Origin of the sequence: Agrococcus sp. Marseille-P2731 (assembly GCF_900117395.1) — a bacterium.
Lineage (GTDB): Bacteria > Actinomycetota > Actinomycetes > Actinomycetales > Microbacteriaceae > Agrococcus.
Map to the genome: position 1 here is coordinate 1 of NZ_FPEG01000002.1, position 114342 is coordinate 114342.

The 114342-nt window shown below is 71.0% G+C and carries 103 protein-coding genes, 1 tRNA gene and 3 rRNA genes (1 of these 107 only partly in view); 80 read left to right on the forward strand and 27 right to left on the reverse strand.

Features of this window, described 5'->3' with window-relative positions:
* Positions 1-267: 267 nt before the first annotated feature.
* From BQ6202_RS03980 to BQ6202_RS04005, 6 genes are all read left to right on the forward strand, one after another.
* Positions 268-1790, forward strand: a 16S ribosomal RNA gene (locus BQ6202_RS03980).
* Between the two features lie 404 nt (positions 1791-2194).
* Positions 2195-5307, forward strand: a 23S ribosomal RNA gene (locus tag BQ6202_RS03985).
* Between the two features lie 111 nt (positions 5308-5418).
* Positions 5419-5535, forward strand: a 5S ribosomal RNA gene (rrf, locus tag BQ6202_RS03990).
* Together the 16S, 23S and 5S rRNA genes form the textbook arrangement of a ribosomal RNA operon.
* Positions 5536-5668: 133 nt before the next feature.
* Entirely contained in the window at positions 5669-7087 is a 1419-nt protein-coding gene (locus BQ6202_RS14715; protein WP_143143636.1) for a hypothetical protein, read from the forward strand.
* 1090 nt (positions 7088-8177) lie between these two features.
* Complete coding sequence (locus BQ6202_RS04000; RefSeq protein WP_072313218.1) at positions 8178-9206, forward strand: HAD-IIA family hydrolase; 1029 nt, start codon at positions 8178-8180, stop codon at positions 9204-9206.
* Positions 9207-9265: 59 nt separating this feature from the next.
* Entirely contained in the window at positions 9266-10081 is an 816-nt protein-coding gene (locus tag BQ6202_RS04005; RefSeq protein WP_083587001.1) for an MBL fold metallo-hydrolase, read from the forward strand.
* 7 nt (positions 10082-10088) lie between these two features.
* Here the strand turns inward: BQ6202_RS04005 and BQ6202_RS04010 are convergent, their stop codons facing one another.
* Complete coding sequence (locus BQ6202_RS04010; protein ID WP_072313219.1) at positions 10089-10910, reverse strand: phosphotransferase; 822 nt, start codon at positions 10908-10910, stop codon at positions 10089-10091.
* Positions 10911-11013: 103 nt separating this feature from the next.
* Between BQ6202_RS04010 and BQ6202_RS14995 the strand changes: the two genes are divergently transcribed.
* The 24 genes from BQ6202_RS14995 to der all read left to right on the forward strand — a co-directional run bounded on the left by BQ6202_RS14995 (position 11014) and on the right by der (position 35222).
* Complete coding sequence (locus tag BQ6202_RS14995; RefSeq protein WP_200792207.1) at positions 11014-11160, forward strand: hypothetical protein; 147 nt, start codon at positions 11014-11016, stop codon at positions 11158-11160.
* A complete protein-coding gene (locus BQ6202_RS04015; protein ID WP_234946110.1) occupies positions 11153-11965 on the forward strand; it encodes a TlyA family RNA methyltransferase in 813 nt (270 codons plus the stop codon). The genes BQ6202_RS14995 and BQ6202_RS04015 overlap by 8 nt, the downstream gene beginning before the upstream one ends.
* Complete coding sequence (locus tag BQ6202_RS04020; protein WP_234946111.1) at positions 11962-12864, forward strand: NAD kinase; 903 nt, start codon at positions 11962-11964, stop codon at positions 12862-12864. Before BQ6202_RS04015 ends, BQ6202_RS04020 begins: the two co-directional genes overlap by 4 nt.
* A complete protein-coding gene (recN, locus tag BQ6202_RS04025; protein WP_072313221.1) occupies positions 12861-14570 on the forward strand; it encodes a DNA repair protein RecN in 1710 nt (569 codons plus the stop codon). The genes BQ6202_RS04020 and recN overlap by 4 nt, the downstream gene beginning before the upstream one ends.
* A 116-nt stretch (positions 14571-14686) precedes the next feature.
* Positions 14687-16342: a CTP synthase gene (locus BQ6202_RS04030; RefSeq protein WP_072313222.1), complete on the forward strand. Its 1656-nt coding sequence runs from the start codon at positions 14687-14689 to the stop codon at positions 16340-16342.
* A 7-nt stretch (positions 16343-16349) separates the two neighbouring features.
* A complete protein-coding gene (locus tag BQ6202_RS04035; protein ID WP_072313223.1) occupies positions 16350-16964 on the forward strand; it encodes an NUDIX domain-containing protein in 615 nt (204 codons plus the stop codon).
* 18 nt (positions 16965-16982) lie between these two features.
* Positions 16983-17879: a site-specific tyrosine recombinase XerD gene (gene xerD, locus BQ6202_RS04040; RefSeq protein WP_072313224.1), complete on the forward strand. Its 897-nt coding sequence runs from the start codon at positions 16983-16985 to the stop codon at positions 17877-17879.
* Between the two features lie 20 nt (positions 17880-17899).
* Positions 17900-18283 (forward strand): VOC family protein, encoded by a 384-nt coding sequence (locus tag BQ6202_RS04045; protein ID WP_083587003.1) that lies wholly within the window; start codon positions 17900-17902, stop codon positions 18281-18283.
* A gap of 52 nt (positions 18284-18335) precedes the next feature.
* A complete protein-coding gene (locus BQ6202_RS04050; protein WP_072313225.1) occupies positions 18336-19361 on the forward strand; it encodes a 1-aminocyclopropane-1-carboxylate deaminase in 1026 nt (341 codons plus the stop codon).
* A gap of 99 nt (positions 19362-19460) precedes the next feature.
* Complete coding sequence (locus tag BQ6202_RS04055) at positions 19461-20075, forward strand: FMN-binding negative transcriptional regulator (RefSeq protein ID WP_072313226.1); 615 nt, start codon at positions 19461-19463, stop codon at positions 20073-20075.
* Positions 20072-21562: an amidohydrolase gene (locus BQ6202_RS04060; RefSeq protein ID WP_072313227.1), complete on the forward strand. Its 1491-nt coding sequence runs from the start codon at positions 20072-20074 to the stop codon at positions 21560-21562. The genes BQ6202_RS04055 and BQ6202_RS04060 overlap by 4 nt, the downstream gene beginning before the upstream one ends.
* Positions 21563-21721: 159 nt before the next feature.
* The gene (locus BQ6202_RS04065; RefSeq protein ID WP_072313228.1) at positions 21722-23335 is read left to right on the forward strand and encodes a peptide ABC transporter substrate-binding protein; all 1614 of its coding nucleotides are present in this window, start codon (positions 21722-21724) and stop codon (positions 23333-23335) included.
* Positions 23332-24726, forward strand: coding sequence for a M14 family zinc carboxypeptidase (locus BQ6202_RS04070; protein ID WP_234946112.1), 1395 nt, complete (start codon positions 23332-23334; stop codon positions 24724-24726). Before BQ6202_RS04065 ends, BQ6202_RS04070 begins: the two co-directional genes overlap by 4 nt.
* The gene (locus BQ6202_RS04075) at positions 24727-25659 is read left to right on the forward strand and encodes an ABC transporter permease (protein ID WP_072313229.1); all 933 of its coding nucleotides are present in this window, start codon (positions 24727-24729) and stop codon (positions 25657-25659) included. It begins immediately after the preceding gene.
* Positions 25652-26557 carry an ABC transporter permease gene (locus tag BQ6202_RS04080; protein ID WP_234946113.1) on the forward strand — a complete coding sequence of 302 codons (906 nt, stop codon included), beginning with the start codon at positions 25652-25654 and terminating at the stop codon, positions 26555-26557. Before BQ6202_RS04075 ends, BQ6202_RS04080 begins: the two co-directional genes overlap by 8 nt.
* Positions 26554-27102 carry a GbsR/MarR family transcriptional regulator gene (locus BQ6202_RS04085; RefSeq protein ID WP_072313230.1) on the forward strand — a complete coding sequence of 183 codons (549 nt, stop codon included), beginning with the start codon at positions 26554-26556 and terminating at the stop codon, positions 27100-27102. Before BQ6202_RS04080 ends, BQ6202_RS04085 begins: the two co-directional genes overlap by 4 nt.
* Positions 27099-28775 (forward strand): ABC transporter ATP-binding protein, encoded by a 1677-nt coding sequence (locus tag BQ6202_RS04090; RefSeq protein ID WP_072313231.1) that lies wholly within the window; start codon positions 27099-27101, stop codon positions 28773-28775. Before BQ6202_RS04085 ends, BQ6202_RS04090 begins: the two co-directional genes overlap by 4 nt.
* A 106-nt stretch (positions 28776-28881) precedes the next feature.
* The gene (locus BQ6202_RS04095) at positions 28882-29730 is read left to right on the forward strand and encodes a ParA family protein (RefSeq protein WP_072313903.1); all 849 of its coding nucleotides are present in this window, start codon (positions 28882-28884) and stop codon (positions 29728-29730) included.
* Positions 29714-30529, forward strand: coding sequence for a segregation and condensation protein A (locus BQ6202_RS04100; protein WP_072313232.1), 816 nt, complete (start codon positions 29714-29716; stop codon positions 30527-30529). Before BQ6202_RS04095 ends, BQ6202_RS04100 begins: the two co-directional genes overlap by 17 nt.
* The gene (gene scpB, locus BQ6202_RS04105; RefSeq protein WP_072313233.1) at positions 30516-31163 is read left to right on the forward strand and encodes an SMC-Scp complex subunit ScpB; all 648 of its coding nucleotides are present in this window, start codon (positions 30516-30518) and stop codon (positions 31161-31163) included. Before BQ6202_RS04100 ends, scpB begins: the two co-directional genes overlap by 14 nt.
* A complete protein-coding gene (locus BQ6202_RS04110; RefSeq protein ID WP_072313234.1) occupies positions 31160-31909 on the forward strand; it encodes a pseudouridine synthase in 750 nt (249 codons plus the stop codon). Before scpB ends, BQ6202_RS04110 begins: the two co-directional genes overlap by 4 nt.
* Before the next feature lie 10 nt (positions 31910-31919).
* The gene (locus BQ6202_RS04115; protein WP_234946114.1) at positions 31920-32999 is read left to right on the forward strand and encodes a prephenate dehydrogenase; all 1080 of its coding nucleotides are present in this window, start codon (positions 31920-31922) and stop codon (positions 32997-32999) included.
* A complete protein-coding gene (gene cmk, locus BQ6202_RS04120; RefSeq protein WP_072313236.1) occupies positions 32996-33673 on the forward strand; it encodes a (d)CMP kinase in 678 nt (225 codons plus the stop codon). The genes BQ6202_RS04115 and cmk overlap by 4 nt, the downstream gene beginning before the upstream one ends.
* A complete protein-coding gene (der, locus tag BQ6202_RS04125; RefSeq protein ID WP_072313237.1) occupies positions 33666-35222 on the forward strand; it encodes a ribosome biogenesis GTPase Der in 1557 nt (518 codons plus the stop codon). Before cmk ends, der begins: the two co-directional genes overlap by 8 nt.
* A 256-nt stretch (positions 35223-35478) precedes the next feature.
* Here the strand turns inward: der and pdxY are convergent, their stop codons facing one another.
* From pdxY to BQ6202_RS04145, 4 genes are read right to left on the reverse strand one after another with little or no spacing between them, the layout of a single operon-like run.
* A complete protein-coding gene (pdxY, locus tag BQ6202_RS04130; protein ID WP_072313238.1) occupies positions 35479-36345 on the reverse strand; it encodes a pyridoxal kinase PdxY in 867 nt (288 codons plus the stop codon).
* Between the two features lie 52 nt (positions 36346-36397).
* Positions 36398-36910, reverse strand: a complete 513-nt coding sequence (locus BQ6202_RS04135) for a DUF2017 family protein (RefSeq protein WP_072313239.1) — start codon at positions 36908-36910, stop codon at positions 36398-36400.
* Positions 36907-37218 (reverse strand): ATP-dependent Clp protease adaptor ClpS, encoded by a 312-nt coding sequence (locus BQ6202_RS04140; RefSeq protein ID WP_072313240.1) that lies wholly within the window; start codon positions 37216-37218, stop codon positions 36907-36909. The genes BQ6202_RS04135 and BQ6202_RS04140 overlap by 4 nt, the downstream gene beginning before the upstream one ends.
* Entirely contained in the window at positions 37205-38479 is a 1275-nt protein-coding gene (locus BQ6202_RS04145) for an MFS transporter (RefSeq protein WP_072313241.1), read from the reverse strand. Before BQ6202_RS04145 ends, BQ6202_RS04140 begins: the two co-directional genes overlap by 14 nt.
* Positions 38480-38581: 102 nt before the next feature.
* On the opposite strand from BQ6202_RS04145, the gene BQ6202_RS04150 reads away from it, so the two are divergent.
* The 7 genes from BQ6202_RS04150 to BQ6202_RS04180 all read left to right on the forward strand — a co-directional run bounded on the left by BQ6202_RS04150 (position 38582) and on the right by BQ6202_RS04180 (position 45750).
* A complete protein-coding gene (locus tag BQ6202_RS04150; RefSeq protein WP_072313242.1) occupies positions 38582-39379 on the forward strand; it encodes a siderophore-interacting protein in 798 nt (265 codons plus the stop codon).
* A 107-nt stretch (positions 39380-39486) separates the two neighbouring features.
* Complete coding sequence (locus BQ6202_RS04155; RefSeq protein ID WP_072313243.1) at positions 39487-40929, forward strand: glyceraldehyde-3-phosphate dehydrogenase; 1443 nt, start codon at positions 39487-39489, stop codon at positions 40927-40929.
* Positions 40930-41032: 103 nt separating this feature from the next.
* Entirely contained in the window at positions 41033-41527 is a 495-nt protein-coding gene (locus BQ6202_RS04160; protein WP_072313244.1) for an FBP domain-containing protein, read from the forward strand.
* Entirely contained in the window at positions 41527-42741 is a 1215-nt protein-coding gene (locus tag BQ6202_RS04165; protein ID WP_072313245.1) for an amidohydrolase family protein, read from the forward strand. The genes BQ6202_RS04160 and BQ6202_RS04165 overlap by 1 nt, the downstream gene beginning before the upstream one ends.
* The gene (locus BQ6202_RS04170) at positions 42734-43978 is read left to right on the forward strand and encodes an acetyl-CoA C-acetyltransferase (protein WP_072313246.1); all 1245 of its coding nucleotides are present in this window, start codon (positions 42734-42736) and stop codon (positions 43976-43978) included. The genes BQ6202_RS04165 and BQ6202_RS04170 overlap by 8 nt, the downstream gene beginning before the upstream one ends.
* On the forward strand, positions 43975-45453 hold the full coding sequence (locus tag BQ6202_RS04175) for a S10 family peptidase (protein WP_072313247.1): 1479 nt from the start codon (positions 43975-43977) through the stop codon (positions 45451-45453). Before BQ6202_RS04170 ends, BQ6202_RS04175 begins: the two co-directional genes overlap by 4 nt.
* 223 nt (positions 45454-45676) lie before the next feature.
* Positions 45677-45750: transfer RNA gene (locus BQ6202_RS04180), tRNA-Pro, on the forward strand.
* Positions 45751-46071: 321 nt separating this feature from the next.
* Here the strand turns inward: BQ6202_RS04180 and BQ6202_RS04185 are convergent.
* Positions 46072-46470, reverse strand: a complete 399-nt coding sequence (locus tag BQ6202_RS04185; RefSeq protein ID WP_072313248.1) for a GIY-YIG nuclease family protein — start codon at positions 46468-46470, stop codon at positions 46072-46074.
* 335 nt (positions 46471-46805) lie between these two features.
* On the opposite strand from BQ6202_RS04185, the gene BQ6202_RS04190 reads away from it, so the two are divergent.
* The 6 genes from BQ6202_RS04190 (at position 46806) to BQ6202_RS04215 (ending at position 53847) form a co-directional block, all read left to right on the forward strand.
* A complete protein-coding gene (locus tag BQ6202_RS04190; RefSeq protein ID WP_072313249.1) occupies positions 46806-48746 on the forward strand; it encodes an ATP-dependent nuclease in 1941 nt (646 codons plus the stop codon).
* Positions 48743-50401 (forward strand): UvrD-helicase domain-containing protein, encoded by a 1659-nt coding sequence (locus tag BQ6202_RS04195; protein ID WP_072313250.1) that lies wholly within the window; start codon positions 48743-48745, stop codon positions 50399-50401. Before BQ6202_RS04190 ends, BQ6202_RS04195 begins: the two co-directional genes overlap by 4 nt.
* Before the next feature lie 33 nt (positions 50402-50434).
* Positions 50435-50770, forward strand: coding sequence for a hypothetical protein (locus BQ6202_RS04200; protein WP_072313251.1), 336 nt, complete (start codon positions 50435-50437; stop codon positions 50768-50770).
* Positions 50771-50987: 217 nt separating this feature from the next.
* Positions 50988-51875: a sce7726 family protein gene (locus BQ6202_RS04205; RefSeq protein WP_072313252.1), complete on the forward strand. Its 888-nt coding sequence runs from the start codon at positions 50988-50990 to the stop codon at positions 51873-51875.
* Between the two features lie 3 nt (positions 51876-51878).
* A complete protein-coding gene (locus tag BQ6202_RS04210) occupies positions 51879-52826 on the forward strand; it encodes a sce7725 family protein (RefSeq protein WP_072313253.1) in 948 nt (315 codons plus the stop codon).
* Positions 52827-52941: 115 nt separating this feature from the next.
* Positions 52942-53847: an RES family NAD+ phosphorylase gene (locus tag BQ6202_RS04215; protein ID WP_234946115.1), complete on the forward strand. Its 906-nt coding sequence runs from the start codon at positions 52942-52944 to the stop codon at positions 53845-53847.
* A 495-nt stretch (positions 53848-54342) separates the two neighbouring features.
* Here BQ6202_RS04215 and BQ6202_RS04220 read toward each other — a convergent pair whose 3' ends face one another.
* From BQ6202_RS04220 to BQ6202_RS04250, 7 genes are all read right to left on the reverse strand, one after another.
* Positions 54343-55023 carry a hypothetical protein gene (locus BQ6202_RS04220; protein ID WP_083587007.1) on the reverse strand — a complete coding sequence of 227 codons (681 nt, stop codon included), beginning with the start codon at positions 55021-55023 and terminating at the stop codon, positions 54343-54345.
* Entirely contained in the window at positions 55004-55615 is a 612-nt protein-coding gene (locus BQ6202_RS04225; RefSeq protein WP_234946116.1) for a TetR/AcrR family transcriptional regulator, read from the reverse strand. The genes BQ6202_RS04220 and BQ6202_RS04225 overlap by 20 nt, the downstream gene beginning before the upstream one ends.
* A gap of 108 nt (positions 55616-55723) precedes the next feature.
* On the reverse strand, positions 55724-57163 hold the full coding sequence (locus BQ6202_RS04230; protein ID WP_072313255.1) for a dihydrolipoyl dehydrogenase family protein: 1440 nt from the start codon (positions 57161-57163) through the stop codon (positions 55724-55726).
* Positions 57164-57267: 104 nt separating this feature from the next.
* The gene (locus BQ6202_RS04235) at positions 57268-58029 is read right to left on the reverse strand and encodes an SDR family NAD(P)-dependent oxidoreductase (RefSeq protein WP_072313256.1); all 762 of its coding nucleotides are present in this window, start codon (positions 58027-58029) and stop codon (positions 57268-57270) included.
* A 9-nt stretch (positions 58030-58038) separates the two neighbouring features.
* Positions 58039-58293 (reverse strand): glutaredoxin domain-containing protein, encoded by a 255-nt coding sequence (locus BQ6202_RS04240; RefSeq protein ID WP_072313257.1) that lies wholly within the window; start codon positions 58291-58293, stop codon positions 58039-58041.
* A gap of 43 nt (positions 58294-58336) precedes the next feature.
* Positions 58337-59014, reverse strand: a complete 678-nt coding sequence (locus BQ6202_RS04245; RefSeq protein ID WP_083587009.1) for a class F sortase — start codon at positions 59012-59014, stop codon at positions 58337-58339.
* A 13-nt stretch (positions 59015-59027) separates the two neighbouring features.
* Complete coding sequence (locus tag BQ6202_RS04250; RefSeq protein ID WP_072313907.1) at positions 59028-59738, reverse strand: CHRD domain-containing protein; 711 nt, start codon at positions 59736-59738, stop codon at positions 59028-59030.
* Positions 59739-59982: 244 nt separating this feature from the next.
* On the opposite strand from BQ6202_RS04250, the gene BQ6202_RS04255 reads away from it, so the two are divergent.
* From BQ6202_RS04255 to BQ6202_RS04310, 11 genes are all read left to right on the forward strand, one after another.
* Positions 59983-60507: an RNA polymerase sigma factor gene (locus tag BQ6202_RS04255; protein ID WP_072313258.1), complete on the forward strand. Its 525-nt coding sequence runs from the start codon at positions 59983-59985 to the stop codon at positions 60505-60507.
* Positions 60494-61195: a hypothetical protein gene (locus tag BQ6202_RS04260; RefSeq protein ID WP_072313259.1), complete on the forward strand. Its 702-nt coding sequence runs from the start codon at positions 60494-60496 to the stop codon at positions 61193-61195. Before BQ6202_RS04255 ends, BQ6202_RS04260 begins: the two co-directional genes overlap by 14 nt.
* A 71-nt stretch (positions 61196-61266) precedes the next feature.
* Positions 61267-62169: a hypothetical protein gene (locus BQ6202_RS04265; RefSeq protein ID WP_072313260.1), complete on the forward strand. Its 903-nt coding sequence runs from the start codon at positions 61267-61269 to the stop codon at positions 62167-62169.
* Between the two features lie 97 nt (positions 62170-62266).
* The gene (locus BQ6202_RS04270) at positions 62267-63712 is read left to right on the forward strand and encodes a cryptochrome/photolyase family protein (RefSeq protein WP_072313261.1); all 1446 of its coding nucleotides are present in this window, start codon (positions 62267-62269) and stop codon (positions 63710-63712) included.
* A gap of 58 nt (positions 63713-63770) precedes the next feature.
* The gene (locus BQ6202_RS04275; RefSeq protein ID WP_234946117.1) at positions 63771-64250 is read left to right on the forward strand and encodes a MarR family winged helix-turn-helix transcriptional regulator; all 480 of its coding nucleotides are present in this window, start codon (positions 63771-63773) and stop codon (positions 64248-64250) included.
* A gap of 94 nt (positions 64251-64344) precedes the next feature.
* Complete coding sequence (locus BQ6202_RS04280; RefSeq protein WP_072313262.1) at positions 64345-64767, forward strand: organic hydroperoxide resistance protein; 423 nt, start codon at positions 64345-64347, stop codon at positions 64765-64767.
* Positions 64760-65218, forward strand: a complete 459-nt coding sequence (locus tag BQ6202_RS04285; RefSeq protein ID WP_072313263.1) for a DoxX family protein — start codon at positions 64760-64762, stop codon at positions 65216-65218. The genes BQ6202_RS04280 and BQ6202_RS04285 overlap by 8 nt, the downstream gene beginning before the upstream one ends.
* 50 nt (positions 65219-65268) lie before the next feature.
* Positions 65269-66246, forward strand: a complete 978-nt coding sequence (locus tag BQ6202_RS04290; RefSeq protein WP_072313264.1) for a zinc-binding dehydrogenase — start codon at positions 65269-65271, stop codon at positions 66244-66246.
* 68 nt (positions 66247-66314) lie between these two features.
* On the forward strand, positions 66315-67001 hold the full coding sequence (locus BQ6202_RS14550) for an ATP-binding cassette domain-containing protein (RefSeq protein WP_083587013.1): 687 nt from the start codon (positions 66315-66317) through the stop codon (positions 66999-67001).
* Positions 66998-67723: a methionine ABC transporter permease gene (locus BQ6202_RS04305; RefSeq protein ID WP_072313265.1), complete on the forward strand. Its 726-nt coding sequence runs from the start codon at positions 66998-67000 to the stop codon at positions 67721-67723. The genes BQ6202_RS14550 and BQ6202_RS04305 overlap by 4 nt, the downstream gene beginning before the upstream one ends.
* Positions 67720-68550: a MetQ/NlpA family ABC transporter substrate-binding protein gene (locus BQ6202_RS04310; RefSeq protein ID WP_072313266.1), complete on the forward strand. Its 831-nt coding sequence runs from the start codon at positions 67720-67722 to the stop codon at positions 68548-68550. The genes BQ6202_RS04305 and BQ6202_RS04310 overlap by 4 nt, the downstream gene beginning before the upstream one ends.
* 195 nt (positions 68551-68745) lie before the next feature.
* On the opposite strand, the gene BQ6202_RS04315 is transcribed toward BQ6202_RS04310, so the two are convergent.
* Together BQ6202_RS04315 and BQ6202_RS04320 are read right to left on the reverse strand one after the other, a co-directional pair.
* Positions 68746-70035, reverse strand: a complete 1290-nt coding sequence (locus BQ6202_RS04315; RefSeq protein WP_083587015.1) for a beta-ketoacyl-[acyl-carrier-protein] synthase family protein — start codon at positions 70033-70035, stop codon at positions 68746-68748.
* A complete protein-coding gene (locus tag BQ6202_RS04320) occupies positions 70032-71594 on the reverse strand; it encodes a class I adenylate-forming enzyme family protein (protein ID WP_143143637.1) in 1563 nt (520 codons plus the stop codon). The genes BQ6202_RS04315 and BQ6202_RS04320 overlap by 4 nt, the downstream gene beginning before the upstream one ends.
* A gap of 50 nt (positions 71595-71644) precedes the next feature.
* Here BQ6202_RS04320 and BQ6202_RS04325 point away from each other — a divergent pair, with 50 nt between their 5' ends.
* The gene (locus tag BQ6202_RS04325; RefSeq protein WP_072313267.1) at positions 71645-72538 is read left to right on the forward strand and encodes a bile acid:sodium symporter family protein; all 894 of its coding nucleotides are present in this window, start codon (positions 71645-71647) and stop codon (positions 72536-72538) included.
* Between the two features lie 30 nt (positions 72539-72568).
* Here the strand turns inward: BQ6202_RS04325 and BQ6202_RS04330 are convergent, their stop codons facing one another.
* Positions 72569-73714 (reverse strand): PQQ-dependent sugar dehydrogenase, encoded by a 1146-nt coding sequence (locus tag BQ6202_RS04330; protein ID WP_072313268.1) that lies wholly within the window; start codon positions 73712-73714, stop codon positions 72569-72571.
* A gap of 100 nt (positions 73715-73814) precedes the next feature.
* Between BQ6202_RS04330 and BQ6202_RS04335 the strand changes: the two genes are divergently transcribed.
* Positions 73815-75794 (forward strand): ATP-binding protein, encoded by a 1980-nt coding sequence (locus tag BQ6202_RS04335; RefSeq protein WP_072313269.1) that lies wholly within the window; start codon positions 73815-73817, stop codon positions 75792-75794.
* Here BQ6202_RS04335 and BQ6202_RS04340 read toward each other — a convergent pair.
* A complete protein-coding gene (locus BQ6202_RS04340; protein WP_083587017.1) occupies positions 75791-76984 on the reverse strand; it encodes a trans-sulfuration enzyme family protein in 1194 nt (397 codons plus the stop codon). The two genes, BQ6202_RS04335 and BQ6202_RS04340, sit on opposite strands and share 4 nt — an antisense overlap.
* Before the next feature lie 66 nt (positions 76985-77050).
* Positions 77051-78343, reverse strand: coding sequence for a hypothetical protein (locus BQ6202_RS04345; protein WP_143143638.1), 1293 nt, complete (start codon positions 78341-78343; stop codon positions 77051-77053).
* A 72-nt stretch (positions 78344-78415) separates the two neighbouring features.
* Between BQ6202_RS04345 and BQ6202_RS04350 the strand changes: the two genes are divergently transcribed.
* Both BQ6202_RS04350 and BQ6202_RS04355 read left to right on the forward strand, forming a co-directional pair.
* Positions 78416-80398: an oxidoreductase gene (locus BQ6202_RS04350; protein WP_072313272.1), complete on the forward strand. Its 1983-nt coding sequence runs from the start codon at positions 78416-78418 to the stop codon at positions 80396-80398.
* Between the two features lie 395 nt (positions 80399-80793).
* Positions 80794-81213: a VOC family protein gene (locus BQ6202_RS04355; RefSeq protein ID WP_072313273.1), complete on the forward strand. Its 420-nt coding sequence runs from the start codon at positions 80794-80796 to the stop codon at positions 81211-81213.
* Positions 81214-81328: 115 nt separating this feature from the next.
* On the opposite strand, the gene BQ6202_RS15195 is transcribed toward BQ6202_RS04355, so the two are convergent.
* Positions 81329-81457 (reverse strand): hypothetical protein, encoded by a 129-nt coding sequence (locus BQ6202_RS15195; protein ID WP_268753744.1) that lies wholly within the window; start codon positions 81455-81457, stop codon positions 81329-81331.
* Between the two features lie 94 nt (positions 81458-81551).
* Between BQ6202_RS15195 and BQ6202_RS04360 the strand changes: the two genes are divergently transcribed.
* Together BQ6202_RS04360 and BQ6202_RS04365 are read left to right on the forward strand one after the other, a co-directional pair.
* On the forward strand, positions 81552-82730 hold the full coding sequence (locus BQ6202_RS04360) for an acetyl-CoA C-acyltransferase (RefSeq protein ID WP_072313274.1): 1179 nt from the start codon (positions 81552-81554) through the stop codon (positions 82728-82730).
* A gap of 60 nt (positions 82731-82790) precedes the next feature.
* Positions 82791-83789: an LLM class flavin-dependent oxidoreductase gene (locus BQ6202_RS04365; RefSeq protein ID WP_072313275.1), complete on the forward strand. Its 999-nt coding sequence runs from the start codon at positions 82791-82793 to the stop codon at positions 83787-83789.
* Positions 83790-83814: 25 nt separating this feature from the next.
* Here the strand turns inward: BQ6202_RS04365 and BQ6202_RS04370 are convergent, their stop codons facing one another.
* Genes BQ6202_RS04370 through BQ6202_RS04380 form a run of 3 tightly spaced genes read right to left on the reverse strand, consistent with a single transcriptional unit; the run spans position 83815 to position 86311 of the window.
* The gene (locus BQ6202_RS04370) at positions 83815-84948 is read right to left on the reverse strand and encodes a glycerate kinase (protein ID WP_072313276.1); all 1134 of its coding nucleotides are present in this window, start codon (positions 84946-84948) and stop codon (positions 83815-83817) included.
* Complete coding sequence (locus BQ6202_RS04375; RefSeq protein WP_072313277.1) at positions 84945-85664, reverse strand: glutamine amidotransferase-related protein; 720 nt, start codon at positions 85662-85664, stop codon at positions 84945-84947. The genes BQ6202_RS04370 and BQ6202_RS04375 overlap by 4 nt, the downstream gene beginning before the upstream one ends.
* Positions 85661-86311, reverse strand: a complete 651-nt coding sequence (locus tag BQ6202_RS04380) for a DNA-3-methyladenine glycosylase I (protein WP_072313278.1) — start codon at positions 86309-86311, stop codon at positions 85661-85663. The genes BQ6202_RS04375 and BQ6202_RS04380 overlap by 4 nt, the downstream gene beginning before the upstream one ends.
* 39 nt (positions 86312-86350) lie before the next feature.
* On the opposite strand from BQ6202_RS04380, the gene BQ6202_RS04385 reads away from it, so the two are divergent.
* From BQ6202_RS04385 to BQ6202_RS04405, 5 genes are all read left to right on the forward strand, one after another.
* The gene (locus BQ6202_RS04385; RefSeq protein ID WP_072313279.1) at positions 86351-87055 is read left to right on the forward strand and encodes an AzlC family ABC transporter permease; all 705 of its coding nucleotides are present in this window, start codon (positions 86351-86353) and stop codon (positions 87053-87055) included.
* Positions 87052-87366, forward strand: a complete 315-nt coding sequence (locus BQ6202_RS04390; RefSeq protein ID WP_072313280.1) for an AzlD domain-containing protein — start codon at positions 87052-87054, stop codon at positions 87364-87366. The genes BQ6202_RS04385 and BQ6202_RS04390 overlap by 4 nt, the downstream gene beginning before the upstream one ends.
* A gap of 163 nt (positions 87367-87529) precedes the next feature.
* Entirely contained in the window at positions 87530-87985 is a 456-nt protein-coding gene (locus tag BQ6202_RS04395; RefSeq protein ID WP_072313281.1) for an FHA domain-containing protein, read from the forward strand.
* Positions 87982-88665: a transcriptional regulator FtsR gene (ftsR, locus tag BQ6202_RS04400; RefSeq protein WP_072313282.1), complete on the forward strand. Its 684-nt coding sequence runs from the start codon at positions 87982-87984 to the stop codon at positions 88663-88665. The genes BQ6202_RS04395 and ftsR overlap by 4 nt, the downstream gene beginning before the upstream one ends.
* Before the next feature lie 175 nt (positions 88666-88840).
* Complete coding sequence (locus tag BQ6202_RS04405) at positions 88841-89404, forward strand: MerR family transcriptional regulator (protein ID WP_072313283.1); 564 nt, start codon at positions 88841-88843, stop codon at positions 89402-89404.
* A 592-nt stretch (positions 89405-89996) separates the two neighbouring features.
* Here the strand turns inward: BQ6202_RS04405 and BQ6202_RS04410 are convergent.
* Complete coding sequence (locus BQ6202_RS04410; RefSeq protein ID WP_083587018.1) at positions 89997-90926, reverse strand: ParA family protein; 930 nt, start codon at positions 90924-90926, stop codon at positions 89997-89999.
* A gap of 64 nt (positions 90927-90990) precedes the next feature.
* Between BQ6202_RS04410 and BQ6202_RS04415 the strand changes: the two genes are divergently transcribed.
* Both BQ6202_RS04415 and BQ6202_RS04420 read left to right on the forward strand, forming a co-directional pair.
* Positions 90991-94395, forward strand: a complete 3405-nt coding sequence (locus BQ6202_RS04415; RefSeq protein WP_072313284.1) for a pyruvate carboxylase — start codon at positions 90991-90993, stop codon at positions 94393-94395.
* Entirely contained in the window at positions 94392-94883 is a 492-nt protein-coding gene (locus tag BQ6202_RS04420) for a peptide deformylase (RefSeq protein ID WP_072313285.1), read from the forward strand. The genes BQ6202_RS04415 and BQ6202_RS04420 overlap by 4 nt, the downstream gene beginning before the upstream one ends.
* A gap of 25 nt (positions 94884-94908) precedes the next feature.
* Here BQ6202_RS04420 and BQ6202_RS04425 read toward each other — a convergent pair whose 3' ends face one another.
* Positions 94909-95751 (reverse strand): class I SAM-dependent methyltransferase, encoded by an 843-nt coding sequence (locus tag BQ6202_RS04425; RefSeq protein WP_072313286.1) that lies wholly within the window; start codon positions 95749-95751, stop codon positions 94909-94911.
* Positions 95752-95773: 22 nt separating this feature from the next.
* Positions 95774-97609, reverse strand: coding sequence for an AMP-dependent synthetase/ligase (locus tag BQ6202_RS04430; RefSeq protein ID WP_072313287.1), 1836 nt, complete (start codon positions 97607-97609; stop codon positions 95774-95776).
* 127 nt (positions 97610-97736) lie between these two features.
* On the opposite strand from BQ6202_RS04430, the gene BQ6202_RS04435 reads away from it, so the two are divergent.
* Both BQ6202_RS04435 and BQ6202_RS04440 read left to right on the forward strand, forming a co-directional pair.
* Positions 97737-98444 (forward strand): lysophospholipid acyltransferase family protein, encoded by a 708-nt coding sequence (locus tag BQ6202_RS04435; protein ID WP_072313288.1) that lies wholly within the window; start codon positions 97737-97739, stop codon positions 98442-98444.
* An 88-nt stretch (positions 98445-98532) separates the two neighbouring features.
* On the forward strand, positions 98533-99903 hold the full coding sequence (locus BQ6202_RS04440) for a class II 3-deoxy-7-phosphoheptulonate synthase (protein WP_143143681.1): 1371 nt from the start codon (positions 98533-98535) through the stop codon (positions 99901-99903).
* Between the two features lie 33 nt (positions 99904-99936).
* Here BQ6202_RS04440 and pknB read toward each other — a convergent pair whose 3' ends face one another.
* Complete coding sequence (gene pknB / locus BQ6202_RS04445) at positions 99937-101856, reverse strand: Stk1 family PASTA domain-containing Ser/Thr kinase (RefSeq protein ID WP_072313289.1); 1920 nt, start codon at positions 101854-101856, stop codon at positions 99937-99939.
* 91 nt (positions 101857-101947) lie between these two features.
* On the opposite strand from pknB, the gene BQ6202_RS04450 reads away from it, so the two are divergent.
* Complete coding sequence (locus BQ6202_RS04450) at positions 101948-102295, forward strand: Rv2175c family DNA-binding protein (RefSeq protein WP_072313290.1); 348 nt, start codon at positions 101948-101950, stop codon at positions 102293-102295.
* Positions 102296-102299: 4 nt separating this feature from the next.
* On the opposite strand, the gene BQ6202_RS04455 is transcribed toward BQ6202_RS04450, so the two are convergent.
* On the reverse strand, positions 102300-103412 hold the full coding sequence (locus BQ6202_RS04455; RefSeq protein WP_234946118.1) for a polyprenyl synthetase family protein: 1113 nt from the start codon (positions 103410-103412) through the stop codon (positions 102300-102302).
* Between the two features lie 70 nt (positions 103413-103482).
* Here BQ6202_RS04455 and BQ6202_RS04460 point away from each other — a divergent pair, with 70 nt between their 5' ends.
* The 10 genes from BQ6202_RS04460 to ftsW form a co-directional block, all read left to right on the forward strand.
* A complete protein-coding gene (locus BQ6202_RS04460) occupies positions 103483-103863 on the forward strand; it encodes a DUF3040 domain-containing protein (protein WP_072313292.1) in 381 nt (126 codons plus the stop codon).
* Between the two features lie 241 nt (positions 103864-104104).
* A complete protein-coding gene (mraZ, locus tag BQ6202_RS04465) occupies positions 104105-104536 on the forward strand; it encodes a division/cell wall cluster transcriptional repressor MraZ (RefSeq protein WP_072313293.1) in 432 nt (143 codons plus the stop codon).
* Positions 104537-104634: 98 nt separating this feature from the next.
* Positions 104635-105645 carry a 16S rRNA (cytosine(1402)-N(4))-methyltransferase RsmH gene (gene rsmH, locus BQ6202_RS04470; protein ID WP_072313294.1) on the forward strand — a complete coding sequence of 337 codons (1011 nt, stop codon included), beginning with the start codon at positions 104635-104637 and terminating at the stop codon, positions 105643-105645.
* Positions 105642-106349: a cell division protein FtsL gene (locus BQ6202_RS04475; protein ID WP_072313295.1), complete on the forward strand. Its 708-nt coding sequence runs from the start codon at positions 105642-105644 to the stop codon at positions 106347-106349. Before rsmH ends, BQ6202_RS04475 begins: the two co-directional genes overlap by 4 nt.
* Positions 106350-106487: 138 nt before the next feature.
* A complete protein-coding gene (locus BQ6202_RS04480) occupies positions 106488-108275 on the forward strand; it encodes a peptidoglycan D,D-transpeptidase FtsI family protein (protein ID WP_143143639.1) in 1788 nt (595 codons plus the stop codon).
* Positions 108276-108385: 110 nt separating this feature from the next.
* Complete coding sequence (locus tag BQ6202_RS04485) at positions 108386-109957, forward strand: Mur ligase family protein (protein WP_234946119.1); 1572 nt, start codon at positions 108386-108388, stop codon at positions 109955-109957.
* A 49-nt stretch (positions 109958-110006) separates the two neighbouring features.
* The gene (locus BQ6202_RS04490; protein WP_072313297.1) at positions 110007-111410 is read left to right on the forward strand and encodes a UDP-N-acetylmuramoyl-tripeptide--D-alanyl-D-alanine ligase; all 1404 of its coding nucleotides are present in this window, start codon (positions 110007-110009) and stop codon (positions 111408-111410) included.
* On the forward strand, positions 111410-112495 hold the full coding sequence (mraY, locus tag BQ6202_RS04495; RefSeq protein WP_072313298.1) for a phospho-N-acetylmuramoyl-pentapeptide-transferase: 1086 nt from the start codon (positions 111410-111412) through the stop codon (positions 112493-112495). The genes BQ6202_RS04490 and mraY overlap by 1 nt, the downstream gene beginning before the upstream one ends.
* Complete coding sequence (murD, locus tag BQ6202_RS04500; RefSeq protein WP_072313299.1) at positions 112495-114012, forward strand: UDP-N-acetylmuramoyl-L-alanine--D-glutamate ligase; 1518 nt, start codon at positions 112495-112497, stop codon at positions 114010-114012. Before mraY ends, murD begins: the two co-directional genes overlap by 1 nt.
* Positions 113972-114342, forward strand: the beginning of a protein-coding gene (gene ftsW, locus BQ6202_RS04505) for a putative lipid II flippase FtsW (protein WP_083587020.1). Its footprint extends 874 nt past the window's final position; the window shows 371 of its 1245 coding nt (coding positions 1-371); the start codon lies at positions 113972-113974; its stop codon lies off the right edge, out of view. Before murD ends, ftsW begins: the two co-directional genes overlap by 41 nt.

Below are 114342 nucleotides of genomic sequence, written 5' to 3' on the forward strand. Positions count from 1 at the left end.
TCCGCACGGCGTGTCGAATTGACATGGTCCGAGAAGTGGTTATGATTGAGAAGTTGCCTCGGCGCTGATCCCTGATGGGGGGAAGCACGGGAGCGTCCGATCCTTGAGAACTCAACAGCGTGCACAATGTCATATGCCAAATTATTTACTCGTCCTGCCTTCGGGCAGAACGATTCCTTTGGATGAGACAGATTGTCAGTAGACAGTCTTTTTTGTCAGTTTCAAACTCGCTGCCGCCTGGTTTTTCTGGGTGGTATGCATCTTTTCTTTACGGAGAGTTTGATCCTGGCTCAGGACGAACGCTGGCGGCGTGCTTAACACATGCAAGTCGAACGATGAAGGAGGAGCTTGCTCCTCTGGATTAGTGGCGAACGGGTGAGTAACACGTGAGCAATGTGCCCTTGACTCTGGAATAAGCGCTGGAAACGGCGTCTAATACCGGATACGACCTTCGGAGGCATCTCCTGGGGGTGGAAAGAATTTCGGTCAAGGATCAGCTCACGGCCTATCAGTTAGTTGGTGAGGTAATGGCTCACCAAGACGACGACGGGTAGCCGGCCTGAGAGGGTGACCGGCCACACTGGGACTGAGACACGGCCCAGACTCCTACGGGAGGCAGCAGTGGGGAATATTGCACAATGGGCGCAAGCCTGATGCAGCAACGCCGCGTGAGGGACGACGGCCTTCGGGTTGTAAACCTCTTTTAGCAGGGAAGAAGCGAGAGTGACGGTACCTGCAGAAAAAGCACCGGCTAACTACGTGCCAGCAGCCGCGGTAATACGTAGGGTGCAAGCGTTGTCCGGAATTATTGGGCGTAAAGAGCTCGTAGGCGGTTTGTCACGTCTGCTGTGAAATCCCGAGGCTCAACCTCGGGCTTGCAGTGGGTACGGGCAGACTAGAGTGCGGTAGGGGAGATTGGAATTCCTGGTGTAGCGGTGGAATGCGCAGATATCAGGAGGAACACCGATGGCGAAGGCAGATCTCTGGGCCGTAACTGACGCTGAGGAGCGAAAGCATGGGGAGCAAACAGGCTTAGATACCCTGGTAGTCCATGCCGTAAACGTTGGGAACTAGATGTGGGGACCATTCCACGGTCTCCGTGTCGTAGCTAACGCATTAAGTTCCCCGCCTGGGGAGTACGGCCGCAAGGCTAAAACTCAAAGGAATTGACGGGGGCCCGCACAAGCGGCGGAGCATGCGGATTAATTCGATGCAACGCGAAGAACCTTACCAAGGCTTGACATATGCGAGAACGCACTGGAGACAGTGAACTCTTTGGACACTCGTATACAGGTGGTGCATGGTTGTCGTCAGCTCGTGTCGTGAGATGTTGGGTTAAGTCCCGCAACGAGCGCAACCCTCGTCCTATGTTGCCAGCACGTTATGGTGGGAACTCATGGGATACTGCCGGGGTCAACTCGGAGGAAGGTGGGGATGAGGTCAAATCATCATGCCCCTTATGTCTTGGGCTTCACGCATGCTACAATGGCCGGTACAATGGGCTGCGATACCGTAAGGTGGAGCGAATCCCAAAAAGCCGGTCTCAGTTCGGATTGAGGTCTGCAACTCGACCTCATGAAGTCGGAGTCGCTAGTAATCGTAGATCAGCAACGCTACGGTGAATACGTTCCCGGGCCTTGTACACACCGCCCGTCAAGTCATGAAAGTCGGTAACACCCGAAGCCGGTGGCCTAACCTTTTGGAGGGAGCCGTCGAAGGTGGGATCGGTGATTAGGACTAAGTCGTAACAAGGTAGCCGTACCGGAAGGTGCGGCTGGATCACCTCCTTTCTAAGGAGCATCTCGTCGGTTCGCCGGCGCAGAGCCACTTCGGTCGCCATGTCGATCGGTGGTCAGCTCATGGGTGGAACATTGACATTGGTGCTCGAGGGATCGAGCTCTGCTCAGTACGGCTGCTTCGGCGGTCTGGAACGGTGGGGTTCGGGGTTCTCGGGTGCATGCACGCTGTTGGGTCCTGAGGGACCGGACGGCGCCTTTTGGCGTTGGATGACCCTCGGACCGGCCGGTTGTTGCGCGTATGCGTTTCGATCGTCGGTACCGACCGTAAGTTGAGAACTACACAGTGGACGCGAGCATCTTAGATTCGGGCTTCGGCTCGAGTCTTGATGATCTATATAGATCATTGGTCGCCATCGTTTCGACGGTGGTGTCCTAACCAAAATACTCATGTATGTGGTCAAGTTTCTAAGAGCAAACGGTGGATGCCTTGGCATCTGGAGCCGATGAAGGACGTAGTAATCTGCGATAAGCCTCGGGGAGCTGATAAACGAGCTTTGATCCGAGGATCTCCGAATGGGGAAACCCCGCTGGGCAGCGTGCTGACCCGGTGACTCCCGCCTGAATATATAGGGCGGGTAGAGGGAACGTGGGGAAGTGAAACATCTCAGTACCCACAGGAAGAGAAAACAACAGTGATTCCGTAAGTAGTGGCGAGCGAACGCGGAAGAGGCTAAACCGATCGTGTGTGATAGCCGGCAGGCGTTGCACGATCGGGGTTGTGGGACATCTCAGCTGATCTGCCGATCAGCAAGCGTGACAGACCGCGGTAGGCGAAGGACTTGGAAAGGTCCATCACAGAGGGTGACAATCCCGTAGCCGAAACCGTGCGATGGCGCGAGGTTCATCCCAAGTAGCACGGGGCCCGAGAAATCCCGTGTGAATCAGCCAGGACCACCTGGTAAGCCTAAATACTCCCAGATGACCGATAGCGGACAAGTACCGTGAGGGAAAGGTGAAAAGTACCCCGGGAGGGGAGTGAAATAGTACCTGAAACCGTTTGCTTACAAACCGTTGGAGCAGCCCTAGTAGCTGTGACAGCGTGCCTTTTGAAGAATGAGCCTGCGAGTTAGCGATATGTGGCGAGGTTAACCCGTGTGGGGTAGCCGTAGCGAAAGCGAGTCTGAATAGGGCGATTCAGTCGCATGTCCTAGACCCGAAGCGAAGTGATCTATCCATGGCCAGGTTGAAGCGAGGGTAAGACCTCGTGGAGGACCGAACCCACTTAGGTTGAAAACTGAGGGGATGAGCTGTGGATAGGGGTGAAAGGCCAATCAAACTTCGTGATAGCTGGTTCTCTCCGAAATGCATTTAGGTGCAGCGTTGCGTGTTTCTTGCCGGAGGTAGAGCTACTGGATGGCCGATGGGCCCCAAAAGGTTACTGACGTCAGCCAAACTCCGAATGCCGGTAAGTGAGAGCGCAGCAGTGAGACGGTGGGGGATAAGCTTCATCGTCGAGAGGGAAACAACCCAGACCACCGACTAAGGTCCCTAAGCGCGTGCTAAGTGGAAAAGGATGTGAAGTTGCTTAGACAACCAGGAGGTTGGCTTAGAAGCAGCCACCCTTGAAAGAGTGCGTAATAGCTCACTGGTCAAGTGATTTTGCGCCGACAATGTAACGGGGCTCAAGCACGCCACCGAAGTCGTGGAATTCGTACAACAGCTCGGCAGCTTCGGCTGTCCAGGCGTACGGATTGGTAGGAGAGCGTCGTGTGGCGAGTGAAGCGGCGGAGGAATCCAGCCGTGGACGCCACACGAGTGAGAATGCAGGCATGAGTAGCGAAAGACATGTGAGAAACATGTCCTCCGAAAGACCAAGGGTTCCAGGGTCAAGCTAATCTTCCCTGGGTAAGCCGGGACCTAAGGCGAGGCCGACAGGCGTAGTCGATGGACATCAGGTTGATACTCCTGAGCTGACGAAGAACCGCCCAAGCCAAACCAGTAATGCTAAGAGTCCGAATCCTTGGACCGATCCCTTCGGGGTGACGTCCTTGGCCTAGCACTCGACCCTATGCTGGGGCGGCTAGCGTATTAACAGGTGTGACGCAGGAAGGTAGCAGAACCGGGCCGATGGTTGAGTCCGGGTAAGCCGTAGGGCGTGGGATAGGCAAATCCGTCCCACACATAGCCTGAGAGCTTTGCCGAACCCTAGAGGGAAGTCTGTGATCCTATGCTGCCAAGAAAAGCATCGACGCGAGGTTCAAGTCACCCGTACCCCAAACCAACTCAGGTGGTCAGGTAGAGAATACTAAGGAGATCGAGAGAATCGTGGTTAAGGAACTCGGCAAAATGCCCCCGTAACTTCGGGAGAAGGGGGGCCTGAGGCGTGACGGCACTTGCTGCCGGAAGCGTTTGAAGGCCGCAGAGACCAGTGGGAAGCGACTGTTTACTAAAAACACAGGTCCGTGCGAAGACGCAAGTCGATGTATACGGACTGACGCCTGCCCGGTGCTGGAAGGTTAAGAGGAAGGGTTAGCGCAAGCGAAGCTCAGAATTTAAGCCCCAGTAAACGGCGGTGGTAACTATAACCATCCTAAGGTAGCGAAATTCCTTGTCGGGTAAGTTCCGACCTGCACGAATGGCGTAACGACTTCCCAGCTGTCTCAACCGCGAACTCGGCGAAATTGCACTACGAGTAAAGATGCTCGTTACGCGCAGCAGGACGGAAAGACCCCGTGACCTTTACTACAGCTTGGTATTGGTGTTCGGTGTGGCTTGTGTAGGATAGGTGGGAGACTGTGAAGCTCGGACGCTAGTTCGGGTGGAGTCAATGTTGAAATACCACTCTGGTCACTCTGGATATCTAACTTCGAACCGTAATCCGGTTCAGGGACAGTGCCTGGTGGGTAGTTTAACTGGGGCGGTTGCCTACCAAAAAGTAACGGAGGCGCCCAAAGGTTCCCTCAACCTGGTTGGCAATCAGGTGTCGAGTGTAAGTGCACAAGGGAGCTTGACTGAGACAGTGACAACTGGAGCAGGGACGAAAGTCGGGACTAGTGATACGGAAGTGGCTTGTGGAAGCGCTGTCGCTCAACGGATAAAAGGTACCTCGGGGATAACAGGCTGATCTTGCCCAAGAGTCCATATCGACGGCATGGTTTGGCACCTCGATGTCGGCTCGTCGCATCCTGGGGCTGGAGTAGGTCCCAAGGGTTGGGCTGTTCGCCCATTAAAGCGGCACGCGAGCTGGGTTTAGAACGTCGTGAGACAGTTCGGTCCCTATCCGCTGCGCGCGTTGGAAGTTTGAGAGGATCTGACCCTAGTACGAGAGGACCGGGTTGGACGAACCTCTGGTGTGTCAGTTGTTCCGCCAGGAGCACCGCTGATTAGCTACGTTCGGGATGGATAACCGCTGAAAGCATCTAAGCGGGAAGCCGGCCTCAAGATGAGACTTCCATGCCTTCGGGCGAGAGGCTCCCAGCCAGACTACTGGGTTGATAGGCCGGATGTGGAAGTGGGGACTAACGACCCATGAAGCTGACCGGTACTAATAAGCCGATGACTTGATAACATATATATGAGCTTGCTGCTCGCGTCCACTTTGTGGTTCTCGATGTACGGTCGAGAACCGCAGCCCTCCACCCCGTGTGGAGAGCTGTGCAGACTGAAACATCAACAGTGTTTCGGCGGCCATAGCGAGAGGGAAACGCCCGGTCACATTCCGAACCCGGAAGCTAAGGCTCTCAGCGCCGATGGTACTGCAGGGGGGACCCTGTGGGAGAGTAGGACACCGCCGGACTTCTTTTGGAAAGGGGCCCCAGATTCGTCTGGGGCCCCTTTTTCCGTTTGTGCCACGAGATGGGAGCATGGGGCCATGGACGATCAGGCAGATTTCCGCTCCGACCGGGGAGACGACCGCCGCCGCGAGAGCGATGGAGCAGGGCGACCTCGCCGGGATGACGACCGCCGGCCGGCGCGCGATGGCGAGCGCCGGTTCAGCGATCGGAAGCCGCCGCGCGACGGCGAACGTCGTCCGCCGCGCGATGGCGCTCGGGGCTTCGGTGATCGAGACGCGCGTCCGCAGCGCGATGGCGACCGTCGCTCGAGCGGCGCCGGCGAGCGCAAGCTGCGTCCGGGTGACCGCGGCTATCACCCGGACGGCGACCGTCGACCCGCGGGCGACAGCGATCGGCGCCCACAGCGCGACGGTGAACGCCGCTTCGGTGATCGAGATCAGCGTCCGCAGCGCAACGACCGCCCGTTCGCGGATCGCAAGCCCACGCGCGACGGCGTTCGCCGATTCGGCGACCGCGACCAGCGCCCGCAGCGCGACGGTGATCGTCGTCCTCCTCGTGACAGCGACCGCCGTCCGCAGCGCGATGGTGAGCGTCGCTTCGGTGACCGCGACCAGCGCCCGCAGCGCGATGGTGAGCGTCGCTTCGGTGACCGCGACCAGCGCCCGCAGCGCGAGGGCGATCGCAAGTTCGGCGACCGCGGGCCGCAGCGCAGCGGTGGGGCCCGGCCGCAGCGCGATGGTGAGCGGCGCTTCGGCGACCGTGACCAGCGTCCGCAGCGTGATGGTGAGCGGCGCTTCGGTGACCGCGATCAGCGTCCGCAGCGCGATGGTGAGCGTCGCTTCGGCGACCGCGACCAGCGCCCGCAGCGCGACGGAGATCGCAAGTTCGGCGACCGCGGGCCGCAGCGCAGCGGCGGGTCCCGCCCGCAGCGCGATGGCGAGCGGCGCTTCGGCGACCGCGACCAGCGCCCGCAGCGCGATGGCGAGCGGCGCTTCGGCGACCGCGACCAGCGCCCGCAGCGCGATGGCGAGCGTCGCTTCGGCGATCGCGACCAGCGTCCGCAGCGCGATGGCGAGCGGCGCTTCGGCGACCGCGACCAGCGCCCGCAGCGCGATGGCGAGCGTCGCTTCGGCGATCGCGACCAGCGTCCGCAGCGGGACGGCGAGCGCCGACCCCAGCGCGACGGCGACCGGCGCTTCGACGACCGCAGCAGCCGGCCTGCCCGAGACGGCCAGGACTTCGGCCGAGGCGATCAGCGCCGCCGCGACGATCAGCGGTCGCGCAACCAGGGTCCGCAGCGCGATGCTGCTCGCCCGGGCCGCGACTTCGAGCACCGGGGCGATGGCTCCGGCGAGAGCTTCAAGCAGGTGCGCGACGACGACTTCATCGCGCCAGAGCTGCCCGAGGACATCAAGGCCGAGGATCTCGACATCGGCGCGCGGGCGCAGCTCAAGACTCTCACGAAGGACAACGCCGACTTCGTGGCGAAGCACATGGCCCGCGCTGGCCAGCTCATCGACGACGACCCTGAGCTGGCGCACCAGCATGCGCTGACGGCCGCACGTCGTGCTGGCCGGATCGGCGTCGTGCGTGAGACGCTCGCCATCACCGCGTACCAGCTCGGCGACTTCTCGCTGGCGCTGCGCGAGCTGCGCACCTACCGCCGGATCACCGGCCGCGACGACCAGCTGCCACTGATGGCCGACTGCGAGCGCGGTCTCGGCCGCCCCGAGAAGGCCCTCGAGCTCGCCCGCTCTGTCGACGCATCCACCTTGGACACTGCGGTGCGCGTGGAGCTGGCGATCGTGAAGTCTGGTGCACGCCTCGATCTGGGGCAGAAGGACGCTGCGCTCGAGGAGCTGCGGATCCCGGAGCTGCGCAAGGACAAGGCCTTCGAGTACAGCCCCGCGCTGTTCGCGAGCTTCGCGGGCGTGCTCGAGGAGCTCGGTCGCGACGACGAGGCAGCCGAGTGGTTCGCGCTCGCAGATCGCGCGATCGAAGCGCTCGAGGCGGCGATGGCTCCGGGCGAGCTCGAGTCCGTCGGCATCATTACCGAGCGCCTCGAGACCGAGGATGAAGGCGTGGCCATGGGCGTCGGCGAAGCCGATGTCGATGACGCCGACGCCGACGCCGACGCGGATGGCGATGCCGACGCGGATGGCGATGCCGACGCGGATGGCGATGCCGACGCGGATGGCGATGCCGACGCGGATGGCGATGCCGACGCGGATGGCGATGCCGACGCGGATGGCGATGCCGACGCCGCGCTGCGCGCTGGCGATGCAGTGTCCGAGGACGAGGCGCCGGCGATGATCGAGGCCGAGGACGTGCCGGAGGCCGAGGACGTGCCGGAGGCCGAGGAATTGCCGGAGGCCGAGGCGGCCCCCGACGTCGTCCAGCGCGATGATGTGCCCGAGGTCGAGGCGGAGCCGGTCGAGACGGCGCAGGTCGAGACGGTGGTCGAGGCCGCGGACGTGCCCGAGGCGAGTGCAGAGGCGCAGGACGATGCGCTCTTCGGCGATGCGCTCTTCGGTGACGATCTGATCGGTGACGATCTGGTCGCCGACGATGACCGCAGCTCCGCCGTCGATGGCACGTCGGGGGAGGCGCGGCCCGGCTCGTCGGACACGGAGGACGGACGCTGATGGGACTGTTCCGCAAGCCCGCAGCTGCCGCCGAGGAGCCGACGCCGATCGATGGCGTGGACTGCCTCTACCTCGACCTCGACGGGGTCGTCTACAAGGGCCCGCACGCCATCCCGCATGCCGTGGACAGCATCCGCGGTGCCGGCGTTCGCTCGATCTACCTGACCAACAACGCCTCGCGCACCGACGCAGAGGTGGCCGAGCACCTGTCGTCCTTCGGGCTCGACGTGCAGCCGAACGACGTGGTGACGAGCCCGCAGGCGGCGATGCGCCTCCTCGCGGCGCACCTGGAGCCCGGGGACCCTGTGCTCGTCGTCGGCGGCGCAGGCATCGTGGTCGAGGTCGAGGCGCGGGGATGGCGCGTCGTGCGCACCGCCGCCGAGCAGCCGAAGGCCGTCGTGCAGGGCTTCCACCCCTCGGTGGGCTGGACGGAGCTCGCGGAGGCGTCCTTCGCGCTCCACACCGGCATCCCGTGGGTCGCGACCAACGGCGACTGGACGATCCCGGTGGCCGGCGGCATCGCGCCCGGCAACGGCACGCTGGTCTCCGCGGTGCATACCGCGGTGGGCAGGCTCGCCGAGTTCGCTGGGAAGCCCGAGCGCCACATGTACGACGTCGCGACCGAGCGCTTCGCCGCGCAGGTGCCCGCGATGGTCGGCGACCGCCTCGACACCGACATCCTCGGCGCTCGCCGGGCGGGCATCCGCTCGATCGTCGTGCTGACGGGCGTCGATCGCGGGGCGCACCTCATCGGTGCGGACGAGTCGATGCGACCCGACCACGTGATCGAGGACCTCCGGGGGCTCACCGAGCCGATCGCGCCGCTGCGGGAGACGCTCGAGACGTCGACGGGCGACACCTACTTCGAGGTCGGGAAGGCCGCGGTGCGGCGCAGCGGCATCGACATCACGCTCGTGCGCGCGGGGGAGCGGCCGGTGGACACGATCCGTGCCGCGTGCGCCGCCGTGTGGACGGCCGACCGGCCGGTGCTCGGCCTGCGCATCGCCGACGAGCTGCTCGCGCTGTAGGCGAGCCCTGCGCACGACGGCTCTGGCGTGGCGGCGCCGTGAGCGGTGGACTTGGGTGCATGGCCCATGACCCAGCACTGCGCTCCAGCTCGTTCCGAGGCGCGCGCCTCGCGCTGCACCGACGCCGCCAAGCTCGCCTCGATCGCGACGTGGTGCCGGGCGTGCACCGGCTGCGGCACGCGTCCACCAACGCCTACCTGCTCGAAGAGGGTGGCAGCGTCACGCTCGTCGACGCGCTGTTCCCGGGGAGCCTGCGCCACCTGCACCTCGCGCTCGACGCGATCGGCCGCAGTATCACCGATGTGCGCGCGCTCGTGCTCACCCATGCGCACTTCGACCATCTCGGCATGGCCCGCGAGCTCGAGCGGCAGGGCGTCCCGCTCTGGCTGCACCCCGCCGACGCGCCGATCGCCGCGCATCCCTATCGCTATCGGCCCGCTCGGCCGCGACTGGTCTACCCGTTCCGCTACCCCGCGGCGATCTCGATCATGGCCGCGATGACGTCGGTCGGAGCGCTGCAGGTGCGAGGCGTCGGCGCGCACCGCGCGCTCGAGGACGGCGCGCTGCTCGATGTACCGGGCTCGCCGCGCGTCATCGCGACGCCCGGGCACACCGACGGCCACGTCGCGCTGCTGCTCGAGGGGCGCGATGCGCTGCTCAGCGGCGACGCCCTGGTCACGCTCGACCCCTACACGGCCAAGACCGGGCCGCGCGTCGTGGCCGCCGCCGCGACGAACGACCCCTCGCGGGCGCTCGCGTCGCTCGACGTGCTCGCTGCGACGGGGGCGGGAACGGTGCTGCCCGGCCACGGAGAGCCGTGGCGGGGCGGCATCGAGGCTGCGGTGCAGGCCGCGCGCTCCGCAGGGGTCGACTGACCCCGGGCTACATCGGAGCGTGGCTCCCCGGGCGGAGCGCAGGCTCGTCCAGCGCCTCATCGTCCAGCACCGGTGCGTCCCAGTGGCTTCGCCAGCGGGCGATGCGCTCCGGATCGGGCTCGACGCCGTAGGCCGCCCAGAACGCGGGCTCGGCGTCGGCGAGGCCGTTCCACTCGAGCGACCACGACGCGATCGCGAGGTCGGACCACGGGTCGCCGAGGCCGAGTCGCCCGAGGTCGACGATGCCGACGAGCGCGCCGTCGCGGATGAGCGTGTTCGGGGCGCACGGGTCGCCGTGGCAGATGACGGATGCGGTCGGCGCGCCGGCCGTCGCAGGCTCCGTGGCGGATGCGGTCCAGTCGGGCGCGGGGAAGGGGCAGTCGGTCGCGGGCAGGCTGTGCAGCAGGAGGAGACCGGTGCCGAGCGCGGCGGCCGCGCGCTCCGGGTCGCGGCGGCCGTGCGCGGAGACGAGGGAGTCTCCCGGGAGCGCTGCCGTGACGAGCACCTCGCCGGAGGCATCGATGCGCAGCTCGAGGACCTCCGGGACGGCTAGCTCGGCCAGAGGCAGCGCACCCTCGTGCATCCCGGGCCGTGACGCGACCAGCCGGGCGAGCCAGCGCATCCGCTCTGCCTCACCGGCGAGCGACTCGGTCGAGCCCGCCGGGTTCCACTTGGCGAACACCGAGCCGGAGGGACGGTCGATGCGCGCGGTGATGCCGCCCACCTCGTTCTGCCACACCAGCTCGACGGGGTGGTGCTCGGCAAGGCGCGCGATCGGCGGAGGGACGGGCGTGCCAGCTGGCGGCGGGGCGGCGAGGTCGGACTGCACGGCTCGACGCTACTGGCCGCGCTGCGCTGCTCGATCAGGGCAGTCCGCGCCGGCTGTCGCGCGCCGACGAGCTCGCGGCCTCCGGTTCGCTAGCCTCGCTGACATGACTGCAGCAGACGGCCACGAGGCGACCGAGGGGCTGCTCGACGAGCTCGACCTGCTCGAGCAGCAGCCGCTCGAGGCGCGCGCCGAGCAGCTCGCGCGCATCCACGACCGGCTGCAGGCCGAGCTCGGCGCCGTCCGTGGCTGATCTGCTCGGTGAGCAGACGGGCGAGCCGGTGCGCCTCGACCAGGCGCTCGTGGAGCGCGGCCTCGCGCGCAGCCGCACGCAGGCCCAGCAGCACGTCGCCGCGGGTCTCGTGACGATCGACGGCCGCGGAGCGACGAAGTCGAGCGCGAAGGTGGGGGCGGATGCGGTGCTCGCCGTCGAGGGCGCCGACCGGTGGGTCTCGCGCGCCGCGCACAAGCTGCTCGCCGCGCTCGACGCGTTCGGCATCGACCCGAGCGGCCGCGCCGCGCTCGACGCTGGCGCCTCGACGGGCGGGTTCACGCAGGTGCTGCTCGCCCGCGGTGCCGCGCACGTGACGGCGATGGACGTCGGGCACGACCAGTTCGCGCTCGACGTCGACGCGCATCCGATCACCCTCGTCGAGGGGCAGAACGTGCGCGACCTCGTGCCGGGTTCGCTCGATCCCGCGCCGACGATCATCACCGCCGACCTCTCGTTCATCTCGCTCTCCCTCGCGATCGAGCCGCTCGCCCGCGTCGCTGCGCCCGACGCCGACTGGATCGTGCTCATCAAGCCGCAGTTCGAGGTCGGCCGCACGGGCGTGCGCGAGGGCATCGTGACCGATCCGACGCTGCGTGCCCAGGCGATCGAGCAGGTGCTCTGGGCGGCGTGGGACGCCGGCCTCGGCACCGCCGGGCTGATCGGCAGCCCGATCGTCGGAGGCCGCGGCAACCTCGAGTACCTGGCGCACCTGCGGGCGGGTGGCGGCTCGAATCCGACAGAATGGCTGGAGGAGTCCGTCAGGCTGTCGAAGGAGGCTCGGTGAGCGATCGCAGGTTCCTGCTCGCGTTCCATCCCGGCCGCGCCGAGGCGGTCGCGACGGCAGCGACGATCGCCAGGCGACTGCTCGCGTCGCAGGTGACGCCCGTCGTGCTCGCGACCGACCGCGCGGTGCTGCTCGACGCGCACGAGGGCCTCGACGCCGTCGAGCCCTATGGCGACGCCGACGCCCCCGATGTCGAGCTGATCATGACGCTGGGCGGCGACGGCACGATCCTGCGCGCGGCCGAGCTGCAGCGCGCGATCGACGCGCCGCTGCTCGGCATCAACATGGGGCACGTCGGGTTCCTCGCAGAGGCAGAGGTCGCCGAGACGGCTGAGGTGGTCGAGCGCGCGCTGCGCCGCGACTACGAGGTCGAGCAGCGGCTGGTGCTGCGCGTGCAGGTGTTCGTCGACGACGCGCTGGTGCACGAGACCTGGGCCGTCAACGAGGCCGCGATCGAGAAGGCCGGTTCTGGCCGCATGATCTCGACGCTCGTCGAGATCGACGGCCGCCCCATCTCCTCGTTCGGCACCGACGCGGTGATCCTCGCGACGCCGACCGGCTCGACCGCCTACTCATTCTCAGCGGGCGGGCCCATCGTCTGGCCGACCGCCGAGGCCCTGCTGCTCGTGCCGCTCGGCGCGCACGCGCTGTTCACGCGCCCGCTGGTCGTGGCGCCGACCTCGACGATGTCGGTCACGATCGCCGAGGACTCGACGAGCACCGCGGTGCTGTGGTGCGATTCCCGGCGCGCTGTCGACCTGCCGCTGGGCGCCCGCGTCGACGCCACCCGCGATGCCAGACCGCTGCGCCTGGCGCGCCTGTCGGCCGCGCCCTTCGCCGACCGGCTGGTCGCCAAGTTCCACCTGCCCGTCGAAGGCTTCCGGCGGCCGCGCTCGTGACCCGGCTCGACGAGCTCACGATCCGCTCGCTCGGCGTGATCGACGAGGCGCGGGTCCCCTTCGGTGCGGGCTTCACGGCGATCACGGGCGAGACCGGCGCCGGCAAGACGATGGTCGTCCAGGCCCTGGCGCTGCTGCGCGGCGAGCGCGCCGACGCGGGCGCGATCCGCGCCGGTGAGGACCGCGCTGCCGTGCAGGGGGTGTGGCTCGTCGACGACGCGGATGCGGTCGGGCTCGTCGAGGACGCCGGCGGCAGCGTCGACGACGGCGAGCTGATCCTCGGGCGAGGCCTCTCGCGCGGGCCGGACGGCGCCGCGCGATCGCGTGCGCAGGCTGGCGGCGCCGCGGTGCCGGCGGGGCTGCTGCGCGAGCTCGCCGACCGGCTGGTCGCCGTGCACGGCCAGGCCGACCAGCAGCGGCTGCGCTCCGCCGATGCGCAGGCCGCCGCGCTCGACCGGGCCGCGGGCGCAGCGCTCGGCGAGCTGCTCGGGCAGTACCGCCGGGAGTTCTCGGCCTGGAGCGACGCGCGCGACGCCGCCGCGACGATCCGCGCGCAGCACGACGCCCGGGCGGCCGAGGCCGAGTCCATCCGCGCGGAGCTCGAGGCGCTCGAAGGGCTCGACCCGCAGCCGGGGGAGCAGGACGAGCTCTCGGCGATCGCGAACCGGCTCGAGCACTCCGAGTCGCTGCGCGCCGAGCTGGTCGAGGCGCACGCGGCGCTGTCGAACGATGACGACGGGCCGGATGCGGTGGCGCTCGCGGGCACGGCGCGGCGGCTCGTGGAGCGCGCAGCCGTCGACGACGCCTCGCTGACCGAGGCGCTCGAGATGCTCGTGCAGGCGGATGCGCTGCTGCAGGAGGCGTCGGCGTCGATCGTGAAGGCGCTCGACGACCTCGAGCGCCCCGAGCGCAGCCTCGACGAGGTGCAGCAGCGCCGCGCCGACCTGTCGGCGCTGGAGCGCCGGCTCGGGCGCGCCCTGGACACCGCGCTCGAGGAGGCCCCGCGCGGGGCCCTGCGCCTGGTGGAGCTCGAGGGCGACGACGACGAGCTCGCCCGCCTCGCCGCCGAGGAGCAGCGGCACCTCCTCGCCGCGACCGCGCTCGCCGATCGGCTCAGCGCGCTGCGGCAGGAGGCGGCGCGCGGGCTCGAGGAGGCCGTCGGTGCCGAGCTGCGTGCGCTCGCGATGCCCAACGCGCGCCTCGTCGTCGAGGTCTCGCAGGGCGAGGCGCTCGGCCCCGCCGGGCGCGACCGCGTGACGATGCTGCTCGCACCGCATCCCGGTGCCGAGCCGCGTCCGGTGCAGAAGGGCGCCTCCGGCGGCGAGCTCAGTCGCGTGATGCTCGCCATCGAGGTCGCGCTCGCCGCCGGCCCGCTCGCCGACGGGAGCGTGCCGACCATGGTCTTCGACGAGGTCGACGCCGGCGTCGGCGGCGCCGCCGCCATCGAGATCGGTCGGCGGCTCGCCCGGCTCGCCGAGCACTGCCAGGTGATCGTCGTCACCCACCTCGCGCAGGTCGCCGCGTTCGCCGAGCAGCACGTGCGGGTCGAGAAGGGCACCGACGGCCGCATCACCGCATCGCAGGTCACCAGGGTCGGCGGCGACGACCGCCTGGCCGAGCTAGCGCGCATGCTCTCGGGCACCGCATCCGAGACCGCACTCGCCCACGCGCGCGAGTTGCTCGAAGATGCGCGGCCGGTGGGATAGGCTCGAAGCCCGTGAACCTCGTTGCGCAAGATGCCGACCAGCAGCCCACGGTGACCCCGGAGGCGGCAGCCCCCGCAACCGCTCCAGCAGGTGCTCCTGCTGCAGGAACCGTCAAGGTGACGAAGCAGATCTTCGTGACGGGCGGTGTGGTCTCCTCGCTCGGCAAGGGCCTGACCGCCGCGTCGCTCGGCAACCTGCTCACCGCCCGCGGCCTGCACGTCGTGATGCAGAAGCTCGACCCCTACCTGAACGTCGATCCCGGCACGATGAACCCGTTCCAGCACGGCGAGGTGTTCGTCACCGACGACGGCGCCGAGACCGACCTCGACATCGGCCACTACGAGCGGTTCCTCGACGTCGACCTCTCGCAGGCCGCCAACGTCACGACCGGCCAGATCTACTCGCGCGTGATCGAGCGCGAGCGCCGGGGCGAGTACCTCGGCGACACCGTGCAGGTGATCCCGCACATCTCCGACGAGATCAAGCGCCGCATGCGCCTGCAGTCCGAGCAGGACCCGCAGCCCGACGTGATCATCACCGAGATCGGCGGCACGGTCGGCGACATCGAGTCGCAGCCCTTCATCGAGTCGGCCAGGCAGATCCGCCACGAGCTCGGCCGTCAGAACGTCTTCTTCGTGCACGTCTCGCTCGTGCCGTTCCTCGGCGCCTCCGGCGAGCAGAAGACGAAGCCGACGCAGCACTCGGTCGCGACGCTGCGCTCCATCGGCATCCAGCCCGACGCGCTCGTGCTGCGCAGCGACCGCCCGGTCTCGGACGCCAACCGCAAGAAGATCGCCCTCATGTGCGACGTGGAGGAGGAGGCTGTCGTCAACGCGATCGACAAGCCCTCGATCTACGACATCCCCACGATGCTCACCGAGCAGGGCCTCGACTCGTACATCATCGGGCAGCTCGGCCTCGAGGCGGGCGAGGTCGACTGGTCGCGCTGGCAGCCGGTGCTGGACGCCGTGCACACGCCCAAGCACGAGGTCACGATCGGCCTGGTCGGCAAGTACATCGACCTGCCGGATGCGTACCTGTCGGTGACCGAGGCGGTCAAGGCCGGCGGATTCGCGAACCAGACGAAGGTCACCGTGCGCTGGGTGCGCTCGGACGACTGCGAGACGCCGGAGGGCGCCGCAGCGCAGCTCGGCGAGCTCGACGGCATCGTCGTGCCCGGTGGCTTCGGCATCCGCGGCATCGAGGGCAAGCTCGGCGCGCTGAAGTTCACGCGCGAGAACGAGATCCCCACGCTCGGCATCTGCCTGGGCCTGCAGTGCATGGTCATCGAGGCGGCGCGCAACCTCGCCGGCATCGAGGGGGCCTCCTCGACCGAGTTCGACGAGGCGACGCCGGCGCCGGTCATCGCCACGATGGCCGAGCAGAAGCAGCACCTGCAGGGCGGCGACCTGGGCGGCACGATGCGCCTGGGCCTCTACGAGGCGACGCTCGCCGAGGGGTCGCTCGCGGCGAAGGTCTATGGCGCGAACGTCTCGCACGAGCGCCACCGCCACCGCTACGAGGTGAACAACGCCTACCGCGAGCAGATCGCGGCGGCGGGCATGGCGTTCTCCGGCACCTCGCCCGACGGGATGCTGGTCGAGTACGTCGAGATGCCCGCCCACCCGTTCTACATCGCGACGCAGGCGCACCCCGAGCTGCGCAGCCGCCCGAACCGCGCGCATCCGCTCTTCCGGGGCCTCGTCGAGGCCGCGCTCGACCGGCAGCGCGCCTCGCGGCTCTTCGACGAGACCGACGAGTCGGGCGAGTAGCGCCGCGATGATCGAGGACACCCTCGGCGCGCAGCCGGTGGTCGCGCGCGAGAGGCTGCTCGAGGGGCGCATCTTCGACGTCGAGGCGCAGGAGTTCGAGCTCGGCGGCAGCCGCATCCGCCGCGAGGTCGTCGTCCACCCGGGCGCCGTCGCGGTGGTGGCCCTCAACGACGCCGACGAGGTGTGCCTCGTGCACCAGTACCGCCATCCGGCCGGCGGCACGCTCTGGGAGCTGCCGGCCGGGCTGCTGGACGTCGACGGCGAGGACCCGCTCGTCGGCGCGCAGCGCGAGCTCGCCGAGGAGACCGACCTCGAAGCAGGCACGTGGCACGCGCTCGTCGACGTCTCGACGACCGGCGGCAGCTCGACCGAGATCATCCGCGTCTACCTCGCGACCGACGTGCGCGAGACGGCCGAGGCCTTCGCGCGCGAGCACGAGGAGGCCGAGATGGAGCGCCGCTGGGTGCCGCTCGACGAGATCCTCGAGGCGGCGGCCGCGATGCGGCTGCACAACGCCACCCTGCTCGCCGCCATGCTCGCGCTCACGCAGCTGCGCGCCCGCGGCCTCGCGCCGCAGCCCGCCGACGTGCCTTTCGACTGGCACGCATCCGCTCGCCCGTGACGCGGCCGTGACGCCGCAGTGAGCCCGCAGCAGGCCGTCGAGCGGCTGCTGCGGCAGCTCGCCATCGAGCGCGGGCTCTCGAAGCACACGGTCGCCGCGTACCGCCGCGACCTGACCGGCTACCTCGCGGTGCTCGAGCAGCGGCACGTGTCGGATGCCTCGGCCATCACCGCCGAGGACGTCGCGGCGTTCCGCGCGGCGCTCGCCGATCGCGGGCTCGCGGCCTCGTCGGTCGCCCGGCACCTCTCGGCCGTGAAGGCGCTGCACCGGTGGCTCGTCGACGAGCGCGTGGCGGTCGAGGATGTCGCGAAGGACCAGCGGCCGCCGAAGCTGCCGCAGCGGCTGCCGAAGGCGATCTCGGTCTCGCAGATGCAACGGCTGCTCGAGGCGGCGGGCGGCGACGGCTCCGACCCCGCTGGCCTGCGCGATCGCGCGCTGCTCGAGCTGCTCTACGCCACCGGTGCCCGCATCTCCGAGCTCATCGCGCTCGACGTCGACGACCTCGCCGACGACCTCGTGCGCGTGACCGGCAAGGGCGCGAAGCAGCGCCTGGTGCCGGTCGGCTCGTACGCGCGGGCGGCGGCGGATGCCTGGCTCGTGCGGGGAAGAGCGGCGTTCGCCGCGAAGGGCCGCGGCACACCGGCGCTGCTGCTCGGCGCCAGGGGCGGGCGCCTCAGCCGCCAGGCGGCGTGGGAGATCATCCAGCGGGTGGCGGAGGAGGCCCAGGTCGCGCACGTCTCGCCGCACACCTTCCGGCACTCGTTCGCGACGCACCTGCTGGAGGGCGGCGCCGATGTGCGCGTGGTGCAGGAGCTGCTCGGGCACGCCTCGGTCGCGACCACCCAGATCTACACGCACGTCACCGCCGACACCCTGCGCGACATGTACACGACGGCCCACCCGCGGGCGCGCTGACCGCGGCTAGCGTTGGCGGCATGATCACCTTCGACGCCATCGGCACCGTCGCCCGGCACCTGCCGACGACCCTCGCCTTCTACCGCGCCCTCGGGCTCGACATCCCCGCGGAGGCTGACGCCGCGCCGCACGCCGAGGTCGAGCTCGGCGGCGGCATGCGGCTGATGTGGGACACCGAGGACACGATCCGCTCGTTCGACCCCGACTACGAGCGGGAGGACGGCCAGAGCCACGTGCTGGCCGCGCGCTGCGAGAGCCCGGCAGAGGTCGACGCGACGGTCGCTCGCCTCGTCGAGCTCGGGCACCGCGTGGTGCGCGAGCCCTGGGATGCCCCGTGGGGTCAGCGCTACGCGACCGTCGAGGACCCGGACGGGTACGGCGTCGACCTGTACGCAGCGCTCTGAGGCAGGGCGCCCGCACCGGGCGGCGCGCGGCGGCGCTCGCTAGGGTCTGGTCATGGGCATCGCTGACTTCGACCGCTATCCGCTGACCTTCGGGCCGAGCCCCGTGCATCCGCTCGACAACCTGACGAAGCTCCTCGGCGGCGCGTCGATCTGGGCGAAGCGGGAGGACGTCAGCTCCGGGCTCGCCTTCGGCGGCAACAAGACGCGCAAGCTCGAGTACATCGTGCCCGACGTGCTGGCCTCCGGCGCCGACACGCTCGTGTCGATCGGTGGCTACCAGTCGAACCACACGCGCCAGGTCGCGGCGGTCGCGGCGAAGCTCGGGCTCGCGTGCCGCCTCGTGCAGGAGCGCTGGGTCGACTGGGACGACCCGGTGAACGACAAGGTCGGCAACCTGCTGCTGTCGCGCATCATGGGCGCCGACAGCCGGCTCGACGACTCCGGGTTCGACATCGGCATCCGCTCCTCCTGGGAGGAGGCGCTCGCCGAGGTCGAGGCCGCCGGCGGCACGCCCTACGGGATCCCCGCCGGTGCGAGCGAGCACCCGCTCGGCGGGCTCGGCTTCGCCAACTGGGCGTACGAGGTGGCCGAGCAGGAGCGCGAGCTCGGCGTCTTCTTCGACACCATCGTCGTCTGCGCCGTCACCGGCTCGACGCACGCCGGCATGATCGCCGGCTTCGCGGCGCTCGAGGACGCAGGGGGACGGCCGCGGCGCGTGCTCGGCATCGACGCCTCCGCCACGATCGAGAAGACCCGCGACCAGGTCGCCCGCATCGCCCGCCGCACCGCCGAGCTCATCGGGCTCGAGCGCGAGCTGCGCGACGACGAGATCACGGTGCTCGAGGGCTGGGCCGGCGACCTCTACGGGATCCCGGTCGAGTCGACGATCGACGCCATCCTGACGAGCGGCCGCACGGAGGCGATGATCATCGACCCCGTCTACGAGGGCAAGTCGATGGCGGGGCTCATCGACCTCGTGCGCTCCGGCGAGATCGCAGCCGACTCGACCGTGCTCTACGCGCACCTGGGCGGCCAGCCCGCGCTTAACGCCTACTCGGGTGCGTTCCCATGGTCCTGAGGGCGCTGCGCTGACGATCGCGCAAACCGCGGGCGGCGCGATTGCCGTCCCGGGTCGGGGTGCGAGCCGCGGCATGCCGCCTCGTGCGATGCTGGCGGCATGCGACGCACGCCCCACTACATCGTGACCGACCCGGATGCCGTCAAGGACCTGATCCGCAGCAACGCCTGGGCGACGATCGTCGCCAGCACCGCGAAGGGCCTCGTCGCCTCGCACTACCCGGTCGTGCTCGAGGAGGACGCTCAGGGCATCAGCATCGTCAGCCACGTCGGCCGCCCCGATGACCGAGACCTGGAGCTCGGCCAGGCGGAGGTGCTCGTCATCATCCAGGGCCCGCACGGCTACGTCTCGCCCGGCTGGTACGCCGAGGGCCCGGCGGTGCCGACCTGGAACCACGTCACCGCGCACCTCTACGGCACGCCAGAGATCCTCAGCGACGAGGAGAACTGGCAGGTGCTGACGAACCTCGTGCACCACTTCGAGGATCACGCGCCGCATCCGAACCTGCTCGAGCACAACGAGGAGTACGGCCGCCGGATCGTCGGCGGCACCGTGGGCTTCCGGATGCGCGTCGACCGCTTCGAGATGCGGGCGAAGCTCAGCCAGGACAAGTCCGAGGCGACCGTCGACGGCGTGATCGACGAGCTCGCGGGCGGCACCTCGTGGCCGCAGCCGGCGCTCGCCGACGAGATGCGCCGGGAGCACGGCCGGTGAGCGGGTCGCTGCTGCTGCGCGACGCCAGCGTCGATGGAGCGCGCGTCGACGTGCTCGTGCGCGACGGCGTCATCGCCGAGATCGGCGCCGCTGGCGAGATCAGCACCGGCGCGGCCGGCATCGAGCAGCTGCTGCTCGACGGTCGCGTGCTGCTGCCCGGGCTGTGGGACAACCACGTGCACATGAGCCAGTGGGCGCTGCACGCGAAGCGCCCGAGCACGTTCCACGCGGCGTCAGCGCGCGAGGCCGCAGGCATGATGGCGGCGGCGCTCGCGGGCGCCGGAGCGCTGCCGCTCGACGAGCACGGTCGCGTGCTGCCGCTCGTCGGCACCGGCTTCCGCGACGGGCTCTGGCCCGATGTGCCCTCGCGCGCGCTGCTCGACGAGGCCGTGCCGAGCGCGCCGGTCGTCCTGGTGAGCGCCGACCTGCACGCGGTGTGGCTCAACTCGCTCGCGCTCGAGCGCTTCGGCCTCAGCGACCACGCGACCGGCGTGCTGCGCGAGGAGCCTGCGTTCGAGATCGAGGGGCAGATCAACGACCTGCCGCCCGAGGTGCTCGACGCCTGGGTCGCTGACGCCGGTCGCGATGCCGCCGCCAGGGGCGTGGTGGGGCTCGTCGACCTCGAGATGTCGTGGAACGCAGACACGTGGATGCGCAGGCGCAGCCGCGGCTGGCGCTCGCAGCGGGTGGAGCTCGGCATCTACCCCCAGCACCTGGAGCGCGCGATCGAGCTCGGGATGCGCACCGGCGACGCGCTCGACGCGCTCCTGACGGTCGGCCGCCTCAAGATCATCACCGACGGCTCGCTCGGCACGCGCACCGCCTACTGCTTCGACCCGTATCCCGGCATGCAGGGCGCAGAGGCGCACGGGCTGCTCGCGGTGCCGCCCGCGGAGCTCGAGGCGCTCGTGCTGCGAGGGCTCGACGCCGGCATCGCACCGACCGTGCACGCGATCGGCGACCACGCCAACGCGCACGTGCTCGACGTCTTCGAGCGGCTCGGCGTCCGGGGGAGCGCCGGCCGCATCGAGCACGCGCAGCTGCTGCGCGCCGCCGACGTCGCCAGGCTCGGCGCGCTCGGCATCGACGCGAGCGTGCAGCCCGAGCACGCGCTCGACGACCGCGACCTCGCCGACCTCCACTGGCACGGGCGCACCGACGGCGCCTTCCGCGTGCGATCGCTGCTGGAGGCCGGGGCCACGCTCGCGCTGGGCTCCGACGCGCCCGTCGCGCCCCTCGACCCGTGGGTCACCGTGGCCGCCGCGGTCGAGCGCGCGAAGGACGGCCGTGAGCCGTGGCACCCTGACGAGGCGATCGGCGTCGGCGATGCGCTGCGCGCATCCGTGCGCTCGCGCATCGCCGTCGACGAGCCTGCCGATCTCGTCGCGCTCGACGCCGATCTGTCCGGTGCCGACGGAGCGGCGCTGCGCGCGATGCCCGTCGCGCTCACGCTGCTCGCCGGCGACGCCACCCACTCGACGCTCTGACGGGCGCCTGCGGGTCCACCGCGTAACGATTGTGTTACTAACTTTCAAAAAGTTCTGAATGTTCGTTGTGTCGGCCACGCTTTCCGCTTAGCCTCGCTCCAACGACCGGCGCTGGCCGCTCGTCCGCGGCCGTCCCGGCCCTGGCCTCCTGGAGGAGCAATGAAGCACCACGTCAAGGTGTCGGTGGCAGCGCTCGCGCTGGTCGCGCTGACGGTGTCCGGATGCGCGGCGAGCGACGACGGCGGCGGCAGCGAGCCGCAGGAGTCGTCGGCCGAGCCCCAGACGTTCCGCATGGCGGTCGAGGAGCCCGACCACCTGATCCCGGGCAACCACTTCGCCTCCTACGAGATCACGCAGTCGCTCTTCGCTCCGCTGACGGGCTTCGACGACGCCGGCGAGCTCGAGATGGTCGCCGCGGAGTCGGTCGAGTCCGACGACGCGACCACCTGGACCATCACGCTGCGCGAGGGCTGGACCTTCCACGACGGCACGCCCGTCACGGCGCAGGCCTACGTCGACACCTGGAACTACGCCGCCTACGGCCCCAACGCCTGGGTCAACGGCGGCCAGCTCAAGAACGTCGTCGGCTACGCCGAGATGAACCCCGCGGAGGGCGAGCCCGAAGCGACCGAGCTCGCCGGCCTCGAGGTCGTCGACGATCGCACCTTCACCGTCGAGCTCATCGGTGCCGACCGGCAGTTCCCCTTCCAGCTCACCGTCGGACAGACCGCGCTCTACCCGCTGCCGGAGTCGGCGTGGGCAGACCTCGAGGCCTTCGACCGCGCACCGATCGGCAACGGGCCGTTCATGATGGAGTCGGAGTGGGAGCCGAACGCCGAGATCTCGGTGGTGGCATACGAGGACTACGCGGGTGAGGCCCCGACGACCGACGGCATCACCTTCGTGCCCTACCTCGACACGACCGTGGCCTACACGGATGCGCTCGCGGGCGCCGTGGACATCGTCGGCATCGGCGCGAACCAGGCGGTGCAGGCCGAGAGCGACTTCGGCGAGCGCTTCCACGCCTTCGACGCCCCGGGCGTCGACTTCCTCGGCTTCCCGCTCGAGGATCCTCGCTTCGAGGACCCGCGGGTGCGCCAGGCGATCTCGATGGCGATCGACCGCGAGGCGATCAACCAGGCGATCTTCAACGGCACCCAGGTGCCCGCGACCTCGCTCACCGCGCCGAGCATGCCCGGCGACCCCGCCGGCATCTGCGGCGAGCTCTGCGAGTTCGACCCCGAGGCTGCGCGAGCGCTGCTCGAGGAGGCCGGTGGCTTCGAGGGCACCATGGAGCTGCTGTTCATCGGCGGCTGGGCGCAGGACGACCTGTTCCAGGCCTACGCCAACCAGCTCCGCGAGAACCTGCAGCTCGACGAGGTCGTCGCGACCCCGACCACCGACTTCGCGGCCTTCACCGAGCGCGTGGCGCAGGGCGACCTCGACGGGCCGTACCGCGCCCGCTGGGGCGCGCTCTACCCGAGCCAGCAGGACACGCTGCACTCGGTCTACACGGCGGACGGCGACGGCAACTCCGGCGCCGGTGGCTACAGCAGCGCAGAGGTCGACGCGCTCCTCGCCGAGGCGGATGCGGCCGAGACGCTCGAGGAGTCGCTCGCGGGCTACGAGGCGGCGCAGGAGCGGATCCTCGCCGACTTCCCGACCGTCCCCACCTTCGCGAACCGCTACCTGTACGTCACGTCGGATCGCATCGCCGAGCTCCCGACGATCTCTGGCGGCATCCGCTTCGCCGAGGTCGTGCTCGCACAGTGACCGCAGCCCCCACGTCGCGCGTGCGCGCCGGCTCGCCGGAGGACATCCTCCGGCGGGCCGCCGCCGTGCCCGCGCTCGACGGCTTCCCCACCCTCGACGAGCTCACCGAGCGCTTCGCCGCGATCGAGCGCGCGCATCCGGATCTCGTCACCTCCCGCCGGATCGGCACGAGCCGGCTCCACGAACCGCTGCGCGCCTACACGATCGGCGACGGCCCCCTCTCGCACCTCATCGTCGGCGGCGTGCACCCGAACGAGCCGATCGGCTCGTGGACGGCGCTGCACCTGCTCGAGCAGCTCATCGCCGACGCGTCGCTCCGCGAGTCGCTGGACGCGACCTGGCACATCGTGCCCTGCATCGATCCCGACGGCATGCGCCTCAACGAGGGCTGGTTCGCGGACCCCGCCGACCGCGCGACGTACTTCCGCGAGTTCTACCGCCCGGCCGGCGACGAGCAGGTCGAGTGGACCTTCCCCTTCGACTACAAGCGCGCCTACTTCGACCGCGTGATGCCCGAGACGCTCGCGCTCATGCGCATGATCGACCGCGTGCAGCCCGACCTCTACGTGCCGCTCCACAACGCCGAGATGGGCGGCGTCTACTACTACCTGACCCGCCCGGTGCCCGAGCTCTACGACATGCTCTCGCGGGTGCCGACGAGCCTCGGCATCCCGCTCGACCGCGGTGAGCCGGAGGCGGGGCACCTGACGGAGCTCGCCCCCGCGATCTTCATGTCGGGCAGTCTCGAGGAGGTCTACGACTGGACCGAGTCCCTCGGCATCGACCCCTACCCGGAGGGCTCCGGCGGTGATGCCTCGAGCGCCTACGCCCTGCGCTACGGCACGCTCTCGCTCATCGCCGAGCTGCCGCACTGGATGCATCCGGACGCCGACGACACGAGCGCGGCGGACGAGTCCTACGCCGAGCTGCTGACGCGGGTCGGCACGGAGCTCGCGGCCTCCGGCACCCGGCTCGTGCACCTGCTCGAGCTCGCCGGGCCGCACCTGGGCATCCGCACGCCCTTCCTGCGCGCATCCGAGCGCTTCGTGCCGATGCTGGTCTCGAGCGGCGCGCTCATGGTCTCGCGCGCGGCGCAGCCGGAGGCGCAGCGCACGGCGACCGTCGCGGAGCGCTTCGGCTGCGTCGAGCAGCTGCACATGTTCCGCCTCCGGTTCGGGGGGATGCTGCTGCGCGCGATGCGCGCAGAGGTCACCACCGGCACCGCGACGGCCGAGCTGCGCCGCGTGGCCGACGAGACGGCGGCGCTGCTCGCGGGCTGGGCCGCCGAGGCGGAGGACGAGCGCATCCGGAGCATCCCGGTCGCGACGCTCGTCGGCGTGCAGTACGGCGCGGTGCTGTCGGGAGCCGCCCACCTGGCGGGAGCGCTGTAGATGCGCACGGCCGCCGGCATCCTGCAGCGCGTCGCGAGCTTCGCGATCGTGTTCTTCGGCGTCACGTTCATCATCTACTTCGCGGTCTTCAGCCTGCCCGGCGACCCGATCAGGGCGCTCGCGGGCGACCGGGCGCTGCCGCAGTCGGTGGTCGACGCGCTGCGCGAGCAGTACAACCTCGACGCGCCGCTGTGGCAGCAGTACCTCACCTACATCGGCGGCCTGTTCCGGGGCGACTTCGGCATCACCTTCCAGGGGAGACCGGTCGGCGAGCAGATGCTCTCGCGCTGGCCGGTCACCATCACGCTCGCGCTCTCGGCCTGGATGCTCGAGGCCGTGGTCGGCATCCTCATCGGCGTCGTCTCGGCGCTCACTCGCGGTTCGGTGATCGACAAGGGCCTGCTCGGCATCACGGTGATCGCGAGCTGCATCCCGGTGTTCGTGCTGGGCGTCGTCGCGCAGCTGATCTTCGGCGTGCAGCTCGACTGGCTGCCGGTCGCCGGCATCACCGAGGGCTGGCCGACCTCCTACATCCTGCCCTCCGCGGTCATCGCGCTCTTCGGCCTCGCGGCGGTGTCGCGACTCGTGCGCAGCTCGGTGCTCGAGAACCTCAGCGCCGGCTACGTCACGACGGCCCGAGCCAAGGGCATCGGCGAGGGCCGCATCGTCGGCCTGCACGTCATGCGCAACTCGCTGATCCCGGCGACGACATTCCTCGCGACGGATCTCGGCTTCCTGCTCGGCGGCACGGTCATCATCGAGGGCATCTTCAACCTGCCGGGTGTCGGCAACCTGCTCTTCACCGCCATCCGCACGCACGAGGGGCCGACGGTCGTCGGCATCTCGACCGCGCTCATCCTGATCTTCCTCATCACGACGATCGTCGTGGATGCCCTGCATGCTCTGCTCGACCCGAGGACGCGCCGTGGCTGATCTGCCCACCAACACCAAGGCCATGTCGACGGCGCTCGCCAGGAGCGCCGGCCGCAAGGGCGGCCTGCGACAGCTCATGCGCCAGCCGCTGTTCTGGCTGCCCGTCGCCGTGCTCGCCGTGCTGCTGGCGTTCGCGATCGCGCCGGCACCCTTCGCGGCCCTGTTCGGCAACGGCGATCCGCGCTCCTGCAGCCTCGCGAACAGCTCGGGGCTCCCGAGCGCCGGGCATCCCTTCGGCTTCGACCTGCAGGGCTGCGACATCTGGGCGAACTCCGTCCACGGCGCGCAAGCATCGATCACCGTCGGCGTGCTCGCGACCGCGATCTCGCTCGCGATCGCCATCCTGCTCGGCACGATCGCCGGGCTCTACGGCGGCGTCGCCGACTGGCTCATCTCCCGCCTCACCGAGGTCTTCCTCGGCTTCCCCTTCCTGCTCGCGGCGATCGTCGTGCTCAACAGCCTGGGCGATCGCAGCGTGCTGACCGTGAGCCTCGTGCTCGGTGTCTTCGGCTGGCCGACGATGGCGCGGCTCGTGCGCACCTCCGTGCGCGCCATCCGCACGAGCGAGTACGTGCTCGCCGCCCGCACGATGGGGCTCGGACAGCTGCGCATCATCACGCGCTACGTGCTGCCGAACGCGCTGACGCCCGTCATCGTGCTCGCGACCATCGCGATCGGCGCGGTCATCGTCGCCGAGAGCTCGCTCACCTACCTCGGCATCGGCCTGCAGCCGCCGGCCATCTCCTGGGGCCTGCAGATCGCCGCGGGCTCCCGGGTGTTCCAGACCGCGCCGCATATCATCATGCTGCCGTCGCTCATGCTGGCCCTCACGGTGCTCTCGGTCATCGGCCTGGGTGAGTCGCTGCGAACGGCGTTCGACCCGAGGAGGCAGCAGTGAACGCGAGGGACGACCAGAGGCCAGACGCCGACGCGGATGACGCTGTCGACGCCCGCGAGCAGGCGCGGCGCCAGTTCGCCGAGGACCTCAGCTTCATCTGGGAGATGGCGGGCACCTCGCGCATGGACGGCCGGGTGCTCGGCTATCTCATGATCACCGACAAGCCCTACCTCTCGTCTGCTCAGATCGCGAAGGCCCTGCACGCGAGCGCGGGCTCCGTCTCGATGGCCACGCGTCGCCTGATGGACACGCGCTTCATCCGCCGCCACTCCGTGCCGGGCGATCGCGCGCACTACTTCATGGCCGAGGACGACCCGTGGGGCAGCTTCCTCGCCAACGAGCAGCGCTACTTCGACCGCGAGATCGAGGTGATCGACAAGGCGCTCACCCAGCTCGCGCCTGAGGAGAGTGCCGCCCAGACCCGGCTGACCAACGGCAGGGACTACCTGAACTGGGTCATGGACCACCACCACAAGATGCTCGCCGAGTGGAACGAGCACAAGCGCGCACGCGATGCCGCGGCGGCAGAGGAAGCAGACGGATGAGCGACTCGAGCGAGGGCGCGGAGCGCGCGACGGCGACGGATGGCGGGCCGATCCTCGCGGTCGAGCGGCTGAGCGTCACCTTCGACGTCGACGGCGACACGGCGGTGAGCGTCGTCTCGGCGTCGTTCGAGGTCGGGCGCGACGAGATCGTCGCGATCGTCGGCGAGTCGGGCTCCGGCAAGAGCGTCACCGCCCTCTCGATCCTCGGGCTGCTGCCGAAGAACGCGACGGTCTCCGGCTCGATCCGGTTCGACGGCCGCGAGCTGCTCGGCCTCGAGCGGCGAGCGCTGCGCGAGGTGCGGGGCTCGGGCATCGCCATGATCTTCCAGGATCCGATGGCGGCGCTGAACCCGGTCTTCACGATCGGCTTCCAGCTCGTCGAGGCCATCCGCGCGCACGATCGCAGCCTGAGCGGGGCGCGAGCGCGGGCGAGGGCGCTCGAGCTGCTCGAGCTCGTCGAGATCCCCGAGCCTGCGCGCAGGCTGCGCAGCTTCCCGCACGAGTTCTCGGGCGGCCAGGCGCAGCGCGTGGTCATCGCCATGGCGCTCGCGAACGACCCGGCGCTGCTGATCGCCGACGAGCCGACGACTGCGCTCGACGTCACGGTGCAGGCCGAGATCCTCGACGTGCTGCGGCGGATGCGCACGAGGCTGCGCTCGAGCGTGCTCGTGATCACGCACGACATGGGCGTGGTCGCTGACCTCGCCGACCGCGTCGTGGTCATGCGGGAGGGGCGCATCGAGGAGTCGAAGCCGGTGCTGGAGCTCTTCGAGCGGCCGGAGTCGCCCTACACGCAGCAGCTGCTCGCGGCGGTGCCGCGGTTCGGCGAGCGCGCGGCCTCGGCCGCGCCGGAGGGTGAGGCGCTGCCGGCGCTCGACGTGCAGGACCTCGTCGTGGAGTACGGCAGCAGGCTGCGCGGCAAGGTGCGCGCCGTCGACGGCGTCTCCCTGCGCGTGCAGCCGGGCGAGATCCTGGGCGTCGTGGGGGAGTCGGGCAGCGGCAAGACCACCATCGGGCGCGCGGCGATCGGCCTCGCGCCGATCTCCGGCGGCGAGATCCACGTCGCCGGCACGCGGGTCGGTGCGGCATCGCGCGCGGATCGCACGGCGATGCGCCGCTCGGTCGGCGTCGTGTTCCAGAACCCGTCGATGTCGCTCAACCCGCGCTACTCGATCCAGCAGACGATCGCGGAGCCGCTGCGCGTGATCGGCGGGCTGGGCGCCGACGCGGTGCGGGAGCGCTCCGCGGCGCTGCTCGACTCGGTCGGGCTCGGCTCCCGCTGGCTCGAGCGCTACCCGCACGAGCTCTCGGGCGGGCAGCGCCAGCGCGTGGCCATCGCGCGCGCGGTCGCCCTCGAGCCTCGCCTCCTGATCGCCGACGAGCCGACCAGCGCGCTCGACGTCTCGGTGCAGGCGCAGGTGCTCGACGTGTTCCGCGAGCTGCAGGAGCGCCTGGGCTTCGCGTGCCTGTTCGTCAGCCACGACCTCGCGGTCGTCGACACCCTGTGCGACCGGGTCGCGGTGATGCACCGCGGCCGCGTCGTGGAGCAGGGCCCGCGCGATCGCGTGCTCGCGCATCCGACCGACGACTACACGCGGCGCCTCATCGATTCTGCGCCCGTGCCGGATCCCACCGAGCAGCGGCGGCGGCGCGAGGAGCGCATCGCTGGTTGAGCCTCAACCAGAGGTTGAGATACACGCCGCACGGGCCTACCGCCCGAAGTCGGCGGGGGTTCCTAGACTCGGGAGCGTGAGCACGAGCAACGAGACCCTGGCCGGCATGGAGGCGCCCGCGCTCGGGCCGACCGGGCGCCCGGTGCGGGAGTTCCCGGAGCCCGCGCCGCTCGCGTCGCACGGCCCGGCGCGCATCATCACGATGTGCAACCAGAAGGGCGGCGTCGGCAAGACGACGACCTCCATCAACCTGGGCGCGGCCGTCGCCGACTACGGCCGCCGCGTGCTCGCGATCGACTTCGACCCGCAGGGTGCGCTCAGCGCCGGCCTCGGCGTCGACAACCACGACGCCACCACGATCTACGACCTGCTGCTCAACCCCCGCCTCGACCCGCGCGAGGCGATCCAGCAGACCAGCGTCGAGGGCCTCGACGTCATCGCCGCGAACATCGACCTCTCGGCAGCAGAGGTGCACCTCGTCAACGAGGTCGCGCGCGAGCAGATCCTGGCGCGCGTGCTGCGCCGGGTCGCAGACGACTACGACCTCATCCTGATCGACTGCCAGCCGTCGCTGGGCCTCCTCACCGTCAACGCGCTCACCGCAGCGCACGGCGTGCTCATCCCGCTCGAGAGCGAGTACTTCGCGCTCCGCGGCGTCGCGCTGCTCAAGGAGACGATCGAGAAGGTGCAGGATCGCCTGAACCCGGCGCTCCAGCTCGACGGCATCCTCGTGACGATGTTCGACTCCCGCACCCTGCACGCCCGAGAGGTCATGGATCGCGTGGTCGAGACCTTCGGCGACACCGTGCTCGACACGGTCGTGCGCCGCACGGTGAAGTTCCCCGATGCATCCGTCGCCGGTGTGCCGGTGACGCAGTTCGCCCCCGAGCACGCGGCAGCAGAGATCCATCGCCAGCTCGCGCGCGAGCTGATCGCCCGTGGCGCGATCGCCTGACGACGAGCAGGCCGAGGGCGGGTTCCGCCTCGCGCTCGACAACTTCGACGGGCCGTTCGACCTGCTGCTGACGCTCATCGGCAACCGCTCGCTCGACGTCACCGAGATCGCGCTGGGGCGGGTGACGGATGAGTTCATCGCCTACGTGCGCACGCTCGACACCCACGAGGAGCTCGAGCAGGCGAGCGAGTTCATCGTGGTCGCGGCGACGCTGCTCGACCTCAAGATCGCCTCGCTGCTGCCCGCTGGCGACGTCGTCGACAGCGAGGACGTCGCGCTGCTCGAGGCCCGCGACCTGCTCTTCGCGCGCCTGCTGCAGTACCGCGCGTTCAAGCAGGCGGCGCTGTGGGCGGCCGAGCGCATCGGTGAGGAGTTGAGCAGGCACCCGCGGTCGGTGCGCCTCGAGGATCGCTTCCGGCAGCGCACGCCAGAGCTGAAGTGGACCCTCTCGGCCGACGACTTCGCCGCACTGGCGCTGCTGGCGCTCACGCCCAGGGAGCTGCCGAGCGTCGGCCTCACGCACCTCCACGCGCCGCTCGTGTCGATCCGCGAGCAGGCCGCCCACATCGTCTCGCGCCTGCGCCAGGCGGGCACGACCACCTTCCGCGAGCTGATCGCGGGCGAGGCGACCCGCGGCGTCATCGTCGCCCGCTTCCTCGCGGTGCTCGAGCTCTATCGGCACGCGGCCATCACCTTCGAGCAGCTCGAGCCGCTGGGCGAGCTGTCGATCAGCTGGACCGGCCACGACTTCCGCGACGAGGACCTCGTGAGCCTGGGGGCAGACTATGACCATGCATGAGACGGATGCGGTGCCCGCCGAGGGCACGCAGGTGACGCAGGGCGAGGCTCAGCCCGGCACCGCGGACGAGCAGGTCGCCGACCGCTCGCACCTGCCGCTCGAGCGGCGCATCGAGGCGATCCTGATGGTGGCCGACGAGCCGCAGGGTGCCGTGCACCTCGCGACCGCGCTGCGCGCGCCCGTGCGCGCGGTCAAGGCGGCCATCGAGGCGCTGCGCGACGACTACGACGGGCGCGGTGAGGGGCCCGAGCGCGGCTTCGAGCTGCGCGAGGTCGGCGGCGGCTGGCGCATCTACGTGCGCGCCGCCTACGACGTCGACGCCGCCGACTTCGTGCTCACCCAGACGCCGACCAAGCTCTCGCAGGCGGCGCTCGAGACGCTCGCGGTCATCGCCTACAAGCAGCCCATCACGCGCGGGGCCGTCGCCGCCATCCGCGCCGTGAACGTCGACTCCGTCGTGCGCACGCTGCTGGGCCGCGGGCTGATCCGCGAGGCCTTCGCCGACGCCGAGACCGGCGCCATCAACTACGAGACGACCGAGCTGCTGCTGACCCAGCTGGGGCTCAACTCGCTCGACGAGCTGCCGCCGATCAGCCCGCTGCTGCCGGACGGCGAGGAGGACGTGTTCGCATGACAGATCCCAGCACCGAGGGGGAGCGCCTGCAGAAGGTGCTCGCCGCCGCCGGCGTCGCCAGCCGCCGCGTCGTCGAGGACATGATCGTCGCCGGCCGCATCACGGTCGACGGCAGCGTCGTCACCGAGCTCGGCAGCCGCATCCACCCTGACGCGCAGGTGACGGTCGACGGCACGGCCGTGCAGCTCGACACCACGAAGCGGTACCTCATGCTGAACAAGCCGACGGGCGTGGTCTCGACGATGTCCGACGAGCGCGGGCGGCCGGACCTCCGCGAGTTCGTCGCCGAGATCGACGAGCGCGTGTACAACGTCGGCCGCCTCGACGCCGACACCTCCGGGCTCCTCATCCTCACGAACGACGGCGATCTCGCCCACGTGCTCGCGCATCCGTCCTTCGGGGTCGAGAAGACGTACGTCGCGAAGGTGCGCGGCGCGGTCGACCAGCGCGTCATCCGGCGCCTGCTCGACGGCTTCGAGCTCGACGACGGCTCGATCAGCGCCGACGACGCGCGAGTGATCGGCACGCCCTCGAAGGGCTTCTCGATGGTCGAGCTGACCCTGCACTCGGGCCGCAACCGCATCGTGCGGCGGATGCTCGACCACGTCGGGCACCCGGTGGTCGAGCTCGTGCGCCGCTCGTTCGGGCCGCTGCACCTCGGCACGCTCCGGTCGGGCATGGTGCGCGAACTCACTACGATGGAGCGCGGTGCCATCCTCACGCTCTCGAGGGGTGCCAAGAGCTGAAGGAGCCCTCGTGACCCACCGACTGCGCGGCCCCGTGCGCATCGTCGGCACGGGCCTGCTCGGCACCTCCATCGGGCTCGGCCTCGCCGCGCGCGGTGTCGAGGTGCAGCTCACCGACGCCTCACCGACCGCGATGCGCCTGGCCGCCGACTACGGCGCCGGCAGGCTCGCCGAGCCGGGTGACGCGCCTGAGCTGATCGTCGTCGCCGTGCCGCCGGACGTCACGGCGCGGGTCGTCGCGGCCGAGCTCGAGGCGTTCCCGGACGCGGTGGTCACCGACGTCGCGTCGGTCAAGGCCGTGCCGCTCGCGCAGCTGCGCGCGCTCGGCGCCGACGTCAGCCGCTACCTCGGCTCGCACCCGATGGCGGGGCGCGAGCGCTCCGGCGCGCTGGCCGGCAGCGGCGACCTCTTCGTCGGGCGCCCGTGGGTGATCGCCGGCCACGACGCGATCTCCTACCAGCGCGGCAGCCTCGTCGACGACCTGATCCTCGACCTCGGCGCCGTGCCGATCGAGTCGACGCCCGACGAGCACGACCGCGCCGTGGCGATCGTCAGCCACGTGCCGCAGCTCGTCTCCTCCCTCATGGCAGCGCGGCTCGCTGACGCGCCCGACGAGGCGCTCCGCCTCGCGGGTGGTGGCGTTCGCGACGTGACGCGCGTCGCGGCCAGCGACCCGGCCCTCTGGATCCAGATCCTCGGCGCCAACGCGCCTGCCGTCGTCGAGCAGCTGCGCGCCCTGCAGGTCGACCTGCAGGCGCTGGTCGACGCGCTCGACGCGCCCGAAGCATCCGGCAGTCGCAAGACGATGGCGGATGCGCTGCGCGCCGGCAACGAGGGCGTGGCACGCCTGCCGGGCAAGCACGGCACGCACACGCGGTTCACGCGCGTGCAGGTGCGCGTCGACGATCGGCCGGGGCACCTCGCGAGGCTGCTCGCCGACATCGGTGACGCGGGCGTGAACCTCGAGGACCTGCGGCTCGAGCACGCGGAGGGCGCGCAGTTCGGCGTCGCCGAGATCACCGTGCTGCCCGAGACCGTCGTGCACCTGCACGAGGCGCTCGAGCAGCTGGGCTGGCAGGTGGTGGCATGAGCACCGAGCGGACGAGCACGGTCGTCGCGATCGACGGGCCTGCCGGCAGCGGCAAGTCCTCGGTGGCGCGCGCGGTCGCGCGCGAGCTGGGCTTCCAGTTCCTCGACACCGGCGCCGCGTACCGGGCGCTCACGTGGCTGATCCTGGAGCGCGGCGGCGACACCGACGACGAGGCGACGGTGGTCGGCAGCCTCGAGGCGCTGGCCTCGCTCGAGCTGACCGTCGATGCCGCGGGCCAGCGCGTCGCGATCGAGGGGCACGACGTCACCGAAGCGATCCGCACGGAGCGCATCTCGGGCGCCGTCTCCGGCGTCGCGCGGACGATCGCCGCGCGCGAGGCCGTCAACATCCGCTTCCGCGACGTCATCGCGGAGGCGCGGCCCGGCATCGTCGCCGAGGGCCGCGACATCACGACCGTCGTCGCACCCGACGCCGACGTGCGCGTGCTGCTGACCGCTGACGAGGCCGTGCGCATCCGACGCCGCTTCGGCGACGTCGGCGGCGACGAGGACCAGGTGGGCGCGCGCCTCGCGGCGCGCGACGCCTCCGATTCCCAGGTGGTCGACTTCCTGCACGCTGCTGACGGCGTGACCGTGGTCGACTCCACTGACCTGACCTTCGACGAGACGGTCGACGCGATCGTCCGCCTCGCGACCGAGGAGCACCATGACTGACCAGCACGACGACCAGCAGGACACCGGCCTCGAGCCCCAGGCGCTCGAGCCGACCGGGGCCGACACCGACGAGCTCGCGGCCGAGCTCCTCGAGAGCGACGACTTCGAGACCGACGAGGCGCGCGTCAACGCGCTCCGCGCGGGCCTCGCCGACTACGAGCTCGACGCCGAGGATGCCGCGCTCCTCGACCTCGCCGAGGCGGATCCCGACGCCTTCCGCGTCATGCCGGCGCTGCCGGTGCTCGCGATCGTGGGCCGGCCGAACGTCGGCAAGTCGGCGCTCGTGAACCGCATCCTCGGCCGCCGCGAGGCCGTCGTCGAGGACACGCCCGGCGTCACGCGCGACCGCGTCTCCTACAAGGCCGAGTGGAACGGGCGCCGCTTCACGCTCGTCGACACCGGCGGCTGGGAGCCCGACGCGCGCGGCATCGACCGCTCGGTGGCCATGCAGGCCGAGATCGCGGTCGAGCTCGCCGACGCGGTGCTCTTCATCGTCGACGTGAACGTCGGCCCCACGTCGACCGACGAGCACGTCGTGCGCATGCTGCGCCAGTCGAACCGCCCCGTCATCCTGGTCGCGAACAAGGCCGACGACCAGCGTCGTGACCTGGAGGCCTCGTCGCTCTGGAGCCTCGGCCTCGGCGAGCCGAACCCGGTCTCTGCGCTGCACGGCCGCGGCGTCGCCGACGTGCTCGACCTCGCGATGGCCGCGCTGCCCGAGGTCTCGGCGGTGGCCAAGGAGGAGTACGGCGGGCCTCGCCGCGTCGCGCTGCTCGGCCGCCCGAACGTGGGCAAGTCGAGCCTGCTGAACAAGGCCGCGGGGGAGGAGCGGGTCGTCGTCAACGAGATGGCCGGCACCACGCGCGACCCGATCGACGAGCAGATCGAGCTCGGCGGGCGCGTGTGGCGCTTCGTCGACACCGCGGGCATCCGTCGCCGCGTGCACCTGCAGCAGGGCGCCGACTTCTACGCGACCCTCCGCACGCAGGCAGCGCTGGAGAAGGCCGAGGTGGCCGTGGTGCTCCTCGACGTGACCGCGCCGCTCAGCGAGCAGGACGTGCGCATCATCGACCTCGTGCTCGAGTCGGGCCGAGCGCTCGTGCTGGCGTTCAACAAGTGGGATCAGCTCGACGACGAGCGCCGCCGCTACCTCGAGCGCGAGATCGAGCAGGATCTGGCGCACGTCGACTGGGCGCCGCGCGTCAACATCTCGGCGCGGACGGGCCGCCACCTCGAGAAGCTCGTGCCCGCGCTCGAGACCGCCCTCGAGTCGTGGGACACCCGCATCCCCACCGGCAAGCTCAACGCGTTCATCGCGGACATCGTCGCCGCCCACCCGCACCCGCTGCGCGGTGGCAAGCAGCCGCGCATCCTGTTCGCGACGCAGGCGTCGACGCGCCCGCCGACCTTCGTGCTGTTCACGACCGGCTTCCTCGACCCGCAGTACCGCCGCTTCATCACGCGGCGCCTGCGCGAGGACTACGGCTTCGAGGGCAGCCCGATCGTCGTGAACATGCGCGTGCGCGAGAAGCGCACGCGCCGCACGTAGCCCTCCGCAGGTCGAGGAGCGCGCGCCGCAGGCGCACGACCCCCCTCCCCGTAGGTCGAGGAGCGCGCGCCGCAGGCGCACGCCCCCCGTAGGTCGAGGAGCGCGCGCCGCAGGCGCACGCGTCACGAGACCGGTGAGCGGCCCCTGCGGTCTCGTGACGGCAGCGAGCCTGCGGCCCGCGGCCTCCTCGACCTACGGGGGTCTCGTGACGGCAGCGAGCCTGCGGCCCGCGGCCTCCTCGACCTGCGGGGGAGCCTCAGCGCACCTGGCGCGCGCTGAACTGCATGCGGGGGTTCGCGAACGCGTCCTGCGCCTGCACGATGCGCAGCTCGCGCTCGCCCGACTCGATCGTCACCTGCAGCAGGTCGAAGACGCTCGACGCGGTGCGCTCCAGCGCCGTCGCGGCTGAACCCGTCTCGCGGCAGTGCGCGGTGAACAGCGCGCTCGTGACGTCGCCGGAGCCGTTCGCCTTGAACGGCAGGTGCGGCGTCTGCACGATCCACGCGCCCTCGTCGTCGACGACGAGCATCTCGATCGTGCCGGAGCCGTCGGGCATGCTCTCGCGGTCGGGGCGCAGCACGCTCGTGACCAGCACGGTGCGCGGGCCGAGGTCGCGCGCGCGGTCGGCCGACTCGAGCGTCGAGGCGAGCGTGTCGGGCTCGGTGTGCGTCATGAAGCCCAGCTCGAACTGGTTGGGCGTGATGATGTCGGCGTGCGGCACGACGCGCTCGCGGATGAGCGGCGGGATGGCAGGCGCGACGAAGCAGCCGGAGCTCGCGTTGCCCATCACCGGGTCGCAGGTGAACGAGGCGGCGGGGTTCGCCGCCTTCACGCGGGCCACCGCATCCACCACCACGTCGACGATCTCCTCGCCGCCGAGGTAGCCCGACAGCACGCCGTCGACCGTCGGCAGGACGCCGCGGTCCTCGATGCCCGCGACCACCGAGCGCACGTCGTCGGCCGCGATCGCCGGCCCGCCCCACGCGCCGTAGCCGGTGTGGTTCGAGAAGTTGACGGTGAGCACGGGCCACACCTCGTGCCCGATGCGCTGGAGCGGGAAGACGGCGGCGGAGTTGCCCACGTGCCCGTAGGCGACGTGCGACTGGATCGACAGGAACCTCATCCTGCGATTCTTCCACCGCGCGGACGTCGTGGCGACCGCGACGTGCGACCGGCTACTCGAGCGCCTCGAGCAGCGTCGCCTGCGCGAAGCCGAGCCAATCGACGACGTCGCGCAGCTGCGCGATGTCCTCCTCGGTCACGTCGGGCGCGAGCTGCTCGCGATCCTGCCCGGTGCGCACGAACAGCACCAGCCGCACCTCGCCGAGCGACCGCACCCACGCATCCGCGCCCTCTGCGTCGACCGCGATCTGCAGCTCGGCGTCGTCGCGGTCGTCGCCCTCCGCCGGCAGCGCCGCCTCGAGGTCGACGACCATGCGGGTCAGCGTCTGGATGCGGTCAGCGGCGATGTCGGGCGAGGCGAGCCGGCGGAACTCGGCCGCCTCGGCCGCGCTGCCGTAGGCGCTGGGGTAGAGGCGCTCCATCACCGGATCCTCCAGCAGCGCGCGCTCGTCGATGACGGCCCGGTGCAGCTCGAGCACCTGCCGCCCGAGGTTCGCGAGCATGTCGGCCTCGTCGGGCAGCATCGAGCAGGTCGCGCCCGCGCCGTCGCGGCGCCACGACCTCATGCAGAGACCCGCTCGAGCGTGGCGACGAGGCCGTCCGCGTGCAGTCCGGCCACGTGCATCTCCTGCTCCTCGCGCGAGCCCTGCGCGACGGCGGTGCGGCCGTCGCGCTCGGCGAGCTGCATGAGCTCATGGGCGCGGTCGCGGCTGTAGCCGAAGCGGCGCATGAGCACGCGCACCACGTAGGGCTGCAGGCTCACCGGATCGTCCCAGAGCATGGTCGACCACTCGCCGCCGAGGGCCGACTCGGAGGGCGTGGTGCTGGTGCCGGCCGCCGCATCGGTCGCGGTCTCGCCGTCAGCCGCGCGCACGGTCGATCACCTCGAAGCCCGCCGTGGTCGGGCCGAGCACCGTCACGACGATCGAGTGCTGCGCCGTGTCGGGCGTGGTGCGATCGACCGCGAGGCTCCACAGCGCCAGCAGGAAGCCGGCCCCGGCGAGCGCGACGCCGATCCAGGCTGGAGCGAGGTAGCCGAGGCCGGCAGCGATGACGGCGCCGCCGAGCGCAGCGCCGAGCGCGTTGCCGACGTTGAACGCGGCGTGGTTGGTCGCGGCGCCGAGCAGCTCCGCCTCGCCGGCGATGCGCATGATGCGCGCCTGGATGGCGGGGTTCAGCACCGATCCGGCACCGCCGATGCAGAACGCCAGCACGAACATGGCGACCGGCTGCGCGCCCAGCAGCGCGAACAGCGCGAGCGACACGATCAGCAGCGGGAACGCGATGATGACCGTGCGGCGGATGCTGCGGTCTGCCGCCCAGCCGCCGATCACGTTGCCGATGGTCATGCCGACGCCGATCGTGGCGAGCAGCCAGGCGATGGCCGATTGCGGCAGCTCGGCCACGCGCGTGACGATCTCTGCGGCGTAGGAGTAGACGGCGAAGAAGCCGCCGAAGCCGATGCAGCCGACGGCGATCATCAGCCAGAGCCGGGGGTTCCTGAAGGCTCCGAGCTCCTGCTTGGCGCTGCGCGTCGGGTCGCCGGCAACCCGCGGCAGCACGAACCACGCGAGCACGAGCGTGGCCACGAAGATGACGGCGACCGCGACGTAGGTCCACCGCCAGCCGGCGACCTGGCCGAGCCACGTGCCCAGCGGCACGCCGATGATGTTCGCGACCGTGAGGCCGGAGAGGGCCAGCGCGACACCGGCGCCCTGCCGGCCCGGCCCCATGATGCGCGCGGCGAGCAGCGCGGCGACACCGAAGAACGCGCCGTGCGGCAGCCCGGAGACGAAGCGAGCCAGCACGGTCAGCTCGAAGGTCGGCATGAGCGCGCTGGCGAGGTTCGAGACGGTGAAGGCGACGGCGAGGAGCAGCACGAGGGTGCGCTGCGACATCCGCGCCGCCCAGACCGAGACGAGCGGAGCGCCGACGACGACGCCGAGCGCGTAGGCCGAGATCAACCATCCGGCCTGCGCGATGCCACCGGCGGGATCGGCCTCGAAGCCCGGCACGAGCTCGGTGGCGGCCAGCGGCAGGATGCCCATGGTGGCGAACTCGGTGGTGCCGATGCCGAAGCCGCCGAGTGCGAGGGTGAAGAGCGCGAGGAACCTGCGCGCGGGAGAGAGCTGCATGCTGCTCACGATCGTACGCGGATGCGGCGGTGAGGGATGCTTTGCTACATTGGTTAGGCTTGCCTCACTTCGAGGCCCCACCACCATCACGGAGGCTTCCTCATGGCCGGACCCGAGCGCGTCGCCGCGGTCGCACCGAAGTTCATCGAGCTCGAGGTGCTGGAGAACCAGCAGCTGTCGCCGCACATCCGGCGCGTGACGCTCGGCGGCGACGAGGTCTCGGCGATGACGCCGCAGGGCTACGACCAGTGGTTCCGGTTCTTCATGCGGCGCGAGGGCCAGGAGTCGCTGCACGTGCCGAAGAGCCCCTCCACGTGGTTCCCGCAGTACCTCGCGATGCGGGCCTCGAACCGCCCGTGGATCCGCAACTACACCGTGCGCGGCTTCCGCCTCGAGAGCGGCGAGCTCGACATCGACTTCGTCTGCCACGAGGACCCGGGTCCCGGCGCCGCCTGGGCCATGCGCGCGGAGCGCGGCGAGCGCGCGGTCCTGCTCGACGAGGGCCTGCTCTACAACGACAACGGCCTGCCGGGCGACGTGCTGATGGTCGGCGACGAGTCGGCGCTGCCGGCGATCGCGGGCATCTGCGAGTCGCTCGACGAGGGCGTTCGCGGCACCGCCGTGATCGAGGTCGGGCACCGTGACGACATCCAGCAGTTCGAGCGGCCGATGAACGTCGACGTGCGCTGGATCGAGCGCGGCCAGGCCCGAGCCGGCGACGCGGCGCTCGAGGAGCTGCGCGGCCTGCACCTGGCCGACGACCTCGGCTACGCCTACTCGGCGGGCGAGCAGCTGCTCGCCACGGGCACGCGTCGCCACCTGGTGCGCGACCGCGGCATGGAGAAGCAGCGCATCACCTTCACGGGCTACTGGAAGCTCGGCAAGGCGTACGTCTCCTGAACTGAGCCGGGGGAAAGTTCGCGAGAACTTTCGCTCCCGTCACGTTGCTGGCAACCTGACGCACGTTTCCGCCATGAGGCGCGCATCCGCTTGCCTATCGTGAAGACGTGCCCACCGCATCACCGCTTCCCGTCGACAGCGCCCACCAGGCGTGGCTCGACCGCGTCGCGCTGGCCGAGCAGGCCGTGCCGATCATCGGCCGCCTGTACCGCGAGCGCGATGTCGTCACCCACGTGCACGGCAAGAAGCTGGTGAACCAGTCGCCGATCGACATCCTGAAGGCGCACCGGTGGGCCCGGCGCATCGGCGAGCGCGTGCTGCGGGTCGAGGACACCATGGCGGTGCTGCGGATCGCCGACGAGGAGGGGCTGCGCGGCGTCTCGATCGACCTCGGACGCCTGCTGGTCGACGCGCCCGTGGAGGGCTTCGACGCCTTCGTGCGCGAGCACCTCGCTGCACTGCCCTCCTGGTCGCAGGACGAGCCGACCGACGTGGTGCTCTACGGCTTCGGTCGCATCGGGCGCCTGCTCGCCCGCATCCTCATCGGGCACGCGGGCAGCGGCCTCGGCCTGCGGCTGCGCGCCATCGTCGTGCGCAAGGGCGGCGAGGACGACCTCGAGAAGCGGGCGAGCCTGCTGCGCCGCGACTCCGTGCACGGCGCGTTCCTCGGCACGATCGAGGTCGACCGCGAGGCGAGCACGATCCTCGCGAACGGCACGCTCATCCAGGTCATCTACTCCGACGACCCCACGACCGTCGACTACGCGCAGCACGGCATCGAGCGCGCGATCGTCGTCGACAACACGGGTCGCTGGCGCGACGAGGCCGGCCTCGCGCAGCACCTCGAGTGCCCCGGCATCGAGCGCGTCGTGCTCACCGCACCTGGCAAGAGTCCGCTGAAGAACATCGTCTTCGGCGTCAACCACGACGCGATCGCCGAGGACGACCGGATCGTCACGGCCGCCTCGTGCACCACGAACGCCATCACGCCCGTGCTCCAGATCATCAACGACGCCTACGGCATCGAGCACGGCCACGTCGAGACGGTGCACTCCTACACGAACGACCAGAACCTGATCGACAACTTCCACAAGGGCGCGCGTCGCGGCCGCTCGGCGGCGCTCAACATGGTGCTCACCGAGACCGGCGCCGCGAAGGCCGTCGCGAAGGCGCTGCCGGAGCTCGAGGGCAAGCTCACCGGCAACGCGATCCGCGTGCCGACGCCGGATGTGTCGATGGCGATCCTGAACCTCCACCTCGAGCAGGCGGTCGACCGCGACGCGGTCAACGACCTGCTGCGGCGCACCTCGCTCACGGGCGCGCTGCGTGCGCAGATCGACTTCACCGACTCGCCTGAGGTGGTCTCGACCGACTTCGTCGGCAACAACCGCGCCGGCATCGTCGACGGTCTCGCGACCATCGCGTCCGGCCGCCACCTCGTGCTCTACGTCTGGTACGACAACGAGTACGGGTACTCGTCGCAGGTCGTGCGCGTGATCGAGCACATGGCCGACCAGCTGGCCAAGGCGCGCCAGCTGCTGCCGGCCTGACACAGACTTGCCGCCGTCGGGACTCTCCTGGGTGGAGGCCCGACGGCGGCAAACCCCCTCTGCTCCGCATCGGTGCGCAGGCGCATCCGATAGCGTCGAGCGCATGCGTGACGTGACCGAGACCGAGCTGCGGAGCTGCTTCGTCAACGCGACGCGGAGCGAGCTCGAGCAGCTGCCGATGCCCGGCCTGCACGAGACGATCTGGGCGGAGCGCGAGTTCCTCGGCTGGCGCGACCCGCGCTTCCGGCGCCTCGGCTACCTCGTGCACTGGCGCGGCGACGAGCTGGTCGGCCTCGTCGTGCGCGGGGCGCCAGGCGGCATGCGCCCGGGCATCGCGGCCATGTGCTCGCTGTGCCACTCGACGCAGCCGGCGACGCAGGTGCGCATGTTCACCGCGCGGCTCGCCGACCTCGACGGCGACACCGGCAGCACGATCGGCACCTACATCTGCGAGGCGCTCGACTGCTCCCACATCATCCGCACCGGGCCGCCGGTGCTGCTGACCTCCGACCGCATCGCGTCGCGGTCGGCCGCGTTGCTCGAGCGCGTGACGCGCTTCACCGCGCGCGTCGAGCGTGCCGTGAGGGAGGCACGGTGATGCGTCGGCTCGCGGGTGTCGCCGACGTGCGCGCCTGGGGCGGGCCGGCGGTCGACCTCGTCTTCGCGGGGGATCGGATCGCGTCGGTCGTGCCGCACGAGCCCGGCGCGCTGCGGCGTCGGGTGCCCGAGGGTGAGGTGCTCGACGGTCGCGGCCTGCTGGCGCTGCCGACGATCGTCAACGCCCACGCGCACATCGACAAGTCCTGGCTCGGCCTGCCGTGGCAGTCCTACGGCGGCGAGGGCGGCACCGACGGCCGCATCCAGCACGAGCGGGCTCGCCGCGACGAGCTCGGGATCCCGAGCGTCGAGCGCACCGCTGCGGTGCTCGACGCGCACGTGCGGCACGGCACCACGGCGCTGCGCACGCACGTCGACGTCGACCTGGGCGTCGAGCTGCGGGGGATCGAGGCCGTGCGGGAGGCGGTGGCGGCCTACGAGGGTGCCGTCGAGGCGACGATCGTCGCGTTCCCGCAGGACGGCGTGCTGCGTCGGCCCGGTGTGCTCGAGCTGCTCGAGGCTGCCGCGGCGGCCGGTGCCGACCACATCGGCGGGCTCGACCCCGCATCCATCGACCGCGACCCGGTCGGGCAGCTCGACGGCATCTTCGCGATCGCCGAGCGTCACGGCGTTGGCATCGACATCCACCTGCACGACGCCGCGGAGCTCGGCGCGTTCCAGCTCGAGCTGATCGTCGAGCGCACGGCTCGGCTCGGGCTCGCGGGCCGCGTCAACATCGCCCACGGCTTCGCCATCGCGCAGCTCGAGGCGCCCCGCCGCACCGACCTGCTGCAGGCGATGGGCGAGCTCGGCATCACCTTCACGACCGTCGCGCCCCTGCGGCTGCCGCAGCTGCCGCTTGCCGAGCTCGACGCGGCTCGCGTCGGGTTCGCGTTCGGGACCGACGGCATCCGCGACCTGTGGAGCCCCTACGGCGACGGCGACACGCTCGCCATCGCGCGGCAGTATGCACGGGCGTCGTCGGTCGTGCGCGACGAGGACCTGCAGCGCGTCGTCGAGCTCGCCACGCGGGATGCCGCGCGATTCGTGGGCCGCGACGTGCACGACCTGGTGGCGGGAGCGCGCGCCGACGTGGTGCTGCTCGACGCAGAGCACGCGATGGATGCGCTCGTCAGCGCCCCGAGGCGAGCGGCCGTCGTCGGCGGCGGGCGACTGCTGCACGAGGAGCCGAGCGAGGGAGACCACCGTGGCTGACGCCTTCATCCTGGATGCGCTGCGCACCCCGCGGGGGCGCCGTCGCGGCGCGCTCGCCGAGGTGCACCCCGTGCAGCTCGCCGGCGGCCTGCTCGGCGCGCTCGCCGGCCGCGGCATCGACGCCGATCGGATCGACGACGTCGTGCTCGGCACGGTGTCTGCGGTCGGCGAGCAGGGCGGCGTGCTCGCGCGCGCCGCGGTGCACGCGGGCGGGCTGCCGGACACCGTGCCCGGCATGCAGGTCAACCGCTACTGCGCCTCCGGGCTCGAGGCGGTCACGACGGCTGCGGGTCGCGTGGCGGCCGGCTTCGACCAGCTGATCGTCGCGGGCGGCGTCGAGTCGATGTCGCGCGTGCCGCTCGGCTCCGACGGCGGGCCCTACGCGATCGACCCGGCGACGCTGCTGCCGTGGAGCCTCATCCCGCAGGGCGTGAGCGCCGACGCCATCGCCTCGCTCGACGGCTTCACGCGCGAGGACGTCGACGCCTATGCCGCGCAGTCGCAGCAGCGTGCGGCCACGGCGTGGGAGCGCGGCGGCTTCGCTCGCTCGATCGTGCCCGTGACGGGCGAGGGTGGCGTCGTGCTGCTCGAGCGCGACGAGCACGTGCGGCCCGGCACGACGACGGAGGCGCTGGCCGGGCTGGCACCGGCCTTCGCGGCGTTCGGGGAGGCCGGCTTCGACGCCCTCGTGCGCGAGCGCCACCCCGAGATCGACCGCGTCGAGCACGTGCACACCGCGGGCAACTCCTCCGGGATCGTCGATGGCGCGGGCCTCGTGGTGATCGGCAGCGGCGAGGCGGCCTCGTCGCTCGGGCTCGCACCACGCGCCCGCATCGTCGCGGCGACCTCCGTCGGCTCAGACCCGACCCTGATGCTCACGGGGCCGGTCGCCGCCACCGAGAAGGTGCTCGCGCGGGCCGGGCTCAGCCACGACGACATCGACCTGTACGAGATCAACGAGGCCTTCGCATCCGTCGTGCTGCACTGGCTGCGCGAGACGGGCGTCGACCCGGAGCGCACCAACGTGTCGGGCGGCGCGATCGCGCTCGGGCATCCGCTCGGCGCGACCGGCGCGATGCTGCTCGGCATGGCGCTCGACGAGCTCGAGCGGCGCGACCAGCAGCGCGCGCTCGTCTCGCTCTGCGTTGGCGGCGGGATGGCCTCGGCGATGATCATCGAGCGGCTCGGAGCGCTGCCGCGAAGGCGGGCGGAGCCGCTCGATAGGCTCGAGGGGTGAGTGATGACGCCACCAAGACCGAGTCCGCAGCCGCTGCCGAGCCCAAGGAGCCGTCGGTCACCGACGAGCTCGTGATCACGCAGCACACGCTGACGACACCCGACGGAGACCTCGCCTACACCGCCCGAGCGGGCCGCGTGGTGCTGTGGGAGGAGCGCGTGGAGGACGACGTCTTCCGCGGCCGCAAGCCCCGCGCGCAGGTCGCGATCACCGCCTACACGCTCGACGGCGCCGATCCGACGACGCGCCCCGTGACCTTCGCCTTCAACGGCGGACCGGGCTCGGCGAGCGTCTGGCTGCACATGGGCGTGCTCGGGCCGAAGCGCGTCGTGATGGGTGATGCGGGCGAGCTCGCGCCGCCGCCCTACGCCGTCGCCGACAACCCCGAGTCGCTGCTCGCGGTGAGCGACCTCGTCTTCATCGACCCGGTGTCGACCGGGCGCTCGCGGCCCGTCGAGGGGCAGAAGGCGAAGGACTTCCACGGCTTCACCGCGGACATCGAGTCGGTGGCCGAGATCATCCGCCAGTGGGTGACGGCGGAGGGTCGCTGGCTGAGCCCGAAGTTCCTGGCGGGGGAGTCGTACGGCACGACCCGCGCCGCCGGCCTCGCGCAGCACCTGCAGGAGAGCCTGGGGATGTACCTCAACGGCCTGCTGATGATCTCGAGCGTGCTCGACTTCTCCACGGCGAACTTCTCGCGCGGTGGCGACCGCGCGCATGCGCTCTACCTGCCGTTCTACGCGGCGACCGCGTGGCGGCACGGCTTCCACGAGGGGCGCTCGCTCGAGGAGGTCGTCGACGAGGCACGGGCCTACGCGGCGCGCGACTACCCCTACGTGCTGGGGCGCGGCGCCCGCCTGACGGCGGACGAGCGTGCGGATGCGGTGGCCACCGTCGCGCGCCTCACCGGCCTGTCCGAAACCTACGTCGACCGCGCGAACCTGCGCATCGAGCACTGGCGCTACTTCGGCGAGCTGCTGCGCGACCGCGGGCAGAGCGTCGGTCGCCTCGACTCGCGCTTCACGGGGCCGGCGGCGAGCGGCATCGCCGAGCACATGGATGCCGACCCGTCGATGGACGCCATCCTCGGCCCGTACGCGGCGGCGTACCAGCACTACCTGCACCACGAGCTCGACGTGCGCGACAGCGGCCCGTTCCACGTGTTCGGCAAGGACGTGATCGAGCACTGGAGCTACAAGGAGTTCGAGAACGCCCCGGTCTACGTGATCGACAAGCTCTCGCGCGCGATGCGGCAGAACCCGCACCTCGCGGTGCACTTCGCCTACGGCTGGTTCGACGGCGCCACGCCGTTCTCGGCCGCAGAGGACTCCGTCGCGCACTTGCAGATCCCGGATGCGCTGCGCGACAACCTGGAGCACCGCTACTACGAGGCGGGCCACATGATGTACGTGCACGAGCCCTCGCGCCTGGCACAGTCCTCCGACCTCGCCGACTTCGTCCGCCGCCGCTCCTGACCCCCGCCCCGCCGGTCGAGGAGCGCGCCCGCCCGCTGCCGGTCGAGGAGCGCGCCCGGCGAAGCCGGGCACGCGTCACGAGACCCGCGCCCCAGGCGACGAGCCCCCTCGCCCCCTGAGCCGCTCCGCGCCACAGGCGCTGAGCGTGTCGAAGGGAACGCACCACCCCGCAGATGCGCTAGTCTTTCTTGGTTGCCTTCGGGCACTTCGATCGCAAGATCGACGGGCTGTGGCGCAGCTTGGTAGCGCACCTGACTGGGGGTCAGGGGGTCGCAGGTTCAAATCCTGTCAGCCCGACAGAAAAGCCCAGGTGAGAGCTTATTTTTCACCTGGGCTTCGTCGTTCCCGTCCGAGAGTTTATGGGGACCTTCGTGGACTGGGTTCCGTTGCATCACGATGTCGACGAGGGGGCGGCTGCCAAGCGCCGGGACACAGGCGGCACACTGGCGCCCCATTCGACGCTCGTGACAGAGATCAACGGTGCGGTGAGGTCCGCGTTGCGGAACTAGACCGCCTGACGGTATGCGATCTAGATGCCTCGAAGCGGTGACGACCTAGTTTCGGTTCAACTCGTAACGGCGGCTGTCGAGCGCGCCCCTAAGATGACTTTCGGCTGCATCAATGTCCCGCGTCGGCGTGGACGGATCGAAGACGCGCAGCAACGAGAAAGCGGAAGCTGGTCGGGTCTCGTCGGCGCAGCTCAACATCACCGCCGTGTCCGGTCGTCGCATACACGTTCCAGCGCTGCCGGATGCTCTCGGCGCCGTCCGCCTTGCCGACATAAGGTCGACCATCTCGGGTGTCCGTGATCAGGTAGATCCCGGCGACCGAGGACATCGCGGTCCGCCACGAGGCGTAACGGTGCTCGCGCATCACCGCCTGGAGCTGCACATAGCTGAGCACGAGGCGGTCGAAGCCTGGGAACAGGATGGGCTCGGCGTCGGCGATATCAACGACTGGATAGCTCGCAGCCGTGGTGGCATTCGTCCGCCGGGTGCGCGGCGATCGCCATTCCATAGCGAGCCGACTTACTCGGCCAGGTGTGCAGGTTCGTCTGCGCTCGGTCGTTCGAGCTCCTGCCTGGCTACTCCATGCCGCCCAAGATCGAGCCATCCGTGGTTTCTTGGGCGGCGCGCTTCACGTCCCGTAGGGAAGCTGTGTTGCTCAAGTCACAACGTCCGATCTATTGCCTTGGCGCGTTCGTTGCCTCATAACTAGGGGCACAAAGCAGAAGGAGTAATGCACTACTTGTACACTCGAAGCGCTAACTCGATGAAGCCCTATCGAAACAATCCGCGTGCCCGCCTGGCCTGGGAAGCCACTCTGCGCGAGCAGCGAGACGAGGACGTCTGATGCAGATCACCCACCTTCGAATGTCCGGCTTTCAGTCGTTCGGTCCCGACGCGACCGAGATCGCGCTCCGCGACGTTACCTATATTCTGGGTCCCAACGGCGCCGGAAAGACGGCCGTGCTTGAGGCACTGTCGCGGCTTTTCAGCCCCCTGCCCGCGCAGCGAAAGATCCGGCACACCGACTTCCACATTCCGAACGGACGCAGCGCCGCCGACGTGCACGCCGAGGGACCGAAGCTCTGGATCGAGGTAGACATCGAGGTGCCGGAATCAGGAGAAGACGGCGACCACGCGTCCGTACCCCCGAACTTCGCGCACATGCGCATTGAGAGCGAGGACGGCGTGCCTCGGATCCGGGTGCGGCTAACGGCATCGATTGCGTCTGACAATGTGATCGACGAGAAGCTCGAGTACGTCCTTGAAGCGGATGGCGACGGCAACCCGGTGCGTCAGGCGGATATGTCGCGCTTCGATCGCGCCAACATCGAGGTGCACTATCTGCCGGCTCGCCGCGACCCGGCAGAACACATCACCTACACGACGGCCTCGCTCGTCGGGCGGGCTCTTCGCGCAGCTGACTGGACGACTGAACGCGCGACACTCGGCACTTTGTCCAAGGACCTGACCGATGCTTTGGCCGATAACGCTGCGGTGAAGAGCATCGGCGTCCAGCTCACGGGGGAGTGGACGGGGCTCCACTCTGGTGCCTTCTTCACCGACCCCTCGATTGCGTTTGGGGCTGGCGATCTGGAGAGCGTTCTTCGCCAACTCACCGTCTCGTTCGCGCCGTCGCCGGCCGGCTCGTCGCTGCCGTTCGACCGTTTGAGTGACGGCCAGAAGTCCCTGCTCTATATCTCATTGGTACTCGCGTGGCAGTCGCTGGCGCGAAAGGTGCTCGACGGCACCGAGGCCTCGTTCGATCAGCACCGGCTGCGTCCGCCGGTGCACACGATCGTCGCGCTCGAGGAACCGGAGAACAGCCTGGCGCCGCAATACCTCGGGCGCATTATTCGTCAACTCCGCAAGGCGGCCGCGAACGGCGATTCGCAGTCGTTGATCGCGACGCACTCACCTGCTCTGCTGCGCCGCGTCGGTCCAGAATCGATCTGCTTCCTGCGGCTCGACGGCAATCGTGAATCCCAGGTGCGCCACATCCTCTTGCCGACGACGAGCGACGAGACGGCGAAGTATGTGCGCGAAGCCGTCCTCGCCTTTCCGGAGCTGTACTTCTCGCGGTTGGTGGTGCTCGGCGAAGGCGACAGCGAGCAGATCGTGCTGCCCCGCGTGCTCGCCGCAGCGGGTATCGCGGAAGACGATGCTTCTGTGTCGGTCGTGCCGCTCGGTGGACGCCACGTCAATCACTTCTGGCGACTGCTCAACGAACTGCAGATCCCGCACGTCACGCTGCTCGACCTCGATTCCGGACGCCATCAGGGCGGCTGGGGACGCGTCGATAACGCTCTCAAGCAGTACAACAAGTTCGTGCCTGGTTCCTTCACGCAGGAGAAGATCGACAGCCTGTCAGCGTGGAATGCCGCGGTCGACTTCCCCGTGTTCGCTGATCCGAACTACCAAGACGGGCACGGCCCGATCTACGCGCTCGAGCAGAAAGGCGTTTACTTCTCCCACCCGGTTGATCTCGACCTCATGATGCTCGAAGCCTTCCCGAACGCCTACGGCGCTTCTCCCACTGGCGCGCCCACCGAGAAGACGATCACGGCAGTGCTTGGCGGGTCGCACGCCAATGAAGATCGTCTCCCGGCTGCTGTGCTGGCGCTCTTCGCTGACTACCACCGCAAATTCGATCTGAAGAGCAAGCCCGCCGCGCATCTGAAGGCTATGGCCGCGCTCACGGACGAGGAGCTCCTGGCTGATCTGCCCGAGGTACTGAGCCGACTCGTGGAAAATGTGCGCGCGCGACTGGGAGCGTTGCCCGAGTGATCCGTCCAGAGGAATGGACACCGGTCGGCGGGCTGCAGCTCGAGCCCAATGCGCTAAGAGCGGTGCGTGAGACCACCGCGAATGTCGTGGTCACGGCTGGGCCTGGCGCCGGTAAGACCGAGCTGCTGGCTCAGCGCGCAGACTTCCTTTTTCGCACCGGAGCGAGCCCGTACCCGAAACGGATCCTTGCCATCTCCTTTAAGGTCGATGCGGCACGCAACCTGCAGTCCCGTGTGCGCCTGCGCTCCGGATCGCAGTACGCGGCCCGATTCGACAGCTTCACCTTCCACGCCTTCGCTAAGCGCCTGATCGACAACTTCCGGCCGACGTTGACCGGGCGGAATGCGCTGAACCCGGACTATCGTCTCGACGAGCGCACCCGGATCCAGGGCGTGCAGATTACCTTTGACGATCTCGTCCCGCTGGCGCTCGAAATCCTGGAGAAGAACGCCTACGCGCGGGGTGCATTGCGCCAGACCTACAGCCACGTCTTCATGGACGAGTTTCAGGACGCCACGACCGCGCAGTACAGCTTCCTGAGAAAGGCGTTCGCCGGCACTGGAGTGCAGCTCATCGGAGTCGGCGACACCAAACAGCGCATCATGGGGTTCGCCGATGCGCTTCGCGGCGTGATGGGCACCTTCGCGACGGACTTCAGCGCGCTCGACCTCAAGCTCTATCAGAACTTCCGATCGAAGCCGCGCCTCCGCCGCATGCAGAACCGCATGATCCTGGAGATGGATCCGGCGGCAGCCAGTCCGGAAGCGGATCTCGAGGGTGAAGCGGGTGTCTTGCAGGTTCGCCGATTCGCAACCGACGAAGAGGAAGCCATCGCGGTAACTAGCCTCATCAGGGGCTGGCTTGACGAAGGAGTTCCGCCGCGAGAGATCACCGTGCTCGCGCGTCAGCAGCCGCACCTCATCACGAGCGTCCTTGGCGGGCACCTGGCAGCGGCAGGAATTCCGTATCGCAACGAACAACAGTCCCAAGACATGACTGCCGAACCCGTGCCGGCGCTCATCTTCAACTTCCTGCGCGTCGTAGCCGACAATGCTCGCCCCGAGGCGTACGCGGAGCTGGTGCGCGTGGTGACGAGGGGTGGCATCGAGGAGGCCGACGGCGTTCTGGACAGCAAGCTCCGCGTAATCCTGCGGGACGCGCGAGGCACCGTGCGGACCGCCGCATTCGACGCCTCGACCTTCACTTCGTGGGAGCCGCTGATTCAGAGCTTCCTCGCGTTCGTGACGCGACCAGCGCTCAGCGCCCTGTCGCCCGCATACCAACAGGGGTCTCGGCTGGATGACATGATCGCGAAGGCGCTGAGCTCGTTCGAGCGAGAGTTGGATGTCGACGGCGATCCGCTCGGCGCCCTTGATCGGCTGTCCGAAGAGGACGCAGTGCGCGTCCTGACAGTGCATAAGTGCAAGGGGCTGGAGTTCGAGAAGGTCATCGTCCTCGGCGTGGAGCCCCAGTTCTTCTGGGGCGACGACGACGCTGATGTGAAGGCCGAATTCTTCGTCGCGATCTCGCGGGCTAAAGACGATCTTGTGCTGACCACTGCATTGAGTCGGTCGAAGCCCCCAGGAGCGAGCTATCGCTGGAAGACGTCGTCGCCTGCGCACGAGGAACTGCTGAGATACGCCGAAGAGTCCTGACACAAACAGAGAGACGAGCCCTTCGACCCGGCGATGTTTCCGGAGCTCCACATCAAGCGCAACGGTGCCAAGCTGTACCCGATCGGTAGCACCTGTGTGCAGAAGTTCGGTCGCACCGACCTGAACCGCCAGGTCACCCTCTATAGCGACCTATTCCGCCTGCGCGCCGCCATCCTCAACAACATGCGGATCACGCTCACCAGCGACTACTTCTCCCGGGCAATGATTGAGTACCTCAACGACGAAGGCGCATTCACCCCCGACAGGTGGGATGCCGATGATGGGTATGCGTTCATGCTCGACATGTTCAACAAGCGCAAGAAGGACGAGATCACTGGGCCATCGCAGATGAGAGCCTGGGCTAGGTAGGCTTAACGTACCTTGCAAGTGTCCGCGAGTGCTTCTCTCCCGCACGATTCGTCGCCGGCGTTCCGTGTGAGAGCGAGATGACCCCGAACCCTCAGCAGCCCCCAAGCCCCCATCTTCGGTTCGCGACGCTTCCGGGCTCCGAGGCACCGAGCAGCGGCTCGGCTAGACTCGGTACGCGGCTCAACCGCGAGATCGACGGTCGGCAAGGGGTGAGACGATGAGCGCGAGCAAGGAAGAACTCGCTGCGTTCACTCGCATGTTCTCGTCCGCGGTCGTCCGTGAGCTCGGCAAGCAGGGTAAGTCGGGACTCCTCGCCCGACTGCTGTACCAGTCTGGCTCGGTTCAAACGTTGAGGCCTGAGGCGACCGTCGGTGATGCCTTCGACCACGCTTTTCACGTTCTGCGCTCGCTCGGGAACCGCGACGAGTATGTGTACCGCTCCGCGATCACCCAGAAGATCTTGCTTGGCCGGCACAGCCTCCGCACGGCGTCGATGCTAGGTGAAGCGCGAGTCGGAACATCGAAGGCAGACGTAGTTGTCTTCAACGGCACGTCGACTGCTTACGAGATCAAGTCTGAGCGCGATTCGTTGGCCCGCCTGCGGAGTCAAGTACTGGCCTACTCTCAGGTGTTCGCCGCAGTCAACGTGGTCACGAGTCCATCGCACGTAGAGCACGTGCTTCGACAAGTCCCCGAAGAAGTCGGCGTGCTCATCCTCACCGACCGATTCGCTCTGAGGGTGGAGAGGCGTGCAACATGTGACTCCTCTCGCACTGAACCACTCGCGATCCTCGACTTCGTCCGCCTCGACGAAGCGTCCGCCATCCTGCGAGAGATCGGCATCGAGCCTCCGAATGTTCCCAACACACAGATGCGCGGCGCGCTGAATGAACTGTTCGCTGACCTTGACCCAACACGCGTGCACGACCTCATGGTGACTACTCTGAGGTCGTCCCGCTCCCGAAGCTCGGCCGAGAACTACATCAAATCTATCCCGATGTCCCTGCGTGCTGCCATGCTTACGCTAAAGATGAATGACGCGTCCAAGCAGAGGCTCCGCGACGCGACACGCTTGCCCGTAGGCGCCGCACTCGCTTGGAGATAGCTCATGTACTACCCGTACTTCCGAGGAAAGCAGTTCGAACTCCTCGCTCTCCGTGAGAGTGCAGAAGTGCTAGCCGAAGCCTCCTTCGTTCCCATCATCGAACCGGTGCGGGAATCCCTCAACGGCCTTGAGCGCGCACTTGCAGCAATCGGCGAGGCCGGCGGGCAGGCCATCGTGATCGTGAACCCTCGTCACGGCGACCATAAAGATGACGGGGCAAACATCAGTGCGTTCCTGAGCGAGAACTACAGGGGCAACGATGCCGTCTCCGCTGGAATCTTGCTCCTCAGCGGCACGAGCATCGACGAAGCCAAAGCCCTAATCTCGAACCACGCTCACCATAACCCGGCCATCGTCCATTCTGGATTCACAGCCGCGCGTGATATCGCTGAGTTTCTGCGTGACCGCGGAATTGATGCGACAAATGTGTTCAGCGAGGATCATGCCAGCATGCTTTATCGTAAGCACTTTCGAAGCGGAGCCAGGGTGCTGGTGCGTGACGGCTTCGAGCAGAAGAAGAACGCGGATTACGACCCGTTTGAATTCTTCTCCGACCTTCACGTCACATTCCAGGATCTCAACATGGACGGATACGGTGATTTCCTCACTGTGGGGGACCGATACACCGAAGGTGGCGGTCCGGCATACGCCGTTGCGATTCATCTCACGTACATCGACTCCACGAAGGATGACGCGATGTATGTGTATCACTTGAAGTCTGATTCGAACGATACGCCCACAGACCCGGCGGGCAAGTTCGCTGAGGCTCTCGCGAAACTCATCGCGAAGCTCGATAGTCCGGACTCCAAGCTCGTAGAAACATCGGCCGTTGAGGAGTTCCGGCGGCTTCATGCCACGCGTCACTTCCCGGGCCTCGGGTACATAAAGAAGCTTTCGATCCGGCATCACATCGAGACGCTCGCGGACTATCACCGCAACGCGGATGCCTGAACGCCTATGCTGCGCTGAATGTTTCGGCGACGATTTCCTGCGCGACTTCATATCCGGCAAGCTCAACTCGAGTACAGGGGTGTGCGCCTATTGCGATGTCGCTACCGTGACGCTTGTGGAACCATCTCTCCTCCGTGAGCAATTTGAGAATCTGCTTGCTATATACGATCCAGACTCGAACGGACAACCACTACCCGCGTTGCTTCGACGGGACTGGGGGCTTTTTTCCGGTTCAGTGATGCGGAACGATCCAGCTGCCAAAGAGCTTCTCGCGGACATCCTCGACGATGGTGAGGTCGTGAGAAAGCTCTACTCGGCGTCGGACAAGTACAGGGCGACCAGCTTGGCCCACTGGGATGATCTGCGCATTGAGATGATGCACGGTAATCGGTGGTTCCTGGAGCAAGAAATCGACTATGACCGTCTTCGGGAGCTGCTCGACTACCTAATCGTCGACCCGACGACGCTGAGCCCTGGCTGGCACCGCGCTCGTATCGTCAGTGATGATCCGTTTCCACTCGACAAGATGGGTGCTCCGCCCCCCAAGAAGGCGGGACACGGGCGGGCAAATCCTGCGGGCATCCCATACCTGTATCTCGGATCGAGCCCGACCACAGCGATATCGGAAGTGCGACCACACACTGGTGAGCTCGCGTGCGTCGCCGAGTTCGAGATCCCCAGCATGAAGGCAGTCGACCTCCGGGCTCCACGGGCGCGCATCTCGCCGTTTGAGCTCAACGACGACGAAGTCGGGCAGATGCATGCAGATCTGCCACTCCTTGAGCGTCTCGGGGACGAGCTCACTCGACCGGTGCTACCCCAGGGCGCGCCGTTCGAGTACGTCCCGAGTCAGCACCTGTGCGAGTTCATCAAGAGCTGTGGTTTCGATGGCGTTGTTTATAGAAGCTCTGTCAGTGAAGGCATTAACCTGGCGCTGTTCCATCCGGAGCAAGCGACTGGGGTCAGCGTGAACCAGTACGACGTTGCGAAGGTTGAGGTGCACGTCGCCTCCAAGGCATGATGCGCTTACGGCTCAAGCTGCCCAAAAGATCGTCCTAGAGTTTCGCACCGGCGGCAGTCCTCCGTCCGGCTCGATCTCCTCGGTGACTTTCGCCGGAGCGATGTGAGGAGAGGCAACAACGAGGCCGCTCGGGTACGCCGTGCCTATGATCTTCAGCCAAGAGTGTGAGCATCGGCCCGTACCTGATCGATGGAGCAAAGAGCGCGAAGCACTCACACAAAGCTCACGTAAACCCCGCGCCGAGGGGCCGAACGGCTACCAAGATCCGGGACCTGGCCGGGACCTGGCCGGGACCTGACGCATACAATCCATGCAAGTCATGACGTGAAATTGCGCCGTCTGAGGGGCATCGAATCCCGGAAAATCAAGGAATCGGTCCGACCCGTCTACCTAGGGGTCAAGGGGTCGCAGGTTCAAATCCTGTCAGCCCGACAGAGAAGCCCTGATGAGAAGCTGTTCTCATCAGGGCTCTGCTGTTCCCGCGCGGGTCTCTGACTAACCTCGGCTGCTCGGCGCGGACGCCCCACGCTGGGCGGGTGTCCGCGCCCGCCAAAGCGCCACGGCGAGCCAGAGCACGGCGGCGGCCGTCAGGAGGCCGTGCGCGATGCGACCGGCCGGGGACAGGAAGAACTGGGGCAGGTACAGCGCGATCATCGTGGCGAGCGGTGCAGCGGCGTACCGCGGGAGCACCCCGCCGCGCCACACGGCGATCGCCAGCGTGACCGTTCCCGCTGCGACGCAGAGGAGCCCCGCGACGAAGACGGACAGCTGGAGCGCCCCGGATCGGATCGCTTCCGACATCAGGAGGATCGTCGACTCGTCGTCGGTGATCGCGTGCAGCGCGAAGGTCTCGGCGCCGTAGTAGAGCAGCGTCAGGCCGACCCCTGCCAAGAGCAGGGGGAGCGCGGCGCGAGCAGCACTGGCCCCTGGCGTCGCGATGTGCACATCGCGCAGCGGGATCGCGCCGAGCGCGAGGAGGACGAAGGCGACCGCGCCGATCAGATGGGCGGCCACCCACCACGGGGAACCGAAGGCCTCGGCGAGACCCGTCGCGGTGTCGAGCTTGTCGGACCAGGGCCGCAGCAGTGGGAAGAGCGCGAAGAGCACGCCGCTGCACGCCAGCGCGGCGGCGCCCCCAAGGTGACCGGTGACGGCATCACCGGACAGGCGAGTCATCACGCTCCTCAGTGAGAGATGGGCTCGGAGGCAACGTCGACAGGAACCCGGCGACCATGCGCGCGAAGCTCTCGTCGATCTCCTCAGCGAGACCGAACCCGTTGCTCGACTCGATGTCGGCGAAGCCGTGCACCATGGCTCGCAGGCTGCGTGTGACGTGGATCGCATCCGTGCCTCCGATGGCGCAGCCGCGCAGCACCGCCAGGATGACGTCCAGCTGCCGCTGCGCGGCCTCCGCTGTTCGAGCGTCGCGCAGCGGGTCAGAGGGGATGGCGGCGTACCGCTTCGGATGGGACGCGGCGTAGTCGCGGTACGCATGCATGAGTGCCGCGACGGCGTCAGCGCCGCTGCGTCCCATTGCGGCCGAGGTGAGCACCTCGGTGATCTCGGTCAGCACCCGCTCGGCCACCGAGGCCTTCAGGTCGGCGAGGCCGCCCACGTGCTTGTACAGCGATGGACCTCGCACGCCAGTGCGCTCGGCGATCGCCGCCATGGTCAGCGCGGCGAGGCCGTGCGCATCGATCTCGGCGAGCGCGGCGTCGGCGATCGCGCTCGGGGTGAGCTTGGCACGCGAGTCCTGCGCGCTACGCACGTTGGCTACGATCCATAGCCAGAACGCTACAAGCAGTAGCCGCTGAAGGCAAGGAGAGGCAGCTCCTCGGCGCCCCGCGGAGATGCGTGAGGCTTCTTTGCCCCGGGACTAGGCGAGCTTCGCGGGGGAGCTGGGCTCAGCCATCGCGAGCCGCGCCGCCGTCCCGATCACCGCCGAGTACGTCGGGTAGGCGAAGCGCACCTCGGCGAGCGTCTGCACGTGCACGCCCGCCGCCATCGCCGTCGTCACGGCCTGGATGACCTCGACCGCGTTCTCGCCCACGGCGTGCGCCCCGAGCACGGTCGTGCGGCGGCGGTCCACGACGAGCTTGAGGAATCCCGAGTCTCGGTCGTCGATGACGGCGCGGTCGAGCTGTTCGTACGGCGCCGTCACGACCACGCACTGCGGGTCCCGCTCCCGGGCCTCGTCCTCGGTGAAGCCGACACCCGCGTAGTCCGGGTCGGTGAACCCGCCGGCCGGCAGCAGCGTGTGCGGGGCGCGCACGCTCGCGCCGAGCACCGCGTTCTCGGCCGCGGCCTCGCCCTCGAACTGCGCTGCCTGCACGAGCATGTCGCGGCCGTTGGCGTCACCGACGGCGAAGATGTGCGGCACAGCGGTGCGCAGGTAGCGGTCGGCGGGGATCGCGCCGCGCTGGATCTCGAGCCCCGCGTGCTCGAGCCCCAAATCGTGCACGTCGGCCGGCCAGCCGGTTGCCATGATGACGGCGTCGACCTCGATGCTGCGCTCGGTCGGCTCAGCCTCCTCGTCGGCGCCGCCCTCGCGCTCGGTCCACACCAGGTCGATAGCGCCGGACGCCGAGCGCTCGAGTCGGGAGACGCCCGCGATGCCCGTGCGGACATCCACGCCGTGACTGCGGAACGCCTCGGTCACGTGTGCCGACACATCGGCATCCGAGGGCATCAGGATGCGCGGCGCGACGTCGAGGAGGGTGACGGATGCGCCGAACGCGTCGAGCACCGTGACGAGCTGCGCACCGGTGTTGCCGCCACCGACGACGGCCACGCGTTCCGGCAGCGCGGGCAGGTCGAGCACCTCGTCCGGCACGATCGCGAGCTCGGCGCCGGGGATCGGCAGGCGCCGCGCGTGCCCGCCGACGCACACGAGGATCGAGTCGCCGACGAGCCGCCTCCCGCTGTCGAGCTGCAGCGTCTGCTGGTCGACGAAGCGAGCGCGGCCCTCCTGGATGAGCTCGACGCCGGCGTCGGCGAAGCGCTCGGCCTCGCGCTTCACAGCGCGCACCTCGTCGACGCGCGAGTGCACGCGCTCCACCGTGCGCCGCCAGTCGACCCGCACGTCGCCCGTCTCGATGCCGTACTCGCCCGCGGCGCGCGCCTCGCGCACGAGTCGCGCCGCCTTCGCGAGCACGCGGGTCGGCACGCAGCCGGTGTTCACGCACGTGCCGCCCGTGCGCGCCGCCTCGACGACGGCGACGGATGCGCCGAGCTCGGCGGCTCGGAGCGCGGCCGCGGTGCCTGCGGGGCCAGCGCCGATGACGACGACGTCGTAGCGGGCGGGGGAGTCGGTCATGGGTGCTCCAGACGTGGACGCGGGGCTGCTCTCAGTATGGACGCTGGAGGTCGAGCAGCGGATGAGTTCGCGAGCGGGCCCTGGAGGCACGGACCACCGGCGGCTCAGGAGCGCAAGTAGGAGGCGCCGTTGAAGTCGAGCACGCCGCCGGATGACCAGGCGGCCGCGGGCGAGCTCAGGAAGAGGACGGCCTCGGCGACCTCGTCCGGCGTGCCGACGCGCCCGAACGGGCTCTGCGCGCGGAGGTGCTCTCCAGCGGTGCCCTCGATGTTCTCGGTCTGCCGGTCGGTGCTGATGAACCCCGGCGCGATCGACGTCACGACGATGCCGTGCGGCGCGAGCGCCACCGCCATCGACTGGCCGAAGGCGTGCAGCCCGGCCTTCGCGGCACCGTATGCGGGGAAGTCGGGCTCGCCGCGGTATGCGCCGCGGGATCCGACGTTCACGACGAATCCCGGCGCCTCGCGGTCGATCAAACGACGCGCGACGAGGTAGGTCATGTGCGCGGCGCCGAGGAGATCGACGTCCACGATCGTTCGCCACGCTGCCTGCCAGGCCTCGTAGTCGACCTCGTCGACCCCATGACGATTCTCGTCGTTCGGCGCGACGGCGGCGTTGTTGACCAGGATGTCCACGCCGCCGAGGGCTTCGTCGGCGGTTCGAACGATCTCGGCGGCCACTTCCGGGTCGCTGAGATCGCCACCGACGATGACGTGGCCCGTGCCCGCCATCGCCCGAACCGTCTCCTCCGCCGCGGACCGGTCAGCCCCATAGTGCACCGCGACGCGGTCACCGCGCGCGGCGAGAGCGCAGGCGATCGCGCGGCCGATGCCGCGCGAGGCTCCCGTGACCAGTGCAGCCGACATGACGCCCGCTCAGATGAGCGCGAGCTCGCGCAGCTTGGCCTCGACCTCGGCGTTCGACGGCTCCACCTGGTGGGCGCCATCGGGGAAGACCACGACAGGGATGTTCATGCGGCCCGCGATGCGCTGCGCCTCTGCCGCCGCCTCGTCGTCGTGCTCGACGTCGATGTACTCGTAGTCGACGGGCAGCACGTCGAGCTGCTGCTTCGTGCGTCGGCAGTCGCGGCACCAGTCGGCACCGTAGACCCGGATCGTCTGCTCGCTCATCGCTCCACCCTAAGTGCCGCGGGTGTGAGCCGCGCCGAGTCGCTCAGCCGGCGACCCGCTCCGCGTACACGACGCGATTCTCGTCGTAGGTCGCGCTCGCGGGGTCGAAGACGCCGCCGCAGGTGATGAGCCGCAGCTCGTCTGCCGCGGTCGCGCCGAACACGTCGCCGGTCGGGAAGTCGGCCTTCACGTAGTCCGCCACCTCGGTGACGACGTAGCGGAAGACGGTGCCCGCCGCATCCGTCACCTCGACAGCGTCGCCACCGCGCAGCTCGTGCAGCCGGTGGAAGATGCCCGGCCCTGTCGTCGAGTCGACGTGCGCGGCGATGACGGTCGGCCCGTGCCCGCCCGGCCGCCCGCCGCCGGTGAACCAGCCGACGTCGTCGTAGTAGAAGGGCACCTCCATGTCGCCCTCGGCCGTGATGCCGAGGTCGATGAGCGGTTCCGACAGGTCGATGGATGCGATGGTCACGTTGGCAGGCGCAAGGGGCGTCACCGCGGAGTCGTCGGGCAGCGGCGCCGCCGACGGCTCAGGTGCGGGTGTGGAGGGCTGCTGCGTCGCTTCGGCCGCAGTCGACGGGGTCGCCGCGGGCTCCGTGTTCGCCGTCGGCGCCGCGCATCCGGTCACCGCGACCAGGACGAGGAGCGCCGCGGCGCACGCGGGCCGCAGCGCCCGACCGGTGAGGGTCGAGCGCTGCGGCGACTGCGAGGAAGTGCGCATCAGACCTGGAGAATCAGGCCTCTGCGCGCTGACGGCGGTGCGCGACGACGCCGACGCCGGCGAGCAGGGCGACGATGCCGAAGCCGGCGACGGTCATGCCGGTCGCGTCGAAGCCAGCGGCGGTGCCACCGGCACCCGTGTCGACGCCGCCGAGCGGCACCTCGGTGAGCTGGCCGCGCACGACGCCTGCGGCGAAGTCGACGGTGTGCGAGTCACCAGTGAAGGCGGCCGGGTCAGCCTCGATCTGCGCGAGCGTGAAGCCCTCACCGGTGTCCATGCCGTTGTCAGCCTCGACGCCGGTCGTGAACGGGCCCTCCATGCAGCCGGAGCTCGTGCGGGGGCCCTCGCCGATCGGCTCGGGGTTGGGGAAGGCGATGCGGGGCGGTCCGGGCTCGCCCTTGGCGGCCTCGTGGATGTGCGTCGCGGTGTCGGCCGGGCTCTGGTAGTCGCCGGAGACGCCCTCGAGGGTGATGTCGTAGCAGATGACGTCCAGCTCGGAGTTGATGCGGAACATGAAGGTGCCGGTCGCGCCCTCCTGGCCCGGGGCCACCTCGCCGTCGGCGTTGATGACCTGGTCGGGCGTCGCCATCACGGTGAAGGCGCTCGTGAACTCGGCCGGCTCCTCGACCTCGGTGGCGGCGTGCGCGGGCGCAGCGATGGCGATGAGCCCGACGGCGGCGGCGGCGCCGAGCGTCAGGTTGCGGGTGGATGTCTTCTTCAGCATGGTCTTGACCTCTCGACGCGCGGATGCCGGGTGCATCCCCTGTGAGGAGATACGCCGGCAAGGGGCCGTCCGTTCATCGCGGCCGGAGAACGCTTCGAGATGCCCGGATCTGGGCCTCGCGTGAACGCCGGAGGCTGCGCCGACGTACTCCCTGGTGACTCGCCTCTCCAGCGATGTCGATCGCCTAGCCTGAGGGGAGCGTGCCAACGTGACCGCACGTGCGCCGCAGCCCGGAGGAAGCCTGATGGAGCACCCGCTCGACGAGCCCGCTGCGTTCGACGCTGGGCGCGCGTTCGACGACCACGGCGCGGCACTGCTCGGCTTCGCGGTGAACGCGCTGCGCGATCATCCGCTCGCCGAGGACTGCGTGCAGGAGACCTTCCTGCGCGCCTGGCGGGCGCAGGAGCGCTACGACCCGGCGCGCGCATCCGAGCGCACCTGGTTGTTCGCCATCGCTCGCAACGTGATCGCGGATGCGCTGCGGTCGCGGGCGCGCACGCCGCGGTTCGGCGAGGAGGCGCTCCTCGACGACCAGCCGGCGAGCGCGGTCGACCCGCTCGAGCGGCTGCGCATCACGGAGGCGCTCGCGATCCTCAGCGCCCCGCACCGCGAGGTCATCGTCGCCGTGCACCTGCGCGGCCACTCGTACCAAGAGCTCGCCGACGCGACCGGCACCCCCGTCGCCACGCTGCGGACCCGCGCGTTCCACGCCCTGCGGGCGCTGCGCGGCCACCTCGAAGGATCGGAAGAAGCCCATGCCCACAGCTGACGACCGGCGCTCGGAGCTCATCGCCGCCGCGGTCTCCGACGACCTCAGCGCGGCCGAGCGCGCCGAGCTCGACGCCCTCCGCGCCAGCGATCCCGCGATCGACGCGGAGATCGAGGGCCTGCGATCGATGATGCAGGCCGTCGCACGGGCGACCCCGGCGTGGGAGGAGGCGGAGCCGAGCGCGGCGCTGCGCGACCGCGTGGTGCGCGTGACCGCCCCGCCGCAGCTGGGCGTGCGCGCGCCGCGCAGCGCGAGACGAGCCCAGCGCCGCCGCGCCTGGGTGCCGCTGCTCGCCGCCGCCTGCCTCGCCGTCGGCATCGGCGTCGGTGCGGTGCTGCCGCCCCTGCTCACGCCGACGCCCCAGGGCCCACCCGGGACGCTCGGCGCGATCGAGGCCGTGGAGGTGCGCGAGAGCCTCGACGAGGGCACGGTCGAGGCCGAGATCGTGGCGCACACCTGGGGGACCGAGGCGATCCTCGACGCTGACGGGCTCGAGGTCGGCGCCACCTACGACGTCGTGCTGATCGGCACCGACGGCACCGAGTTCTCTGCCGGCGCGATGCTGGGCTCCGACGTGCGCATCCACTGCCGCGTGAACGCGGCGGTGCTGCGCGAGGATGTCGTGCGGCTCGAGGTGCGCGGCGAGGACGCGGGCGTCGTCGCCGTCGCGGATCTGCCCACGATCTGACTCGGCCGCATCGCGCTCCGCGCATCCCTCGCCCACCGCTCGCACGGGTGCTTCTGGATAGCCTCGACAGCATGCCCCTCCAGCTCCGCTCCGCACTCGCGCGCGCCAACGACGCCAGCAGCGTCGCGCACGGCGCCGTCTCGACCGCCGCCATCGCCGGCCTCACGCTCATCGAGCCGCGCTCCCTGAGCGTCCGTGGCAGGTTGGCGTATCGCGCCGCCGCAGCCGGCGTCACCGCTTGGACCACGTGGGCCTCGTTCCAGGAGGAGCCCGTGGAGCTGCCGCTCGCGACGCGCATCGGGCTCACGGTCGGCGCGGCTGGCGCAGCCCTCGGCATCGCCGAGGCGGGGGAGGCGATCGACGCGCGCGTGCACGACCGCCTGCTCGCCGCGGGCGTCGGGCGGCCCCGCGCGGTGCTCGCCGCCGGTGCGGCTGTCGCTGCGCTCGGGACCTGGTGGCTCGCTCGCCGGTCAACGCTCGAGGCCGCTGCGGCGGGAGGCCACGGGGATGCCGGGGTCGAACCGACCGAGACGCTCGTCGAGGTGCCGGCCGAGGTGCGAGCGCTCGCCGAGCGGCTGCTCGGCGCGACCGATGACTTCGGCGCGGCGACCTTGCGCGCCCAGCTCGCCGATGCGCGCGCATCCGTCTGGGAGGGGCCGGAGCCCGATGCCTTCTGGCCGGGCATCGGCTTCGCCGTGCCCGCCGTCGCGCCGCTCGCCGTGCCGGGCGACGCGAGCTTCCCGGTGATCGGCCGCTACCGCCCGCTCGAGGGCCGCTCGTTCGACGTCGCGCTCGCGGTGCAGGAGGGCCGGCTCGCGGTGCTCTCGATCGCCGAGGGGCGCGACTGGAGCGAGGAGGAGCGCGTCGCGTGGATGGAGGCCGACCGCGGCGTGCACGAGCTGACCGCCTGGCCGAAGCCCGACGAGCTCGAGCTGCTCATCGAGACGCCCGAGGGCCTGCGGCCGATCGGCTGACGCCGGTCTACCGCCGCCGTCGCCTCCAGCCTGATCGCCGGCGCCCAGGCTGGTCGGCGACACTGCTCAGCATGGCGACGAGACGGCGCGAGGCGCGGTGAGGGCCGCGCTCATCCTCGGCACGCAGCTGCTCGAGCGGCATCCGGCCTTCGACGACGGTGACATCGACGAGCTGCTCATGGTCGAGTCGGCGGCGCTGTTCGACCGGCTGCCCTACCACCAGCACAAGATCGTGCTGGTGCTCTCGGCGATGCGCCACTTCGCCGAGCGGCAGCGCGAGCAGGGCCGCACCGTGCGATACCTGCGGCACACCGATGGCCGCGGCTTCGCGGCCGGCGTCGCCCACCTCATCGAGCGGCACGACATCGATGGGCTCGCGTGGATGCGCGCTGCCGACCGCGGCGTCGACCGTCGCATCGACCGCATCGCCGCCGCCGCCGACATCCGCTCGAAGCGCTACGCCGACCGCGCGTTCCTCACGCCCGAGCCCGAGCTCGACGCGTGGTTCCGCGACCATCCCCGAGCGCGCATGGAGGACTTCTACCGCTGGCAGCGGCAGCGCACCGGCATCCTCATGGAGGGCGCGCACCCCGCGGGCGGTCGCTGGAACTACGACGCCGACAACCGCGAGCCCCTGCCCAAGGCGGGCATCCCCATCCCGCCGCTGCCCCGCAGCGAGCCCGATGCCATCACGCTCGAGGTCATCGACGAGGTGCGCGAGCGCTTCCCCGATCACCCCGGCGACGCGCGCGACTTCTGGCTGCCCGTCACGCGCGACGATGCGCTCGCCTGGCTCGACGCCTTCGTCGAGGAGCGCCTGGGCGACTTCGGGCGCTACGAGGATGCGATGGCGGCCGACGAGCCCTTCCTCTTCCACTCGGTGCTGACGCCCGCCCTCAACACCGGTCTCCTCGCCCCGCACGACGTGGTGGATGCGGTGCTCGGCGCGAGCGGCGACGTTCCGCTGCCGTCGCTCGAGGGATTCCTGCGCCAGGTCATCGGCTGGCGCGAGTACATGCGCGGCATGTATCGCGCGCATCCGGAGCTCGAGGGCGCGAACGCGCTGGGCCTCACGCGCGAGCTCGAGCCCTGGTGGTACACGGGGGAGGGCGTGCCGGCGGAGCTGCCGGTGCCGGTGCGCACGGTGCTCGAGCGCGTGCTGCGCCACGGCTATGCCCACCACATCGAGCGGCTGATGGTGCTGGGCAACTGGTTCCTGCTCGAGGGCTACGCGCCGGCCTCCGTCAACCGCTGGTTCCTCTCGCTCTTCGTCGACGCCTACGAGTGGGTGATGGTGCCGAACGTGTTCGGGATGAGCCAGTTCGCCGATGGCGGCATGGTCGGCACGAAGCCCTACGTCTCCGGCGGCGCCTACCTGCAGCGCATGGGCCGGTGGTGGCCGTCGCAGCAGGCGGGGAAGGAGTCGGCGTTCACGGAGGGGTACTGGGACTTCCTGCAGCGGCACGAGGCGGTGCTCGCGGGCAACCCGAGGCTCGCTCGGCCGCTCGCGCAGATGCGTTCGCGTCGCGCGGTCGAGCCCTGAGGCGCGAACGCGCAGCACTTCGGTTGTGCACAACTGAATTGTGTGCAACGATCGAGTCATGGCCCCGGAAGCGAACCAGCAGCGCGTCACCGACCAGATGGTCTGCTTCGCGCTCTACGCCGCCGCGCGCGCGACGACGCAGGCCTACCGCAGCCTGCTCGAGCCGTGGGGGCTCACCTACCCGCAGTACCTCGTGCTCGTGACCCTCTGGGTCGAGGGGCCGCAGAGCGTCAAGGCGCTGGGGGAGCGGATGCAGCTCGACAGCGGTACGCTCTCGCCGCTGCTCGCCCGCATGGAGCAGGGCGACCTCGTCGCGCGCGAGCGCGGCGGCAGCGACGCGCGCGTCGTCACGGTGCGCCCCACGGAGCGCGGCGCCGCGCTGCGCAGCGAGATGGAGGGCGTGCCGGCAGCGGTCGCCCGCGGGCTCGGCCTCGCCGACGGCGTCGACGGCGAGCAGCTGCTGCAGACGCTCCACGGCATCTCGGCCTCGATGCACGCCGTGGCCGACGATCCGTCCTCGGTGCTCGCGGCGCGCTGAGCGCCGCTTCGGCGCTGCTGCCGACCGCACGGCGCGACCCCCAACGCTTCACCCGTGCGACGCATCCGCGTTGCCGACGACGAGAGGAACCACCATGGACGTGCTCTACACCGCTGAGGCCCTGTCGACCGGCGCTGGCCGCGACGGCCGCGTCACCACCGTCGACGGGAAGCTCGACCTCGAGATGGCCGTGCCCGCCGAGATGGGCGGCTCCGGCAAGGGTGCCAACCCCGAGCTGCTGTTCGCGGCCGGCTACGCAGCCTGCTTCCACTCGGCGCTGCAGTCGGTGGCGCGCGCCCAGAAGGTCACGCTGACGGACTCGAGCGTCGGCGGCCGCGTGCAGATCGGCCCCGACGGCTCGGGCGGCTTCAGGCTCGCCGTGCACCTCGAGGTCGTGCTGCCGGGCGTGCCGGAGACCCAGGCCCGCGAGCTCGCCGACGCCGCGCACGCCGTCTGCCCCTACTCGAACGCCACGCGCGGCAACATCGACGTGACGATCGCCGTCTCCGATGACTGACGCCGAGCGCGAGGGCGCCCCCCGCCGATCGCTCCCGCGCACGATCGCGCGGGTGCTGCTCGGTGCTGCCCTCGTGCTCGCCGGCGTCGGCCACCTGACATTCGCCCGGCAGGAGTTCCAGGCGCAGGTGCCGAGCTTCCTGCCGCTCGATCCCGACGTCGTGGTGCTCGCCTCCGGCGTCGTCGAGATCGTGCTCGGCGCTGCGCTCCTGGTCGTGCGCCGCTCCCGCGTGTGGGTCGGGCTGATCGTCGCGGCGTTCTTCGTCGCGGTCTTCCCCGGCAACATCGCGCAGTGGATCGAGGGCCGCGACGGCTTCGGGCTCGACTCCGACGGCGCCCGCTTCGGTCGCCTCTTCTTCCAGCCGCTGCTCGTCGCGGTCGCGCTCTGGTCGACCGGGGCGTGGGATGCGCTGCGCCGGCGGTGGCGCGACCGGTCGCGCCGCGCCTCCTGAACTCCGCCTCCCGCACCACCACATCCGTCACCCACCCGAGAGGAGCACCCATGCGTGCCGTCATCCATGAGCAGTTCGGCGAGCCCGAGGACGTCCTGCGCGTCGTCGATCGCCCCACCCCCGAGCCCGGCCCCGGCGAGGTGCGCGTGCGCACCACGCTCGCCACGATCCACAACCACGACCTCTGGACGGTGCGCGGCACCTACGGCTTCGTGCCCGAGCTGCCCGCTGCCAGCGGCACCGAGGCCGTCGGCGTCGTCGAGGCGCTCGGCGAGGGCGTCGACTCGCTCGCGGTCGGCGATCGCGTGATCGCCGGCGGTGTCTTCGGCGTCTGGGCCGAGCAGTTCGTCACGAAGGCGGCAGGCCTCATGCCGGCGCCTGCCGAGCTGCCCGACGAGGCTGCCGCGCAGCTCGTCGCCATGCCGTTCAGCGCCGTCAGCCTGCTGCACGACCTCGCGCTCGAGCCCGGCCAGTGGATCGTGCAGAACGCTGCGAACGGTGCCGTCGGTCGCATGGTCGCGCAGCTCGCCCGCGCGCGCGGCATCCGCGTCGTGGGCCTCGTGCGCCGCGCCGAGGCGATCGACGAGCTGCAGGACGCCGGCATCGGCGACGTGGTGACCACGTCGGATGCGGGCTGGCGCGAGCGCGTCGAGGAGATCACGGGCGGGGAGCGCGTGGTCGCGGCCGTCGACTCGGTCGGCGGAGCTGCAGCGGCAGAGCTGCTGTCGGTGCTCGGCGAGGGCGGCACGCTGATCGCGTTCGGCGCCATGGGCGACGCGACCCTCGAGGTGCCGGTCGGCGACCTCATCTTCAAGCAGGCCACCGTGCGCGGCTTCTGGGGCAGCACGGTGAGCCGCAGCATGCAGCCCGAGGTGCGCCAGCGGCTCTTCGCCGAGCTGGCCGAGCGCCTCGCCGACGGCGACCTCACCCTGCCGGTGTCGAGCATCCACGCCTTCGACGACGTGCAGGCCGCCGTGCGGGCGAGCCTGACGCCCGGCCGGGTCGGCAAGGTGCTGCTGCGCCCCTAGGCACGCCGCAGCGGGTATTGTTGGACTGAGCACAAGAATCGGTCCGACGCCCTGCGAGAGGGGCAGCAGTGCAGTCCTCCGGCCCCATCGCCACCCTCGACATCGCCCGCGGCGAGATCCTCGGCGTCGTCGGCGAGTCGGGCGCAGGCAAGTCGACGCTCCTGCACCTGCTCGACGCCGCCGCGCATCCGACCGAGGGTCGCGTGACCATCGACGGCACCGACCCCGCCACCCTCAGCGGCCGCGAGATCCGGCGCCTCCGTCGGCGCATCGGGATGGTGTTCCAGGGCTTCAACCTGCTCGCGAACCGCACCGTGCAGCAGAACGTCGCGCTGCCGCTCACGCTGCAGCGCTCGCAGGATCCGGCGCTGGTGGCCGAGCTGCTCGACTACGTCGGCCTCGCCGACCGCGCGCAGCACCACCCCGCGCAGCTCTCCGGCGGCCAGCAGCAGCGCGTCGCCATCGCCCGCGCCCTCGTGACGCGGCCCGGCCTGCTGCTCGCCGACGAGCCGACCAGCTCGCTCGACACCCGCGCCACCGAGGACGTGCTCGAGCTGCTCGCCGCCACCCGGCGCGACTTCGGCGCCACCGTCGTGCTCGTCACGCACGAGCTCGACTCGGTCGCCGCGATCGCCGATCGCGCCGCCGTGCTCGAGCGCGGGGAGCTGCGCACCGTCTTCCCGGTCGCGCGCTCCGCCAAGCGCGAGCGCCGCGATTCCTATGCCGCGCACGTCGAGCGGGTGCTCGGCGCATGAGCGAATTCCTCGACTCGCTCGCCGCGAACGCCGACCAGATCGGCATCGCCATGGCCGAGACCGGCTTCATGCTCGGCTTCTCGCTCGTGGCCGCCGTCGTGCTCGGCCTGCCGCTGGGCGTGCTCATCTTCCTCACGCGGCCGGGCGGCCCCAAGGAGCACCGCGCGCTCTGGGCGGTGGCGAACCTCTACGTCACCGTCGTGCGCTCGTTCCCGTTCCTGCTCTTCGTCGTCTTCCTCATCCCGCTCACCCGCCTGCTCTACGGCACCACCTTCGGCACCGGGGCCGCCACCTTCCCGCTCTGCTTCGTGGGCGTCGCCATCTACGCGCGGCTGGTCGAGCAGATCCTGCTCGAGGTGCCCTCCGGCGTGCTGGCCGCCGCGCGCTCCATGGGGGCGGATGTGCTCCAGACGGTCTGGCACTTCCTCCTCGTCGAGGGGCGGTCGGGCCTCGTCTACGCGCTGACGAGCGCCGCGATCAGCCTCGTCTCCTACTCGACGGTGCTCGGCATCGTCGGCGGCGGGGGCCTCGGCGACTTCGCCCTGCGCTTCGGCTACCAGGAGTACGACTACCCCCTCATGTACTCGACGATCGTCATCGTCATCGTCTGCGTGCTGCTGCTCCAGACCGTCGGCGAGCGGGTCTCCGCGCGCCTCGACAAGCGCAGCGCCTCCGCCCCATCCCTCCACCGATCCCGTCGCACCCTCCGAGAGGCATCATGAGCATCCGACCCCGTCCCGCATTCGCCGCTGCCGCTGCAGCCGTCGGCCTCGCGCTCGCGCTCGGTGCGTGCTCCGCGCCCGCCGGCGGCGGCGCTGCCGAGCCGGCCGGCGCATCCGAGCCCGTCACGATCCGCGTCGCGGCGACGGTCACGCCGATGACCGACGCGGTCGAGGCGGCCGGCGAGGTGATCGAGGAGGGCTACGAGGTCGAGCTCGTGCCCGTCAACGACTACGTGCAGCCCAACGTGCTGCTGCAGCACAGCGAGATCGACGCGAACCTCGTGCAGTTCGAGGGCTTCATGGAGGAGTTCAACGCCGCCAACGGCGCCGAGCTCGAGGTCGTGCAGCCCGTCTACGCGACCGTGGTGGCGTTCTACTCGAAGACGCTCGATGACCTGCAGGCGCTGCCGGAGGGCGGGCGCATCGCGATCCCCAACGACACCTCGAACGCCGGGCGCGCGCTGCAGATGCTCGCCGACGAGGGGCTCATCGAGCTCGACCCGGCGGCCGAGCGCTTCGCCGCGCGCACGAGCGACATCGTCTCGAACCCGCGCGAGCTCGAGATCACGCAGATCGACCTGCTGCAGCTGAACACCGCGTACGACGAGATGGATGCGGTGTTCAACCTGCCGTCGTTCGCCCGGCAGCTGGGGCTGACGCCGCAGGAGGACGGGCTCGCGATCGAGCAGGACGCGGCCTTCGAGGTGTCGCTCGTCGCGCGGCCCGACAACGCCGACTCGCCCGAGATCGCCGCGCTGGTGCGCGCCCTGACGAGCGACCACGTGCGCGAGACGCTCGAGGAGCTGGGGGTGCCCGCCGCCTTCTGAGCGCCGTCGCGCGCCGCGAGCTGCCGTCGCGCGTCGCGAGCAGAGGAGCGCTGGCCGAGAGCGGCCAGCTTCTCCTCTGTTCGAGACGCTTCGCGAATCGCTCCTCGATTCGGGACAGGTGGCGCGGTCCGGCGTGGCGCGGCGCGGGGTGGAGCGGCTCGCCGCGCCACCACGCGGCATGGCTCGGGCGCAGCGCTAGAACGCGCGGAGGACGAGCGCGGCGTTGTGGCCGCCGAAGCCGAACGAGTTCGAGAGCACGGTGCGCAGCGCCGCGGGGCGGGCCGCGTGAGCGACGACGTCGAGCTGCGGGAACTCGGGCTCATCGAGGTTGATCGTCGGCGGGATCACGCCGTCGCGCATCGCGAGCAGCGACAGCGCCGCCTCGAGCGTGCCGGCGCCGCCGAGCAGGTGGCCGGTGACCGACTTCGTCGAGGTGACGGGCACGCCCGCGAGCGATGCGCCGAGCACCGCGGCGAGCGCCCTGGCCTCCATCGCGTCGTTCAGCGGCGTCCCGGTGCCGTGCGCGTTCACGTGGTCGACGTCGGCGGGGGAGAGCCGCGCATCGTCGATCGCCGCGCGCATCGCCGCTGCTGCGCCGCGGCCCTCCGGTTCCGGCGCCGTCGCGTGGAACGCATCCGAGCTCGCGCCATAGCCCGCGAGCTCGCCGAGCACCATCGCTCCGCGGCGCCGCGCGTGCTCCTCCGACTCGACGAGCACCGCGGCAGCCCCGGACGACATCACGAAGCCCGATCTGGCCCGGTCGAAGGGGCGGGATGCGCGCCACGGCTCGTCGGCGAAGCCGGGCGCGAGCGATCCCAGCGTCGCGTTGACGCCGAGGTTGACGCGGTTGAGGCAGTCGTCCGCGCCGACGACGAGCACCGCATCCGCATACCCGTGCCGGATGGTGCGCAGGGCCTCGCCGAGGCCGACCGCACCGCTCGCGCAGGTCGCCGAGACGCCCGCGCTCGCGCCGCGCGCGCCGTAGCGCTGGCTCAGGTAGGCCGCAGCGCCATCGGGGCCGCCATAGATCACGACGCCGGGCGGCACCCGGCGCGGGCCGAGCTGGTCGAGCGCTCGCACCGCTTCCTGCGTGAGCCCCACCGCGCCGGAGCCCGTCGCCGCCGTGATCGCGAAGCGCGAGGGGTCGGCCGCGACGAAGCCCTCGAGCGCCTGGGCGGCGGCCGCGATCGCGAAGAGCGCGTGCCGGTCGAGCCGGCGGGCGTCGGTGCGAGAGACGTGCGCGAGCGGGTCGAAGCCGCGCACCTCACCGCCGACCTTGACCGCCAGGTCGCTCACGTCGACGCTCTCGAGCGCACGGATGCCGCTGCGGCCGGCGACGACGGCGGCCCAATTCTCCGCCATGTCGAGCCCGTTCGGCGTCACGGCGCCGAGCCCCGTGATGACCGCGCGCGTGCCGCGGGCATCTCTGTGCGCCGCGCTGCCGCTCGCAGCCGCGCTGCCGCTCGCAGCCGCGCTGCCGCTCACAGCCGCTCCGCCGATCCGGCGGCGACCAGCTCGGCCACCGCGACGCGGCGGATCTTGCCGCCGGCCGTGCGCGGCAGCTCGTCGACGCGGTAGTAGCGGCGCGGCACGAACTGCTCGGGCAGCAGCCCCCGCAGCGCGTCGCGCATGACGGCCTTCGCGGGCACCCCAGCGGCCGCATCGCCGCCGTCCTCCCGCCGCACGCCCTCGACGACCACCGCCACGATGGAGCCGAGCGCCGCATCCGCCAGCGCGATCGCGCAGCACTGCTCGCAGCCGGGCACCGTCGCGAGCGCACGCTCGACCTGCGGCAGCGACACCTTGTGCCCGCCGGTCACCGCGATGTCACCGGCCCTGCCCGCGAGCACGATCGCGCCGTCGACGAGCGCCGCGAGGTCGCTGACGCTCGACCAGCCGTCGGCGCCGGTGATGCGCTCGTGGCTCGTCGCCGCGAGGTAGCGCTCGACGGCAGAGGCGACGCGGATGTGCAGGGTGCCGATCTCGCCGTCGGGCACGGGGGTGCCGGCATCGTCGCGCACGCTCACCTCGACCCCGTCGAAGGGCGTCAGGCGCGTGCCGTCGCCGGCATCGCTGTAGCCGATGAAGCCGATCTCGCTCGCGCCGTAGTAGCTGCGAAGCCGCGCCTGCGGGGCGGCAGCGGTGAAGAGGTCGCGGATGCGCTGCGACTGGTTGGCGCCGCCGGTCACGACAGAGCGCAGGGACGAGAGCGGGCCACCGGCTCCGGACCCGCCGGCCCCGCCGTCTCGCCGCGCCGCAGCGGCGAGCGCGAGCAGCATCGACGGCACGCCCACGAAGCGCTCGATGCGGTGCTCCTCGATGCTGCGCACCGCGTCCCTCGCGTCGAAGCGCGACTGCAGGAAGAGCGAGCCGCCGGTCGCGAGCACCTCCACCAGCGCATAGAGGGTGAGGCTGTAGGAGACCGGACCGGGCGCGATCGTCTGGATGCCCTCCTCGGCGAAGAGGGAGCGGCGGCTGACGCCCACGTTGACATCCCAGCTGCCGCGCGTGCGCAGGAAGCCCTTCGGCAGATCGGTCGTGCCTGAGGTGAACAGCAGCAGGTAGGGCTCGTCGCGCGGCCGCACCTCGGGGCCGGCGGAGACGGGCGCGGCGGCGGCGACCGCCTCGAAGCGCTCGAGCGAGACGGCGCTGCCGTGCCAGGGCTTGAGCCCGTCGAGCGCCCGCTCCAGCTCTGGCTCGTCGGTGATGACGAGCGCCGGCTCGACGCGGCGCACCGTCTCGAGGCGGTGCGAGAGCGGCCAGAGCGGGTCGAGCACGGCGACGATCGCGCGGAAGGAGGCGAGCCCTGCGATGAAGCGGCCCACGTCGAACGCCCGCGAGAGCGAGACGGCGACGATCGGGATGGGGCTGTCGCTGCTGCCGGTGCTGCCGGTGCTCTGCGCCAGCAGCGCCTCGATGCCCGAGCGGATGCGCGTCGCCTCGTCGACGAGGCCGGCGTAGGTGAGCCGCTCGCCGTCACCCGAGAGCGCGAGCCGGTCCGGATCGGACGCGGCGACCTGGAGCATCGTGCGGGTGAACGTCACCCCTCGAGTCTACGGAGCGCGGCGCGGCGGCGGTGAGGCATACTCAGCGCATGGACTCAGCGTTGACGACCATCGGGCTGCCGATCGCGCTCGGCATCATCATGCTCGGGCTCGGCCTGGGCCTCACGACCTCCGACTTCGCCAGGGTCGCCAAGCAGCCCCGCGCCGTCCTCATCGCCCTGGCGTGCCAGCTCCTGCTGCTACCCGCCGTCTGCTTCGGCCTCGTGCTGCTGTTCCAGCTGCCGCCCGTGCTCGCGGTCGGCATGATGATGCTGGCCGCCTCGCCCGGCGGCACGACCGCCAACCTCTACAGCCACATCTTCCGTGGCGACGTCGCCCTCAACATCTCGCTGACCGCCGTCAACTCGGTGCTCGCGGTCATCACGCTGCCGATCATCACCAACCTCGCGATCTGGCACTTCCAGCCCTTCGACGGCCAGCTCGGGCTGCAGTGGGGCAAGACGCTCGAGGTCTTCGCGATCGTGCTGCTGCCGGTCGTGCTCGGCATGGTCGTGCGGCGCCTGTGGCCCGCCTTCGCCGAGCGCTGCGACAGGCCCGTGCGCATCCTCTCGGTCGTGATCCTCGCGGTCGTGATCGCCGGCGCCGTCGCGGCGAACTGGCAGCTGCTGCTCGAGAACGTGGGACAGCTCGCTCTCATCGTCGTCGCGTTCTGCGCCATCAGCCTCGCCGTCGGCTACGCCGTGCCGCGCCTCGCGCGCGTCGGCCGCCGGCAGGCGATCGCGTCCTCGTTCGAGATCGGCATCCACAACGCCACGCTGGCCATCGTCATCGCGCAGACGGTGCTCGGCTCCGTCGAGCTGAGCCTGCCCGCCGCGGTCTACGGCGTGCTGATGTTCTTCGTGGCCTTCGCGTTCGGCTTCGCGATCCGCGGCCGCGGCGCCGACGCCGACGCAGCAGAGCGCGAGGTCGTCGCTCCCGTCTGAGCCGGTGGCGAGACGCGCCGGCCGCGCGGACTACGGCGCGAAGCGCAGGATGCGGTCGTCGCCCTCCGCGGGCTGCCCGCGCCCGTCCGTGGCGTTGGTGAGCGCCCATAGCGAGCCGTCGGGCGCCGCGACGACGTCGCGCATCCGCCCGAACCGGCCCTGCCAGTGGACGACCGAGGCAGCAGGCTCGTCGAGCGAGACCTCGCGCACCGACTCGCCGCGCAGGTTCGCGATCCAGAGGCTGCCGCCCGCGGCCGCCATGCCGCTCGGGCTCGCCTCGCCCGGCGACCACTGCTGCACGGGATCGGTGAAGCGCGGCACCTCGGCGATCCCCTCCACCGCGGGCCAGCCGTAGTTCGCGCCGGCCTCGATGCGGTTCAGCTCGTCCCAGGTGTCCTGCCCGAACTCGGTCGCGAACATCGTGCCGTCCTCAGCCCAGGCGATGCCCTGCGGGTTGCGGTGCCCGAGCGTGTAGACGGGGGAGCCGGCCACCGGGTTGTCCGCGGGGATCGAGCCGTCCGGCTCGAGCCGCAGGATCTTGCCGGCGAGGCTGTCGGGATCCTGCGCGGTGCCCGGCGCACCTGCGTCGCCCGTGGTGACGTAGAGCATCCCGTCGGGCCCGAAGGCGAGCCTGCCGCCGTTGTGATTGCCGGCGACCGGGATCCCGGTGAGCACCTCCTCGGGCTGGCCGATCAGGATGCCGCCGTCGCTCTCGACGATCGTCGCGCGCGCGACGCGGTTGTCGTCGGCGGTCGAGAGGTACCAGTAGAGGTGGCCGTCGCCGATCGCGATGCCGAGCAGCCCGCCCTCGCCGGAGGCGGTGCCGCCCGAGAGCTGCGCGATCTGCTGCGCCTCGCCGCTGGGTGCGCCGCTGCCGTCGAGCGACAGCGAGCGGATCACCATGGTGTCGCGCTCGCTGATCAGCGCCGTGCGCTCGTCGAGGAACGCGATCGACCACGGTGCCTGCAGCCCCGTCGCGAGCTCTGCAGGCTCGTCGAGCGTGCCCGGCACGCCTTCGGCGGGGTCGGATGCGTTCGGCTCGGCCTGGGCGTCGGTCGCGGTCGGCGCGGGCATCGTCGTCGAGCCCGGTTCCGCGCCCCCGCACGACGTCAGCAGCAGCGCGGCCGCGGCGACGCTCGCGAGCAGCGCAGTGGTGGCGCGGCCTCCTCGTGGCATGGCTGGCCCTCGTGTCGTCTCGTCGAAGCGGTGCTGCCGGACGCGGCCAGGCTATGCGGAACACCTGTGCAGGAGTGCCGGGGATGCGTACCGTGGGCCCATGAGCACCGAGAGCACCGGTGAGGAGCGCTACGGCGAGCGAGCGAGCAGCCCGCGGCCTCGGCTGCCGGTGTGGGCCTGGGCGATCGCCGCGGCGTCGATCTTCGTCGCTGCGGTGATCGGCGTCACCTTCGCCCCGGTCGGCGCGATCGTCGCTGTGTGGTGGCCCGCCGCAGGCATCGCGGTGCTGTTCGCGCTGCTGCAGGCGCCGACTCGCATGCCCGCGGTGCTCGCCGTGGTGGTCGTCGCGACCGCGCTCGCCAACCTCGTGGCTGGCCGGACGCCGCTGCTCGCCCTCGCGCTCGGTGTCGCGAACGCGGCAGAGGTCGCGGTCATCATCGCGGTGCTGGGTGCCGCGTCGCGGCGCTTCGAGCTCTCCACGCTGCGCGCGGGGGTGCGCTTCGCGCTCGCGGTCGTGCTGGGCGCGTGCGCCACGGGGCTGGTCGCCGGCGCTGCGGTCGCGCTGCTCGCCGGCGGCGCACTGCTCGGGACGGCCCTGTCGATCGCAGCCTCGCACGCTGCCGCCGTCGTGCTGATCGCCCCGCTGGGCGCGCTGCCGACGCCGGTGCCGGTGCGCGCGAGCCGCATCGAGATGCTGCTGCAGAGCGTGCTGCTGCTGGGCATCATCGTGCTGGTCTTCAGCCCGGATTCCCCGTTGCCGCTCGCCTTCGCGCCGTTCCCCCTGCTCGCGTGGGCGGCGCTGCGCTTCCCCATCCGCATGGTGCTCGCGCAGGCCATCGCCGGTGCGCTCGTGATGCTCCTGATGACGGTGGTCGGGGGCCCGTTCCGCGACGACGAGCTCGACCTGCTCACGGGCGCGGCGCTCTTCGAGGCCATGCTCGTCACGTTCGGCGGCTTCGCGGTGGTGCTCTCTGCCGCCCAGTACGAGCTGCGGTCGCTCGCGCGCCAGGTGGACGCCACGAACCGGCTGCTCACCGGGAGCGTCATCGATGCACGCATCGGGCTCGTCGTCGCCGAGCGCAGCGGCGACGCCATGCGCGTCACCTGGGCGAACCGCGTGGCCAGGCGGATGCTGGGCGACGCGGAGGTCGAGGGCGAGTCGTGGTCGGGGCCCCTGCGCTCCGCCGCGCTCCGCGCCCTGCGCACCGGCGAGCCGGTGACGGTCGACGCAGAGGAGGATCGCGCGATCACGGTCGCGGCGAACCCGATCGACGGCGCCGCCGATCGGGTGGCCGTGCAGCTGATCGACGTCACCGCGATCCTGCGGGCCCGGCGCGCGCAGGTCGCGGCAGAGGTCGAGATCGAGGCGACCCGCAGCATCCGCGCAGAGCTCGAGCGGCAGCGCGACGACTTCCTCCTGACCACGAGCCACGAGCTGCGCACGCCGATCACGAGCATCGTCGGCTACGCAGAGCTGCTGGCCGACGGAGAGCAGATCGGCAGCACCGAGCGCGGGTGGGTCCGCGTCATCGAGCGGAACGCGCGTCGGCTGTCCGAGCTCGTCGAGGATCTCCTGACCTTCAGCCGCGGATCGCGCGACGCACCGCCGCTGCATCGCGAGCGGGTGCGCTGCGACGACGTCCTGGACGAGGTCATCGGCAACCTGCGCGTGGTGCTCGAGCGCAAGCGCATCGCCGTGAGCGTCGAGCCGTGCGAGCACGCGGTCCGCGCCGACCGCCACGACGCCATCCGCATGCTCTCGAACCTGCTGGTGAACGCCTGCAAGTTCACGCCCGAGGGTGGCAGCATCTCACTCCGCACCGAGGCGGATGGGACGCACGCGCGCATGGTCATCACGGACTCGGGACCGGGGATGGCGGCGGAGGAGCTCGAGCAGGCGTTCGAGCGCTTCTACCGCGCGCCGAGCGCCGAGCGGGAGAACGTCGAGGGCACCGGCCTGGGGCTGGCGATCGTGGCGGAGCTCGCGCGTCGCAACGATGGCACCGTGGCGCTCCGCGCCGGCGAGAGCGGCGGCCTGACCGCCGAGCTGCGCCTGCCGCTCGCCCTCGACGACGCCTAGCCCCGGCTGCCGGCGAGCGCCTGCTCGAGGTCGGCGATCAGGTCGGCGGGGTCCTCCAGGCCGATCGAGAGCCGCACGACGCCGGCGTGCGGTCGCGCCTCCGGTGCGACGGGGCGGTGCGTGAGCGACGCCGGGTGCTGGATGAGCGAGTCGACGCTGCCGAGCGAGACGGCGTGCGTGAACAGCCGCACGCCCTCGGTGATCGCGGCGGCGCCAGCGGCGGTGCCGACGTCGATCGAGATCATCGAGCCCGGCCCCGCCATCTGCCGGCCCTCGCCGACGAGACCCCCAGGGTCGCATCCCTCGAGACCCGGGAAGCGCACCGCGCGCACGCCCGCCATCTGCAGCAGCGCCTGCGCCACCCGCTGGGCGCCCGACTGCTGCGCACGCACGCGCAGCGGCAGCGTCTGCAGTCCGCGGTGCATCAGGTAGGCGCTGAACGGATGCGCGATGGCGCCGGTGATGGCGCGCACCGGCCGGAGCGCCTGCGCCCACTCGGCCGAGCACGCGACGACGCCGCCCAGCACATCGCCGTGCCCGCCGATGTACTTCGTCGCCGAGTGCAGCGACAGCGCCGCGCCGTGCGCGAGCGGGCGCTGCAGCACCGGGGTCGCGAAGGTGTTGTCGACGAGCACGGGAGCGTCACCGGCCGCCGCGACGAGCGCGGTGAGGTCGACGAGCTCGAGCGTGGGGTTCCCGGGCGTCTCGGCGATCACGAGGCCGGTGTCAGGACGCAGGGCGCGCTCGACCTGCTCCACGGCGTCGACGAAGGTCGTCTCGGTGCCGAGCAGGCCGGTCGCCAGCAGGTGATCGGTGCCGCCGTAGAGCGGGCGGAGCGCCACGACGTGGTTGCCGCGCCGCTGCCGCGCGGCGGTGAGCACGGCAGTCACGGTCGCCATCCCGGAGGCGAAGGCGACCGCGGCCTCGGCGCCCTCGAGGGCGGCGAAGGCCTGCTCGAAGCGGGCGACCGTGGGGTTCCACAGGCGCTGGTACACCGCCGAGCCGTCGCCGATGTCGCCGCCCGTCGCCATGCGCTCGTAGGCCTCACCGCCGGCCTCCACCCCCGACAGCGGGTAGGTCGAGGAGAGGTCGATGGGTGTCGCGTGCACGCCGAGCGACTGGAGGTCCTCGCGGCCGGCATGCACCGCGAGCGAGTCGAGTCGAAGGCGAGCGTCATTGCTCGTCGTCATGCCTACGATCATGCCGCAAAGCGCGGCTGATGGGGCGGTGGCGTACGAGCCCGTCTCCGGCCGCTGCTACGTCCCGGGCGGTGGTTCCGCGGGCGGCGCGACGCCGGCACCCGGGTCGCTCGGGACGGTGGGCTCTGGCTCTGGCTCAGGCTCGGGGTCGGGATCGGTGGGCGGCGGATCGGTCGGCTGCGGGGGGTCGACCGGAGTGGTCGGCTCCGGCGGCGTGGTGGGGACCGTCGGCGGGATCGTGGGCGTGGTCGGCGTCGTCGGCGTGGATGGCACGGGCGGCGGAGCCGGCGACTCTTCGCGCGGCGGCACGGTCGGTGTCGGCCGGGCCGTGCCGGGATCGGTGATCGGCCGCGGGGCGGCACCCTGGATCGCATCGCGCGTCGCCTGCGAGGCGGCCGCGAGCGCTGCGGCCGCGTCGGCCTCGCCCTGCGCCTCGAGCTGGAACGCCTCCGCCATCCACGCGGAGGCCACGTGCAGCGTGATGCCCTCGACCAGATCGAGCACGTCGGATGCGGTGTGCTCGCCCGCGAGCACGTCCAGCACCGCGGTCAGGTGCGCATCGGAGTCGCGCAGGCTCGCGAGCGCCTCGGCCGGCGCGAGCGCGAGCTCGGCCTGCAGGGTGGCGACGTCGGTGCGGTGCTGGGCGGTGGCGATCGCCGCGCCCTTCAGCTGCTCGATGGCGGCCTCGAGCCGGTCGATGCGGGCGTCGTCGAAGTCGCGGGGGTCGCCGAGCGCGCGGAGCTCGCGCGCGAGCGCGTCGGCACGCTCGGCCGTCACGCCGTCGATCGGCGCGCGCTGCTCGGCGGCCGCATCGACGCAGGCCTGCAGCACGTCGAACGACTCCGGGTCGCCGGAGGCGTCCGCGCGGGCCACCCAGGTGTCGGCGAGCTCGCGATCCTCGTCGCTCACGAAGCCGCCCTCGGCGATCGTCGCGAGGATGCCGTCGCGCTGCGTGCCGAGCGAGGCGCGCTCGGCTGCAGGCAGGACCCACTCGGCGGCGGCGACGTGCTCGGCCGCCTCGAGCACGTCCTGCGCGCGGCGCTCGAGCCCGACAGCGCTCACGACCCGCACGGTCAGCTCGCAGCCGGCGAGCTCGTGCTCGACGTGCCACGCCTCGATCTGCCCGGCCAGGTCGCCGGCGCGGGCCTGCGAGCTCCACGCGACGACGGAGCCGGAGACGATGAGCGCGGTCGCGGCTGCGGTGGCGAGCCCGACCCTCCAGCGACGGCGGTTGCGGCGGCGCCGCAGCTCGGCCAGCACCGTGATGCGGCGGCGCGCCTCAGCCTCCGCCGAGCCCGTGGGCTCGCTCGGCGCCTGCTCGTCCACTGGCGAGACCTCGCAATCGTGCATGAAGTGCAGGCTCATGCTAGACGACGTGGGGTACGGCACGCCGGGCCGCGCGCGCGATGCCAGGATCGGACCGTGAGCATCCTCTCCAGTCCGCTGCGCATCGGCAGCTTCGAGGCACCCAACCGCATCATGCAGGCCGCGCACTCGAAGCAGTACTCCGACCGCGTGGAGTCGGACCGCGAGACCGCTTACTTCGTGCGGAGGGCGCACGGCGGCTGCGGGCTGTTCGTCGCGGGCAACCACCTCGTGCACCCGACCGCCTCGACGCGCGGCTTCGAGGATGCCTGGCGCCCCGAGGCGGTCGACGCGAACCGGCGCATGACGAATGCCATCCACGAGGCCGGCGCGAGGGTGCTCGTGCAGCTCAACCACCACGGCGCGCAGGCGTCGCCCGAGGGGCCCGACGGGCCACGGCCGGTGTTCGCGCCCAGCCGCATCCTCTCGCCGTCGACCTCGGTCGCGACGCGCGCGGCGAGCGAGCGCGACATCGCCGACTTCGTCGAGGCATGGGCGGGGGCCGCGGAGCGATCGCGCCTCGGCGGCTTCGACGGCGTCGAGATCCACCTCGCGCACGGCTACCTGCTGCACCAGTTCCTCAGCCCGCTGTACAACCGCAGGGCGGATGCGTACGGCGGCGACCTCGAGGGTCGCACGCGGTTCCCGCGCGAGGTGCTGCGTGCGGTGCGCGAGCGCGTGGGCGATGACTTCACCGTCGGCATCCGCATCGTCCTCGACGAGCACAACGCCGCCGGACTCGACGCCGAGGACTGCCGCGAGATCGTGGCAGCGCTGCGCCAGGAGGCGCGCATCGACTTCCTCGACACCGCCGCCGGCGGCTACCACGACGTGCACTGGGTCTTCCCCTCGTCGGCGATGCCCGCGGCGTGGCTGCGCGACGAGGTGGCGGCGCTCAAGCGTGCGAACCCCGACATCCCGGTGTTCGGCGTCGGCGCGGCGCTGCGCGTCGAGGACGCAGAGGAGGTCGTCGCCAGCGGCATCGCCGACATGGTGGCCCTCACGCGCGGGCAGCTCGCCGACCCGGATCTCGCGTCCAAGCTCGTCTCCGGCCGGGCCGACGGCATCCGGCACTGCATCCGCCTCAACCAGGGCTGCCTCGGGCGCGGGAGCCAGGGCCTCGCGGTCAGCTGCACCGTGAACCCCGAGGCCGGCAGGGAGCTCGAGGTGCGGCCGCGCGCCGCCTCGGTCGCCCGCAGGTGGACGGTGGTCGGCGGCGGGCCGGCCGGCCTGCGCGCGGCGCTCGACCTCGCGCAGCTGGGCCACGCGGTGACCCTGCTGGAGCGCGAGCAGGAGCTCGGCGGGCAGCTCGTGCGCGCCGCGCGCGTGCCAGGGCGCGAGGCGGTCGCGCTGCTCGTCGCTGACCTCGAGCGCGATGCCAGGGCTGCGGGCGTCGACCTCCGCCTGGGCGTGCTCGCGGATGCGGCGGCGATCCGCGCCAGTGCACCGGATGGCGTGGTGCTCGCGACCGGCGCGGCCGCCCCCTCGACCACGTCGCTCGCTGTCGACGAGGCCTTCGAGGGGGACCGGCCGGAGACGGTCGACGCGTGGACGGCGCTCGACGACCCTGCCGCGCTCGGCGACCGCATCCTGGTCGTCGACGACGACGGCACCGCCTACGCCTCCGGCGTGCTGCTCAGCCTCGTCGCGAGCGGCGCGGCGGTGCAGGTCGTCACGCCCTTCGAGCAGCTGCTGCCGCACGTGCGCACGGGCTCCGAGCGGCAGCTGGTGCTGCGCGCGCTCGCCGCTGGCCGCTTCGACCGCATGACGAGCGCGCGCGTGCGCGCAGGCGGCGGGGCGGTCACCGCGATCGACACGCTGACCGGCGCCGCGGCGCCGCTGGAGCGGCCGAGCGCGATCGTCGCGCTCACGCCCCGCGTGCAGGTCGGCTTGGACGGACGCGCGGCAGACACCGCCGCCGCTGCGCTCGAGGCGAGCCTCGGCATCCCCGTCACCACGATCGGCGACGCGGTCTCGCCGCGGGGCATCGACGCGGCGATCGCCGAGGCGTGGCGGTTCGCGCTGACGACCGCCGAGTAGCGCGCTCAGCAGCTGTTCGCCCGCCGGAGCGCAGCCCCGGCCCTCGCAGTCTCGCCGGGCGGGCCACCCGGCCGCCCTCCCCACGCGCGGGACCCCTCCCGCCTTGCCGGACCCGGTGCACCGGGTCCCCGTTGGCGGACGGGGTCCCGCAACGTGCCTGCCGGTCACGCGACAGGTCTGCCGGTCACGCGATCGGTCTGCCGCTGCCGCTGTCGCCGCCGCTGGCCCTCCCGCTGCCGCTGTCGCCGCAGCGCCTGCCCCGGCTGACGCTGCGCTGCCGCTGCTGCTGCCGCCGCAGCGCCTGCTCCGCCTGACGCTGCGCTGCCGCTGGCGCTCCCGCCGGTGCTGCGCGATGCTGTCCACGCGGCCGCGCGGCCGCCGAGAGGAGCAGTCGCATGGCGACCACGATGAACCCCTACCTGGCCTTCGAGCGCGAAGCGCGCGAGGCGATGAACTTCTACCACGGCGTCTTCGGCGGCGACCTGGTGATCAACACCTTCGGCGACGGCGGCGTGCCGCACGATCCCCAGGACGCCGACCTGGTGCTGCACGCCCAGCTGACGACCGCCGAGGGCCACACGCTCATGGGCAGCGACACCCCGACGGGCGTGGATGCGCCGCTGCGCGGGCAGCAGGTGTCGCTCTCCGGTGACGATCGCGACTCGCTGGTCCGCGCCTGGGAGGCGCTCGCGGAGGGTGCGCGCATCGTGGAGCCGCTCGCAGCGGCGCCGTGGGGCGACACCTTCGGGATGCTCGTGGACCGCTGGGGCGTCACGTGGATGGTGAGCGTCGCAGCGGATCCGTCACGGGGCTGAGCGGCAGCGACGGCGTCCATCCGCCTCCTGCACGACGAAGCGGCTGCAGCCCGGCGGATCGCACCGCGGGCTGCAGCCGCCTCGAGGAGCCTCTCGGCTCAGGCGTCGTGGTCGACTAGTCCGCCGGCCCCCCGGAGGCCGTGTCCTCCTCCGTCTCGGGGTCGTGCATGTCCTCGGCCTTCGACGCCACCTCGGTGGTCTCGTCCTTCTCGTAGGTCTCTTCGTGATGCTGGCTGTCGCTCATGGGAGCCTCCTGTCGTCGTGCCCCCGTTGTACACCGCGAAGGTGGGTGACAGCCGTAGGCTTGGTGGCATCCCGACCTGCGAAGGAGCAGCCCCATGCCCGAGACGATCATCGCCGGCTACGCACGCACGCCGTTCGCCAAGTTCCTGGGTCAGCTGGCGCAGACCCCCTCGACCGAGCTCGGCGCGCACGCCGCGAAGCACGCGCTCGAGAAGGCCGGGGTCGAGGCCTCGGCCGTCGACGCCGTCATCGTCGGCCAGGTGCTGCAGGCGACCGTCGGGCAGAACCCGCCGCGCCAGACCGCCGTCGGCGCAGGCATCCCCATGACCGTGCCAGCACTCGGGGTCAACGCCGTGTGCCTGTCGGGCACCGAGGCCATCGTGACCGGCCACCGCATGATCCAGCTCGGCGAGGCCGACGTGGTCGTGGCCGTCGGCCAGGAGTCGATGTCGCTCGCGCCGCACGCGGCCCCCATGCGCGCCGGCAGCAAGTTCGGCAGCGTCGGGCTCATCGACACGATGCAGTTCGACGGGCTGACGGATGCGTTCGACCGGGTCGCGATGGGGGAGTCGACGGACGGCTACAACGCGGCCTTCGAGATCACGCGCGAGCAGCAGGACGAGCTCGCCGCCGCCTCGCACGCGCGGCTGGCGCGCGCCCAGGCCGACGGTGCGCTCGACGGCGAGATCGTGCCCATCGAGGCGAAGGCCGGCCGCAAGGCGGTGACGGTCTCGGCCGATGACGGCGTGCGCGCCGACACCACGGTCGAGTCGCTCGCAGGGCTCCGCCCCGCCTTCACGAAGGATGGCTCGGTCACCGCCGGCAACGCATCCCAGATCACCGACGGCGCAGCCGCGATCGTGCTCGTCTCCGACGCCTACGCCGCCGAGCACGGCGTCGCAGGGATCGCGCGCATCGTCTCGACCGGCTTCGTCGCCGGCGCCGACGTGTCGCTGCACTCGCAGCCCGCCGACGCCATCGAGCAGGCGCTCGCGCGCGCCGGTCGCTCGGCGAGCGAGCTGCAGGCGGTCGAGATCAACGAGGCCTTCGCCGCGGTCGGCGTGGCCTCGACCCGCCAGCTCGGGGTCGACCCAGAGATCGTCAACGCCAACGGCGGCGCGATCGCCCTCGGCCACCCCATCGGCGCATCCGGCCTGCGCATCGTCGGCCACCTCGCCCGCCGGCTGCAGCAGCTCGGCAGCGGCTCGCTGGGCGCGAGCGGCATCTGCGGCGGCGGCGGCCAGGGCTCCGCCGTCGTGCTCGAGGCGCTCTGAGCGTTCCGCCCGCAGCGGATCCGCTGCTCACGACGCACCCGTCCGGCCTAGGCTGGACGGGTGCGTCTGTCTGTGCTGGATCTTGCCCCCATCAACCCCGGTGAGACCGCCGGCCAGAGCCTCGCGGGCTCCGTCGTGCTGGCGCAGGCCGCAGAGCGGCTGGGCTTCGCCCGCGTCTGGTACGCCGAGCACCACAACATGGCGACCATCGCCTCGAGCGCCACGAGCGTGCTCATCGCGCACGTCGCCGCGCACACCGAGACCATCCGGCTCGGCGCCGGCGGCGTCATGCTGCCGAACCACTCGCCGCTCGTGATCGCCGAGCAGTTCGGCACGCTCGCCGAGCTGCACCCTGACCGCATCGACCTGGGGCTCGGCCGCGCGCCCGGCAGCGACCAGCGCACCTGGACGGCCATGCGCCGCGACATCCGCGCCTCCGAGCAGTTCCCGCAGGACGTCGTCGAGCTGCGCGGCTACCTCGCGGGCGAGTCGGTGGTGCCCGGCATCCGCGCGGTGCCCGGTCACGGCACGAGGGTGCCGCTCACGATCCTCGGCTCGTCGCTCTTCGGGGCGCAGCTCGCGGCGGCGCTCGGCCTGCCCTACGCCTTCGCCTCCCACTTCGCGCCCGATGCTCTGCACCAGGCGGTCGCGGTCTACCGCGAGCGCCTCGAGCCGAGCGAGCAGCTGGACGCCCCCTACGTGATCGCCGGCATCAACGCGGTCGTCGGTGAGCACCGCGACGAGGCGATGGAGATGCAGCGAGCGGTGATCCGCGCTCGCGTGCGGGGGCTGCTGCTGCGAGACAGCCCGATCGCGCAGACCGTCGGGGACGACGAGCTCGACGCCCTCGCGCACAGCCCGCAGGCCGCAGGCATCATGAAGATGGTGCAGCACACGGCGCTCGGCACCGGTGACGAGGCCGTGGCGACGCTGCGCCGCTTCCAGGTCGAGGCCGACGCCGACGAGCTGATCATGGCGGTGCACGGCACGACCGCCGAGCGGGTGCGCGCGCTCGAGCTGATCGAGGCGGCGGGCGGCCTGGCGGACGCTGCGGCCTGAGGCGAGCGGCGCGGCGCTCCTCCGCCTAGCGCCGGCGCAGCGCCAGTCGGGTGACGGATGCGGCGGTCGCCGCGAGCAGGTCGGCCGCGTCGCGCTGCAGCTCGGCGAGCGCCGCGGGCCCGGCGGCGAGCGAGAACGCCGGCACCGCCATCTCGCGCGCCGCCTCCGGATCGACGGAGCCGGCGATCACGACGAGCGGCACGTCGTGCCGCTGCGCGGCGGCGTGCACGACGGAGACGACCTTGCCGCCGGCGGACTGCGCATCGAAGCGGCCCTCGCCCGAGAGCACGAGGTCGGCGCCCGCGACGGCGGCGTCGAGCCCGGCGAGGTCGGCGAACCAGGCGCCGCCCGCGACGATCTCGCCGCCCGTCAGCGCGCGCAGCACGCTCGCGACGCCGCCGGCGGCGCCGGCGCCCGGCACGTCGATGATCGATGCCGCGTCGATGCCGAGCGCCTCGGCGCCGACGCGGGCGAAGCGGTCGAGCGCCGCGTCGAGCAGCGCGACCGCTGCGGCGTCGGAGCCCTTCTGCGGCCCGAAGACCGCAGCGGCGCCGCGCGGGCCGGTGAGCGGCGCGTCCACGTCGGTCACGAAGCGCCAGCGGGCCGCGAGCGCCCGCGGGTCGATGCCCGTCGCGTCGAGGCGTGCGAGCGACGCGAGCCCGCCGCCACCCGGCGCCACGGGGGAGCCCGACGCATCCGCGAGCCTCGCGCCGAGGCCCGTGAGCAGCCCGGCGCCGCCGTCGCTCGTGGCGGAGCCGCCCAGCAGCAGGGTCACCTCGGTCGCACCGCGCTCGAGCGCGTCGAGCACGACGAGGCCGAGACCCGCGGTCGAGGCGGCGAGCGGCTGCAGCGGGGCGTCCTCGACCTGGGGGAGCCCTGCGGCCTGGGCCAGCTCGATGACCGCGCGGTCGCCGTCCAGCGCCCAGCGTGCGCGCGCCGGCCTGCCGATGGCGTCGACGGTGTCGGTGACGACCTCGATGCCGCCGCGCGCGAGCACCGCGTCGAGCGAGCCCTCGCCGCCGTCGGCCATCGGCAGCTGCGCGACCGCCGCGTCGGGCGCGGCCGAGCGGACGCCGCGCGCGACGGCCTCGCAGGCCGCTGCGGCGCTCAGGCTGCCCTTCAGCGAGTCGAGCGCGACGACCACCCGCAGCGGGCTCATCGCGTGAGCCCGTAGCGCTCCGTGAAGCGGGCGAGGATGGTCTGCGGATGCGTGACGTCGGCCGCGCGGCCCGCGGCGACGAGGTCCTCGACCTCCTCCGGCGAGAAGTAGCCGTGGTCGCGGTAGGCGCGGATGCGCTGCTCGAGCCCCGCGCTGTCGAGCTCCGGGTGGAACTGGGTGCCGACGACGTGCTGGCCGACCCGCACCATGTGCACGCAGGTGGCCGAGACGGCGAGCGTCGTCGCACCCTCCGGCGCCTCGGCGATGCCTTCCTTGTGACCGCCGAACGCCGTGAACGCGCGGGGGAGGCCGTGGGTGAGCCAGTCGTCGCCCACCAGGCTCAGCTCGACGGGCGCGACCGACTCGGCGATGCCGCGCACCATGCGGCTGCCGAGCGCGTGCACGAGCCCGCCGAGGCCGAGGCACGCGCCGAGGTAGGGCACGTCGTCGCGGATCACCTCCCGCGCCAGGTCCGTGAGCCACGCAGTCGTCCTCGCGTGCTGCGGCAGCCTCCCGTGCCCGTCGCTGAAGTTCGCGGGCCCACCGCCGACGAGCACGGCGTCGACGTCGCGCAGCTCCAGCGCCGGCTGCTCGCGATCGAGCCGCACGCGGCGGATGCGGGACTCGTCCAGGCTGCCGAACCGCACCATGCCCTCGAGCTCGGCGTCGGCGACGTCGTCCTCCGGCCGCGACTGCACGATCAGGATGCGCCTCATGCGATGCCTCTCTCCGTCGGTGTGCTGGCCTCGGCAGCGGCCGCAGCCCGCGTGCCGTCCGCGGCCCAGATGCCGCTCGTGCCGCGCCGGTGCGAGCCGACGAGGTGCGTGTCGACGATGCCGACGGCCTCCATGAGCGCGAACATCGTGGTCGGCCCGACGTGCGCGAAGCCGCGGCGCTTGAGCTCCTTCGACAGCGCGAGCGACTCGGCGCTCTGCGTCGGCACCTCGGCGTACGACGCGGGCACGGGTGTCGTCTCCGGCTGGAACGACCAGATCAGCGCCGGCAGCCCGCCCTGCTCGCGCAGCGCCACGGTGGCGCGCGCGTTCTGGATCGTCGCGTCGACCTTGCGGCGGTTGCGCACGATGCCGGCATCGGCCATCAGGCGTGCCGCGTCGTCCTCGTCGAAGCGCGCCACCGCATCCGCCTCGAACCCTGCGAAGGCCGCGCGGAACGCGGGCCGCTTGCGCAGGATCGTCACCCACGACAGGCCCGACTGGAAGGCCTCGAGCGAGAGCCGCTCGAACAGGCCCGTCTCATCGAGCACCGGCACGCCCCACTCGTGGTCGTAGTAGTCGCGCAGCAGCGGGTCGACGGCGGCCCACGCGGGGCGGGCGAGGCCGTCCTCGCCGGCGATCAGGTGCATCCCCTCAGGCTAGCCGCCGCTGCGTCCTAGGCTGATCCGGTGCAGTCTCGTGCGACGCGGTCGGATGCGGTGGGTCGTGCCTGGCGCGACGGCGCCTCGGTCGCGCTCGCCACGAGCGCGTACGGCGTCTCCTTCGGCGCGCTCTCCATCGCGAGCGGCCTCGACCTGTGGCAGACGATTGCGCTGAGCCTGCTGATGTTCTCGGGCGGCTCGCAGTTCGCCTTCATCGGCGTGATCGCCTCCGGCGGCGGATTCGCAGGTGTGGCGAGCGCCGCCATGCTGGGGCTGCGCAACGCGCTGTACGGCATGAGCATGCGCAGCGTGCTGCAGCCGAGACCCGCGATGGTGCCGCTCACGGCGCACCTGACGATCGACGAGTCGACGGCGGTCGCCCTGGCGCAGGACGACCCGGCCGCGCGCCGGGTCGGCTTCTGGGTGACGGGCATCGGCATCTACCTCGGCTGGAACCTCGCGACCCTCGCGGGCGCGCTCCTCGGCGACCTGCTGGGCGATCCGAAGCAGTGGGGGCTCGACGCGGCTGCGGCCGCCGCGTTCGTCGGGCTGCTGTGGCCTCGGCTCCGCGCTCGGCAGGCGGTCGCGGTCGCTGCGGCGAGCGCGGCCCTCGCGGCGGTGCTGCTGCCGGCGCTGCCCTCCGGCATGCCGGTGATCGTGGCAGCGGTGGTGGGCGTGGTCGTCGGCCTCACGAACTGGCTCGGCCCGCGATCGACGGTGGAGCGCGCGTGACGCTCTGGCACCTGATCCTGCTCGCCGCCATCGCGGTCCTCGCCATCAAGCTCGTCGGCTATGCCGTGCCGCAGCGGCTCTTCGAGCGCCCGCGGCCGCGCCGCACGCTCGAGCTGCTCACCGTCTCGCTGCTGGCCGGGCTCGTCGCCGTGCAGACCCTCGGCGGCGACGACGGGGTGGTGCTGGATGCGCGCATCCCGGCCGTGCTGGTGGCGGCGGGGCTGTTCGCCGTGCGAGCGCCGTTCATCGTCGCGGTGGTCGCCGCCGCGGCGGTCGCCGCGCTGCTGCGACGCTTCGTCGGCCTCGCGTGATCCACCGGCGCCGTCGGCGTCTCCCGCGGGGCCAGCGCATTCGCTAGGGTGGGCGTCTCAGGCGGCGATCCCCAGCCGCTCGGGCCGAGGCTCGAGCACAGGCGGCATCGCTATGCTGAACGTCTGCCGGCTCTTGCCGGCCCCGTCCGCGTGGAGGAAGCGCATGACTGAGCACGACGCCGGGAAGCCGGTCAACGACGGCGAGAGCACGCAGTCGTGGGGTGACGACTACCGCGCGCAGCTCGCCGCGATGATCGAGGGCACCACGGCAGAGGATCGCGACGCCGTCGCGTCGCTGCCTTCGGGCTCCGCGATCCTCGTCGTGCGGCGCGGCCCCAACGTCGGCGCGCGCTTCCTGCTGGATCAGGACTCCACGGTCGCCGGCCGCCACCCCGACGCCGACATCTTCCTCGACGACGTGACCGTCTCGCGTCGGCACGCGGAGTTCGCGCGCACGGGCACGAGCTTCGAGCTGCGGGACCTGGGTTCGCTGAACGGCACGTACCACAACAACGAGCGGGTCGACGCTGTCGTGCTGCGCGACGGCGCAGAGGTGCAGGTCGGCAAGTTCCGCCTCACCTTCTACCGCTCGCGGCTCGACCTCGAGCCCCGCACGTGAGCGCGCAGGCTGCGCGCAAGCCCGCCGGCCTGCTCTCGATCGGCCAGGTGCTCGCGAAGCTCGGGCCCGAGTTCCCCGACCTCTCTCCGTCGAAGCTGCGCTTCCTCGAGGACCAGGGGCTCATCTCGCCGCAGCGCACCGCGAGCGGCTACCGCAAGTTCGACGCCTCCGACCTCGAGCGCCTGCGCTACATCCTCACGCTGCAGCGCGACCACTACCTGCCGCTCAAGGTGATCCTCGGGCACCTCGACGACATCGATGCAGGCCGCACGCCGCAGATCCCCGGCGCCAACATCCGCGTCGAGGCTCCCTCGATCCTGGGAGCCGAGCGGCGGCTCTCTCGCGCAGAGCTGCAGAGCGAGGCCGGTGCCTCGAAGCAGCTGCTCGCCGACGCCGTCTCTGCCCAGCTCGTGCCCGGCGCCGAGCCCTTCGGCGAGGCGGCTGTGCAGTCGCTCAAGGCGCTCGTCGAGCTGCAGCGATTCGGCATCGAGCCGCGCCACCTGCGGGGCATGCGGCAGTCGGCGCAGCGCGAGGCAGCCCTCATCGAGTCGGCCCTCAAGCCCATGCGCGGGCGTCGCGAGACGGGCAGCCAGGCGAAGGCCGCGGAGGCGGCGCGCGACCTCGCGAGCCACATCCAGTCGGTGCGCGAGCAGCTCATGCGCGACGCGCTCGGCGCCTGATCGCCCGTCGACCGGCCGTGTGGCGCCTGTGCCTCGTCAGGGGCAGGGAGTAGGCTCGCCTCCGACACGCCGAACCGCTCGCGAGTTCCCGGGAGTCCGGGCATCGAGTCGATACGGTGGGCCAACACTCAACCACAACTTGAAGGTTGAGCCCAGCACAGCGGAAGGGACGGCCATGCGCGACGGCAGCGGAGATCAGGGCGACACCAGTGGTCGCGACCTCGGCCTGCTGTTCACGGACGGCCTGCCCCAGCAGGACGACTCGGTCGGCTACAAGGGCGCCATCGCCGCTGACGCGGCGGGCATCACCTACCGCCAGCTCGACTACTGGGCTCGCACGGGTCTCGTGGTGCCGACGGTGCGGCCCGCGCACGGCTCCGGCAGCCAGCGCCTCTACTCCTTCCGCGACATCCTCGTGCTCAAGCTGGTCAAGCGCCTGCTCGACACCGGCATCTCGCTCCAGCAGATCCGCGTGGCCATCCAGCAGCTGCACGAGGCGGGTGTGCGCGACCTGACGCAGACGACCCTGATCTCCGACGGCGCGAGCGTCTACCTGTGCACGTCGAGCGACGAGGTCATCGACCTCCTGGGCCGCGGCCAGGGCGTCTTCGGCATCGCCGTCGGCAAGGTGCTGCGCGAGGTCGAGACCCAGCTCATCGAGCTCGAGGTCACGCCGGTCGAGCAGCAGCCGGTCGACGAGCTGGCCGCGCGCCGCGCGCGCAAGAGCCGCACGGCCTGAGCCCGCCGCGCTCGACTGGCGCCCCCGCACCTGAGTGGCGCCTCCCGCGTGTGAGTGGCGCCTCCGGCGTGTGAGTGGCGCCTCCGGCGTGTGAGTGGCGGGTCCGGCGTGTGAGTGGCGGGTCCGGCGTGTGAGTGGCGGGTCCGGCGTGTGAGTGGCGGGTCCGGCGTGTGAGTGGCGGGTCCGGCGTGTGAGTGGCGGGTCCGGCGTGTGAGTGGCGCGTCGCGTTTCAGCGGCGCTCCCCGCGCTCGGCAGCACCGCACGTTCGGTGCCCAGCACATCCGGGTGGCGCCATCCGGTCGCTCACCACAACGGACGGTCATCGTCCTGATACGCCTCCCGCCTTCAGCAGTCGTCGCTCGCTCGCGAGAGCGACCAGGCACGCTCGGGAGGCGCCAGTCAGCCTCGCCGCACGCCACTCAGGTGCGGGAGTCGCCAGTCAGGTGCGGGAGTCGCCAGTCAGGTGCGGGAGGCGCCACTGAGGTGCGGGAGGCGCCACTCAGGTGCGGGAGGCGCCACTCAGGTGCGGGAGGCGCCACTCGCGCGCGGTGCAGCGGCCGAGAGGATGGCCGCGGGCCCGTGGAGGGCAGGACTAGCGCTGCGGCGACTCGTCGGTCGCGTCGTTCGACGTCGCAGCTGCCTCAGCAGCCGCGGCCTCCTCGAGCTCCGCGGCTGCCGTCGCGTCGACGGCAGCAGTGGGCGCGGGCAGCTTGCGACCGGAGGCGGCCTCATCGCCGGCGCGGCCGGCCGAGGTCTGGACGGTCTGGAGCAGCTCGTCGAACTGCAGCGCCATCTCCTGCGCGCCCTCGCCGGGCCAGACGTGCAGCGGCCGGGCGGCGCCCTGGGCCTGCTGCATCGACGTGCGCTCGGGCAGCACGGTGTCGAGCACGAGCGGCCCGAACATGTCCTTGAGCTCCTGGATGCGGTACTGGTGCTCGAGCGACTGCGGGCGCGCGCGGTTCACGACGATGCCGAGCGGCTGGAGGCGCGGGCTGAGGCCGCGACGGATCTCCTCGATCGCCCGCAGGGCGCGGTCGGCGGCGGCGACCGAGAAGAGCCCGGGCTCGGTCACGACGAGCACGCGGTCGGAGGCGGCCCACGCCGTGCGGGTGAGCGCGTTGAGCGAGGGCGCGCAGTCGACGAGCACGAGGTCGTAGTCGTTCTCGACCGTCGTCAGCGCCGTCTCGAGCTTCCAGATGTCCTTGATCGTCGGGTGCGGGCCGTCGAAGTTGATCGCCGAGGGCGAGCCGATGAGCACGTCGATGGTGCCGCCGTGGCCCTGCGTCCACCCGGAGGGCGAGATCGCCTGCTGCACGACCTTGTCCTTCGGGTTCGCGAGCACATCGGCGATGTTGAGCCTGCCCTCGATCTCGATGTCCATGCCGGTCGAGGCATCGGACTGCGGGTCGAGGTCCACCACCAGCGTGCGGAGGCCTTTCGCGAATGCGGCGGAGGCGAGACCGAGCGTCACCGTGGTCTTGCCGACGCCGCCCTTGAGCGAGCTGATCGAGAGTACGTGCACGGCGGCCAAGCCTAGCGGCACTAGATTGGATCGGAAGCGCCGCCACACCTCGGAGGGTTCCTGCATGTTCAAGAAGCTGCTCGTAGCCAACCGCGGCGAGATCGCGATCCGTGCCTTCCGAGCAGCGAATGAGCTCGGGATCAGGACGGTCGCGGTCTACGCCCACGAAGACCGCAACTCGCTCCACTGCCAGAAGGCGGATGAGGCCTACCAGATCGGCGAGCCGGGCCGCCCGGTGCGCGCCTACCTGTCGGTCAGCGAGATCATCCGCGTCGCCAAGGATGCCGGCGCCGACGCGATCTACCCCGGCTACGGCTTCCTCAGCGAGAACCCCGAGCTCTCGACCGCGGCGGCCGAGGCGGGCATCACCTTCGTGGGGCCCGGCCCCTCGGTGCTGGCGATGGCCGGCAACAAGGTCACGGCCAAGGAGCACGCGATCGCCGCAGGCGTGCCGGTGCTGCGGTCGACCCCCGCGACGACCGACCTCGAGGTGCTCGTCGCCGGCGCCGACGAGATCGGCTTCCCGGTCTTCTGCAAGGCGGTCGCCGGCGGCGGCGGCCGGGGGATGCGCCTGGTCGAGCGTCGCGAGGATCTCCGGGATGCGCTCGAGGCCGCGATGCGCGAGGCCGACAGCGCCTTCGGCGACGCCACGATGTTCATCGAGCAGGCGGTCGTGCGGCCGCGCCACATCGAGGTGCAGATCCTCGCCGACGCGACCGGCGAGACCGTGCACCTGTTCGAGCGCGACTGCTCGGTGCAGCGCCGCCACCAGAAGGTGGTCGAGATCGCCCCGGCGCCCAACCTGAGCGACGAGCAGCGCCAGGCGCTCTACCGCGACGCCGTCGCCTTCGCGAAGTCGATCGGCTACGTCAACGCGGGCACCGTGGAGTTCCTGCTCGACACCGCGGGCGAGCGCGCCGGCGAGCACGTGTTCATCGAGATGAACCCGCGCATCCAGGTCGAGCACACCGTCACGGAGGAGATCACCGACGTCGACCTCGTCGGCAGCCAGATCCGCATCGCGGCGGGGGAGACCCTCGCCGACCTCGGCCTGCTGCAGGACCAGATCTCCATGCACGGCGCCGCGCTCCAGTGCCGCGTCACCACCGAGAACCCCGCCGACGGCTTCCGCCCCGACACCGGCCGCATCACCGCCTATCGCTCGCCCGGCGGCGCGGGAGTGCGCCTCGACGGCGGCACGATCAACCCCGGCACCGAGGTGAGCCCGCACTTCGACTCGATGCTGGCGAAGGTCACGTGCCGCGGCCGCGACCTCGACACCGCGATCCGCCGTGCCCACCGCGCGGTGAGCGAGTTCCGCATCCGCGGCGTCGCCTCGAACATCCCGTTCCTGCTCAACCTGCTCGACAACGAGCAGTTCCGGGCCGGCGACGTCTCCACCCACTTCATCGACGAGCACCCCGAGCTCACGCGGATCAACCCGCCGAAGGACCGCGCCTCGAAGGTGCTCTCGTGGCTCGCCGACGTCACCGTCAACAAGCCGCACGGCTCGGCCGACGGCGTCATCAACCCGGCGATCAAGCTGCCCGCCATCGACCTCGAGGCTCCCGCGCCCGACGGCGAGCGCCAGCGGCTGCAGGAGCTGGGCCCGCAGGGGTGGGCCGACGCGCTCCGCCAGCGCACCTCGCTCGCCGTGACCGAGACCACGTTCCGCGACGCGCACCAGTCGCTGCTCGCCACCCGCGTGCGCACGGCCGACCTCGTCGCCGTCGCGCCGCACGTCGCCCGCATGACGCCGCAGCTGCTCTCCATGGAGGCGTGGGGCGGGGCGACCTACGACGTCGCGCTGCGCTTCCTCGGCGAGGACCCCTGGGAGCGCCTGGCGCGCATCCGCGAGGAGATGCCGAACATCCCGCTGCAGATGCTGCTGCGCGGCCGCAACACCGTCGGCTACACGCCCTACCCGACCGAGGTGACGACCGCCTTCGTCGAGGAGGCGGCTGCGACCGGGATCGACGTCTTCCGCATCTTCGACGCGCTCAACGACGTCGACCAGATGCGCCCGGCGATCGACGCGGTGCTCGCGACCGGCACGACGGTCGCAGAGGTGGCGCTGTGCTACTCGGGCGACCTGCTCGACCCGGCCGAGGATCTCTACACGCTCGACTACTACCTCGGCCTCGCCGAGCGCATCGTCGACGCGGGCGCGCACGTGCTCGCGATCAAGGACATGGCGGGCCTGTTGCGCGCGGGCGCGGCCTCGAAGCTCGTCGCGGCGCTGCGCGAGCGCTTCGACCTGCCCGTGCACCTGCACACGCACGACACCGCCGGAGGCCAGCTCGCGACGCTGCTCGCCGCCTCGGCCGTGGGCGTCGACGCGGTCGACGTCGCGAGCGCTGCGATGGCCGGCACCACGAGCCAGCCCTCGCTCTCGGCGCTCGTCGCGGCCGTCGCGCACACGGAGCGCGACACGGGCCTCTCGCTCGCCGCCGTCAGCGACCTCGAGCCCTACTGGGAGGCCGTCCGCCGCCTCTACAAGCCCTTCGAGTCGGGCCTGCCCGGTCCCACGGGCCGCGTCTACCACCACGAGATCCCGGGCGGGCAGCTCTCCAACCTGCGCCAGCAGGCGATCGCGCTCGGGCTCGCCGACGACTTCGAGAAGATCGAGGACTGGTACGCGGCCGCATCGCGCATCCTCGGCCGCCCGACGAAGGTCACCCCCTCGTCGAAGGTCGTCGGCGACCTCGCGCTGCAGCTCGTGGCGCAGGGCGTCGACCCCGACGACTTCGAGCGGGACCCGCGCAAGTACGACATCCCAGACTCCGTCATCGGCTTCATGGCCGGCGAGCTCGGCGACCTGCCGGGCGGCTGGCCCGAGCCCTTCCGCTCGAAGGTGCTCGAGGGTCGCGACGTCGACATCTCGGTGAAGCCGCTCGAGCCCGAGCAGGCAGCGCGGCTCGAGGCGCTGGGCGTCGACCGGCAGCACGCGCTCAACGAGCTGCTCTTCGCTGGCCCGACCAAGGCCTTCGACGAGAGCCGCCGCCTCTACGGCGACCTCTCGGTCGTCGACACGATCGACTACCTCTACGGCATGCAGGCCGGCGAGGAGCACCAGGTCGGCATCGGCCGCGGCGTCACCCTGAACGTCGAGCTCGAGGCGGTCGGCGAGCCCGACGACGACGGCATGGTCACGGTCATGACCGTGCTCAACGGCCAGCTGCGCCCCGTGTACGTGCGCGACCGCTCCGTGCAGGTCGACAAGCCCCAGGTCGAGAAGGCGGATGCGTCGGTGCCGGGCCAGGTCGCGGCTCCCTTCGCCGGCGCGGTCACGGTCAAGGTCGCGGAGGGCGACACGCTCGCCGCGGGCGACGCGGTCGCGACGATCGAGGCGATGAAGATGGAGGCGGCGATCACGACGCCCGTCGCCGGCACGGTCGAGCGCCTCGCGCTCACCGGCACGACGCCCGTCGAGGCCGGTGACCTCATCGCGGTGGTGAAGCCGGCGTGAGCGTCCGCGAGATCCGCGTCTTCGGCGACCCGGTGCTGCGCGAGCGCGCGACCCCCGTCGACCCGACGGCGCCGGCGACCGCGGCGCTCGTGCAGGATCTGCTCGACACCGTGCAGGTGCCCGGCCGAGCCGGCGTCGCCGCGAACCAGATCGGCGTCGCGAAGGCAGCCTTCTCGTTCCTCGTCGACGGGCGGCTCGGGTACGTGCTCAACCCGCGCATCGACGAGGTGCGCGGCGAGCCCCAGCTGGTCGACGAGGGCTGCCTCTCGGTGCCGGAGCTCGGCTTCCCGACCCCGCGCCATCCCTACTGCCGCGTCGTCGGCGTCGACCTGGAGGGGCAGGAGCTCGTGCTCGAGGGCGAGGGCCTCATGGCGCAGATGCTGCAGCACGAGGTGGCGCACCTGGACGGCAAGCTCTACCTGCAGGCGCTCGAGAAGGAGACGCGCGCGGTCGCGATGGCCGAGGTGCGCAAGGCCTCCTGGTACTGACCGCCGCCGGAGGGCAGCCTGGGTCTCATCCCGTCGCCGGCCGCTCGAGGGTGAAGATGCCGTAGCGCATCGCGCCGGTGCGGTACGCGAGGATGAGCCTTGGGAACGACAGGGCGAAGATGCGGTTGCGACCCTCGCGCGCGAGCTGGCGGGTGTCGCGGTCGACGAAGACCGAGCGCGCGAGCCTGCGGGCGCAGATCGTCCAGGTGCGCGCGACCCGGCGGCTGACGTCCTCGTGGTCGAGCACCTCGAAGCCCGCGGCGCGCGCCATCGCCTCATACTCCTCGCGCGTGCCCATCGACGGCAGGCGGCCCTCGCGGCAGATCGGCTCGAGCAGGTGCCGCACCTTCCAGCCGCTCGCGCCCGTCTCAGCGAGCCACGCGCAGACGACGACGCGGCCGCCAGGGCGCACGACGCGGTGCGCCTGGGCGAAGAAGCCCGGCTTGTCCTCCATGTGCTCGCTCGACTCGATCGCCCAGGCAGCATCGGCCGAGGCGTCGGGCAAGCCGTTCTCGAGCCAGTCGCCGACTCGGACGTCGACGCCGTCGACCGGGTGCTGCGCGGCATGCCTGGCCTGCTCGCCGGAGAGCGTGAAGCCGGTGACTCGCACGCCACGACGCGACGCGAGGCGACGCGCGGTGCCGCCGTAGCCGCATCCGATGTCGACGCCGGAGTCGCCCGGCGACAGCTGCAACCGGTCGCCGACCGCGTCGACGAGCGCCTCGACCGCCTCGGTCGGGCTCTCGCGACCCGTCGTCCACAGGCCGTGGTGCACGTGCTCGCCCCACAGGCGCCGGTAGAGCGCGTCGAGCTCGTCGTAGTGATCGGCGACCGCCGCGGTGTCGGGTGAAGCGTCTGGGACGATCATCGACGGGCCCCGGCGGCGCCGGTCACTCGCCGACGTCGTGCGCGGTGGAGTTCGAGGCGTAGATGTCCTCGATCCGGGCCTCGAAGTCCTTCAGGATGTTGTGGCGCTTGATAGACATCTTCGGCGTCAGGTGGCCGTTGGCCTCGATGAACTCGACGGGGATGATGGCGAACTTGCGCACCGATTCGGCGCGCGAGACCTGCTTGTTCGCGCGCTGGATCGCGGAGCGCACCTCGTCGATGACCGCCGGGTGCGCCGCGGCCTGCTCGAGCGTCATCGAGGCGTCGTGCCCGTTGTTCTTCAGCCAGGTCGCGAGCATCTCTGCGTCGAGCGTGATGAGCGCGGCGATGAACTTGCGCTGGTCGCCCACGATGACCGGCTGCCCGATGATGGTGTTCGAGCGGATCGGATCCTCGAGCACGTTCGGCGCGACGTTCTTGCCCGCCGCCGTGACGATGATCTCCTTCTTGCGGCCCGTGATGGTGAGGTAGCCGTCGGAGTCGAGCTGGCCGATGTCGCCGGTGTGGAACCAGCCGTCCTCGGTGAACGACTCGCGCGTCGCCTCCTCGTTGTTCCAGTAGCCCTGGAACACCGCGAAGCCCTTGCCGAGGATCTCGCCGTCCTCAGCGATCTTGACGCCGTTGCCCGGCAGCGCGGGGCCGACGGTGCCGATCTTGAACTTCGAGGGCACGTTGACCGTGAGCGGCGCCGTCGTCTCGGTGAGGCCGTAGCCCTCCAGGATGTGGATGCCGAGCGAGCGGTAGAAGTGCGCGAGGAAGGAGCCGAGCGGGGCAGAGCCCGAGACGGCGTACTTGACGTTGCCGCCGAGCGCCACGCGCAGCTTCTTGAGCACGAGCGCGTCGAGCGCCGCGAAGCGCAGCTTGAGGCCGAGCGGCACCTTGCCCGCGTCGAGCGCCTTCGAGTGCTCGACGGCAGCCTTGGCGGCCGCGCGGAAGATGTTGCCCTTGCCGCCGGCCTCGGCCTTCTGCTCGCTCGCGTTGTAGACCTTCTCGAACACGCGCGGCACGGCGAGGAAGAACGAGGGCTTGAACGACGACATCGCCGGCAGCAGCTTGGTGGTGTCGGCCTGGTGGCCGACGCGCACGCCGGCGGCGACCGCGAGGATCGAGATGAAGCGCGCGAACACGTGCGCCTGCGTCACGAACAGCAGCGTGGAGGAGCCGGGGGCCACGACCTCGGCCATCTCGACCTTCGCGTTGCGGCACAGCTCGACGAAGTTCGAGTGGGTGAGGATCGTGCCCTTGGGGCGGCCGGTCGAGCCCGAGGTGTAGATGAGGGTCGCGAGGTCGCTGCCGACCGCTGCTCGGCGGCGGGTGTCGATCTCGTCGTCCGAGACCTCCTTGCCCTGCTCGACGAGGCGATCGAGGTCGCCGCGGTCGATGCGCCAGACGTCGGCGACGGCGGGCAGGTCGCCGTGCGCCTCGTCGAAGCGCGATACCAGGTCGGCGTCCTCGAGGATCACGCGCGTGGCACCGCTGTCGGAGAGGATCCACTGGATCTGCGAGGGTGCGGAGGTCTCGTAGACCGGCACCATGTGCGCCCCGGCGTAGAAGAGCGCGAAGTCGACGAGCGAGAACTCGTAGCGCACCTTGCACATGAAGCCCACGGCGTCGCCCGGCTGCACGCCCGCCGCGACGAAGCCCTTGGCCAGCTCGACCACGCGCCGACGGAACTCGGTGGCGGAGATGTCCCGCCAGCCCTCGCCGTCGGGGACGGAGAACAGTGCGAGCTCCGGATGCGCGGCGACGGTGTCCTCGAGGAGGTCCGTGATGTTCGCGTCCGGGTCGGGGGCGACGACAGGAGGGATGACACCCTCGGGGGCGGTGAACTGAGGCACTGGGACTCCTTCGGCGTTCGTGCGTTGTGCGTCAGTCTAGGGTCGGACGTGCCGAGGATCCCTCACGGCGCGCATGTCCGTCGAGCGCACCGCGCTGCCCTAGGCTCGATGCACCGAGGAGGTGACGATGATCTACTGGTTGCTGCGGCACTGGGTGGTCGGTCCGTACATGACGCGGGTGTTCCGCCCGTGGGTGGTCGGGCTCGACAACCTGCCTGAGCAGGGCGGCGCCATCATCGCCGGCAATCACCTCTCGGTCATCGACTCCTTCCTGATGCCGCTGGCGCTCGACCGTCGCGTCTACTTCCTCGCGAAGTCCGACTACTTCGACGGCACGGGGATCAAGGGCAAGCTCATCCGCTGGTTCTTCCTCGCCATCGGCCAGCTGCCGATCGACCGCTCCGGTGGTGAGCGCAGCTCGCAGAGCCTGAACGCCGCGCTCGAGAAGCTGCAGGACGGCCAGCTCATCGGCATCTACCCCGAGGGCACCCGCAGCCCCGACGGCAAGCTCTACCGCGGCCGCACCGGCGTCGCCCGCATGGTCCTCGACGCGCGCGTGCCCGTCGTCCCGTGCGTGATGGTCGACACCGAGAAGATCATGCCCATCGGCCGCCGACTGCCGCGCGTGGGGCGCATCGGCATGATCTTCGGCGAGCCGATCGACTTCTCCCGCTACTACAACCTCGAGGGCGACCGCTTCGTGCTGCGCTCCATCACCGACGAGATCATGGTGAGCCTCAACCGGCTCTCCGATCAGGAGTACGTCGACGTCTACGCCTCGAGCGTGAAGGCGCGCGTCGAGGCGGAGCGCAAGGCGCTCGCCGCGCGCCGCTGACGCATCCCATCTCAGTAGACTGACCCGCGGCGCACTCGCGCCGCTGAGCATTGAGGCATGCATGACTGACACGATGGCCACGCCCGAGATGACCGGGAGCGGCGCCGCCGACCCCGTCTCGATCGAACGGGGCCTCGACGCCTATCGCGCGCTGCCGATCAAGCAGCAGCCCGCGTGGCTCGACGAGGCGGCCATCGACCGGGTGCGCCGCGAGCTGCGCAGCGCACCGCCGCTCGTCTTCGCCGGCGAGGTCGACCAGCTGCGCGACCGCCTCGCGGCTGCCGCGCGCGGCGAGGCGTTCCTGCTGCAGGGCGGCGACTGCGCCGAGACCTTCGCCGGTGCCACCGCCGACAACATCCGCAACCGGGTGAAGACCATCCTCCAGATGGCGGTCGTGCTCACCTACGGTGCCGCGATGCCCGTCATCAAGATGGGGCGGATGGCCGGCCAGTTCGCGAAGCCGCGCTCGAGCGACACCGAGACGCGCGGCGACCTGACGCTGCCCGCCTACCGCGGCGACATCGTCAACGGCTACGACTTCACCCCCGAGTCTCGTGCCGCCGACCCCGAGCGCATCCTGCGGGGCTACCACATGGCCGTCTCGACGCTCAACCTCGTGCGCGCCTTCACGCAGGGTGGCTTCGCCGACCTGCGGCAGGTGCACTCCTGGAACAAGGGCTTCGCGCAGAACCCCTCGTTCGCGCGCTACGAGGCGCTCGCAGGCGAGATCGATCGCGCCGTGCGCTTCATGGAGGCGGCGGGCGCGAACTTCGACGAGCTGAAGGGCGTCGAGTTCTTCACCGGCCACGAGGGCCTGCTGATGGACTACGAGCGCCCGATGACGCGCATCGACTCGCGCACCGGCCTCGCGTACAACACCTCGAGCCACTTCCAGTGGATCGGCGAGCGCACGCGCGAGCTCGACGGCGCGCACGTCGACTTCTTCTCGCGGGTGCGCAACCCGATCGGCGTGAAGCTCGGCCCGACCACGACGCCCGCTGACATGGAGGCGCTCGTCGACAGGCTCGACCCCGATCGCGAGCCCGGCCGCCTGACCTTCATCACGCGCATGGGCGCCGGCCGCATCCGCGACGTGCTCCCCGGCCTGCTCGAGGCGTCGAAGTCGCTCGAGTCGACGCCGCTGTGGGTCACCGACCCGATGCACGGCAACGGCATCACGACGAAGAACGGCTACAAGTCGCGCCGCTTCGACGATGTCGTGGATGAGGTGCGCGGCTTCTTCGAGGCGCACAAGCAGGTGGGCACCTTCCCGGGCGGCATCCACGTCGAGCTCACGGGCGATGACGTCACCGAGTGCCTCGGCGGCTCGGAGGCCATCGACGAGCTCGCGCTCGAGAGCCGCTACGAGTCGCTCTGCGACCCCCGCCTCAACCACATGCAGTCGCTCGAGCTGGCGTTCCTCGTCGCCGAGGAGCTGCGCGCCGCCTCGCGCGCGTAGCGGCGGGCCGCTCGTCCGAGGTGCGCGGGGCGGCTAGAAGGTCGCGGTGACGACGACGGTCGAGTCGACCTCGACCATCGTGCCCGCCTCGGTCTCCTGCGAGACGATGTCCATGCCCGGCACGCCCCAGAGCTGCTCGGGGATGCTCGTCTGCAGGTCGGGGACCAGGCGTGCGTCGCGCAGCGTCTGCAGGGCCTCCTCGACCGGCAGGCCCACCACCTCCGGCACCTCGACGAGCTCGGGACCGAGCGAGACGACGCCCGAGATCGTGGCGCCCTGCCGCACCGCGCCGTCGGGCACGGCGACGCTGATGAGGTGGCCGACGGGCACCTCGGTGGAGTGCTCCTCGGCGGAGAAGTCGGCGACGAGCCGGGCGGCCTCGAGGGCCGCGCGCGCCTCGTCGGCGCTCTGGCCGGCCGCCACCGGGACGGGACCGAGCGAGACCCGCAGCGCGATCGCGGAGCGCTCCTCGAGCGTCTCGAGCTCGGCGATGGGCGTGCCGTCGGCGAAGCCGGCCATGACCGTGCCTGCGTCGCTCGAGTCGAAGAGCCGGTCGACCTCGTCGGCGACCGAGAACTCGGCCTCCTCGATCGCGGTGCGCGCCTGCTCCTCCTGCATGCCGGCGACCTCCGGCAGCGGCAGCTGCCGACGCCCGGAGGAGAGCACGAGCTGCACGCTCTCGCCCCTGCTGAGCACCGTGCCCGCGGGCGGAGAGGTGTGCAGCGCCGTGCCGCTCGGCACGTCGTAGTCGGGCTCCTCGACGGCCTCCGAGACGTCGATGCCCTGATCGGCCAGCAGCGCGACGGCCGAGTCGCGGCTCTCGCCCGCGACCTCCGGCACCGTCGTGTCGCCCCCGGGTCCCAGGTTGAACCACCAGCCGACGCCCGCAGCCACCAGCGCACCGAGGAGCACGAGCGCGAGCCACAGGATGCCTCGCCGCCGTCGCACGGTGACCCGGCGAGAGAGCGCGGTCGTCGCGACGCCATCGCCGGCGTCCTGCACGACCTCCGGCTCGGCGACCATGGGCCGCCGCTGGCGCTTCGGCCGCTCGATGACGGTCGTCGATCGGTCGTCCTCCGTCAGGAACGGCAGCACGGTCGTCGGGGTGTCGATGCCGCGCGCGCGGATCGCGTGCACCTCTGCGAGCATCTCGCCCGCGTCGGCTGGTCGCAGGTTGGCATCGCGCTGCGTCGCCCAGTGCACGAGGCCGTCGAGGGCCTCGGGGATGCCGCTCGCGGCGCTCGAGGGCAGCGGCACCTCGTCGTTGGCGTGCTGGAAGGCGATCTGCATCGGCTCGTCGCCCGTGAACGGCTGCGTGCCGGTCAGCATCTCGAAGAGCATGATGCCGACCGCGTAGATGTCGCTGCGGGCATCGGCGATGCCGCGCGTGACGAGCTCGGGGGAGAGGTAGGCGATCGTGCCGAGCAGCGCCTTGCCGGTCGCGGTGTTGGCGGTGGCAGCGCGCGCCAGCCCGAAGTCGCCGATCTTGATGCGCCCGTCGTGCGCGAGCAGGATGTTCTCGGGCTTCAGGTCGCGGTGCACGATGCCGGCGCGGTGCGCCGCCGCGAGGCCGGCGAGCACGGCTTCGAGCACGTCGAGCGACTGCTCCGGCGTGATGCGGCCGCGCTCGGCCAGCAGGTCGCGCAGGGTGATGGACGGGACGAGCTCCATGATCAGCCAGGCGAGCTCACCCTCCTCGCCCTGGTCGTAGGTGTTGACGACGTTCGGGTGGGCGAGCCTCGCGGCGGCCTTCGCCTCCTGGATGAAGCGCTCGCGGAAGTCGGGGTCGTCGCCCAGGTGCGGGTGCATGACCTTGACGGCGACCTTCCGGTCGAGCCGCAGGTCGACGCCCTCGTAGACGCTCGCCATGCCACCGCGCGCGATCCGGTCGCCGACCTCGTACCGACGATCGATCGTCCGCCCGATGACGGGGTCGCGGGAGTCGGCAGTCACGCAGCGAGACTAGGCGCTGCGCGGCCGGAAGCCGGTGCTCCACGCCGTCTGCGGCGCGACATGCCGCCCGTGGGCACGGCATGATGGATGCGTGAAGCACGACACCGCGAACCCGGAGCACGACTGGCTCACCGTCCCCGACCTCGTGGAGCTCCTCGGCGAGCCCGTGGGGCGCATCCGCCAGCTGATCCAGGAGCACCGCCTGCCGGCGACCCGCAGGAACGGGCCGCTGCAGGTGCCCGCCGCGGTGCTGCGCGACGGTGAGCCGATGTCAGAGGTGCGCGGCACGCTGCTCGTGCTCCTCGACCTCGGCCTCACCGAGGACGAGGCGATCGACTGGCTGATCGGCGTCGACGACGCGCTGGGCACGACGCCGCTCGAGGCGCTCAAGCAGAACCGCAAGGCCGAGGTGCGGCGGGTGGCGCAGACCCAGGCCTGAGCAGCTAGCGGTCGCGGTTCGCGAGCGTGTCGGCGAGCCGCTCGAGCTCGAGCACGGCCGAGCGCGACAGCTCGCCCTCGTGCAGCGCCTCGAGCGCCTCGCCGACGGCGCGGTCGATCATCGTCTCGAGCCGCGCCGGTGCCTGCGAGCGCTGGATCGCGTCCTGCAGGATGGCGATCTGGCGATCGTCGAGCTCGCGATCGCCCAGCAGCTCGTCGAGCATCGTGCGCACCCCGGAGGAGAGGCGCTGGCGAGCGATCTCGATCAGCACGGTGCGCTTGCCCTCCCGCAGGTCGTCGCCGGCGGGCTTGCCCGTCAGCTCGGGGTCGCCGAAGACGCCCAGCAGGTCGTCGCGCATCTGGAAGGCGACGCCGACGGGCAGTCCGTAGCCGGCGAGCGATTCGAGCTGCCGCTCATCCGCATCGCCGAGGAGGGCGCCGAGCGTCAGCGGCGCCTCCACCGAGTACTTCGCCGACTTGTAGATCGCGACGGTGTGCGCGCGCTCGAGCAGCGCGCCGGGCTCCTGCCGGATCCACGCCGCCTCCTCGAGCACGTCGAGGTACTGCCCGAAGGTGACCTCCTCGCGCATCCGCCGGTAGGCGTCGTGCACCGCGTCACCGTTCGCCGTGCCGCGCGTGGCCCCGAGCATCCGGTCGTCGGCCCAGTTCAGCAGCAGGTCGCCGACGAGCACCGCGGCGTGCTCGCCCCAGGGCGCGGCGTCGCCGACCCACTGGCCGTCGCGGTGCATCGCCTCGAGCGAGCGGTGCATCGCGGGCCTGCCCCTGCGGGTGTCCGACTGGTCGATGATGTCGTCGTGCACGAGGGCCGCGGCGTGGAAGAGCTCCATCGCCGTCGCGACGCCGACGGCGTCGGCCCATCCGGGGTCCTGCTCGGTGCCGGCGGTGCGGGATGCGTCGGGCCCCGCAGCGGTGACGGCGTGCCAGCCCCAGAGCACGAAGGCGCTGCGCACCCGCTTGCCGCCCGAGACCATCTCGCGCACGAGCCGCAGCAGCGGCTCGGCGTCGGGGGAGATGGCGAGGAGCGCCTCCTCGCGAGCATCGAGGTAGTGGTGGATCGAGGCCTCGACGGCCTGAGCGAAGCGCTGCTGTGCTGACACAAGACACATGCTATTGACAGCCGGAGTGCATAGACTGTCGGGGCACCGGTCGAAGTGAAGGGGGTGCGGGATGGGCCTCTCCGAGCACGAGCAGCGACTCCTCGACGAGATGGAGCGCAATCTCTACAAGCACGAGGCTGACATCGTCAACACGTCAGCCGGTCCGCGCACCGTCGACTACACGAAGGTGGCCGTCGGCCTCCTCGGCGTCGTCGTCGGGCTGGTGCTCATCGTCGTCGGCGTGAGCCTGAAGCTCGCGATCATCGGCGTGGCGGGCTTCGCCGTGGCTGTGCTCGGCGCGCTGTGGGCGCTGTCTGCATCGCGCCCCGCCACTGGCGACGAGGCTGCCGCCGCGCGTGGCGCCGCCAAGGGGCCGACCGCCGCCAAGCAGGGGCCGAGCCTGATGGACCGCCTCTCGCAGGAGTGGGACGACCGCAACCAGCAGCGGTAGGCACGCCTCCACTCCGCTCCACCCGAAGGACCGACTCGCGAGAGTCGGTCCTTTCTCGTTGTGCCACGAGAACGCAGCGGTGCCGCGCGTCGCAGAATCCCTCCACCGCTGTACGCCGCGTGATCGCTGGGAACACGCCGTTACGAATGTGGCGATCTCGGGAATAGTGGCGCGTTGTGGAGTACGGTGGAGGACATCGGCAGACGCCGGTGATCTCGCAGGCCGGACGAGAGGGGGCGACGTGTTCCTCGGCACGCACACCCCCAAGCTCGACGACAAGGGCCGCGTGATCCTGCCCGCCCGCTTCCGGCAGGAGCTCGAGGGCGGCCTCGTGCTCACCCGTGGCCAGGAGCGATGCATCTACGTCTTCTCCCTGCGCGAGTTCGAGCGCGTGCACGAGCAGATCCGGCAGGCTCCCCTCACCTCGGCCGGTGCACGCGACTTCCTGCGACTGTTCCTCTCCGGCGCCTCGAGCGAGCAGCCCGACAGCCAGCACCGCGTCACCATCCCCGCCAACCTGCGCGACTACGCAGGCCTCGGCCGCGAGCTCACCGTGATCGGCGCGGGCACCCGCGCCGAGATCTGGGACACCGCGGCCTGGAACGAGTACTACGCGGCCAAGGAGGCCGACTTCGCGAGCACCACGGAGGAGGTGATCCCCGGCATCTTCTGACCCTGCCCGTGACCCTCAGCTGGGCGCCGCGACACACCTTCCCCGGTGTCGCGTCGCGCGGATGGGGATCAGGGGCCGGGACGGAGCAGGGAGACGACATGGACGCATCCGCACTGCACACCCCCGTGATGCTCGAGCGCACGCTCGAGCTGCTCGCTCCGGCGATCGAGGCGGCAGCCGCTGCCGGCCGCACTCCCGTCGTCGTCGACGGCACGCTCGGCATGGGCGGCCACACCGAGGCGATGCTCGCGGCGCACCCCACGCTCGTCGTCGCAGGCATCGACCGCGACCCTGACGCGATCCGACTCGCCGGTGAGCGCCTGGCGGGCTTCGGCGAGCGCTTCCGCCCGGTGCAGACGACCTACGACCGCATCGACCTGGCCGTCGAGGCCGCCGGTGTGGCCGAGGCCGACGGCATCCTGCTCGACCTCGGGGTCTCGAGCCTGCAGCTCGACGCCGCCGACCGCGGCTTCGCCTACGCGAAGGACGCGCCGCTCGACATGCGCATGGGCCAGGCGGGCGAGGTGACGGCAGCGACGATCCTCGCCGAGCGCAGCGACCGCGAGCTCGCCCGGCTGTTCCGCGTCTACGGCGACGAGAAGCTCGCGGACCGCTACGCCCGCGCCATCGTGGCGGCGCGCGCCGAGTCGCCGATCGAGACCTCTGCGCAGCTGGTCGACATCCTGCAGGCGGCGACGCCGCGGGCGCTCATGAACCAGGGGCACCCGGCGAAGCGCGTCTTCCAGGCGCTGCGCATCGAGGTCAACCAGGAGCTCGCGATCCTCGAGCGGACCATGCCCGCCGCGATCGACGCCCTCGCCCTCGGCGGGAGGCTCGTCGTGCTGGCGTACCAGTCGCTCGAGGACCGCATCGTCAAGCGCGCGCTGCAGGCGGCGGCCAGCTCGACCTCGCCGCGCGACCTGCCGGTCGAGCTGCCGGACCACGCTCCCCACCTGCGGCTGCTCGTCCGCGGCGCAGAGCTCGCCGACGAGGACGAGCGCGCGAGGAACCCGCGATCCGCACCCGTCCGCCTCCGCGCGGCCGAGCGCATCCGCCCCACCGACATCACCCGTTCGCAGCAGCACACCACCAAGGGGGAGCAGCCATGAGCGCCGTTGCCATCGCACGCATCCACTCGCAGCCAGAGCCCCAGGAGCAGGCCGGACCGCAGGAGGAGACGGGCCTCGACCGCCACCTGCGGGCCCTGCCGACGCCGCGCGTGCGTCGCGCACCGCGGCTCGTGCACGGCGCGCTCGCGCTCGCGGGCCTCGCCGGCATCGTCGTCGCCCAGCTGGGCCTGACGGTCGTGATCAGCGAAGGTGCCTACCGGCTCTCCGCCCTGCAGGGCGAGTCCAGCTCGCTCGCCCGCACCGAGCAGGCGCTCGCCGAGGACGTCGGGGTGCTCTCCTCGCCGCAGCACGTCGCGGTCGCCGCCGACGAGCTCGGCATGCTGGCCGGGCAGCCCTCGCAGTTCCTGACGCTCTCCGGCACCGCCACCGCGGGCGGGCCCGACGCCCTGCACATGCAGGTGCCGGCGCTCGACCAGCACGGGATGTACGTGCCGAACGCGCTGCTCGAGTCGCAGCCCCAGGCCGCTGCGGTCGTGCACCAGGTGGCAGAGGCGGCGATCCGCCCGCACCCCGGCATGCTGCTGCCCGCGGGTGAAGGCGCAGCTGCCGCTGCGACGAGCGAGGCGGATGCGGCGCCGGCGGATGCGGCAGCGGCGGATGCGGCAACGGCGGACGCCGCCGCGACTGCCGACGCTGCGCAGCCCGCGCCCGGCAGCCTGCTGCCCGCGACTGCGGGGGAGTGAGGGCGTGGCGGCGCCGGTGATGGCGAGGCCGTCGGTAGCGTGCCTGGTGATCGCAGCAAGCGCCTCGTCCACGACGCGCGGACCTGCGGCCCACGGATGTGAGGCTCGCTCGCGCGAGCTCGAGAGGCGGAGGTGACGGTGGCCGTCAAGCCCAAGCGGTCGCGCACGAAGATGCGCGCCACGATCGTGGCGATCCTGACCTTCGCCCTGCTCGCGACCTTCGTCGTCAGGCTCGCCGACATCCAGGTCGTGCGCGCAGAAGCGCTCAACGCCGAGGCGGATGGGCGCCGGGGCGTCTCCCAGACGCTCTTCGGCACGCGCGGCCCGATCGTCGACGCGGCCGGCACGGTGCTCGCCGAGAGCGTCGACCGGTGGGACCTCACCGTCTCGCCCCAGTACGTGCTCGACCCGAAGCCCAACGACGAGGGCGAGATCGTCGGGCTCCGGGTCGCCGACGCGCTGCTCCAGCTCGCCGCCATCACCGGCGACGACCCGCACGACCTGCAGGCGCGCATCCACGCCGAGCTCGAGCGCAATCCCGAGTCCGACTACCTGCTGCTCTCGAACGGGCTCGACGCCAGGCAGTACGAGGCGGTGCGCGAGCTCGGCATCTCCTGGGTCTACCTGCGCCTCAACCCGCAGCGGGTCTACCCCGCGGGCTCCGTGGCGGGCAACCTGGTGGGCTTCACCGGTCAGAGCGAAGCGCTCGCCGGCGTCGAGCGCAGCCACGACGCGTGCCTCGCCGCCGAGGAGGGGGTCCGCACCTTCGACCGCTCGGCCGACGGCACGCCGATCCCCGGCTCGGTCGTCACGGACCCCGCCGTCGACGGCGGCACCGTCGAGCTCACGATCGACGCCGACCTGCAGTACCAGGTGCAGCAGCTGACCGCGCAGTACACCGCGCAGCTGCGGGCGCGCAGCGGCACGACGATCGTGATGCGCACCGACGGCACCGTCGCCGCCGTCGCCGAGTCGCCCACCGTCGACCCCAACGACCCCACCGCATCCCGATCTCAGGATCGAGGCTCGCGCGCCTTCACCGCGGCCTACGAGCCCGGCTCGATCTGGAAGACCTTCGCCTTCGCGACCATGCTCGAGCTCGACCAGATCGAGACCGACGACGAGCTCAGCGTGCCGTGGGTCTACGAGGCGGCGGGCGCGCGCGTGCGCGACGCCCACTCGCACGGCGTCGAGCAGTGGACCGCGGCCGGCGTGCTCGTGAACTCCTCGAACTCCGGCATGTCGCGGCTCGCGGAGGACCTCGACCGGGTCGACCTGTACGACTCCTTCGAGCGCTTCGGCTTCGGGGAGCCCACCGCGGTCGGCTTCGCCGGCGAGCAGCGCGGCGTGCTGCACGACCCGAGGACGATCGACCCGCAGACGCAGCTCACGTCGCTGTTCGGCCAGGGCCTCTCGGCCACGCCGATGCAGCTCGCCTCCGGCTACCAGGCGCTCGCCAACGACGGCGTGCACCTGCCCGTGCGCCTCATCGACAGCTGCACGACGCCCGAGGGCGAGGTGGTCGAGCCCGAGCTCCCGGAGGGTGAGCGCGCCGTGAGCGCCGAGACCGCGCAGGAGACGCTCGAGGTGCTCGAGCACGTGGTGACCGACTACGGCTACGACACGTTCCCGATCGAGGGCTACCGCATCGCCGCGAAGACCGGCACGGCGCAGATGGCCTTCGAGAACGGCTCCGGCTACGACCCGAGCCGCATGATGATCTCGGTGGCGGGCGTGTTCCCCGTGGACGACCCGGAGTTCGTGGTCGTCACGCTCTTCGACAGCCCGCAGACGAACCGCACCAGCGGTGGGGCCATCCCGGCCTTCCACGATATGGTGAACCTCCTGATCCGCCAGTACGACATCCCTCCCAGCACGACGCCCGCGTCGGAGATCCCGCTGGAGTGGCAGGCGGAGCAGCCCTAGGCCCGGGCGATCGGCAGCCGGCCAGGGCGCCCGGTAGCGGCAGCCCCAGATGACAACCCAGACCACAGGCCCGCATGCGGGCCGACAGACACACTGAGGAGACGATGTCCGTGGCGGGCGTGACCCCGAGGATCCTGCGACCGGAGCATCCTGCACCGCGACCGCTCGCCGGCCTCGTCGACGAGTTCGACCTCGACATCGACATCGACCTCGATGGCGTCGAGGTCTCCGGCATCACGAACGACTCCTCGGACGTGCAGCCCGGCGACCTCTTCGCTGCCCTGCCGGGTGCGCGCCGTCACGGCGCGGAGTTCGCGCCTGCCGCCATCGAGCGCGGCGCGGTCGCGGTCGTGACCGACGCCGCGGGCGCTGCGCTGCTCGAGACCGAGGTGCCCGTGCTCGTCATCGACGACCCGCGCGCCGCGCTCGGCGAGATCGCCGCCTGGGTCTACCGCACCGGCGAGCAGCCGCCGAAGCTCTTCGGCATCACCGGCACGAACGGCAAGACCTCGACCTCCTTCATGCTCGAGGGCCTGCTCGCCGACCTCGGCTTCGTCACGGGCCTCTCGACGACGGCTGAGCGCCACGTGGGCGACCTCGTCGTCACCTCGAAGCTCACGACCCCCGAGGCGAGCGAGCTCCACGCGCTGCTCGCCCGCATGCAGGAGGCGGGCGTGCGCGCCGCGGTGCTCGAGGTCAGTGCGCAGGCGATCGAGCGCCACCGCGTCGACGGCGTGCTCTTCGACGTCGTCGCCTTCACGAACCTCAGCCACGACCACCTCGACGACTACGGCACGATGGAGGCGTACTTCGACGTCAAGCTCGAGCTCTTCACGCCCGATCGGGCCGTGCGCGGGGTCGTCTGCGTCGACACCGACTGGGGCTCCCGCGTCGCCGAGCGCAGCCGCATCCCCGTCACCACCGTCACGAGCGACCCGGAGCGCCACGCCGACTGGCACGTCGACATCTGGGAGGAGACCCCCGTCTCCACCTCGTTCACCCTCACGGGCATCGACGGCGGCGCGATCGAGGTCCAGATCCCGTTCATCGGGCGCCACATGGCCGTCGACGCAGCCATCGCGATCCTGATGCTCGTCGAGGACGGCTTCGAGATCGAGGGCGTCGCCGAGGCGATCGATCGCGGCATGCGGCCGACGCTGCCCGGCCGCGTCGAGCGCGTCTCGGGCGACGAGGGCCCCGCGGTCTTCGTCGACTACGGCCACAGCCCCGACGCCTTCGAGCAGACCCTCGTCGCGCTGCGCCGCGTCACCCGCGGCAGGCTCATCATGGTCTTCGGCGCCGATGGCGATCGCGACGCGACGAAGCGGGCCGACATGGGTCGCATCGCCGCGCAGCTCGCGGACGTGGTGGTCGTGACCGACTTCAACCCGCGCTCCGAGGATGCCGCGAGCATCCGCGCCCAGGTGCTGGTCGGCGCACGCGCCGCCGCCGGCGACAAGCCGGTGCTCGAGGCCTCGCCGGAAGAGGCGGCGATCCGGCTCGCGGTCGAGCAGGCCGGGCCTGGCGACACCGTGCTCTGGGCAGGGCCGGGCGACGCCGACTACCGCGACGTGGCGGGGGTGCGCGAGCCCTTCGTCGCCCGCGACGAGGCTCGGCACGCACTGCGCGAGGCTGGGTGGCCGACGGATGCGGGCAAGCGCCGCGAGAGCGACGCGCGGTGATGCGCGCGGGCGGCAGGGCGGTCCCCGGTTCGCTGATGGGCGGCGTCTGATGCTGCGGCTGCGGGCGAGCGAGATCGCGCTCGCCGTCGATGGCGAGCTGCTCGGCGACGACGTGCTCGTGACGGGCTCGGTCGAGACCGACTCCCGGCTCGTCGCGGCGGGCGGCGTGTTCTTCGCCATGCCCGGCGAGGAGACGGACGGCCATCGCTTCATCGACGCGGCGATCGCGAACGGCGCCGCGCTCGTCGTGGCCGAGCGGCAGCTCGAGCAGGCGATCCCGCACGTGGTGGTCGCCGAGGGCGTCTTCGCGCTCGGAGCACTGGCGGCGCACGTGATCGCTCGGGTGCGCGCCGCTGGCGACCTCACCGTCGTCGGGGTGACCGGCTCGAACGGCAAGACGACGACCAAGAACATGCTGCAGGCGATCCTCGAGCCGCACGGCCCGACCGTCACGCCCGTGAAGTCCTTCAACAACGAGGTCGGCGCTCCGATGACGATGCTGCGCATCGACGAGTCGACGCGCTACCTCGTGCTCGAGATGGGCGCGAGCGTCGAGGGCGACATTGCTCGGCTCACCGCCATGTCGCACCCCGACATCGGCGTCGTCCTCAAGGTGGGCCTCGCCCATGCCGGCGAGTTCGGCGGCATCGAGACCACGACGCGCGCGAAGACCGAGATGGTGAGCGACCTGGGCGCCGAGGGCGTGGCCGTGCTCAACCGCGACGACGAGCGGGTGCGCGGCATGGCGGCGGCGACGCGCGCGAGCGTGCGCTGGTTCGGCACCGAGCCCGGCTCCGCCGAAGAGCCTGCGGCGCTCTGGGCCGACGGCATCGACTCGACGCTCGAGGGCACGGTCGCCACCATCCACCGAGGCGAGGAGGCGCTGCCGCTGCGCATGCGCATCCTCGGCGAGCACCACGTCATGAACGCGCTCGCGGCGCTCACGGTCGCCGACGCGCTCGGCGTGCCGCTCGCGCCCGCGATCGAGGCGCTCGCCACCATGGAGCGCGCTGAGCGCGGCCGCATGGAGATCCTCGAGCCCGGCGGCGGCATCACCGTCATCAACGACGCGTACAACGCCAGCCCGGACTCGACCGCTGCCGCGCTGCGCTCGCTCGCCCACATGACCCGCCAGGCCTCGCGCCGCTCGATCGCGGTGCTGGGCGAGATGGCAGAGCTCGGCCCGCACGCGGTCGAGGAGCACGACCGGCTCGGCCGCCTCGCCGTGCGGGTGCGCATCGATCGGCTCGTCGTCGTCGGCATCGGCGCCAGGGCGATCCACGACGCCGCCGAGCTCGAGTCGTCGTTCGGCCAGCACACCACCTGGGTCGCCACCGCCGACGAGGCCGAGGCGCTCCTGCGCAGCGAGCTCGTCGAGGGCGACGTCGTGCTGTTCAAGTCTTCCAACGTGTCGGGCCTCCAGGCCCTCGCAGAGCGGATCGGGGGCCTCTGATGCTCGTGCTGCTGGCATCCGCGGGCATCGGCCTGCTCGTCTCCCTGATCGGCACGCCGCTGTTCGCGCGGCTCTTCTCCCGCATCGGCTGGGGCCAGTTCATCCGCGACGACGGTCCGCAGTCGCACCACGTCAAGCGCGGCACCCCCACGATGGGCGGTCTCGTGTTCATCGTGGCGACGGTCCTCGGCTACTTCGGCGGCAAGCTGCTCGGCCAGGATCAGCCGACGATGCCCGCGCTGCTCATCCTGCTCCTGATGGTCGGCATGGGCGCGGTCGGCTTCGTCGACGACTTCCTCAAGATCTCGAACCAGCGCTCGCTGGGCCTCGGCGGATGGGCGAAGGTCGCCGGCCAGGTCGTGGTCTCGGTGCTCTTCGGGGTGCTCGCGATCACGGTGCCGGCCGCCGGGGGCCGGCCAGTGGTCGACACGGTGATCTCCGGCGTGCGCGACATCCCGTGGCTCGACCTGACCGCGTGGGGCGCGATGGGCGGCATCGTCTTCGTGCTCTGGATCCTCCTCATGAACGTCTCGGCCTCGAACGCCGTCAACGTCACCGACGGGCTCGACGGCCTCGCGACGGGCTCCGTCATCCTCTCTGCCACCGGCTTCGCGTTCATCGCCTTCTGGCAGTTCAACCAGTCGTGCTTCTCGGCCGATCCGGCGGCGGGCTGCTACGACGTCGTGCAGCCGCTCGACGTCGCGACGGTCGCCGCGACCCTGGTCGGTGCGCTCATCGGCTTCCTCTGGTGGAACACGACGCCCGCCCAGATCTTCATGGGCGACGTCGGCTCGCTCTCGCTCGGCGGCGCGCTCGCCGGCTTCGCGATCATGACCGACACGCACCTGCTGCTGCTGCTGATCGCCGGCCTGCCCATCATCGTCACAGGCTCCGTGATCGTGCAGCGCACCTACTTCAAGCTCACCGGCGGCAAGCGCATCTTCCTCATGACCCCGCTGCACCACCACTTCGAGCTGAAGGGCTGGGCAGAGGTCACGATCGTCGTGCGGTTCTGGATCCTGGGCGGGCTGTTCGTCGCCGCCGGCATCGGGCTGTTCTACTTCGAGTGGGCGCTGCAGGGCTGATGCGCGACCTCGACACCCTCACCTCCTGGCACAGCGACTGGGCGGGCCTGCAGGTCGCGGTGCTCGGCCTCGGCGTCACCGGCTTCGCTGCCGCCGACACGCTCGTCGAGCTGGGCGCATCCGTCACCGTCGTCGCCGAGCGCGTGGACGACGAGCGCCGCACCATCCTCGGCGTGCTCGCCGTCCCCATCGTCGAGGCGGGCGCTGACGAGCTGCCGGCCGCCATCACCGAGGCCGAGGTCGTCATCGCCTCGCCGGGACTGCGCCCGGACCACCCGTGGCTCGTCGCGGCCGCTGCGCGCGGCATCGCCGTCTGGGGTGACATCGAGCTCGCCTGGCGCGTGCGCGACAAGGTGCGGGCCGCCGAGTGGATCCTCATCACCGGCACGAACGGCAAGACCACGACGACGCAGCTCACCGCGCACATGCTGCGAGAGGCCGGCATGCGCGTCGCGCCGGTCGGCAACATCGGCACGCCCGTGCTGGACGCGGTGCGCGACCCGGGCGGCTTCGACGTGCTCGTCGTCGAGCTCTCGAGCTTCCAGCTGCACGCGCTGCCGGCCGCCGGCGCAGGCGCCCTCTGGCCGCACTCGGCCGCGGTGCTCAACATCGACGACGACCACCTCGACTGGCACGGCTCGGCGGATGCGTACCGCGTCGCCAAGGCGAAGGCCTACGGCAACGCTCGGGTCGCGGCCGTCTACAACGTCGAGGATGCGACCACCATGCACATGGTGGAGGAGGCCGAGGTCGTGGAGGGCTGCCGAGCGATCGGCTTCAGCCTCGGCATCCCGGGTCCGAGCGACCTCGGCATGGTCGAGGACGTGCTCGTCGACCGCGCCTTCCTCGACGCGCGGCACGCGCAGGCGCTCGAGCTCGCGAGCCTCGCCGACCTCGAGCCGGCGGGCCTGCGCTCGCCGCACATGACCCGCAACGTGCTCGCCGCCGCAGCGCTGGCGCGCGCCTTCGGCGCTGAGCCGGTGCACGTGCGGGACGCGATCCGGTCCTTCCGCCTCGACCGCCACCGCACCGAGCTGGTCGCGGAGCAGGGCGGTGTGCGCTTCGTCGACGACTCGAAGGCCACGAACCCGCACGCGGCCGAGGGCAGCCTGAGCGCCTTCGACCGGGTCGTGTGGATCGTCGGCGGACTCTTCAAGGGCGCCGACGTCGCACCGCTCGTCGAGCGCCACGCGAAGCGCATCGTCGCGGCGGTCGCGATCGGGGTCGACCGAGCCCCCGTGCGCGAGGCGTTCGCGCGACACGCCCCCGGCATCCCGCTCGTGGAGGTCGACTCGGCGGACACTGTCTCCGTGATGCGCGTCGCCGTCGAGGCGGCCGCAGCGCACGCCGCGCCCGGCGTCACGGTCCTGCTGGCGCCGGCGGCAGCATCCATGGACCAGTTCAAGGACTACGCAGAGCGCGGCGATCGGTTCGCCGAGGCCGTGCTGGCGAGGGAAGAGCAGGGGAGGGGCGCCCATGGCGACGACGACGGCACCCCGAGCCGCGATCGCGACTGACGACCGCTCGGGCCGCGCTGAGCGGATGGGCAGGCGCGCGCTCGTGCGCGTGCGCTCGATCTTCGGCGCACCGACGTTGAACGCGGCCCTGCTCATGGGGACGACGCTGTTCCTCGTGATCTTCGGCCTCGTGATGGTGCTCTCCTCCTCGTCGGTGGAGAGCTACGTGGCGAACGGATCCTTCTTCACCGACTTCGTGAAGCAGTCGGCCTTCGCCTCGATCGGCGTCGTCGCGATGCTGGTCGCCGCGAGGATGCCGGCCAGCGTCTGGCAGCGGCTCGCATGGGTCGGGATCATGCTCGGCATCGCGCTGCAGGTGCTCGTCTTCAC

Excerpts from the sequence above, each read along its gene's own strand:
- BQ6202_RS14715 (WP_143143636.1), top strand. The coding sequence starts at position 5,669 with ATGGAGCAGGGCGACCTCGCCGGGATGACGACCGCCGGCCGGCGCGCG.
- BQ6202_RS04000 (WP_072313218.1), top strand. The coding sequence starts at position 8,178 with ATGGGACTGTTCCGCAAGCCCGCAGCTGCCGCCGAGGAGCCGACGCCG.
- BQ6202_RS04005 (WP_083587001.1), top strand. The coding sequence starts at position 9,266 with ATGGCCCATGACCCAGCACTGCGCTCCAGCTCGTTCCGAGGCGCGCGC.
- BQ6202_RS14995 (WP_200792207.1), top strand. The coding sequence starts at position 11,014 with ATGACTGCAGCAGACGGCCACGAGGCGACCGAGGGGCTGCTCGACGAG.
- BQ6202_RS04035 (WP_072313223.1), top strand. The coding sequence starts at position 16,350 with ATGATCGAGGACACCCTCGGCGCGCAGCCGGTGGTCGCGCGCGAGAGG.
- BQ6202_RS04045 (WP_083587003.1), top strand. The coding sequence starts at position 17,900 with ATGATCACCTTCGACGCCATCGGCACCGTCGCCCGGCACCTGCCGACG.
- BQ6202_RS04050 (WP_072313225.1), top strand. The coding sequence starts at position 18,336 with ATGGGCATCGCTGACTTCGACCGCTATCCGCTGACCTTCGGGCCGAGC.
- BQ6202_RS04055 (WP_072313226.1), top strand. The coding sequence starts at position 19,461 with ATGCGACGCACGCCCCACTACATCGTGACCGACCCGGATGCCGTCAAG.
- BQ6202_RS04065 (WP_072313228.1), top strand. The coding sequence starts at position 21,722 with ATGAAGCACCACGTCAAGGTGTCGGTGGCAGCGCTCGCGCTGGTCGCG.
- BQ6202_RS04075 (WP_072313229.1), top strand. The coding sequence starts at position 24,727 with ATGCGCACGGCCGCCGGCATCCTGCAGCGCGTCGCGAGCTTCGCGATC.
- BQ6202_RS04090 (WP_072313231.1), top strand. The coding sequence starts at position 27,099 with ATGAGCGACTCGAGCGAGGGCGCGGAGCGCGCGACGGCGACGGATGGC.
- BQ6202_RS04095 (WP_072313903.1), top strand. The coding sequence starts at position 28,882 with ATGGAGGCGCCCGCGCTCGGGCCGACCGGGCGCCCGGTGCGGGAGTTC.
- scpB (WP_072313233.1), top strand. The coding sequence starts at position 30,516 with ATGACCATGCATGAGACGGATGCGGTGCCCGCCGAGGGCACGCAGGTG.
- BQ6202_RS04110 (WP_072313234.1), top strand. The coding sequence starts at position 31,160 with ATGACAGATCCCAGCACCGAGGGGGAGCGCCTGCAGAAGGTGCTCGCC.
- cmk (WP_072313236.1), top strand. The coding sequence starts at position 32,996 with ATGAGCACCGAGCGGACGAGCACGGTCGTCGCGATCGACGGGCCTGCC.
- der (WP_072313237.1), top strand. The coding sequence starts at position 33,666 with ATGACTGACCAGCACGACGACCAGCAGGACACCGGCCTCGAGCCCCAG.
- pdxY (WP_072313238.1), bottom strand. The coding sequence starts at position 36,345 with ATGAGGTTCCTGTCGATCCAGTCGCACGTCGCCTACGGGCACGTGGGC.
- BQ6202_RS04135 (WP_072313239.1), bottom strand. The coding sequence starts at position 36,910 with ATGAGGTCGTGGCGCCGCGACGGCGCGGGCGCGACCTGCTCGATGCTG.
- BQ6202_RS04145 (WP_072313241.1), bottom strand. The coding sequence starts at position 38,479 with ATGCAGCTCTCTCCCGCGCGCAGGTTCCTCGCGCTCTTCACCCTCGCA.
- BQ6202_RS04150 (WP_072313242.1), top strand. The coding sequence starts at position 38,582 with ATGGCCGGACCCGAGCGCGTCGCCGCGGTCGCACCGAAGTTCATCGAG.
- BQ6202_RS04160 (WP_072313244.1), top strand. The coding sequence starts at position 41,033 with ATGCGTGACGTGACCGAGACCGAGCTGCGGAGCTGCTTCGTCAACGCG.
- BQ6202_RS04165 (WP_072313245.1), top strand. The coding sequence starts at position 41,527 with ATGCGTCGGCTCGCGGGTGTCGCCGACGTGCGCGCCTGGGGCGGGCCG.
- BQ6202_RS04185 (WP_072313248.1), bottom strand. The coding sequence starts at position 46,470 with ATGGAATGGCGATCGCCGCGCACCCGGCGGACGAATGCCACCACGGCT.
- BQ6202_RS04190 (WP_072313249.1), top strand. The coding sequence starts at position 46,806 with ATGCAGATCACCCACCTTCGAATGTCCGGCTTTCAGTCGTTCGGTCCC.
- BQ6202_RS04200 (WP_072313251.1), top strand. The coding sequence starts at position 50,435 with ATGTTTCCGGAGCTCCACATCAAGCGCAACGGTGCCAAGCTGTACCCG.
- BQ6202_RS04205 (WP_072313252.1), top strand. The coding sequence starts at position 50,988 with ATGAGCGCGAGCAAGGAAGAACTCGCTGCGTTCACTCGCATGTTCTCG.
- BQ6202_RS04210 (WP_072313253.1), top strand. The coding sequence starts at position 51,879 with ATGTACTACCCGTACTTCCGAGGAAAGCAGTTCGAACTCCTCGCTCTC.
- BQ6202_RS04220 (WP_083587007.1), bottom strand. The coding sequence starts at position 55,023 with ATGACTCGCCTGTCCGGTGATGCCGTCACCGGTCACCTTGGGGGCGCC.
- BQ6202_RS04230 (WP_072313255.1), bottom strand. The coding sequence starts at position 57,163 with ATGACCGACTCCCCCGCCCGCTACGACGTCGTCGTCATCGGCGCTGGC.
- BQ6202_RS04235 (WP_072313256.1), bottom strand. The coding sequence starts at position 58,029 with ATGTCGGCTGCACTGGTCACGGGAGCCTCGCGCGGCATCGGCCGCGCG.
- BQ6202_RS04240 (WP_072313257.1), bottom strand. The coding sequence starts at position 58,293 with ATGAGCGAGCAGACGATCCGGGTCTACGGTGCCGACTGGTGCCGCGAC.
- BQ6202_RS04245 (WP_083587009.1), bottom strand. The coding sequence starts at position 59,014 with ATGCGCACTTCCTCGCAGTCGCCGCAGCGCTCGACCCTCACCGGTCGG.
- BQ6202_RS04250 (WP_072313907.1), bottom strand. The coding sequence starts at position 59,738 with ATGCTGAAGAAGACATCCACCCGCAACCTGACGCTCGGCGCCGCCGCC.
- BQ6202_RS04255 (WP_072313258.1), top strand. The coding sequence starts at position 59,983 with ATGGAGCACCCGCTCGACGAGCCCGCTGCGTTCGACGCTGGGCGCGCG.
- BQ6202_RS04260 (WP_072313259.1), top strand. The coding sequence starts at position 60,494 with ATGCCCACAGCTGACGACCGGCGCTCGGAGCTCATCGCCGCCGCGGTC.
- BQ6202_RS04265 (WP_072313260.1), top strand. The coding sequence starts at position 61,267 with ATGCCCCTCCAGCTCCGCTCCGCACTCGCGCGCGCCAACGACGCCAGC.
- BQ6202_RS04275 (WP_234946117.1), top strand. The coding sequence starts at position 63,771 with ATGGCCCCGGAAGCGAACCAGCAGCGCGTCACCGACCAGATGGTCTGC.
- BQ6202_RS04280 (WP_072313262.1), top strand. The coding sequence starts at position 64,345 with ATGGACGTGCTCTACACCGCTGAGGCCCTGTCGACCGGCGCTGGCCGC.
- BQ6202_RS04285 (WP_072313263.1), top strand. The coding sequence starts at position 64,760 with ATGACTGACGCCGAGCGCGAGGGCGCCCCCCGCCGATCGCTCCCGCGC.
- BQ6202_RS04290 (WP_072313264.1), top strand. The coding sequence starts at position 65,269 with ATGCGTGCCGTCATCCATGAGCAGTTCGGCGAGCCCGAGGACGTCCTG.
- BQ6202_RS04305 (WP_072313265.1), top strand. The coding sequence starts at position 66,998 with ATGAGCGAATTCCTCGACTCGCTCGCCGCGAACGCCGACCAGATCGGC.
- BQ6202_RS04310 (WP_072313266.1), top strand. The coding sequence starts at position 67,720 with ATGAGCATCCGACCCCGTCCCGCATTCGCCGCTGCCGCTGCAGCCGTC.
- BQ6202_RS04325 (WP_072313267.1), top strand. The coding sequence starts at position 71,645 with ATGGACTCAGCGTTGACGACCATCGGGCTGCCGATCGCGCTCGGCATC.
- BQ6202_RS04330 (WP_072313268.1), bottom strand. The coding sequence starts at position 73,714 with ATGCCACGAGGAGGCCGCGCCACCACTGCGCTGCTCGCGAGCGTCGCC.
- BQ6202_RS04335 (WP_072313269.1), top strand. The coding sequence starts at position 73,815 with ATGAGCACCGAGAGCACCGGTGAGGAGCGCTACGGCGAGCGAGCGAGC.
- BQ6202_RS04340 (WP_083587017.1), bottom strand. The coding sequence starts at position 76,984 with ATGACGACGAGCAATGACGCTCGCCTTCGACTCGACTCGCTCGCGGTG.
- BQ6202_RS04345 (WP_143143638.1), bottom strand. The coding sequence starts at position 78,343 with ATGCACGATTGCGAGGTCTCGCCAGTGGACGAGCAGGCGCCGAGCGAG.
- BQ6202_RS04355 (WP_072313273.1), top strand. The coding sequence starts at position 80,794 with ATGGCGACCACGATGAACCCCTACCTGGCCTTCGAGCGCGAAGCGCGC.
- BQ6202_RS15195 (WP_268753744.1), bottom strand. The coding sequence starts at position 81,457 with ATGAGCGACAGCCAGCATCACGAAGAGACCTACGAGAAGGACGAGACC.
- BQ6202_RS04360 (WP_072313274.1), top strand. The coding sequence starts at position 81,552 with ATGCCCGAGACGATCATCGCCGGCTACGCACGCACGCCGTTCGCCAAG.
- BQ6202_RS04370 (WP_072313276.1), bottom strand. The coding sequence starts at position 84,948 with ATGAGCCCGCTGCGGGTGGTCGTCGCGCTCGACTCGCTGAAGGGCAGC.
- BQ6202_RS04375 (WP_072313277.1), bottom strand. The coding sequence starts at position 85,664 with ATGAGGCGCATCCTGATCGTGCAGTCGCGGCCGGAGGACGACGTCGCC.
- BQ6202_RS04380 (WP_072313278.1), bottom strand. The coding sequence starts at position 86,311 with ATGCACCTGATCGCCGGCGAGGACGGCCTCGCCCGCCCCGCGTGGGCC.
- BQ6202_RS04395 (WP_072313281.1), top strand. The coding sequence starts at position 87,530 with ATGACTGAGCACGACGCCGGGAAGCCGGTCAACGACGGCGAGAGCACG.
- BQ6202_RS04405 (WP_072313283.1), top strand. The coding sequence starts at position 88,841 with ATGCGCGACGGCAGCGGAGATCAGGGCGACACCAGTGGTCGCGACCTC.
- BQ6202_RS04415 (WP_072313284.1), top strand. The coding sequence starts at position 90,991 with ATGTTCAAGAAGCTGCTCGTAGCCAACCGCGGCGAGATCGCGATCCGT.
- BQ6202_RS04425 (WP_072313286.1), bottom strand. The coding sequence starts at position 95,751 with ATGATCGTCCCAGACGCTTCACCCGACACCGCGGCGGTCGCCGATCAC.
- BQ6202_RS04435 (WP_072313288.1), top strand. The coding sequence starts at position 97,737 with ATGATCTACTGGTTGCTGCGGCACTGGGTGGTCGGTCCGTACATGACG.
- BQ6202_RS04440 (WP_143143681.1), top strand. The coding sequence starts at position 98,533 with ATGACCGGGAGCGGCGCCGCCGACCCCGTCTCGATCGAACGGGGCCTC.
- BQ6202_RS04460 (WP_072313292.1), top strand. The coding sequence starts at position 103,483 with ATGGGCCTCTCCGAGCACGAGCAGCGACTCCTCGACGAGATGGAGCGC.
- rsmH (WP_072313294.1), top strand. The coding sequence starts at position 104,635 with ATGGACGCATCCGCACTGCACACCCCCGTGATGCTCGAGCGCACGCTC.
- BQ6202_RS04475 (WP_072313295.1), top strand. The coding sequence starts at position 105,642 with ATGAGCGCCGTTGCCATCGCACGCATCCACTCGCAGCCAGAGCCCCAG.
- BQ6202_RS04490 (WP_072313297.1), top strand. The coding sequence starts at position 110,007 with ATGCTGCGGCTGCGGGCGAGCGAGATCGCGCTCGCCGTCGATGGCGAG.
- mraY (WP_072313298.1), top strand. The coding sequence starts at position 111,410 with ATGCTCGTGCTGCTGGCATCCGCGGGCATCGGCCTGCTCGTCTCCCTG.
- murD (WP_072313299.1), top strand. The coding sequence starts at position 112,495 with ATGCGCGACCTCGACACCCTCACCTCCTGGCACAGCGACTGGGCGGGC.